A 112530-nucleotide genomic window follows, 5' to 3' on the forward strand; every position below is an offset into this window, starting at 1 on the left:
AATCTGCGGTTGGTGACCAATCCGCGTGCAATTCGGCGCGCGGCACGGCCGCCGCGGAGCCGAGCCGCTGGCGCCGTCACCGGCCCACGATCCGGTCCGACGAGTGATGTTCGAGACAACGGCGCAGCATGCCCGACGCCGATGGGTACATGCTTCAATCCAGACACGACCGTCTCCATCGATCGAAGGGAAGCCCTCGTGGCCAACAAGAGCCCGATCAACAAGCTCCAGGACACCGTCGTCGGCACCGTGAAGGCGGTGATGACCCACCCCGTCGGCACAGCCGGCAAGGCCGTGGGACAGGCGCGAGGGGCGGTACTGCTCGGGCGCACGGTCGCGGAGCAGGTCGGCAAGACCGCAGTCGGCGCGGTCGCGGGCCGTCTCGGCCACGGGGGGACCCAGCAGGACACGCAGCATGCGACCCAGCAGGCTCCGGCACCGGTGCGCTCCGTGACCCCGACGCCGCCGGCGAAGAAGGCTCCCCCGGCGAAGAAGGCCGACCGGACCACCCCGACGCGGCCGCCGGTGACCGATGTCGTCACCGACCTGGTCAAGGAGCAGGCCGCGCACCAGCCGGTGCCGGCGGCCACGGCCGAGCCGGTGACCTCGATCGACGCGACAGCGGACGTGGAGCACGTCGACGCCACCCCGGCGGACGTCGCGAAGAAGGTCGCGAGGAAGGCGCCGGCGACGAGGGCGCCGGCGAAGAAGACCGCTGCGACGAAGACGCCGGGCAGGAAGACGACCCCGAGCGCCAAGCTCCCCACGCGCAAGGCAGCGCCGAAGAGCGCCGCCGAGGTCGTCGAGGACGCCGACCTGCCGAGCCCGATCGAGTCGATCGGCAGCAGCACCGACCCCGGGCAGGGCTGAGACGGCCGAGCGGCTCCCCGACCCGGCGCTCGTCGTCCTGGTCGGTGCCTCGGGCTCGGGCAAGTCGACGTGGGCGCGCGCCCGCTACCGCCGGGAGGAGGTCGTCTCCTCGGACGACCTCCGCGGCGTGGTCGGCAGCGGCGCGCACGACCTGGACGCCTCCGACGACGCCTTCGCACTGCTGGAGCGGATCGTCGACGCCCGCCTCGGCCGCGGGCTCACCACGGTGGTCGACACCCTGGGCCTCGACGACGTACGCCGGAGCCGCTGGCTCGAGGCTGCCCGCGCGGCCGGACTGCCGGCGGTCGCCGTGCTCCTGGACACGCCGGACGACCTGTGCCGGTCCCGCAACCGCGAGCGCGACCGGCCGGTGCCCGCGCCGGCCCTCGCGGCCCAGCTGAGGAAGGTCGCCGCGGTCGACCTCGTCGGCTGGCAGGTGCACCGCGTCCGACCGGGCCGTGTGCCCGAGCGTGACCCGGAGGTAGGTCTCAGGCCCACGACCGGTTCAGCGGGGCGCCGCAACAGCCAGGGGCTGCGGTTCGTGCTGCAGGTGGGCCGGTTCCCGTGGGGCGAGAGCCCGACGCCGTGGCTGACACAGGTCGCCACCGCGGCCGACGAGGCGGGCTTCGCCGGCCTCGCCCTGATGGACCACCTGATCCAGATCCCCCAGGTCGGGCGGGCGTGGGAGCCGATCCCGGAGCCGTGGGTGACGCTCGGCCTGCTCGCCGGGCTCGACACCCGGCTGGACCTCGGCACCCTCGTGACGCCCGTGACGTTCCGGGCACCCGGCATCACCGCCAAGGCCGCGGCCACCCTCGACGCACTCTCCGGCGGGCGCGCGTTCCTCGGGCTGGGGGCGGGCTGGTGGGCGCGGGAGCACGCGGCGTACGGCCTGCCGTTCCCGCCGCCCCGCGAGCGTCTCGACGAGGTCGAGCGCGCCATCGCAACGATGCGGGCACTGTGGGCACCCGGCACCAGGGCGGCGGCCGGGCTCCCCGAGACCACGAGCTACCCGCGGCCGGCGCACGACATCCCGATCATCCTCGGCGGCTCCGGGGACCGGATGCTGAGCATCGCGCGGCAGTACGCGGACGCGGTCAACGTCCGCACCGAGCACGTCGACCGCGCGGTCGACGCGCTCGAGGGATCGGACGTGACGGTCACGGTCCTCGACCTGCCGACCGTCGGACGCGACCGCGAGGACGTGTGGGCCCGGGTGGAGCGGCTGCGCGGGAGCACTCGGGCCGCGGCGTACGCCGAGCGCACGCATGCCGGCACCCCGGCGGTACAGCGCGACCGCTACGGCGCGCTGGCGGCCCGGGGTGTCGACACGGTGTTCCTGGCCCTGGCCGACCTCGACGGTCCCGACGACCTCGAGCGGTTGGCGCCGCTCACCGCCTGACCTACTTGAGCTGGGCGCTGGTCAGCCCGAGCACGCGCCGGGCCACGATCAGCTGCTGGATCTGCTGGGTGCCCTCGAAGATGTCCAGGATCTTGGAGTCACGCGCCCACTTCTCGAGCAGCTCGCCCTCGGCGTACCCGACCGAGCCCGCGAGCTCCACGCACGACAGCGTGATGTCGGAGCCGACCCGGCCCGCCTTCGCCTTGGCCATCGAGGCCTCGAGGGAGTTCGGCCTGCGGTTGTCCGCCATCCACGCCGCCTGCAGCATCAGCAGGTGCGCGGCCTCCCAGTCCGCCTCCATCTGCAGGAACTTCGCGGCCGCCGCGTGCTGCGTGATCGCCGGGCGGTCGTAGTCGACCTCCACCCCGGCCGTCTCGAGCAGCTCGCGCGTGAGGTCCAGCGCCGCCCGCGCACAGCCGACCGCCATCGCGGCGACCAGCGGGCGGGTGTTGTCGAAGGTCGCCATCGCGCCGGCGAACCCCTGCTTGGTGTCGATCTCGGGCGACCCGAGGAGGTTGGCGGCCGGCACCCGGCAGTTCTCGAACCGGATCGTCGCCGTGTCGGACGCCTTGATCCCGAGCTTGTGCTCGAGCCGCTCGACGCTCATGCCGGGCGTGCCCTTCGGGACCACGAACGACTTGATCGCGGCCCGGCCCAGGTCCTTGTCGAGGGTCGCCCACACGACGACGGCGTCGGACCGCTCGCCGGAGGTCACGAAGATCTTCTCGCCGTTGAGGACGTACTCGTCGCCGTCCAGTACGGCGGTGGTGCGGATGTTCGCCGAGTCCGACCCGGTGTCCGGCTCGGTGATCGCCATCGACGCCCACACGCCGTCGAACCGCTCGTGCTGCTCGTTGTCGGCCACCGAGGCGATCGCGGAGTTCCCCAGGCCCTGGCGCGGCATCGAGAGCAGCAGTCCGACGTCGCCCCAGCACATCTCGGCGATCGACATCACCGAGGCCAGGTTGGTGCCGTTCTTCACGGAGCCGTCGTCCCCGTCCTCGCTGCGCTTCACCCCGGCCGCGCCCGCGCCCTCGCTCGCGCCGGACTCCGAGAGCCCGTCGATCATCGCGGCGAGCATGTCGAGCTCCTTGGGGTACGCGTGCTCGGCCTTGTCGTACTTGCGCGAGATCGGCCGCAGCATGTTCATCGCGACCTGATGCGCCTGCCCGACCAGGGGCCGGAACTTCTTCGGGTCGTCCAGATTGATGGGCATTAGATCAGCACCGCACCTTCCATCACGCCGATCGCACGCAGGTCGCGGTACCACCGCTCCACCGGGTGCTCCTTCACGAACCCGTGACCCCCGAGCAGCTGGACGCCGTCGAGGCCGATCTGCATCCCCTTGTCCGCGCACAGCCTCCGGGCCAGCGCGACCTCCCGGGCGAAGTCCTTGCCGGCGGCGGCCCGCGCCGCGGCCTTCCACGTCAGGAGCCGCATCGACTGCAGCTCGATCGCGATGTTCGCGACCATGAACGCCACCGACTGCCGGTGCGCCACCGGCTCGCCGAACGCCTCGCGCTCCTTCACGTACGGCACCACGTAGTCGAGCACGGCCTGGCCGGTGCCGACGGCGAGCGCGCACCAGGCGAGCCGGGCGAGTCGCACGCACTCGACGTACGTCGACCCGTCGGTCTCCCCCAGCACCGCGTCGGTCGGGACGTGCACGTCGGTGAGGTGGATCTTCGTGAGCCCGGCCGCCCGCACGCCCATGGCGGGGTCCGCCTCGACCTCGATCCCGACGGCCGAGGACTCGACGAGGAACAGCACCGGAGCGCCGTCGAGCGCCGCGCCGATGACGAACAGCTCGGCGTCGGCGCCCCGAGGGACGGCTGACTTCACGCCGTTCAGGACGAAGCCGTCGCCGGTCCGGGTCGCCGTCGTGGCCGGCGCCAGGACGTCGAAGAGGACGGTCGGCTCGGTGAGCGCGATCGCGGCCGCCGGGACGGCGCCGTCGGTGAACGCCGGCAGGTAGGTCTGCTGCTGCGCGTCGGTGCCCCACAGCCCGATCGCGGTCGCGACCGACCCGGGTGCGAGGGAGGCGACGGCCAGGCCCAGGTCACCGTGCGCGAGCGCCTCGGCGACCAGCGTGCCGGCCATCGCGGACCGCTCCTCGGAGATGCCGCCGAGGGCCTCGGGCAGGCCGAGGATCGGCAGCCCGACCTCGAGCCCCGCCTTGAGCACCGCCTCCGGCGCCGCGCACGCCTCGTCGGCCTCGGCGGCGACCGGCCGGAGCACCTCCGACGCGAGCTCGCTGACGACGTCGACGAGCATCTGCTCGTCCTCGGTGGGGGTCAGGTCGAACACGCCGCGACCGGCGGTCGCCGCCGGTCGAGTGCCGGCCTTGCCCGCGTTGCCCGCCTTCGCGAACGTGCGGCTGGCGGCCGTGATGGTCTTGAACCCGCTGCGCGTCGTGGTGAACACGGCCTGCTCGGCCTGCTTGCGCAGGCCCACCCGGTCGAGCACGTCGCTGCGGGCGAGCCGGCTGAGTGCGGCGACGGCGTACCCGATCGGGTCGCGGCTCTCCTTGCTGGACAGCCCGTGTTTCCCGCCGGGCCGAAGGCTGTGGATCAGGGACATGCGGTCAATGTAACTCGGAGTTACACTCCCGGCTACAGCGGGCGTCGTGGAGCCGGTCACACGGTCGCTACGCTCCCCGCATGCCTGACCAGCCCTCCGGCCAGCTCCCCGACGGCGGCCACGTCCGCCCGATCACCCGCTGGGGCACTCCGGTCATGCACCGGCCCCAGCAGCGCGTGACGGCGTACGACGACGCGCTCCGTGCCCTGGCCGCCGACATGGTCGCCACCATGTACGCCGCGGACGGCGTGGGCCTGGCGGCCTGCCAGGTCGGCGAGGACGTCGCGATGTTCGTCTTCGACTGTCCCGACGAGTCCGGCGAGCACACCGCCGGCGTGGTCTGCAACCCGGTGCTGACCCTGCCCGAGGGGCGCGACCGGCACCTCGACGACGGCGACGAGGGCTGCCTGTCGTTCCCGGGCGCCTTCGTCGAGTGCGCGCGGCCCGACGTCGCGACCGTCACCGGCACCGGCCTCGACGGCGAGCCGGTCGAGTTCTCCGGCGACGGCCTGCTCGCCCGGTGCCTGCAGCACGAGACCGACCACACCAACGGCATCGTGTTCGGCGACCGACTGCCCAACAAGGCCCGCAAGAAGCTCGAGAAGGCGCACGAGAAGGCGGCCCCCGACTTCCCCGCGGAGTGGCCGGCCGGCTGACCTCGCGCCTATCCTGCTCGGGGGTCGAGCGGGAGGAGGTCCAGCCATGTCCGACCGTTCCTTCAAGCCGATCCGGTCGCTGACCGGGCGGGTGCGCCGGCGTACCCCGGCGGCTCCCGGCGCTCCGCTCGCCGTCGAGCGGACCCAGGACCGGGTCAGCATGGTCGACAGCGCGATCTACGTGGCCGGCGACCGTGTCGACTCACCCGCCACCCTGGCCGACACGTTCCGCTCGCTGAGCGAGCACGACGACGCCGTCGCCTGGATCGGGCTGTACCGGCCGGACCAGCACGAGCTGGGCGAGCTGGCGGAGGAGTTCGACCTGCACGAGCTCGCGGTCGAGGACGCGATCGTCGCGCACCAGCGGCCGAAGCTGGAGCGGTACGACGAGACGCTGTTCGTGGTGCTCCGGGCGGCGCACTACGTCGACTCCCGCGAGGAGGTCGAGTTCGGCGAGGTCCACCTGTTCGTCGGCCCGGACTTCGTGATCACCGTGCGGCACTCCGAGTCGCCGGACCTGTCCGCCGTACGCCGCCGGCTGGAGTCGAACCCCGACCTGCTCGCCCTGGGCCCGGAGGCGATCCTCTACGCGATCCTGGACCGGATCGTCGACGGCTACCTCCCCGTCGTCGCGGGCCTCGAAAACGACATCGACGAGATCGAGACGGAGGTGTTCGGCAGCGACCCGCAGGTGTCGCGGCGCATCTACGAGCTGACCCGCGAGGTGATCGAGTTCCAGCGGGCGACGCGTCCGCTCGCGACGGTGCTGCGCAACCTGTCCGCCGGCTTCGCGAAGTACGGCACCGACGAGGAGCTCCAGCGCTACCTGCGCGACGTCGAGGACCACCTCACCCAGGTCATCGAGCAGGTCGACGGCTTCCGGCAGCTGCTCCGCGACATCCTGACCGTGAACGCGACCCTGGTCGCCCAGCGGCAGAACGAGGAGATGCGCGCGCTGTCGGAGGCGAGCATCGAGCAGAACGACGACGTCAAGCGGATCTCGGCCTGGGCGGCGATCCTGTTCGCCCCCACCCTGGTCGGCACCGTCTACGGCATGAACTTCGACCACATGCCCGAGCTGCACTGGGCCGGCGGCTACCCCTTCGCGCTGGTGCTGATGCTGATGGTCAGCGTCACGCTGTGGGCGGTCTTCAAGTTCCGCCGCTGGATCTGACGCCGAGTCGGCGCAGTCTCAGCTGAGACTGCGCCGACTCGGCTCAGCGGCGCGTGGTGACGTAGCAGGCGACGGCGGTGGCGGCGGCGACGTTGAGCGAGTCGATGCCCTCGGCCATCGGGATGATGGCGCGGCGGTCGGCGGTCTGCTCCCAGCGCTCCGAGAGCCCGTGCCCCTCGGAGCCGAGCACGAGCGCCACGCGGTCCAGGCCGGCCACGGCCTCCTCGATCGGTACGGCGTCCGGGGCGAGCGTCAGCGCGATGGTGGTGAACCCGAGGGCGGTGAGCGCCGGCAGGGCGTCGTACCAGTCCGGCAGGCGGGTCCAGGGCGTGGTGAACACGGCGCCCATGCCGACCTTGATGGAGCGGCGGTAGAGCGGGTCGGCGCACCGGGGCGCCAGCAGCGCGGCGTCGAAGCCGAGGGCGGCGCCGGAGCGGAAGATCGCGCCGACATTGGTGTGGTCGACGATGTCCTCGAGCACCAGGACCGAGCGCGCGCCGGAGAGCACCGACGACACCGACGGCAGGGGCAGCCGCTCCAGCGAAGCGAGCGCGCCGCGGTGGACGTGGAAGCCCGTGACCTCCTCGGCGAGTGCCTCGGTGACGACGTAGCAGGGCGCATCAGAGCGCGCGAGCTCGTCCGAGAGCCCCTCGAGCCAGCGCGGCGCCATCAGGAACGAGCGTGGGGTGAAGCCCGCGGCCACCGCGCGACGGACCACCTTCTCCCCCTCGGCGAGGAACAGCCCGTGGGTCGCCTCGAGGTGCTTGCGGAGCTCGACGTCGCGCAGGTCGCGGTAGTCGGCGAGCCGGGGATCGGCAGGGTCGGTGATCTCGACGAGGGTGGCCATCACGCAAAGTGTGCGGGATGGGCCACGGCGACGACCTCGCCGACCACGATGATCGCCGGCGGGCGCACCGCCTCCTCCGCGAGCCTCGCGGCGAGGGTCCCGAGCGTCGCGAGCACGGTCCGCTCCCCCGGCATCGTGCCCTCGGAGACCACCGCCACCGGCGTGGCCGGCGAGCGGCCGCCGGCGACCAGGGCGGTGGCGATCGCGGGCGCGTTCTCGACCGCCATCATCAGCACGACGGTGCCGGACATCGAGCCGATGGCGGTCCAGTTGACCTGGGACTCGGGGTGTCCCGGCGGCAGGTGACCGGAGACGACCGTGAATTCGTGGGCGACGCCGCGGTGGGTCACCGGGATGCCTGCCACCCCGGGTACGGCGATCGGGCTGGACAGCCCGGGCACCACGGTCACCGGCACCCCGGCCTCGCGGCAGGCGATGACCTCCTCGAAGCCGCGGCCGAAGACGAAGCTGTCGCCGCCCTTGAACCGCACCACCCGCTTGCCCTCGAGCGCCCGCGCGACGATGACGCGGTTGATCTCCTCCTGCTGCGCGGACCGGCCGCGCGGCAGCTTCGCCACGTCGATCAGCTCGACGTCCGCGGGCAGCTCGCCGAGCAGCTCGCGCGGCGCGAGCCGGTCGGCGACCACGACGTCCGCCTCGACGAGCGCCTTGCGACCGGCGACCGTCATCAGCTCGGGGTCTCCGGGCCCGCCGCCGACCAGCACCACGCCCGGCGACCGGTCGCGCTGGTGCCGGGCCACGATCGTGCCCTCGCGCAGGCCCTCGAGGATCTCGTCGCGGACCGCCGCGGAGCGCTGCGGCTCGCGCTGGCCGAGCACCGCGACCGTCACGCCGGCGTGCCGACCGACCGCCGGCGTCCAGGCCGACGCCCGGGTGGCGTCGTCGGAGCGGACGCAGAAGACCCGACGTACCTCCGCCGAGGCGGAGACCTGCTCGTTGACCGTGCGGTCGTCGGTGGCCGCGATGACGTACCACGCCTCGTCGAGGTCGGCGTCCTGGAAGCCGCGCCGGTGCCACGTCACCTCACCGGAGCCGACCATGCCCTCGATCGCCGGTGTCACGTCGGGGCTGACCACGTGCACGTCGGCGCCCACCGCGATCAGCTGCGGCACCCGGCGCTGCGCGACGTGCCCGCCGCCCACGACGACGACGCGCCGTCCGCCCAGCCGCAGGCCGGAGGGGTACGTCGGGAAGTCGTCCATGACGCCATCATCGCGGCCCCGCTGCGGTCGGCCGTGGCGCACGTTCACCCTCCGGACTACGTTGAGGTCCAAGCGTCCGCCGAGATAGGAGTGCCATGAGCCTCGACCGTCCGGTCAGCCCGAACCCGTACGACCTGCTCCCCGCCGTCCCGTCCTTCACCGTCACCAGCTCGGACGTCGCCGAGGGCCAGCAGCTCAAGGACGACCAGGTCGCGGCAGCGGGCAACACCTCGCCGCAGCTCTCCTGGGAAGGGGCGCCCGACGGCACCAGGAGCTACACGGTCACCTGCTTCGACCCGGACGCGCCGACGCCGAGCGGCTTCTGGCACTGGGTCCTCGTCGACCTGCCCGCCGACGTCACGTCGCTGGACACCGGCGCCGGCGCCGAGGGTGCGCAACTGCCGGGCAACGCCTTCATGTGCCGCAACGACGGCGGCTCGAAGGCGTTCATGGGCGCCGCCCCGCCCGCGGGTGACCAGGTGCACCGTTACTACTTCGTCGTGCACGCGGTGAAGGAGGACTCCCTCGGGGTCGACTCCGACGCCTCACCCGCCGTCGTCTCCTTCAACCTGGCGTTCAAGACCGTCGGCCGCGCGATCCTGCACGGCACCTACCAGCACTAGGCGCCCCGGACCGACATGCGCACCGTCGCCGCCCTCGCACTCACCGCGGGCCTGCTGGTCGGGCTCCCGCAGGCCGCGCACGCGCAGCAGAGCTGCAACGGCGACCCCGCGACCGTCGTGGGTACGCCGGGCGGCGTGGTCGTCGGCACCACCGGCCGTGACGTGGTGGTGACGAACGGGGCCGCGTCCGTCGACACGCTCGACGGCGTCGACGTCGTCTGCGTGACCGGCGGCGTGCCCACGACCATGGAGGGCGGCCCCGGGCGGGACCGGGTCGTCGTCGCCGTCCCGGGCGGCTTCGTGCGGATGGACCTCGGTGCCGGCACGCTCTCCTCCGGCCCCGGCGGCGACGGCTCGCTGACCGGCTTCGAGGACGCGACCGTCCTTGCCCACGGCGCGTTGGTGGGCGGGACCAGCGGCCCGAACGACATCCGGTGGAACCTCTGCACCGGCACCATCACCGCCCAGCGCGGGTCGGACAAGGTGACCTGGGCCGGCGGCGAGGACCTCTGCGTGGCCGGCGACCAACGGACGTGGGGCGCCTTCGGCGGTGGCGGCCAGGACCTCTTGATCGGCAGCCCGTGGGCCGACACCCTGGTCGGGGGGCGTGGTCACGACGTCGGCGACGGGCGTGGCGGCTTCGACCGGTGCCGCGTCGAGGTCGCGCGCAACTGCGAGAGCGACCGGTGAGCGAGCCCGTCCTCGTCGGCGGCTCGATCGTCGACATGGGCGGGGTGGCCCGGGCGAAGTACGTGCCGGCCGCCCGCCTGGACGCGTTCCGCGAGATCGGGATGGGTGCGTCGCCGTCGTGGAGCGTCTTCACCGTCGACGGGTCCGTCGCGTTCACCGACGACCTCGGCGTGGTCGGCGACCTCCGGATCCACATCGACCCCGCCGAGCTGCGCGACGTCGCCGACGGCATCGCCTGGGCGCCCGGGGACCTGCACCACCAGAACGGCGAGCCGTCCGCGATGTGTGCCCGCCACGTGCTGCGTCGCGCGGTCGAGGCCGCCTCCGGGGCCGGGCTCACGGCCCGGGTCGGCGCCGAGCTCGAGTGCACGCTGCTCGCCCCGGACGGCTCGCACGCGACGACAGCGGGGTGGGCGCCGTACGGGCTGCGCTCGTCGCTGGAGCAGGCGCCGTTCCTCGTCGACCTGGCCCGGTCGGCCCAGGCCGCCGGGCTCGGCCTCGAGCAGCTGCACATGGAGTACGGCCACGACCAGGTCGAGCTGTCGCTCTCCCCCACCGACCCGCTCGCGGCGGCCGACGACGTCGTCCTGGCCCGCCTGGTGATCGGGCGCACCGCGGAGCGGCACGGCATGCGCGTGTCGTTCTCGCCGTTGCCGTTCGCCGGCGAGGCCGGCAACGGTGCGCACCTGCACCTGTCCCTCGCGAACGCCGACGGGCCGGTGTTCTCGGGTGGGGACGGGCCCCACGGCCTGACCCCCGCCGGCGCGGCCGCGATCGCGGGGGTGCTCGCGACGCTGCCGGAGCTGATCGCGGTGTACGCCGGGTCGGCACTGTCCGAGCGACGGCTGGTGCCCGGCAACTGGGCGGGCGCCGCCCTCTGCTGGGGGCTCGAGAACCGCGAGGCGGCGGTCCGGCTCGTCGAAGCAGGTACGGGCACCGCACACGGCGCCAACATCGAGCTCAAGGTGGTGGACCCGAGCTCGAACCCGTACCTCGCGATCGCCGCATTCCTCGGCAGTGCCCGGCTCGGCGTCGAGCGCGGCCTCACGCCACCCGACGAGGTGTCGGTCGACCCGTCCGGTTCCGGACTCGACCTCGCCCTCCTTCCCCCACACCAGGGGGCGGCCCTGGACGCGCTGGCCGGGTCCGGGGTGGCGCGCGAGCTGCTCGGCGGTCCGGTCGTCGACGGGCTGCTCGCCGTCCGGCGGCACGAGGTCAGGACGTTCTCCGGTCTCACCCTCGCCGAGACCGCCGAAACCCTGCGGATGGCATGGAGCTGCTAGTCGAGCATCTCGGCTCCGTCGGGCTCGTCGACCACCACGTGCACGGCTGGTTCACCGAGCCCGGCGACCGCGCGGCCTTCGAGGAGGCGCTGAACGAGGGCGCGACCGGGCCGGTCTCCTCGGGCTTCGACCTGCCCATCGGGGTGGCGGTACGCCGCTGGTGCGCGCCGCTGCTCGGCCTGCCCGCCCTGACCACCTCGGACGAGTACTGGGAGGCACGCTCCGCCACGCCGTACGACGAGCTCGTGCGCACCTTCCTCACCGCCGCGGGCGTCGACCACTGGGTCGTCGACACCGGGCTCACGCCGGGGCTCGTGACCGATCCCGAGCCGCGGTCCGAGGTGATCCGCCTCGAGCTGCTGATGGAGCAGGTGCTGGGCGAGGACGACGTGGTCGGTGCGTTCCGGGAGCGGCTCGGCCGCGCGGTCGCCTCCGGCACCGTCGGCGCGAAGACGATCGCGGCGTACCGGTGCGGCCTCGAGATCGACTGGTCGCGTCCCGACGACGCCGACGTCGCCGCCCGGGCCCGTACGGCGAGCACTCGGGTGGTCGATCCGGTGCTGGTGGCCTTCGGCGCCCACGAGGCGGCCGCTCTCGGGCTCCCGCTGCAGGTGCACACCGGCTTCGGCGACCGCGACCTCGACCTGTCGGCGGCGAACCCGCTCCACCTGACGCCACTGATCCGTACGGTCAGCAGCCCGGTGCTGCTGCTGCACTGCTACCCGTACCACCGGCAGGCCGGCTACCTGGCCCAGGCCTTCGAGCACGTCTTCTTCGACGTCGGCCTCGCGATCAACCACCTCGGCGCGCGGTCGGTCCAGCTGGTCGCAGAGGCGATGGACCTGGCGCCGTTCGGCAAGCAGCTCTACTCCTCAGACGCCTACGGGCTGCCCGAGCTGCACTTCCTCGGCTCGGTCCTGTGGCGGCGGGCGATGGGTGAGGTGATCGGCGGGTGGGTGCGCCGCGGCGACTGGTCGACCGACGACGCGATCCGGGTGGTCGACCTGATCGGCCGCGACAACGCCGCGCGGGTCTACGACCTGTGAGCCGGTCCTCAGGCCCCGCGGAGCAGGTCCTCGAACGGCGTGGGCTCCGCGAACTCGTCCTCGACGGTGCGGCTGCGCCGGCGCGGCGAGCCGTGCAGCAGCCCGACCAGCTCGCCGGCCGCGCGGTCGATGCGCTCGTCGAGACCGCGGTCGCCGAAGTCCTCGCTCGCGGCGAAGACGCCGGTCGGCACCACGGTCGCCCGCAGGTAGCTGAACAGCGGCCGCAGGGCGTGGTCGAGCACCAGCGAGTGCCGGGCGGTGCCCGCGGTGGCGGCGACCAGGACCGGGGTGCCCTCGAGAGCACTGGGATCCAGCACGTCGAAGAACGACTTGAAGAGCCCGGAATAGCTCGCGGAGAACACCGGCGTGACCACGATGAGCGCGTCCGCCCGGCGTACCGTCTCGAGCGCGTCGGCCAGCTCTCCGGTGGCGAAGCCGGTGAGCAGGTGGTCGGCCAGCGGGTGCGCCAGCGGGCGCAGCTCGATGACGTCGACCTCCACGGGCTCGTGCGCGGCGGCCACCGTTGCGGCCGCCAGCCGGTCGGCGAGCAGCCTGGTCGAGGACGGCACGCTCAGGCCGGCGCTGATCACGGCGATGCGGGTCATACGGATGCTCCTGTCACGTCGTCGACCGCGTGCACGGTCGTGTCGTGCGCACCGCCCGCGGCCTCGACCAGCGAGGCGTGGGTGGGCGCGTCGGGGATGTGGGCGGGACGGCCCTCGGCGAAGCCCTTGCGCATGTCGGGCAGGATCTCGCCGAGCAGGTCCAGCTGCTCCAGCACGGTCTTCAGCGGCAGGCCCGCGTGGTCGACCAGGAACAGCTGACGCTGGTAGTGGCCGGCGTAGTCGCGGAACGACAGCGTGCGCTCCAGCACCTGCTGCGGCGACCCGACCGTCAGCGGGGTCGCCTCGGTGAAGTCCTCGAGCGACGGGCCGTGGCCGTAGACCGGGGCGTTGTCGAAGTACGGCCGGAACTCGTCCACCGCGTCCTGGCTGTTCCTCCGCATGAAGAACTGCCCACCCAGCCCGACGATCGCCGTGTCGGCGGGGCCGTGGCCGTAGTGCTCGAAGCGACGGCGGTACAGCTCCACCATCTGCTCGGTGTGGCTGGCCGGCCAGAAGATGTGGTTGTGGAAGAAGCCGTCGCCGTAGTACGCCGCCTGCTCGGCGATCTCGGGGCTGCGGATCGAGCCGTGCCACACGAACGGGGCGACGCCGTCCAGCGGCCGCGGCGTCGACGTGTAGCCCTGCAGCGGCGTGCGGAACTTGCCCTCCCAGTTGACGACGTCCTCGTCCCAGAGCCGGCGCAGCAGCGCGTAGTTCTCGATCGCGAGGTTGAGCCCCTGGCGGATGTCCTTGCCGAACCACGGGTAGACCGGGCCGGTGTTGCCGCGCCCCATCATCAGGTCGACCCGGCCGTCGGTCAGGTGCTGGAGCTTCGCGTAGTCCTCCGCGATCAGCACCGGGTCCGTGGTCGTGATCAGCGTGGTCGCGGTCGACAGGATGATGTTCTCGGTCTTCGCGCCGACGTAGGCCAGCGTCGCCGTCGGGTTCGAGGCGATGAACGGCGGGTTGTGGTGCTCGCCGGTGGCGAACACGTCGAGCCCGACCTCCTCGGCCTTCTTCGCGATCTCGACGGTCGCCTTGATCCGCTCGTGCTCGGTCGGGGTGCGACCGGTCGTCGGGTCCGGCGTCACGTCACCGACGGTGAAGATGCCGATCTGCATGTCCGCTCACTGTCCTCTGGTGGTAGTTGAATTCCGAAGTATCTACGGAACGACCACGGCCCGCCGGGTATTCCTGCCACCATCCTCGCGTGCGCCGCTGCCCCGCCTGGGTCCCCCTCTTGGTCCTCGCCCTCACGGTGGGCCAACTCGCCGTCGCCGAGTGGTGGCCCGGGATCGAGCGGTTCGCCGACAAGGCGTTCGGCGCCCGGCTGCTCGCCTATCCCCTGCTGATGCTCGTGGCACCTGCCTGCTGGTGGCTCGCCAACCGGCGCCGCGAACCGCGGCCCACCCCGCCGTACGGCGCGTTCACACTCGTGATGCTGCCGTTCCTGGTCGACGTGACCGGCAACAGCCTCGACCTCTACGACGCGGTCGTCTGGTGGGACGACGCCAACCACTTCGCGAACTGGTTCCTGCTGCTGACCGGGCTCGGGCTGCTGGTGTGCGGGGCCGTCCGACCGCGCTGGGCGGTCGTGCTCGTGGTCTGCGGGCTCGGCGCGATCCTGGCGATCGGCTGGGAGGTCGGTGAGTGGTGGACGTTCATCCGGCACGGCACCGAGCTCGACACGGCGTACGAGGACACGCTCGGCGACGAGGTGCTCGGCACGCTGGGCGCGCTGTGTGCCGCCCTGCTGGTGGCGCGGCTCAGCCGCGCGGCGTCGCGGTGACGACGACGTTGCTCAGGTAGGCCTCGCCGTTCCAGTCCTCGCAGGTGAGGACCACCAGGCGCCCGGGCACGGACTGGCTGAAGAGCCGGTGGGCGTCGTCGGCGATCCGCCCCTTGCGGTAGATGTGCACGCTCTGCACGGCGTACCGGAGCGTCCCGTGGTCGGTCCGGACCACGATCGCGTCTCCGCGGCGCAGCTCCTCGAGGTCGTCGAGGGCGCCGCCGCCGGTGTGCACGGTGTGCCCGGCGATCAGCGCACTGCCCCGCCGCGCACCGGGCTCGGCGCCGTCGGCCCACCACCCGAGCGTCGTGGGGTCGCTGGGCGGGATCAACGTGCGGCCGGGGGCGTGCACGGGCAGCACCGGCGCACTCACCTTCAGCGCCGGGATCTTCACCCGGTCGGGCGCGCCGGGCACCCGCTTCGCCACCTCGGGCCTCGCGGTGGTGCCCGTGAGGGGGGCGGACTGCGGATCCGACGCGGGGTCCGCGGAGACGGCGCCGGTGGGCTGCGACCACCACACGAAAGCGCCCGCGGCGGCCAGGACCAGCCCGGCCGCCGCGACGCCTGTGGTTCGAAGGTCAGGCACGGGTCCCGTTGCGGCGCACGAGGCCGGCACCGGCCAGCGTCAACCCGCCGGCGACGGCCACCAGCGGCCACGGAGAACGCGCCCAGTCCGGCAGGACCGAGGAGTCCTGGCCCGCGTCGACCGAGGTCGGGACGGCCGCCGCGTCGGCGGACGTGCCCGGGCTCGTCGCGGTCTCGGTGTCCGGCGCCGTCGCGGTGGCGGCCTCGACACCGCGGTCGCCGTTCGCGTGGTGACGGCCGCCGTTGGCGGCGTGGTGGGCAGAGACACCCTGGCCCGCGGCGGTGTCCGCCTCGCACGGGGCGACCCAGAAGACCTTGGTCTTCGTGTCGTTGCCGAGCGAGTACGGCGTCGCCACGGTGAGCTTCACGTGGTAGCCCTGCTTCGGGTGCGGCTCGCCACCACTGAAGCTCAGCGTGTACTGCTCCCGGCCGTCGAGGTCGGTCCCGCCCCCGGCCGGGTCGCCGCCGACGAAGACCTGGGCCGGAGAGGTGCCGCCGATGGTCACGTCGGAGGTCGGGGCCTGAGCGGCGAAGGTGACCGTCGAGACGACGTCCTGGCCCTCGTCGAAGCCGAACCACTCCACGTAGAACGTGCAACCGGGGTGCGGGTTGTTGCTCGGGTGGCCGACCGCGTCGCCGGGGCCGGCGATCTTCACCGTGCCGTTGTTGCCGGGCGGGTTGTGCCCCTCCTGCTGGCCGATGCCGTTCGATCCCCCGCTGCCGTTCCCGTTCCCACCGCCGCTGCCGTTCCCGTGGCCGTGGTCGGCCTGCTGGCCCGGCGCGTGGGCATGACCGTAGGCGTGACCCTGGTGCTGGTGCTGCGCGTGCTCGTGCTGCGGACCCTTCGGGTGGTCCTTGGTCTGGCCGAGGTGCTTCCCGTGGTCCGTGTGGTCGGACTTCGGGTCAGCGGCCGCGGCGCCGGCGAGCGCACCGCACGACAGCGTCATCAGCGTCGCCGCGGAAGCGAGCGCCATGCCATGGTGTATCCGAGACTTGCTCATCATTGGTAGCTCCCTGGTCAGGGCCGCCCGTGGCAGCCGTGCAGTCCCCCTGCGCCGGGGTTGTTGCCGGACCTGGAGGGTCCTGAACATCGGTCTAGACCAGGGAGGGATCACGCGTAACCTCACGGCGGTTTCGTCGTACGGCGGTGTTGTGTCGGCCGACGGGTGGACCGGGCACCGACGAGCCGCTCGACGTGACCCCGCACTTCCACGGGTACGGAGCGTGCCGCGAGACCAGGACCCGCGCCGGGCCGGCCTGTGACTAGGGTCGACGGCATGCGGCGTGTCCTCCTCGGGGTCCTGCTCCTGCTGCTGGTCGCGCAGCCGGCGTACTCCGCACCGGCCGGCCTCGACCGGCCGGGGCGCAAGGAGATCGCGATGGAGCTGGTGTCCAGCGCGGAGAACTCCACGCTGAGGTGGCGGCGGCAGTACACCTACCTCGAGGACATCGGGGACGGCCGCGGCTACACCGGCGGGATCATCGGGTTCTGCTCGGGCACCGGTGACCTGCTGGTCGTCGTCCGCAGGTACACGAAGGCGCAGCCGGACAACCCGCTCGCGCGCTTCATCCCGGCACTGCGCCGGGTGAACGGGTCGGACTCGCACCGCGGCCTCGGCCAGCCGTTCGTCCGCGCGTGGCACCGCGCCGCGCACGACGCGGCGTTCCGGCGCGCCCAGGACGCCGAGCGTGACCGGGTCTACTTCGACCCGGCCGTGCGCCGGGCCAGGGCCGACGGGCTGCGCACCCTGGGCCAGTTCATCTACTACGACGCGATGGTGATGCACGGTCCGGGCAGCGACGCGTCGAGCTTCGGCGGGATCCGGCGTGCTGTGCTGCGGGTCGCCCGCACCCCTGCCGAGGGCGGCTCGGAAGGCCGGTACCTGAACGCGTTCCTCGACGCCCGCACGCGGGTGATGGAGCAGGAGGAGGCGCACGCGGACACCTCCCGGATCGACACCGAGCAGCGCCGGTTCCTCCGCGAGCGGAACTTCGGGCTGCGACCGCCGCTCACCTGGCACGTGTACGGCGATCGCTACCACATCGGCTGAGGCAACCGCGGTGGAGGCAGCCGTGCTGGCGGCGGGCTAGCGAGGCTGGGGCAGCCCACCGTCGATCAGGCCGTCCCAGGCACGCAGGAAGTCGTCGGTGAGCCGGTCGTTGCCGTCGAGCGCGCACGAGACGACCGCCCCCGTCCGCACCATCATCAGCTGCTCGGCGGCGGACCTCGGGTCGCGGTGGTCCAGGCGCCGCAGGAGCTCCTCGAGCTGCCCGGTGACCCAGCCCCTGATCTCGCGCGCATGCACACGTGAGGTGTGGGAGCCGGTGAACTCGGCCGAGGCGTTGATGAACGGGCAACCGCGCCGTACGGCGCCGAAGTCGTCGCGGGTGAGCACCTCGGCCAGCTCGGTGAGCGCCCCGCGCGGGTCGTCGGCATTTTGCTCGACGACGCTCGCGACCTGCGCGCGATCAGCGGCGGCCCTGCGATCGAGGTACGCCGCGATCAGGTCGTCCTTGGAGGGGAAGTGCCGGTAGAGCGTGACCCGGGTGACCCGGGACTCCGCGACGATCCGCTGGATGCCGACGGCGTGGATGCCCTCGTCGTAGAACAGCCGGTCGGCGGTCTGCAGGATGCGTTCGCGAGCCGGCAGGTCCGAACCCTTCATCGCCCGTCCACTCCTTCGTCTGTCGCCGTCGGCCCCGACGCTCTTGCCACGGCCGGCGGACCGTCCTACGTTAGCCAGCAGGCAGGTAGAACGATCGGTATACACCCTCCATCCTCCCCCGCGACGAAGGATCCGTCATGGCCGCTGACCACCCCGTCCTGTTCATCCACGGTCTCTGGCTGCACGCCCGGTCCTGGGACGACTGGGTCGAGCTCTTCGCGAAGGCGGGGTACGACGCCTCGGCGCCGGGCTGGCCAGGCGACCCGGAGACGGTCGAGGAGGCGCGCTCGCGGCCCGAGGAGATCGCGGACCACGGCATCGACGACGTGGTCGCGCACTACGCCGACATCATCGCCGGGATGCCGGTGAAGCCGATCCTGGTCGGACATTCGTTCGGTGGCATGATCGCGCAGCGGCTCCTGGGCGAGGACCTGGCGGCCGCGGCGATCGCGATCGACGCCGCCCAGATCAAGGGCGTCCTCCCGCTGCCGCTGTCGGCCCTGAAGGCGACACTGCCGGTGTTCAAGAACCCGGCCAACAGGCACCGCGCCGTCTCGCTGACCGCCGAGCAGTTCCGGTTCGCGTTCGGCAACGCGATCCCCGAGGAGGAGTCGGACGCGCTCTTCGAGAGGTGGGCGATCCCGGCACCCGGCAAGCCGCTCTTCGAGGCCGCCGCGGCAAACTTCAACCCGCACTCGCCGGCCAAGGTCAACACCGAGAACTCCGGCCGGGGTCCGCTCCTGCTCGTCATGGGCGGCAAGGACCACACCGTGCCCGAGGCCGTCACCAGGTCCACGCTCAAGCAGTACCGGCACAGCGAGGCGGTCACCGACATCCTCGAGCTCGAGGACCGTGCCCACTCGCTGACCATCGACCACGGCTGGCGCGACGTCGCGGACGCCTGCCTGTCGTGGCTCGGCAAGCAGGGACTCTGACCGATGGATCTCGGGCTGGCCGGCCGGACCGCGGTCGTCACGGGCGCGAGCAAGGGCATCGGCCTGGCGATCACCCGCGCGCTGGCCGCAGAGGGAGTCACGGTCGTCGCAGGAGCGCTGCACGGCAGCGAGGAGCTGAGCGCGGTCGCCGGGGCACGTCCGGTCGCGGTCGACCTCACGACGCCGACCGGCCCGGCCGAGCTGGTCGCGGCCGCGGGCGACGCCGTCGACATCCTCGTCAACAACGTCGGGGCGGTGCGGGCGCGACTCGACGGCTTCGTCGCGCTCTCCGACGAGGAATGGGAGTGGTCGCTGACGATCAACTTCCTCGCCGCCGTCCGCACCATGAGGGCGGCGATCCCGCGGATGACCGGGCGGCCGGGGGCGAACATCGTGACGGTCAGCTCCGTCAACGCGTTCCTTCCCGATCCGGGCGTGCTCGACTACAGCGCGGCCAAGGGCGCGCTCAGCAACGTCTGCAAGTCGCTCTCGAAGGAGCTCGGCCCCGGCATCCGGGTCAACACGGTCAGCCCCGGCCCGGTGCGGACCGACCTGTGGCTGGGCAGCTCGGGCGTCGCCGCGACGGTGGGAGGCGCGAGCGGGAGCGATCCCGCCGACGTCGTACGCCGGCAGGAGGCCGCGGCTCCCTCGGGGCGGTTCACGCGACCCGAGGAGGTCGCCGACCTGGTGGTCTACCTGGCGAGCGACCGCGCCGCGAACATCACCGGCAGCGACGTCACGATCGACGGAGGCCTGATCACGACGCTCTGAGGATCATCCCTGTTCGCGACGCTCGTGCAGGCGCTGCTGGGCGGCCGGCAGGAAGGCCAGGCAGGGCGCCTCGGCGCCCGGGTGCTTCTCGACCAGGTGGAACGTCCACCGGTCCATCGCGGCCAGGTAGCCGTTGTCCGCGCCGGCACGATACGTCGACCAGGGCCGCTTGGTCCTGGTGAGGCACGTCGTGCAGGTGATCTTGTAGACGAACTGCCGGTCGCCGTCCAGGTCGATCCTGACCGTCGCCAGCGGACCGGCCTCCACGGAAGCCTTCCGCTCGCGCGCTGATCGGCTCGCCACCATCTCGTACCCCTGTCGTCCTCGGCAGGCGAGCCTACGCGGTGGGCCCGTCGACCGGTGCCGCCGCTCGCGTGGCGTCGCCACGGCTTCACCATGGGATCCGGTCGGACCTGCACGTCCCACGGCGAGCACACCACGGCACGTGTCGGTTTCCCGGAGACCATGGTGAACCGACAGCAGCGCTGGCGGGACCCCACCCCAACGGCCCCCCAGGGCTGTCATGCCAACGGAGCGCGGAGAGAGCAGCGCACGGGATACCGCTCCCCCGCGACGTCGACCTCGAAACCACCGCCGGCGAGCCAGTCGCCGGTGACCGGACCCTCGTGGCGCAGGTAGGCGAGCCCGACGCTGGAGCCGACGGTCGCGCCCCAGGCTGCGCTGGTGACCTGGCCGGCGGGTACGCCGTCGCGCAGCACCAGCTCACCGCCCCACAGCATCGGCTCGGGTGACCCGACCACGAACGACACCAGCCGGCGGCGCGGGCCGGCCGCGGCCAGCCGATCACGGTGGTCCGACAACGCCGCGCGGCCCAGGAAGTCCTTCGACCCCGACAGCGCGGTCGCGAACACCAGCCCCGCCTCGACCGGCCCGAACTCCGGTGTGAGCTCACGGCCGAAGGCGCGGAAGCCCTTCTCGAGCCGGAGCGACTCGATGGCGTAGTAGCCGGCGTCGGTCGCGTCCAGGGCGTCGTACACGGCGCCGGCGTCACCCACGGGCACCAGGAGCTCCCAGCCCAGCTCGCCGACATACGTCATCCGGGTGGCGCGCAGGTCGACGCCGGCCACCCGGACGAGACGCGACGTGGCGAACGGGAAGCCCTCCTCCGACCAGTCGTCGCCCGACAGCGACGACAGCAGGGCGCGGGACCGTGGGCCCATGACGCCGAGCACGGCGTACCGCTCCGTGACGTCGTCAGCCGGTACGCCGTGCAGCGCGAGCCAGTCGAGGTCTCGGATGGTGGTCGCCGAGCTGGAGACGAGGAGGAAGGACGAGGCGCCGGTCCGGGTGACGGTCAGGTCCGCCTCGTACGTCCCGCGCTCGTTGAGGAACGGTGTGTACACGCACTGCCCCACGGGCACGTCGACGTCGGCCGCGCACACCCACTGCAGCCCCTCGAGCGCGGACGGACCCGAGACGACGTACTTCGAGAAGGAGGTCTGGTCGAAGACCGCGACGTCGGTGCGGCAGGCGACCTGCTCGGCGGCCGACCACGGGAGCCAGGACGGCTTGCCCCACGAGTACTCGAGGACCGGGCCGAAGACGTTGGGGCGCTCCCAGCCCATCCGGGTGCCGAAGAGCGCGCCCGCGCGACCCAGCCGGGAGTGCAGGGGCGAGGTGCGCTGGGGCCGACCGGACTCGAGCTCGCGGTTCGGCCACGGGAGCGCGTAGTGCAGCCCGAGCACCTCCGAGACCCGCGAGCGCAGCCAGCCGTTGTCGCCGTGGAACGGCGCGAACCGGCGTACGTCGACCGCGACCAGGTCGTCCTGTGGCTCCCCGGCCACGATCCACTCGGCCAGTGCGCGCCCGGCGCCGCCGGCGGAGGCGATGCCGACCGAGTTGAAGCCGGCGCCGACGAAGTACCCCCGGAGTGACGGGGCCTCGCCCAGGAGGAACTGGTTGTCCGGGGTGAACGACTCCGGCCCGTTGTAGAACTTCCGGACCCCGGTCTCCTCCAGGGCCGGGACCCGCAGCACGGCCTCGTCCATGAGGACCGAGAAGTGGTCCCAGTCCTCCTCGAGGAGCTGGAACTCGAACGGGTACGGCAGGTCGTCGGGTGACCGCCACGGCTTCGCCTCGGGCTCGAAGCCACCCACCACGAGCCCTCCGGTCTCCTCCTTGAAGTACGTCCAGCCGTCGGGGTCGCGCATGATCGGCAGGTCCGGGTGCACACCTGGCACCGCCTCGGTCACGACGTAGAAGTGCTCGGCCGAGTGCAGAGGCACCGTCACGCCGGCCAGGTCGCCGAGCGCCTTCGCCCACTGGCCGGCGCAGTTCACGACCACCTCGGCCTCGACGTCGCCCGCGTCGGTGCGCACGCCCGTCACGCGGCCGTCGGCGACCGGGAAGCCCATGACGCGCACCCGCTCGACGACCCGTGCACCGCCGCGCCGCGCGCCGCGCGCCAGCGACTGGGTGAGGTCGGCGGGGTTCACCTTCCCGTCCCCGGGCAGCCAGATGGCGCCGAGCAGGTCGTCCACGCGCATCGGTGGCCACAGCTCCTGGGCACGCTCGGGTGAGACGAGCTCGCAGGGCATGTCGTACACGACCGCGTTGGCGGCCGTACGCCGCAGCTGCACCATCCGGTCCTCGGTGCGCGCGACGACGAGCCCGCCGACGTTGCGGTAGCCGGTCGCCAGCCCGGTCTCCGCCTCGAGCGAGGCGTACAGCTCCGCGGAGTACTGCACCAGCCGGGTGCCGCTCTCCGAGGCCCGCAGCGGGCCGACCAGCCCGGCTGCGTGCCAGGTTGTCCCGCACGACAGCGTGCCCTGCTCGAGCAGCAGCACGTCGGTCCAGCCGAGCCTGGTGAGGTGGTAGGCGACCGAGGTGCCGATGACACCGCCACCCACCACCACGACGCGGGCACGCGACGGTAGGTCAACCACGGGCGACATCCTCCAGCAGCCGGGGGAACGCCGGGCCTCGGAACGTCTCGACCGCCTTCTCGTAGCGGTCCGTCCCCCAGCCGCGGAAGTCGTACGCGATCGGGCTCGCGGCGGACTGGATGAATCCCCACAGCGACCAGCCGTACTCGCTGCACAGCATCTGCAGCAGCACCCGCGCGAGGTCGGCGCGCGTCGGCGCTCCGAAGTAGTGCGCGACGTACGCCTCGACCTGCTCGGGCGTGAAGCCGCACTCGGTCGCGGTGTTGCCGAGCTCGAAGCACGGGTCGTTGTTGCCGGAGTACTCGTAGTCGATCAGCCACACCTGCCGGCCGTCGTCGATGAAGTTCGCGGCCAGCAGGTCGTTGTTGCACGGCACCGTCGGCCGCGGGGCGACAGCGAGCGCCCGGCGCACGTCCCCCCACGCGGCCGCGTGGTCGTCGTACCCCTCCGGCAGCCAGTAGCCGTTCTCGCGGACCGTGCGCAGGTACGCCGCCTGCCGGGCGAACATGTCGAAGTCACCGGCGAACCGCGGACCGGCGTGCAGCCGCCGGCACGCGTCCGCCGCGCGCGCGAGGACCGCCGGGTCCGAGAACGACGCGTCGCTGAGTGCGTCGCCCTGCAGGTAGGTGATCACGAGCATGGACAGGTCCGGCCGGTACTCGACCACCTCCGCCCCCACGCCCGCGGCCGCCGCGGCCGCGGTGTTGCCCGCCTCGGCGTCCCGGTCGATGCCGAGGAGCGAGGCGTCGCCCTGCGACCACCGGACGACCAGGTCCAGCTCCCCGTCGTCGGTGGTGACGTGGAGGTTGCGGTTGGTCAGCCCGCCCGGGAGGTCCGAGACCCGCCAGGACCGCCCCGCCAGGCAGGCGAGGCGGTCCAGCGGTGGTACCCCCACGTGGTTGGTCGTCGGTCAGTCGTCGAAGGCGTCGACCACGGCCTGGTCGATCGTCTGGACCGGGCCGGTGAACCAGTTCTTCGCCGACACCGACCACCAGATCGCCAGCAGTAGCAGGACGCCGACGGTCATGATGGGCGCATAGTTGACGCTCGCCCAGTCGAACTCGTCGCGCCACGGCGCGCCGGCTGGGACGGTGGGCAGCATCAGCATGATGCCGACGACCAGGATCTCGACGACCGCCACGGGGTTCATCCACTTGTACTTGCTGCCGTTGTTCCAGCCGCCGACCTGGAACTTGTCGCCGTGGCGCCACCGCAGGAAGATGGGGATCGCGAACGAGAAGTACAGGCCGATGACCGACACCGAGACGACGGCGTAGAACGCGGTCGGGATGCCGTTCACGGACTTCAGCGCCGGCAGCGTGATGATGCCGCCGATCACGGCCGCGCAGACGACAGCGTTGACCGGCGTCCTGCGCGCGTTGACCTTGGACCACAGTCGCGAGCCGGGCACCGCGCGGTCCCGACTGAAGGCGAACATCATCCGCGAGGTCGACGTGAGGCAGGCCGTGGCGCAGAAGAGCTGGGCGGAGGCGGAGATGAACAGCAGCGTCCCGGCCCAGTTGGCCCCCAGGGACGCGTCGAAGACGTAGGCGACCCCACCGGCCGGGATGCTGGCGTAGTCGGGCTTCCCGTCGACCTGCGGGATCGCGAAGGTGACCGCGAGCAACAGCAGGTAGCCGCCGATCGCCGAGTAGAAGATCGACCGCCACAGCCCCTGCGCCGCGGCCTTCGCCGCGCCCTGCGTCTCCTCGGACAGGTGGACCGAGGCATCGAAGCCGGTGATCGTGTACTGCGTCAGGATGAAGCCGAACGGAATGATCACGAAGAAGAAGGCCAGCGAGCCGGTCGACCCGCCGTCCCAGCCCGAGCCGTTGAACTTGTCGGTGAAGACCTGGGACACGCTCAGGTGCTGGTCCGGGACGACCAGCAGGACGCCGATCAGGACCGCCGCGCCGACGACGTGCCACCACACCGAAATGTTGTTGAGCAGCGCGAGCAGGTGGCTGGAGAAGATGTTGATCAGCGTGATGAGGGCCAGGACCACGACGAAGAACACGAAGACCCGGTTCAGGGAGAACGTGTCGTACCAGCCCCACTCGAGGAAGGTCAGCTCGAAGAACGTGGCGCACCCGTAGGCGACCGAGGCGGTGACCGCGACGAGCCCGATGAGGTTCAGCCAGCCGGTGAAGAAGCCCGCTCGCGCCCCACCGAGCTTGGAGGCCCAGTAGTAGATGCCACCCGACGTCGGCATCGAGGACACCAGCTCGGACATGGTGAAGCCGATGATCAGGATGAACATCGAGATGATCGGCCAGGACCAGGAGATGGAGATCGGTCCACCGTTCGCGATGCCCGCGCCGTACGTCGTCAGACAGCCGGCGAGGATCGAGATGATCGAGAACGAGATCGCGAAGTTCGAGAACCCGGACCAGGTCCGGGAGAGCTCCTGCTTGTAGCCGAGCTTGGCGAGGTGCTGCTCATCGGCGTTGAGGTGAGGATGGGGAGCCTCGACGGGCTCGTGCGCTTCGGGCATGCGACACACCTTCCGGGCGATCGTGCGAATGTGAACCGGACGCTAGACCCCGCCCGATTCGGGTGTAAAGACATCCTGGTGAAAATGGTATGAACTCAGACCATTGACACGTGCTCCGCACGATCCCGAGGATGACCCCGTGACCGCTCCCGCCGAGCACCTCCCCGAGGCGGTGCTGCGCCCCGTGCGCGGGCACCACGCCTTCGAGGCGTGCGTGGAGCAGCTCGCCACGGCGATCCGGCTCGGGGTCTACCCGCTTGGCACCGCCCTGCCGCCCGAGCGTGAGCTGGCCGCGATCCTGCAGGTCTCCCGGGCCACGCTGCGCGAGGCGATGGCCGCGCTGCGGGAGGCCGGACTGGTCGAGACCACACGTGGCCGCGGCGGCGGCACCGTCGTCACCCTCAAGCCCCGGACACCGTCTGCGAGAGCCGCGGCGCGGATCTCCCCCGAGCGGCGCCGCGACTGGCTCGACGCCCTCGAGTTCCGCCGCGTGGTCGAGCCCGGAGCGGCGTACCTCGCGGCGCGGATCCAGCCCGCCGGCGTACGCCGCGAGCAGCTGGAGCGAGCGCTCGCGGACGTGGATGCCGCTCGCCGGCCGGCCGCGCACCGGCAGGCCGACTCCCGGTTCCACCTGACCGTCGCCTCGCTCGCGGACTCGCCGCGCACGATCGAGGCGGTGACGTCGGTGCAGGCGACGCTGCACGAGATGCTGCTGGCGATCCCGGTGCTCGGCACCAACATCGCCCACTCGGACCGCCAGCACGCGGCGCTGGTGAAGGCGATCCTGGCCGGCGACGCCGACCGGGCCCGCCGCGTGATGGAAGAACACTGCGACGACACGGCCGCGCTGCTGCGCGGCCTCCTCGGATAGACCCGGACCAGGAGCTGGTGTGACCGAACTCCGCAACAACCGCCACCTGACCATCGAGCAGCTGCTCGACCGGATCGGCACCGGCAGGATCGACACGGTCGTCGTCGCGTTCACCGACATGCAGGGCCGGCTGCAGGGCAAGCGCCTGCACGGCCGGTACTTCGCCGACGTCGTCGTCCCGCACGGGACCGAGGGCTGCAACTACCTCCTCGCGGTCGACGTCGAGATGAACACCGTCGACGGCTACGCCATCTCTTCGTGGGAGAAGGGCTACGGCGACATGGAGTTCGTGCTCGACGAGCGCACGATCCGGGTGCTCACCCACCTGCCGGCGACGGCGATGGTGCAGTGCGACCTGGTGTGGCCGCCCGACGAGTCCGGGCAGCACTCCCCCGTGGTCCAGTCGCCGCGCACGATCCTCCAGCGGCAGCTCGACCGGTGCGCGGAGAACGGCTGGCAGGCGCTCGCGGGGACCGAGCTGGAGTTCATCGCGTTCGACACGTCGTACGAGGAGGCGGGCCTCCGGCACTACCGCGACCTCACCCCGGTCAACCAGTACAACGTGGACTACTCGATCCTCGGCACCTCCCGGGTCGAGCCGCTGCTGCGGGCGATCCGGAACACCATGTACGACGCGGGTCTCGACGTCGAGGGCGCCAAGGGCGAGTGCAACTTCGGCCAGCACGAGATCGGCTTCCTGTACGCCGACGCGCTCACCACCGCCGACAACCACGCGGTCTACAAGACCGTCGCCAAGGAGATCGCCGCCCAGCAGGGCAAGTCGCTCACGTTCATGGCGAAGTACAACCAGCGCGAGGGCAGCTCCTGCCACATCCACCTGTCGCTGCGCGGCGAGGACGGCGACCTGGTGTTCTGGAAGGACGGCGCGCGGACGCCCCTGTACGACCACTTCGTGGCCGGGGTGCTGGCGACCGCGGCCGACTTCACGCTGCTCTACGCGCCGAACATCAACTCCTACAAGCGCTTCGCGGACGGTTCGTTCGCCCCGACCACGATCGCGTGGGGCCTCGACAACCGCACCTGCGCGCTCCGGCTCGTCGGCCACGGCGCCGGCGCCCGGATGGAGAACCGGATCCCCGGCGCCGACGTCAACCCCTACCTCGCGCTCGCCGCGATGCTCGCCGGCGGCCTGCACGGGATCGAGAACGAGCTGCCCCTGGAGCCGGAGCTGGTCGGGAACGCCTATCACTCCGCCAAGCCAAGGGTGCCGCACACGATGGGGGCCGCACGGGAGGCGTTCGTCGCGTCGAAGGCCGCGCGAATGGCCCTGGGCGACGAGGTCGTGGAGCACTACGCGAACATGGCCGCCGTCGAGCTCGCGGCGTACGACGCGGCCGTCACCGACTGGGAGCTGCACCGAGGGTTCGAGAGGCTGTAAGTGACTGCTGAGACCTACACGGTCATCAACCCGGCGACCGCGTCGCCGGTGACCGACGTCCACCTGGCCTCCGTGGCCGAGACGGATGCTGCCATCGAGGCCGCGCACGCGGCGTTCCCCGCCTGGCGGGCGATGCCGCCCGGCGAGCGCGCCACCCTGCTGCGCCGCTTCGCCGCGGTCGTGGACGCGCACGTCGAGGAGCTCGCCGAGCTCGAGGTGCGCAACGCCGGCCACACCTGGGGCAACGCGCGCTGGGAGGCGGGCAACGTCCGCGACTGCCTGAACTACTACTCCGGTGCTCCCGAGCGGCTCTTCGGGCGCCAGATCCCGGTCGCCGGCGGCGTGGACGTGACGTTCCACGAGCCGCTCGGCGTGGTCGGGATCATCGTGCCCTGGAACTTCCCGATGCCGATCGCCGGCTGGGGGTTCGCGCCGGCCCTGGCGGCCGGCAACACCGTCGTCCTCAAGCCGGCCGAGCTGACGCCACTGACGGCGATCCGGCTGGGCGAGCTCGCCCGCGAGGCCGGCCTGCCCGAGCACGTCCTCACCGTGATCCCCGGCAAGGGATCGGTGGTCGGGGAGCGGTTCGTGACGCACGAGCTGGTGCGCAAGGTGTGCTTCACCGGCTCCACGGAGGTGGGCAAGCGGATCATGGCCGGCTGCGCCGAGCAGGTGAAGCGGGTGACGCTCGAGCTCGGCGGGAAGAGCGCGAACATCGTGTTCGCGGACGCCGACATCGCAGCGGCCGCGGCCAGCGCGCCGTACGCCGTCTTCGACAACGCCGGCCAGGACTGCTGCGCCCGCTCGCGCATCCTGGTCGAGCGACCGGCGTACGACGAGTTCATCTCGAAGCTCCAGCCCGCGGTCGCGAGCCTGCGGGTGCTCGACCCGAGCGACGAGTCGTCCGAGATGGGCCCGCTGATCTCGGCACAGCAGAAGGCCACCGTCACCGGCTACCTCGACGGGGCGGAGGTCGCGTTCGCCGGCAGCGTCCCGGGTGGCGACGGCTTCTGGGTGCCGCCCTCGGTCGTGGCCGTGGACGACCCCGCCGCGCGGATCTGGCGTGAGGAGGTGTTCGGCCCGGTGGTGGCGGTGATGCCGTTCGACGACGAGGCCGACGCGGTCGCGAAGGCGAACGACACCGAGTACGGCCTGTCCGGGTCGATCTTCACCAACGACCTCGGCAAGGGTCTCCGGGTCGCCCGCGGCGTCGAGGCCGGCAACCTCAGCGTGAACTCGCACTCGTCGGTCCGCTACTGGACGCCGTTCGGTGGCTACAAGCAGTCCGGTCTCGGCCGGGAGCTCGGTCCGGACGCCCCGATGGCGTTCACCGAGGAGAAGAACGTCTTCATCGCTCACTAGGGGAGTCCGCGGGATCCCCGGTTAACCGGGGATCCCGGCACTTCTCGGGCGTTGCAACACCCCCGAAGTGCCAGAAGAGGCCGGGAAGTACCGAACCAGAGAGGTGCCAACGTGGCAGGGAGAATCCAGGACCGGGTCGCGGTCATCACCGGAGGCTGCTCCGGGATCGGGCTCGCGACGGTCGAGCGGTTCGTGCAGGAGGGCGCGAAGGTCGTCATCGGCGACATCGACGACGAGCGCGGGCACCAGCTCGCCGACCGGCTCGGCGGCGAGACCGTCGCGACGTACGTGCACGTGGACGTGACATCGAAGGAGGAGGTCGACGCCCTCTTCCGGACCGCGAAGGACACCTACGGCTCGGTCGACATCGCGTTCAACAACGCCGGGATCAGCCCGCCCGAGGACGACTCGATCCTGGACACGGACCTGGACGCGTGGCGCAAGGTGCAGGAGGTCAACCTGACGTCTGTGTACCTCTGCTGCAAGTCCGCGCTGCCGTACATGCTCGAGCAGGGCAGGGGCTCGATCATCAACACCGCGTCGTTCGTCGCGGTGATGGGGGCGGCCACCTCGCAGATCTCCTACTCCGCCTCGAAGGGCGGCGTGCTGTCGATGACGCGTGAGCTCGGCGTGCAGTTCGCACGTGAAGGCGTCCGCGTCAACGCGCTGTGCCCGGGGCCGGTCAACACGCCGCTGCTCCAGGACCTCTTCGCCAAGGACGCGGAGCGCGCGGCCCGGCGCCTCGTGCACGTGCCGATGGGTCGCTTCGGCGAGCCCGAGGAGATGGCGGCTGCCGTCCTGTTCCTCGCCTCCGACGACTCCTCGTTCATGACCGCCAACACGTTCCTGGTGGACGGCGGCATCTCCGGGGCCTACGTCACGCCGCTGTGAGCACGCCCCTCATCGGTCTCACGACCTACCGGGAACAGGCGGCCTGGGGCGTCTGGGACCAGCGGGCCGACCTGCTCCCGACGCCGTACGCCGCCGCGGTCGAGGCGACCGGCGGCGTACCGGTCCTGCTTCCTCCCGTGGGCCAGCCCGGCGCAGCGGACGCGGTCGTCGCCCGCCTCGACGGCCTGGTGATCAGCGGGGGTGCCGACGTGGACCCCGGCCGGTACGGCGAGGACGCGCACCCGAGGACGGCGAGCTGGCGCGCCGACCGCGACGCGTGGGAGTCGGCGCTGCTCGACGCCGCCGGCGCCGCGGGGCTGCCGGTCCTCGGCGTCTGCCGCGGCATGCAGGTGATGGCCGTGCACGCGGGCGGCGTGCTGGACCAGCACGTGCCCGACCTCGTCGACCACGAGCAGCACTCCCCCGGCGGCGACGAGTTCGGCGCGATCACCGTGTCGACCGTCGCGGGCACCCGGCTGGCCGGCCTCGTGGGCGAGCGGCTGTCGGTGAACTGCCATCACCACCAGTCGGTGCGGAGCCACCCGGGGTTCGACGCCGTCGCCCACGCCGCGGATGGCACGCTGGAGGCCATGGAGGCACCCGGCCCGCGGTTCTGCGTCGGCGTCCAGTGGCACCCCGAGACCGCCGCGGACGTCGGCCTGCTGGCCGGGCTGGTCCGCGCGGCGGCGGCGTACACGACCGGTCGATGACGCTCGTCAGCGCGCACCGCTGCCTCACGAGCGCGGACATCGAGGCCGCGATCGCCCTGGGCGCGGACTACGTCGAGATCGACGTGCAGCGCACCGCGGACGGAGCGCTCGTGCTCCACCACGACCCGGTCGACGTGGCGCCGCCCGACGTGCTCCGGTACGCCGACGCGCTCGATCTGATCGCCGGCCGCAGCCGGGTGCACCTCGACCTGAAGTTCCGCGGCGACGAGGTCGCGGCCGTGGCGCTGGCCGTGGACCGGCTGGGCACGGACCGGATGCTGGTGACCACCGGCCACGACGACGGGGTGCGCGCCGTCCGCGACTGGTCGGACGCCCACGGGCACCACCTGATGGTGGGCCTGTCGCTGGGTCGCGGCGTGCCGGGGTTCGCGCTCTGGCAGATGGCGAAGGTGCGCGCCTCCGAGCTCTGGCCGGGGGTCCGCTACCGGCACTCGCGGGCGAACATCGTCGTCGCCCACCACTGGCTGGCCCGGCTGCGGGTGCGCCGGTTCGCCCGGCGGCACGGCCTGCCGCTGCTGGTCTGGACGGTCGACACACCGCGCTCCCTGGCGTACTGGATGCGCCCCGGCCGCGCCTGGCTGGTGACGTCCAACGAGCCGGCGGTGGCGCTCCGGCTCCGGGCTGACAGAATTTCGCCATGACCCGTGGAGCGTTCGACGAGCTCGTGCCCGACGTCCTGGGCGAGCCGTACCTGGCCGAGACCATCAGCCTCCCGCCCGACGAGGAGGGACCGGTCGTCGTCACGCTCGTCGTACGCCGGGCGCCGGAGCCCACCGGGCGGGCGGTCCTGCACGTGCACGGGTTCTGCGACTACTTCTTCCAGACCGACTACGCGGAGTGGTGGAACGAGCGCGGCTACGACTTCTACGCGGTCGACCTGCGCAAGTACGGCCGCTCCCTGCGTCCCCACCAGACGCCGAACTTCGTCACCGACCTGCGGCAGCACTTCCCCGACCTGGACGCGGCGTTCCAGCGGGTGGTCGAGCGCGACGGCCACGACCACGTCGTGATCAGCGCGCACTCGACCGGCGGCCTGATCGCCGCGCTGTGGGCCGACGAACGCCGGCCCGCCATCGCCGGCATGGCGCTCAACTCGCCGTGGCTGGACATGCAGGGCGGCGCGATGATCCGCGGGATCGGGACCACCCTGATCAAGCAGGTCGGTGCGCGGCAGCCGAAGCGGGTGATCCCGCGCACGGTCGGCGGTCACTACGGCCGGAGCCTGCACGTCGACCACGACGGCGAGTGGATGTTCAACACCGACTGGAAGCCGCTCGACTCGTTCCCGGTCACGTTCGGCTGGCTGCGGGCGATCCGGCTCGGCCACCACGAGCTGCAGACCGGGCTCGACGTCGGCTGCCCCGTGCTGGTGCTCTCCTCCGCCGGCACCCGCTGGCCCCAGGAGATGGGCGAGGACGCCCACGGCTACGACATCGTGCTCGAGGTCCCGCAGATCCGGCAGTGGGCGACCGCGATCGGCAGCCACGTCACGTACGTCGCCATCGAGGGCGCCCGTCACGACGTGGTGCTGTCGCGGGCCGAGCCGCGCGCCACGGCGTACGCCGAGCTGGGCACCTGGCTGTCGTCGTACGTCGCCGACTGACCGGATCGGCCGGGGCCTGCCTCCCGGCGCCGTCGGCGGCTCGCCCACCGCCCGCGCGGTGACAGGACCCGGGGTCAGAGCGGTGCGCCGTCGAACCGCTCCCGCGTGGCCAGCTCCTCCACGGGGACCCGGCGGAGCTTCGTGAGCTGGCGGACGGGCTTGCCGATCGGCACGACCGCCGCGACGGCGTACTGGTCGGGCAGCCCGAGCAGCTCCTTCACCGCCGGCTCCTGGGCGACCGCCATCGTGGTGATGGTGCCGCCGAATCCCTCGTTGCGCGCCGCGAGCAGGGTGTTCCAGACCAGCGGGTAGACCGAGGCCCCGCTGATCAGGCCGATCCGGTCGAGGTGCTGGTCCAACGCGGCGACGACGCCGAGGTCGACCACGAAGACCAGGACGACGGCCGCAGTCAGCACCGGCTTCGTGAACGACTCCGGCACCTCGGTCGCCTCGATCTCGGCCTCGGAAGCGGCCGGCGCCTCGAGGGGGTTCCACGGGCTCTGGCCCGCCTTGATCTGGGCCACGTAGCGGCGTACGCCGGGCTTGTTCAGCTCGGCCAGCCGCTCGCGGGTGGCGGGGTCGCGGACCACGATCACCCGGGTGCCCTGGCGGTTGCCGCCGCTGGGTGCGAACCGGGCGTTGTCGAGGATCCTGCGCAGCGTCTCGTCCGGCAGCGGGTCCGCCGTGAACTCGCGTACGGCCGGGGTGGTGCGCATGACGTCGTACAGGTCCATGACCCGAGCCTGTCACGAGGCCGCTAGCGTGCACGCCATGAACCCTGTGATCGGACTGTCCCTCGGCCGGATCGCGGTCGGTGCCGTGGCGGTGGCGGACCCGGAGCGTGCCGCCCGCCTCTTCCAGCTCGACCCGGTGTCGAACCCGCAGCTCCCCTACGTCACGCGGCTGTTCGGCGTCCGCGAGGTCGCCCTCGGCCTCGCGACGCTGATGAGCAGCGGCCGGACCCGCAAGGGCATGATCGGCCTCGGCATCGTGGTCGACGCGGCCGACGGGGCGACCGGCTACCTCGCGATGCAGGACGGCACGGTCTCGCGGAAGACCGCGATGACGCTGATGGGTCCCGCGGTCGGTGCCGTGGGCTCGGGTCTCCTCGCGCTCGTCAAGCGCTGATCCACCGGGTCAGGTCAGCAGGAACACCGACAGCGCAACCACGCCGACCACGACGATCACCACGCGCAGCACGGCGCTCGGCAGTCGGCGGCCTACGGTCGCGCCGAGCTGGCCGCCGATCACCGAGCCGATGCCGATGATCAGCACGACCCACCAGTCGACGGGCGCGACGATCGCGAAGATCAGCCCGGCGACGGCGTTCACGAGCGCGGCGAGCACGTTCTTCACGCCGTTGAGGCGCTGGAGCGTCTCGTTGATGCCGATGCCCATCACGGCCATCAGCAGCACGCCCTGGGCAGCGCCGAAGTAGCCGCCGTACACGCCGGTCACGAACACGGCCGGCCACACCCACCACGTGCCGTGGTACGGCAGGCCGCCGATGCCCTCGTGGCGGCGGGCGACCCAGGCGGAGATCCGCGGCTGGAACACCACGAGCACGAGGCCGAGCAGGATCAGCACCGGCACGATCGCCGTGAACGCGCCGTCCGGCAGCACCAGCAGCAGGGCCGCGCCCGCCGTACCGCCGAGCAACGAGGCCCCGCTGAGCCGCAGCACGCGAGGGCGCTGGCCGTCGAGCTCGCGGCGGTAGCCGATCGCGCCCGACACGGATCCGGGCACCAGGCCGATCGTGTTCGAGACGTTGGCAGTGACGGGCGGGACACCGAACGCCAGCAGCGTCGGGAACGTGATCAGCGTTCCCGACCCCACCACGGTGTTGATCGTCCCGGCCGCGACCCCGGCGAGCAGGACCGCGACGACCTCGAACGGCGTCACTGGGCGGGCGGCACCTCACCCGGGTTGACGGCCGGATCGGTCTCGGCCGCCTCCGCGGCCGCGGCGCCCCTGCCCGGGTGGGCGGCACTGGCCGCCTCGGCGATCGCCGCCTCGACCGCCGCGCTGGTCTTGCTGAGCTCCGAGTCGGAGCGGGGCTCCACGGGCTCGCTCGGACCCATGTCGACCCGCTTGAGCGGACCCTCGACCTTCTGCGGGATGCCCTGGAGGTTCGTCATCGTCGACCCGAGTCCCTCGAGCGCCTTGCCGATCTCGCTCGGGACGATCCAGACCTTGTTCGCGTCGCCGTCGGCGATCTTCGGCAACATCTGGAGGTACTGGTAGGCCAGCAGCGACTGGTCCGGCTGCCCGTCGTGGATCGCCTGGAACACCGTCTGGATCGCCTGTCCCTCACCCTGGGCGCGCAGGATCTGCGACTCCCGGTCGGCCTGTGCCCGGAGGATCTGCGACTCGCGGTCACCCTCGGCGTTGAGGATCGCGGCCTGCTTCGAGCCCTCGGCCGTCAGGATCGCGGCCTGCCGCGAGCCCTCGGCGGTCAGGATCACCGCCCGCTTCTCCCGGTCCGCACGCATCTGCTTCTCCATGGAGTCCTTGATCGACGGCGGCGGGTCGATGCCCTTGAGCTCGACCCGGTTGACCCGGATGCCCCACTTGCCGGTCGCCTCGTCGAGCACGCCGCGCAGGCCGGAGTTGATCTGGTCGCGACTGGTCAGCGTCTCCTCGAGGTCCATGCCGCCGACGATGTTGCGCAGCGTGGTCATCGTGAGCTGCTCGATCGCCTGGATGTAGTTGGCGATCTCGTACGTCGCCGCGATCGGGTCGGTGACCTGGAAGTAGATGACGGTGTCGATCGAGACCACGAGGTTGTCCTCGGTGATCACCGGCTGCGGCGGGAAGCTCACCACCTGCTCGCGCAGGTCGATCAGGTAGCGGACCCTGTCGACGAACGGCACCACGATGTTGAGGCCGGCGGGCAGGGTCTTCAGGTACTTGCCGAAGCGCTCGACGACGCCGGCGCGGGCCTGCGGGATGATCCGCACGGTCTTCGCCAGCAGCACCACCACGAACAGCAGCAGCAGTGCGAGCAGGATCAGGATGACGAGCGGCACGGAAATCTCCTATCGGTCGGTCATTCGCCGAGCTCGGCGACCGGGTGTACGTACGCCGTGGCGCCACGGATCTCGAAGACCTCCACGGTCGCGCCCGGTTCGATCGTCAGGTGCTCGTCGTACGGCGCCGCCGACCAGGTCTCGCCGGCCAGCTTGATCTGGCCGATGGCCAGGCCGGTGATGCGCGAGGTCACGACCGCCCGCTGCCCGACCAGCTTGCTGTGGCCGAGCTGGAGGTCCGGCCCCTGGTGCAGCCTGGCGACCAGGTTGGGGCGGACCAGCGCCAGCATCGCGATCGAGGCGAGGCCCGCCACGAGGATCTGGGCGATCACGGCGGCGCCCAGCACCGCCGTCACCGCACCCGCCAGCGCACCCACGGCGAGCATGATCAGCACCAGGTCGAGGCTGACCAGCTCGGCCGCACCGAGGACGGCGGCGACCCCGAGCCAGGCGGCCCAGGCGTTCTCGCTCAGCCAGTCCATGACCCGAGCCTATCTGTGCCGGGTACGACGACGCGCGCTCCAGCGTCCTTCCTCGTGCGACAGCACGAGCGGCATCCCGAAGGTCGTCGCGAGGTTGTGCTCGGTGACGACGTCCGCGATCGGCCCCGCGGCGACCACCCGGCCGCCGCGCAGCAGCAGGGCGTGCGTGAAGCCCGGCGGGATCTCCTCCACGTGGTGCGAGACCAGCACCGTCGCCGGCGACCCCGGGTCCGCGGCCAGGACGGACAGCGTGGAGACCAGATCCTCGCGCCCGCCGAGGTCGAGCCCGGCGGCCGGCTCGTCGAGCAGCAGCAGCTCCGGGTCGGCCATCAGGGCGCGGGCGATCTGCACCCGCTTGCGCTCCCCCTCGCTGAGCGTCCCGAAGGTGCGGTCCACCAGGTGCACCGCGCCCACCTCGGTGAGCAGCTGGCTCGCACGCTCGTGGTCGAGCTCGTCGTACGCCTCCCGCCAGCGACCGACCACGCCGTACGACGCGGACACCACGACGTCGTGGACGCGCTCCGAGCGCGGGATCCGCTCGCCGAGCGCCGCGCTCGTCAGCCCGATCCGCGGCCGCAGCTCGAACACGTCGACGGTCCCGAGCACCTCGTCGAGGATCCCGGCGACCCCCGCGGTCGGGTGGATCTGGGCGGACGCCACCTGGAGGAGCGTCGTCTTGCCGGCGCCGTTCGGCCCGAGGATCACCCACCGGTCCTTCTCCTCGACCCGCCAGGAGACGCCGTCGAGCAGGGTGGCCTGCCCGCGCCGGATGGTCACCTCGGCGAAGTCGAGCACGGCGGTCATGTGGATCACCCTATCGACCGCCGGTACGACGCTCGCGCGTATCCTCGGCGGCCGTGACGACCGTGCTGCCCGCCTCCGCGCGCCTGGCCTGGTGGGGCACGGCCTGGCTGCGCGGGCACGCCGTCCCCGACCTCGTGCTGGACGCCGTCATCGGCGAGGACGCCACCCACGTCGTGGTGGGTCTGCCGGAGACCGACGGCACCGCGACGCTCGTGCAGGGGCTGGCCGCGCTGCGCCGGCGTGGGGCGACGGGCTTCGGGGCGGCGTTCCCGGCCGAGGGCGACCCGGTCGGCCTCGGCGGGCCGGCTGAGTTCAACCGGGACGCGCTCGAGGTGGGTGAGGCGGTCCTCGTCGACGGAACCGGACTCGGGCTGGTCCCGGGTCGCACGGGCGCGGCGGTGGTCTGGACGGTGCAACCGGCCGGGCGCCGCCAGCTGCCGGACGTCGGCGAGGCCGACCGGACCCTGCGCAGCGGCCTGCTGGAGACGGCGCAGGCGCTGGCCGACCTCGACGTCGCACGCTGGCGTCCGGAGGTCGCGGACCGGCTACTGGACCTGCGGCACCGGGAGGCGGTCGACGCGCCGGACGGCGTCCCCACCCGGTGCGTCGAGCTCGCCGCACGGGCACTCCAGGCGACCGCGATCGTCGAGCTCGCGCTCGAGGACGACGGCGGCGCGCTCTCGGCGTACGAGATCCAGCAGCGGCGGGCCGCGCTCGTCCCGCTCGAACGGGCCGGACGGGGGGCACTGACCGCGGCCTGCTCTCCCGAGGCGTGGCCGCCGCACTGAGCGCGGGCCGGCCGGACGATAGCCTCGCGACCGAGATGACTGAAGCGAAGCCGGAGACCCTCCTCATCACGCTCAGCGGCAAGGACCGCCCCGGCGTGACCTCGTCGGTGTTCACCGCGCTGTCAGGTGTCGGGGTCGAGGTGCTCGACATCGAGCAGATCGTGCTGCGTGGCCGGCTGATCCTCGGCGTGCTGGTCACCGCACCCCGCAACGTCCGCCGGGCCACCGACGCGGTGCAGGCGACGGCGCAGCAGCTCGGCATGACCGTCGACGTCGAGAGCGGTGTCGGCGACAACCGGTCGCGCGGGTCCGGACGCTCCCACGTGACCGTGATCGGCGCGCCCCTGCGCGCCTCCGCCATGGCCGCGGTCGCCGGCCGGATCGCCGACTCCGGTGCCAACATCGACCGCATCGAGCGGATGGCGCGCTACCCGGTCACCGCGATCGACCTGCACGTCAGCGGGGCCGACACCGAGGTGCTGCGCTCGGTGCTCGCGGTCGAGGCGGCTCGGCAGTCCATCGACATCGCCGTGCAGCCCGCGACCCTGCTGCGGCGCGGCACCCGGCTGATCGTCATGGACGTCGACTCGACGCTCATCCAGGGCGAGGTGATCGAGATGCTCGCCGCCCACGCGGGGTGCGAGGCCGAGGTCGCGAAGGTCACCGAGGCCGCGATGCGCGGCGAGATCGACTTCGAGGAGTCGCTCCTCGCGCGGGTGGCGCTGCTGGAGGGGGTGCCCGAGATGGCGCTCGACGAGGTGTACGACGCGATCGTGCTCGCCCCGGGTGCACGGACCATGGTGCGGACCCTGCGCCGGCTCGGCTACCGGTTCGCCATCGTCTCGGGCGGGTTCTCCCAGATCGCCGACCGGCTGGCCGCCGACCTGGGCATCCACTTCGCGCGCGCCAACGAGCTGGAGATCGTGGACGGCCGGCTCACCGGCCGGATCGTCGGTCCCGTCGTGGACCGGGCCGGTAAGGCCGCGGCGCTGCGCGAGTTCGCCGCCGAGATCGGCGTGCCCGACGCCGCGGTGATCGCGATCGGCGACGGCGCGAACGACCTCGACATGCTGAACGCGGCCGGCCTCGGCATCGCGTACAACGCCAAGCCCCTGGTCCGCGACGCCGCGGACACCGCGGTGAACGTGCCGTACCTCGACACGATCATGTACCTGCTCGGGATCAGCCGCGAGGAGGTCGAGGCCGCCGACGCGGAGGTGGGCATCGTGACGCCGGCGCCGCCGGTCTAGGCGCCTTCGTCCCGGGTTCACCAGGGGATCCCGTCGAACCGGCACTTCCCACGGCCTGCCCGCCGTGGGAGGTGCGAGCTTCCCCGGAGACCATGGTGAAGCGACAGCCGTCGGTCAGCCGCGAGCCCGCGACTCAGCCGCGACCCACGTGGTAGCCGACCAGCCGGGCGACCCCCTCGGCGAGGTCGGCCCAGGAGCCGTCGTAGGAGAAGACGGCCGTCGCGCTGGTCGGGAAGCCGCTGAGCAGCTCGTTCTCGAGCTCCGGGTCGCCCTCGCCGTCGCCGAGCAGCTGGGCGAGGGAGGCCATCGTCGGGTTGTGGCCGATCACCACGAGCGCCTGCACCGCGTCGTCCACCCGCGTGATCAGGTCGACCACCGTGTCGGGCTCGGCGGCGTACAGGCCGCGGTCGACGTCGGGTGCCAGGTCCCAGCCGCCGCCCTCGGTGAGCGACGCCCACGTCTCCCGGGCGCGGGTCGCGGCCGACACGAGGGCCCGGTCGGGCGTGAATCCCTGCCGTGCGAGCCAGGCGCCCGCGTCCGCGGCATCGGCGCGGCCGCGGGGGGTGAGCGCACGCTCGAAGTCGGTCGGCCCGCCCTGCTCGGCCTTCGCGTGGCGCACCACCACCAGGCGGCGACTCACGCTCACGCCCCCATCGCGTGGAACCCGCCGTCCACGTGGACGATCTCACCGGTGGTGGCCGGGAAGAAGTCCGACAGCAGAGCGCACACGGCCTTCGCGGTGGGTGTCTGGTCGGTGTTGTCCCAGCCGAGGGGCGACCGGTCGCTCCACATCGCCTCGAGGTCCTCGAACCCCGGGATCGCCTTCGCGGCCAGCGTCTTGAGCGGTCCCGCGGACACGAGGTTGACCCTGATCCCCTCGGGTCCCAGGTCACGCGCGAGGTAGCGCGAGCAGGACTCCAGCCCGGCCTTCGCCACGCCCATCCAGTCGTACGCCGGCCAGGCGACGGTCGCGTCGAAGGTCAGCCCGACGACCGAGCCGCCGCCGGGCATCAGCGGCCGACAGGCCTGGGTCAGCGACATCAACGAGTACGCCGAGACCTGGACGGCCTGCGCGACGTCCGGCCACGGACCGGTGAGGAACTTGCCGCCGAGAAGCGTCTCCGGGTTGCCGTAGGCGATCGAGTGCACCACCCCGTCGAGCCCGGCGTCCGGGCCCAAGTGCTCGCGCACCTGGTCGGCGAGGCCGGCGAGATGCTCCTCGTCGGTCACGTCCAGCTCCAGCACCGGCGGCTCGACGGGCAGCCGCCTCGCGATCCGGCGGGTGATGCCGAGCGCGCGACCGAAGTTCGAGATGAGGACGGTCGCGCCCTGCTCCTGCGCGACCTTCGCGGTCGCGAAGCCGATCGAGGAGTCCATCGTCACACCCGCGACGAGGATGCGCTTGCCCTCGAGGATTCCACCCATGTCAGTGCCCCATTCCGAGTCCACCGTCGACCGGGATGACCGCACCGGTGACGTACGCCGCGCCGGGGCCGGTCAGCCACAGCACCGTCTCCGCGATCTCGTCGACCGCGCCGTACCGGCCCAGCGGCACCTGCGCGAGGATCGCGGTCTTCTGCTCGTCGCTGAGCACGCCCGTCATGTCGGTGTCGATGAAGCCCGGCGCGACGACGTTCGCGGTGATCGACCGGGATCCCAGCTCGCGAGCGATCGAGCGGGCCATGCCGACCAGGCCGGCCTTGGAGGCCGCGTAGTTGACCTGCCCCGCCGAGCCGAGCAGTCCGACGACCGAGGAGATGAAGACGATCCGGCCCCGCCGGAGCCGGAGCATCCCCTTGGAGGCGCGCTTGGCGAGCCGGAAGGAGCCCGTCAGGTTGGTGTCGATCACCGTCGACCAGTCCTCGTCGGACATCCGCAGCATCAGGGTGTCGGCGGTGATGCCGGCGTTGGCGACCAGCACCTCCACGGGCCCGTGCGCCTCCTCGATGGTGGCGAACGCCGCCTCCACCTGGGCCGGATCAGTGATGTCGCACCGGACGTCGAGCGCGCCGTCGGGGGCGCCGCCACTGCGTGTGGTGACGGCGACCTGGTCGCCGTTGCGCACGAAGGCCTCCGCGATGGCGCGACCGATGCCGCGGTTGCCGCCGGTCACCAGGACCGACCTGGGCTCCTGGGCCGTGCTGTCTCCTGGGCTCACGTCACGTGACGCTAGCGACTACCGCCGAGTACGGGGAATCAATCATCCTCGAGACGGAAGCCGACCTTCATGCCGACCTGGAAGTGCTCGACGGTCCCGTCCTTCACCTGCCCCCGGACCTGGGTGACCTCGAACCAGTCGAGATGGCGCAACGTGCGGCCGGCCCTCTCGACGCCGTTGCGGATGGCCTCGTCGATGCCGTCGGGCGAGGTGCCGACGATCTCGGTCACTCGGTAGGTGCGATTCGTCATGGTCCGACACTACCGACGTACGATGGATCAATGGCCCGAGACCTTCGTCGGAAGCAGGACGAGGCGGTCCGCATCACGACGGCCCCGTCGAGCCGTGACGCCGACATCGCGGCGCGCCAGCGCCGGTACGTCGTGTCGATGGGCATCCGCACGGTCTGCTTCGTGGCCGCCATCGTCGCGGCGCTCGCCGGCCTCGGCTGGCTGTGGCCGATCTTCATCGCGGGGGCGCTGGTCCTGCCGTACGTCGCGGTGGTGATGGCCAACGCGACCGCATCGAGATCCGACGGGTTCGAGCTCCGGGACGGTCAGTTCGGACGACCCGAGCTGGAATCCGGCGCGGATCCGTCGGAGGAGCGCGACTGACACGCTTGGACTCCGAACCGCCGCGTGACAGAATCTCCCGCGCGAGCCGAGTCTCCCCCGTCTCGGTTCGCAGCGGTGCCGGACGGCTTCCCCCGTGGCTGTCCGGCACCGCTCATTCCCCAGGAAGGTGCACATGAGCGAGCCCGCCATCTGCTCCGCGAAGGGCTGCCAGGAGCCGGCCGTGTGGGAGCTGCTGTGGAACAACCCCAAGCTGCACACGCCGGACCGCCGCAAGACCTGGCTCGCCTGTGACGAGCACCGCCAGTCCCTCTCCGACTTCCTCGCCGCGCGCCAGTTCCTGAAGGACGTCGTCCCGCACTGAGCGTCGGGAAGACCTTCCGGACGGTGTCCTAGCCGCCGATGGCGGACATCGGCCGGTCGGGCTGGAGGAACGTCGGGTCGTCGATCCCGTGCCCGGCGCGCTTGCCGGCCATCGCGACCAGCCAGCGGTCGGCGAGCTCCTCGTCGGTGGCCCCCGACCGCAAAGCCCCGCGGAGATCGGACTCCTCGCGGGCGAACAGGCAGTTGCGGACCTGGCCGTCGGCGGTGAGCCGGACCCGGTCGCAGTCGCCGCAGAACGGCCTCGTGACGCTGGCGATCACGCCGACCGTCGCCGGTCCACCGTCGACGAGGAAGAGCTCGGCGGGCGCGCTCCCCCGCGGCTCGGACGCCGGCGAGAGCGAGAACTCCGCCTCGAGCCGCGCGAAGATCTCGTCCGCGGTGACCATCCCGTCGCGGCTCCAGCCGTGCTGGGCGTCCAGCGGCATCTGCTCGATGAACCGGAGCTGGTAGCCCTCGGCGACCGCCCAGCGCAGCAGCTCCGGCGCCTCGGCGTCGTTCACGCCGCGCAGCAGGACGGCGTTGACCTTGACCGGGCCGAGCCCGGCCTCCCGAGCCGCCGCCAGCCCGGCGAGCACGTCGTGGAGCCGGTCGCGCCGGGTGATCGTGCGGAACGACTCCCGCCGGACGCTGTCCAGGCTGACGTTCACCCGGTCGAGGCCCGCCTCGGCGAGGGCGTGCGCGGTCCTCGCCAGGCCGAGGGCGTTCGTGGTCAGCGACGTCTCCACCCCGAGCGCGCTGGTCCGCCTGACGATGTCGAGGAGGCCGCGGCGTACCAGCGGCTCACCACCGGTGAAGCGGACCTCGCGCACGCCGAGCAGCTCGACGCCGATCCGGACCAGCCGGACGACCTCGTCGTCGGTGAGCACCTCGTCGGTCGGCAGCCAGTCCAGGCCTTCGGCGGGCATGCAGTAGGAGCAGCGCAGGTTGCAGCGGTCGGTCAGCGACACGCGCAGGTCGGTGGCGACCCGGCCGAACCGGTCCTCGAGGCTCCTCGTCTGCACCACCCCTGCAGTCTAGGCGAGCGCTGGGCGCCGGATAGCCTCGACGGGTGCGGTCGTTCCGGTTCCTGCTGAGTCGGCGGTGGCTGCTGTTCGCACTGATCGTGGTCGTGCTGTGCTACGCCACCTGGTGGCTGGGCGAGTGGCAGTTCCACCGCCTCGCGGACCGCAAGGCCAGCAATGCCATCATCCGCGCCAACGAGGACCGCGCCCCCGCTCCCGTCGCCGACGTCCTCGCGCCCGGGGCGGCGGTGCCGGACCGGGACGAGTGGCGGCTGGTGACGGCCACCGGCAGCTACGACACCGACGACACCGTGGTCGTCCGCTACCGCACCCGCGACGGGCAGTCGGGCGTGGACGCCGTGGTCCCCCTGGTCACCGCCGACGGAACCGCGCTGCTGGTGGACCGCGGCTGGATGGCCGCCGACAACCAGGGGACCAGCCCGACCGACCTGCCCGAGCCGCCCGCCGGCGACGTCACGGTCGAGGGTTGGGTGCGCGCGGACGCGAGCGGCGACAGCACCGCCGTCGAGGACCACTCGACGCGGGCCGTCTCCAGCGAGGAGATCGGCCAGGTCATCGACCGCCCGGTGTTCGGGGGGTTCGTCGAGCTGCACTCCGAGGACGGCCACGCCGCCGAGGGGCTGGAGCCCGTGGAGCTGCCGGAGCTGGACAACGGTCCGCACTTCTTCTACGGCCTGCAGTGGTGGTTCTTCGGCCTGCTGGCGATCACCGGATTCCTCTACCTCGCGTGGGACGAGTGGCGCAGCCGCAGCCGCGGCGAGGAGTCGACCCGCGAGAAGGTCACGGACGAGCGCAAGCAGCGGCGCGCGGAGAAGAACGCCAGGAAGCAGGCGGTACGCGCGGCGTACCAGCGCGCCTACGAGCAGGAGCGGCAGGAGCGTCAGAGCGCGCGCAGCATGCCGCCGTCGACCGGCACCATGGCGCCGGAGACGAACGACGCCGCCGGCGAGAGCACGAACGCCGCGACGCGGCCGAACTCCTCCGGCTCGCCGTAGCGGCCGAGCGGGATCGTCCGCACCGCGGCCGCCCGCGCGGCCTCGGGGTCGTCAGCGGCGGCGTCCAGCTCGGCGACCCGCTCGGTGCCGACCCGCCCGGGCAGCAGCCCGTTCACGCGGACGCCTGCCGGGCCGAGCTCGTCAGCGAGCGTCTTCGCCACCATCGCGAGGCCCGGGCGCAGGCCGTTGGAGATCGCCATGTCCGCGAGCGGGGCGCGCACGCTGGAGGAGAGCACGAAGGCGAGCGACCCACCCGACGGGAGTGCCCGGCCGATCTCCCGACCGAGCCGCACGGCACCCAGGAACACCGACGAGAACGCCGTCGTCCACTGTTCGTCGGTGATCGCGGTGACCGGGCCCTTCGGCGGGCCACCGACGCTCACCAGTGCGCCGTCCACGCGACCCCATCGCTCATGGGCGGCGTCGAGGAGCCGCTGCGGGGTGGCCGTGTCGGCGTTGTCGGCGACCACGGTCTCGACGGAGTCGCCGCGGGCGGCGGCCAGCGTCTCCTCGGTCCGGCCCGAGAGCACCACCCGGGCACCCTCGGCGACCAGCACGTCGGCCGTCGCCCGGCCGAGCCCGCGCGCGCCGCCGGTGACCAGGTAGACACGGTCGGTCAGGCCGAGGTCCACACGTCCTCCGACGGGGTCTCCATGAACTGGGTCCGGTAGAGGTCGGCGTACAGCCCGCCCTCCGCGAGCAGCTCCGCGTGGGTGCCGCGCTGCACGACCCGGCCCTCGTCGACGACGAGGATCTGGTCGGCGTTGCGGACCGTCGACAGCCGGTGCGCGATCACCAGCGACGTCCGGCCTTCCAGGGCGGCGTCGAGCGCCCGCTGCACGGCGGCCTCGGACTCGCTGTCCAGGTGTGCCGTGGCCTCGTCGAGCACCACGATCGCCGGCGCCTTGAGCAGCAGCCGGGCGATCGCGAGCCGCTGTCGCTCCCCACCGGACAGCCGGTAGCCGCGGTCGCCGACGACGGTGTCGAGGTCGTCCGGCAGGCTGCGGACGAGTGCGGCGATCTGTCCCGCCTCGAGGGCCGCCCAGATGTCCTCGTCGGTGGCGCCGGGACGGGCGTAGAGCAGGTTCGCGCGGATCGTGTCGTGGAACATGTGGGCGTCCTGGGTGACGTAGCCGACCACGTCCTCCAGCGACTGCAGGGTCACGTCGCGGACATCGTGCCCGCCGACGCGCACGGCTCCTCCCCCGACGTCGTACAGCCGCGCGACCAGGTGCGTGATGGTGGTCTTGCCGGCGCCGGACGGGCCGACGAGGGCCACCATCCGCCCCGGCTCAGCGGTGAAGGTGATGTCGGAGAGCACCGGGCCGCTGTCGCGGGAGTCGGCGCGCGCGATGACCTCGAGGGACGCCAGCGAGATCTCGTCGGCGCGCGGGTAGGAGAACGCGACGTGGTCGAACTCGAGCCGCGAGGCGGTCGGGGCGAGCGCAACCGCGCCGGGCTTCTCCTCGATCAGCGAGGGCAGGTCGAGGACCTCGAAGACCCGCTCGAAGCTGACCAGGGCCGTCATCACGTCGATCCGGACGTTGGACAGCCCCTGGAGCGGGCCGAGGAGCCGGACGAGCAGGGTCGCGAGCGCGAGCAGGGTGCCGACGGTCAGCGACCCGTCGAGGGCGAGGTGGCCGCCCACGCCGTACACGAGCGCGGTCGCCAGCGCCGGCACCGCGAGCATGGCCGCCATGAAGACGCGCTGGACGAGCGCGATCCGAACACCGAGGTCACGGACGACGGATGCCCGGGTCGCGAACGTGCGGTCCTCCTCCTCGCGACGCCCGAAGAGCTTGAGGAGCATCGCGCCCCCGACGTTGAAGCGCTCGGTCATCACGTTGCCCATGTCGGCGTTGCCGTCCATCTGCTGGCGGGTCAGCCCCGCCAGCCGGCTGCCGACCCAGCGCGAGCTGAGGTACAGCACCGGGAACAGCACGAGGCAGAGCAGGGTGATCTGCCAGCTCAGGGCCAGCATCGCGACACCGACGACCGCCACCGAGATCGCGTTGGAGACCGTGCCGGACAGCGTGGAGGTGAAGGCGCGCTGGGCGCCGATCACGTCGTTGTTGAGGCGCGAGACCAGGGCACCGGTCTGCGTCCGGGTGAAGAAGGCCAGCGACTGGCGCTGCACGTGTGCGAAGACCTCGGTTCGCAGGTCGTAGATGAGCCCCTCGCCGATCCGGGAGGAGAGGTAGCCGATGAGCACCGTCAGAACCGCGTCGACGACGGCGACCGCCGCCATAGCGAGCGCGAGCACCGTGACCAGCCCGCCGTCACCGGCCAGGATGCCGTCGTCCACGATCCGCTGCACGAGCAGCGGGGAGACGACCACCAGGCCGGCGTCGATGACGGTCAGCAGCAGGAAGAGGACGATCAGGGGACGGTGCGGGAGGGCGTAGGCGAACACGCGGCGCACGGTGCCGTGCGCCAGACGCTGCTGCGCGGCACTGCGGTCGGCGCGCAGGGACCGGAACGCCGGTCCCATCCCCATCCCTGACACGAGCCCTCCTCCGTCACTGTCCCATCAACGCTGCGAGCTCCCGGAACCGCCGGGTCTGTGCTTCCCGCTCGAGGCGCCGCTGCTCCTCGAGGCTCCGCTCGGAGGCCCCTTGCAGCAGCGCCTTGGTCTCGGTGACCGCGCCGGCCAGCGGTGCGGTCAGGGCGCCGACGAGATCCGCGACGGTCGCGTCCAGCTCCCCGGCAGGTACGGCGGCGAGCGCGAGCCCGATGTCCACGGCCTCGGCTGCGCCGACCATCCGTGCGGTCGCACAGATCTCCAACGCCCTGGCGTATCCAACGCTCTCCACGAGCGGCTTTGTTCCCGTCAGGTCTGGCACCAGCCCGAGCGTTGACTCCTTCATGCAGAGCTGCGCGTCGTCCGCGAGCACGCGGAGGTCGCAGGAGAGGGCCAGCTGGAAGCCGGCGCCGATCGCGTAGCCCTGGACCGCGGCGATCGACACGAACCGCGGGTCGCGCAGGAACGTGAAGCCCTGCTGGTAGGCGTCGATGGTCGCCGACACCTCCTCGTCGGAGAGGCCGAGCAGGTCCGCGACCGACTCCTGGTCACCGGAGCTGGTCGGGTCGAGCATCGCGCGGTCGAGTCCGGCGGAGAACGAGTGGCCCTCGCCCCGCACGACGACCACGCGGACCTCGTCGGGGATCGAGGCGCCCAGCTCGGCGAGCGCGCGCCACATCGTCGGCGTCTGCGCGTTGCGTACGTCGGGGCGGTGCAGCGTGATCGTGGCGACGGGGCCGGTCACGTCGTACCTCAGCCCGGCCTGCTCGAGGGTGGTGTCGTCCATACCCGGAACCCTAGGGTGCGCCCCGTCGCCCTCAGCCGAGGGCCGGTAGTCGCTCCCCGACGGCACCCAGGCCGTCGGGGACCGGGAGCCGTCCGGCACCGATCAGCACCGCCTCCTCGGCGCTCGCTGCCGGCAGCGGGCCGCCGGCGAGCGCCTCGATCGTCGCGCGGGTCAGGGAGAGCGCGCTGTCCGGGACGGGCTCCTCGCTCAGCAGGTCGAGCTGGTGGATCGCGTCCTCGACGGCCCAGATCGTGAGGAAGTCACCAACCGCGAAGACGTGGCCCTGCCAGAGGTAGGAGGCGTCGGCCAGGCCGGCACAGCCGCGCTGGACCGCCGCCGCGACGTCGTTGAGCTCGGCTCGCGCCGAGGCCGGCCGCGCGAAGGCCGCGGTGCGGCGACGTTGCGACATCAGGGGTGCGACGGGGTCGTCCTGGCGGTACTCGGCGGCGAACGCTGGCCAGTACGACGCCGCGTCGACGGTCGGCGCCCGGTCGACGACCGAGACCATGCCGCCGAGCATCTCCTGCCAGCCCGCGATGACGTGCACGACGACGTCCAGCCGGGTCCACCCGTGGCAGCGCGACGCCCCGAGCAGCTCCCACTCGTCGAAGCCGTCGACCGCCCGGACGAACGACGTCACCGACTCGGCGAACGCGCGGCGGCCGGTCTCGGCGTCCACGCTGAGGTCCACGTCGGGGTCCACGTCGGGGTCGACGTCGGGGTCCACGCTCGGGTCCATGGAAGGACCCTAGGACGCGGCGCCGACAACGGCTCAGGCCAGCGATACCAGGTCGGCGTACTCCGCGTTCCAGAGGTCCTCGACGCCGTCGGGCAGGATCAGCACCCGGTCCGGCTCGAGCGCCATGACCGCGCCCTCGTCGTGGGTCACCAGCACGATCGCGCCCTCGTAGCTGCGGATCGCGGCGAGCACCTCCTCGCGCGAGGCGGGGTCGAGGTTGTTCGTGGGCTCATCGAGGAGCAGCACGTTCGCGCTGGAGACGACGAGCGCCGCGAGCGCCAGCCGGGTCTTCTCCCCGCCCGAGAGCACCTTGGCGGGCTTGTGCGCGTCCTCGCCCGAGAAGAGGAACGAGCCGAGCACGGACCTCGCCTCGGTGTCGGTGAGCTGCGGCGCGGAGCTCTGCATGTTCTCCAGCACCGTGCGCTCGACGTCGAGGGTCTCGTGCTCCTGGGCGTAGTAGCCGATCTTGAGCCCGTGCCCGGGCAGCACGGCGCCGGTGTCCGGCTGGTCGACGCCGGCCAGGATGCGCAGCAGCGTGGTCTTGCCGGCGCCGTTCAGGCCCAGGATCACCACGCGGGAGCCCTTGTCGATGGCCAGGTCGACGTCGGTGAAGACCTCGAGCGATCCGTACGATTTCGACAGCTCGGCGGCGGTCAGCGGCGTCTTGCCGCAGGGCGCTGGCGCGGGGAACTTGATCCGGGCGACCTTGTCGGCCTGCCGCTCCCCCTCGACGCCGGCCATCAGCTTCTCGGCCCGCTTCAGCATCGACTGCGCGGCCTGGGCCTTCGTGGCCTTCGCGCGCATCTTGTTCGCCTGGTCGGTGAGCGTCTTCGCCTTGTTCTCGGCGTTCATCCGCTCCCGCTTGCGGCGCTTCTCGTCGGTCTCGCGCTGGGTGAGGTACGCCTTCCAGCCCATGTTGTAGACGTCGATCTCGCCGCGGTTCGCGTCCAGGTGCAGCACCCGGTTGACCGTCGCCTCGAGCAGCGCGTTGTCGTGGCTGATCACGATCAGCCCGCCCTTGTGCGCCCGGAGGAACTCGCGCAGCCAGACGATCGAGTCCGCGTCGAGGTGGTTGGTCGGCTCGTCGAGCAGGAGCGTCTCGGCGCCGGAGAACAGGATCCGGGCGAGCTCGACGCGACGGCGCTGGCCGCCGGACAGCGTCTTCAGCGACTGGGCGAGCAGCCGGTCCTCGATGCCGAGGCTGTGCGCGATCTGCGCCGCCTCCGACTCCGCGGCGTACCCGCCCCCGGCGTGCAGCTCCGCGTCGGCGCGCTCGTAGCGCCGCATCGCCCGCTCCCGGACCTTGACGTCGTCGCTCCCCATCTCGGTCTCGGCCTGACGGAGCCGGCGTACGGCGTCGTCGAGGCCGCGCGCCGACAGGATCCGGTCGCGGGCCAGCACCTCGGGGTTGCCGATCCGCGGGTCCTGCGGGAGGTAGCCGACCTCGCCGGTCGTCTGGACGGTTCCTGAGGCGGGCAGCGCCTCGCCGGCCAGGATCTTCGTGAGCGTGGTCTTGCCGGCACCGTTGCGCCCGACGAGACCCACCTTGTCGCCGGCGGCGACGCGGAAGCTGACGTTCTCCATGAGCAGACGCGCGCCAGCACGGACTTCCAGCTGGTGGGTGGTGATCATGAGGGTCCGAAGTCTAGATGTGGGTACGGTCCTCCCTGACATCGGCGAACATCGGCGGACGGCGCCGGACATCGGCACAGGCGTGGAGGTCGGATGCGGTTCAACCCGAAGGCGCGGCTGAACACGCGGCGGATGGGCGACGCGGGTCGCTCGGGAGCGGCCGGCGGCGGTGGGGGCGGCATGCCGATCCCGGGCGGTCTCGCCGCCGGAGGAGGCGTCACGGGACTGATCATCGTCGTGGCGATCATCGCGATCAGCATGTGGGCCGGCGGGGGCTCCTCCTCGAGCGGGTACGACGACTCGCGGATGTCGGACACCGGCCGGTACGAGCACTGCAAGACGGGCGAGGACGCCAACAACGACGCCGACTGTGCCCGGGTGGCGGTCGAGAACTCGCTCTACGACTACTGGTCGGACACGCTCCCGGCGCAGTCGTCGGCGTCGTTCACCCCGGAGAAGAAGGTGGAGACCTTCAGTGGCGGGATCGGCACCGGGTGCGGGCAGGCCACCTCGGACGTCGGGCCGTTCTACTGCCCGAACGACCAGGTCATCTACCTCGACACGACCTTCTTCGACGACGTGCTTGAGAAGCAGCTGGGCGGGCCGAGCGGCGCGTTCGTGGAGCCGTACGTGATCGCCCACGAGTACGGGCACCACATCCAGAACCTGCTCGGCACCATGGCGAAGGTCAAGACGCAGCAGGGCCCGCACAGCGACAGCGTGAAGCTCGAGCTGCAGGCGGACTGCTACGCCGGCATGTGGGCCCACTCGGCGACCACGACCCAGGACGAGGACGGGAACGTGCTGATCGCGGACCTCACCCAGCAGGACATCCAGGAGGCGATCGACGCGGCCACCGCCGTCGGCGACGACCGGATCCAGCAGCGGTCCGGCGGTGGCGTCGACTCCGACTCGTGGACGCACGGCTCCTCGCAGGAGCGCGTGCAGTGGTTCCGGACCGGCTACGACCAGGGCACGCTCCAGGCGTGTGACACGTTCGCTCCCGGAGCCGTCTAGGAGACGAGCGCCTCGATGTGCTGGAACTGCCGCTGCAGCGCGCGCAGATGCGGGGCCACGGACGGGTGGCGGTACTTCCCCGCGAGCGCGCCCTCGCCTCCGGCGACCCGGGCCAGGGCCCACTCGGCCCGGTTCAGCACCGTGTAGACGGCGGTGATCCGCGCACCGAGCGTCACCTCGTCGCGGGTGGCGAGGCCCTCGGGCATGCCCATCAGGTACGCGTCGAGCAGTGGCTCGAGCTCCTCACGGGCGGCGAGCGCGTAGTAGCCGAGGTCCGAGCCGACCGGGCCGGTGCCGAGCATCGCCCAGTCGATCGCGACCACCTCGTCACCCTCCCGCCCCGGCAGGTTCGCGGGTACGGCGTCGCCGTGGGTCGGGACCTGCACGAGTGCGTCGGCGGCGGCGAGGAGCTCGGCGCGGCGCGACCAGAGGACGTCGGCGACGTCCGCGACCGTCGTCCGTGCGAGGGTCCGCCAGCCGCCGTGCCGCTCGACCCGGGTCATCCGGTCCCGGAGCAGGTTCCTGGCCAGCCACGGCGCCGGCGCGAGGTGCCCGCCGGCGAACCGGCCCAGCGCGTGCGCCACGAACAAGCCGCTGGTGGCGGCGTCCTCGACCCACTCCTGGGTGATCGTAACGCCCTCCGGGTCCTCCTCCACCGCGCCGAGCGCCGGAGCGCGGAGGCCAGGGGTGTCCACCACGAGCCCGGCGGTGATCACGTCGGCGGGACGGCGCCAGTACGCGAAGTGCCGCGGGCTGGAGAGCTCGGGCGGGTCACCCTCGACGGGCGCGGCGATCCGCTTGACGACCACGGCCTGGTCCCCGAGCACCGTGCGCCACACGCCGACCGTCGAGCCACCGGAGCCGCCGGGAATCGCGACCCACCCGGGCTTGGGCTGCCACATGGCTCGCACGTTAGTGCAGGTCACGCCGCCGGAAGGCGTACTGGCCCGCGACACTCAGGAGCGCCGCGACCACGGCCAGGCCCGCCACCGCCGCCCGGTCGACGCTCTGGGCCGGCACCAGGGCGAGGTGCTCGAACGGCGAGAGGTCCTGCACCCACTGCGGGATCGACAGCAGGTCGCCGAAGAGCATCACCACCGCGGCGAGCGCGAGCGGGAGCCACGCGGCCACCATCAGTCGCGGCGCGACGCCGTACAGGAGACGGGCGACGCCGCTGAGGACCAGGACGGCCGGGACGTACTGGAGCTGCGGGGCCGACAGCCGCCAGAGCTCGTGGACGACGACGGCCGGATGACCTCGGCAGAGCTCGTCGAGGCGCTCGCGATCAGCCCCGCAGCGGTCTCGGGCGCCGTGCGGGTGCTGGAGCAGCTGGGCTGGACCCGGCGCGAGCGGGAGCGCGGCACCCGTCGCGACGTCTACGTCGTGGACGACGACGCCTGGCGCAGCGCGCTGCTCCAGGGCGACCGGACCTACGAGGCGATCGAGGTGGCGTTCGCGGCGGCCGCGGCGGTCGCCGCGCCCGAGGCGAAGGACCGCCTGGACCTGTCCCGGGAGTTCCTGGTGTTCGTGCGTGAGGAGCTGGTGGCGATTGCGGCGCGCTGGGACGAGCGGAAGCGCGAGCTCGGCCACTAGGACAGGCGGTGCAGCACGACCTCACCCAGCCGCCCGCCATCGACGGTGGCGGTCATGTAGGTGCAGTACGGCTGGCGGCGCCGGTCCGTCGGCGACCCCGGGTTGAGCAGGCGCAGGCCGGTGGCCGCGGTGGTGTCCCACGGGATGTGGCTGTGGCCGAACACGAGCACGTCGACCTCGCCGTACGCCGACGCGCAGCGACGCTCGCGCCCGTCCCGCCCACCAGTCTCGTGGACGACGGCCAGGCGCAGCCCGTCGATGTCCGCACGTTCGACCTCGCGGAGACGCTCGCGCAGGGCGGGTCCGTCGTTGTTCCCGTAGCAGGCGACCAGCCGGCGCGCCCGCGCCTCGAGGTCGTCGAGCAGGGCCACGTCGACCCAGTCACCGGCGTGGACGACCACGTCCGCCGCGTCGACCACGTGCCACACCTCGACCGGGAGGTCGCGCGCCCGTCGGGGCACGTGCGTGTCGGCGAGCAGCAGCAGGCTCGTCATGCGTTGTGCACCTCCACCTGCGCGGACTGCGCGTCGGCGACGGCCTGCTCCAGGACGCCGCGACGCGGGTCGGGCACGGCGAGCCACGGCTCGACCGGGGTCAGCGCACGCAGCCTCGGATCGGTGAGCACCTCCTCGACCGCCGGCCGGTCGCCACCGGTGACGAGCGGTCCGCGCAGGCCCCCGATGATGCGGGCCGCGTGGTCCGCCGCTGCCTCGTAGGCCTGCCGCGCCTGGTTGTCCCGGCGGCGTGCGAACCGCTGCTGGCTCTGGCCCCCGGCCTTGGTCCGGCCCTGGACGTGTCGCTGCCCGACCTTGCTCTCCGTGATCGCCGCGCCGTGCAGCCGGGCGACCGCGAAACCGCCCTTCCGCACGAGCAGCACCCCCCAGTCCTCGGGCAGGTGCATCTCAGCCCGGAACGCAGCCGGGTCCGGGACCCCGTCGTACCGCCGATCGAACGGCAGCCGCGCCGCGAACGTCGACCCGTCCTCCGCCGCGCCGGTCAGGGCGCCGCCCACCACCCGGAGCCCGGTCTCGCCGTGCCGCCCCCGGAAGTTCACGACCCACCTCTCGAACCGGTCGGCGGGCACGAGCACAGGCATGCCGAGACGCTAGCCGAGCCCCCGGTCGAAACGTCGGGGACTCGACCCTCAGACGTTGAAGCCGAGGGCGCGCAGCTGCTCGCGACCGTCGGGGGTGATCTTGTCGGGGCCCCACGGCGGCATCCAGACCCAGTTGATCGCGACGTCGTTGACCAGGCCCTCGAGGGCGCCGTTGGTCTGGTCCTGGATCACGTCGGTGAGCGGGCACGCCGCGGAGGTGAGCGTCATGTCGATGACGCAGTTGGAGCCCTCGTCGAGGTGCACGCCGTAGACGAGGCCGAGGTCGACCACGTTGATGCCGAGCTCGGGGTCGACGACGTCCTTCATCGCCTCGGTGACGTCGTCCACGGACACCGTGGAGACGCCGCCACCGCCGGACGGGGCGGCCTCGGGGACGTCGGGAAGGTCAGAGTGGTCAGGCATGAGAGGTCTCCTCCAGGGATCGGGCGGTGGCGTCCTTCCAGGCCATCCACGACAGTAGTGCGCACTTCACGCGCGCCGGGAACTTCGCGACCCCGGCGAACGCGATGCCGTCCTCCAGGACGTCCTCGTCCGGCACCACGGTGCCCTTGCCCTGCATCAGGGTCAGGAACTCCTCGTGGATCGACATCGCCTTCTCGACGGGCTTGCCGATGACGAGGTCGGTCAGCACCGAGGCCGACGCCTGTGAGATCGAGCAGCCCACGGCGTCGTACGACACGTCCTCGACCTTGCCGCCGGCGACGTGGACGCGCAGCGTCACCTCGTCACCACAGGTCGGGTTCACGTGGTGCACCTCGGCCTCGAAGGGTTCGCGCAGGCCCTTGTGGTGCGGGTTCTTGTAGTGGTCCAGGATGATCTCCTGGTACAGCGCGTCGAGCTCTTGAGTCATCGATCAGCCCAACCTGAAGTACGAACGGGTGTATTCCAGGCCATCCACCAGCGCGTCGATCTCCGCGGGCGTCGTGTAGAGGTACGACGACATCCGGGTCGAGCTCTGCACCCCGAACCGGGCGTGCGCGGGCTTCGCGCAGTGGTGGCCGGCCCGGACCGCGACGCCGCGCGAGTCCAGCACCTGCGCGACGTCGTGCGGGTGCACGCCGTCGATCTCGAAGGAGATCGCTCCCCCGCGCTCCGCCGCGTCCGGCGGCCCCAGCACGGTCAGCCCGGGCACGGTGGCCAGGCCCTCGAGGGCGTACGCCGTGATGGTCTGCTCGTGCCGGTGGATCGCGTCCATGCCGATGTGCGACAGGTAGTCCACCGCCGCACCGAGGCCGACGGCCTCGACGATCGGCGGCGTCCCGGCCTCGAAGCGGTGGGGCGCCGAGGCGTACGTCGAGCGGGCCATCGTCACCGTCTCGATCATCTCGCCGCCACCGTGGAACGGCGGGAGCTGGTTGAGCAGCTCCTCCCGGCCCCACAGCACGCCGATGCCGGTCGGTCCAACCGTCTTGTGGCCGGTGAAGACCAGGAAGTCGCAGCCGGTCGCGGCCACGTCGACCGGCAGCTGCGGCGCGGCCTGGGAAGCGTCGATGACGGAGTAGGCACCGAACGCCCGGGCGCGCGCCACGAGATCGCTCACCGGGTTGATCGTGCCGAGCATGTTGGAGACCCAGGTGAAGGCCACCACCTTGGTGTGCTCGTCGATGAGGGCGTCGGCGTTCGACAGGTCGAGCCGGCCGTCGTCGGTGAGCCCGAACCAACGCAGCTCGGCGCCCGACCGCTCGCAGGCGAGCTGCCACGACACGATGTTGGAGTGGTGCTCCATCTCGGTGATCACGACGTTGTCGCCGGGGCCGAGCTCGATGGTGCGCGCCAGCAGGTTCAGCGCCTCGGTGGCGTTCTTGGTGAACACCACCTCGTTGCGCGAGCGCGCGTGCAGGAAGGCAGCCACCTTGTCGCGAGCCGCCTCGAACGCCTCGGTCGACTCCGCGCCGAGGGTGTGCATCGCACGGGCGACGTTCGCGTTGTGCCGCTCGAGGTGGTCGACCATCGTGTCGATGACGACCTGCGGCTTCTGCGAGGTGTTGGCGCTGTCGAGGTAGACCAGCGGCAGGCCGCCTGCGAGGGTCCGCTCGAGGATCGGGAAGTCGGCGCGGATCACCTCCAGCTCGGGGAGGAGTCCGGGCAGCTGCGTGGTCGTCATGCTCAGACCGCCGCCGTGAGGTACTTCTCGTAGCCCTTGGCCTCGAGCTCCTCGGCGAGCTCCGCGCCGCCGGACTCGGCGACCTTGCCGTCGACGAACACGTGCACGAAGTCGGGCTCGATGTAGCGCAGGATCCGGGTGTAGTGCGTGATCAGCAGGACGCCCTTGCCCTCTTGGGCACGGAACCGGTTGACCCCCTCGGACACGACCTTCAGCGCATCGATGTCCAGGCCCGAGTCGGTCTCGTCGAGGATCGCGACCTTCGGGTTCAGCAGCTCGAGCTGGGCGATCTCGTGACGCTTCTTCTCGCCACCGGAGAAGCCCTCGTTGACCGAGCGGGTCCCGAACGTCGGGTCGAGGTTGAGCTGCTGGAGCGCGGTGTTGACGTCCTTGACCCAGGTCCGGAGCTTGGGGGCCTCGCCGTCGAGCGCGGTCTTCGCGGTGCGCAGGAAGTTCGACACCGAGACGCCGGGCACCTCGACGGGGTACTGCATGGCCAGGAACAGCCCGGCCCGTGCGCGCTCGTCGACCGACATCGCGAGGACGTCCTCGCCGTCGAGGGTCACGGTGCCGCCGGTCACGGTGTACTTCGGGTGTCCCGCGATGGAGTAGGCCAGGGTCGACTTGCCCGACCCGTTCGGTCCCATGATCGCGTGGGTCTCGCCGTCCTGGATGGTCAGCGTGACGCCCTTGAGGATCTCCTTGGGACCGTCGTCGGTGCTCACCGACACCTGCAGGTCCTTGATCTCCAGCTTGCTCATGAGGGGGTGACTCCGTTCAGGGTGGTGGTGGTGTCGACGTACACGTCCGCACCGCGGATCTCGACGGCGAACGTCGCGACGGGTTCGGTGGCCGGGAGGCCGGTGGGCTTGCCGGTGCGCAGGTCGAAGCGCGAGCCGTGCAGCCAGCACTCGACCGTGCAGTCCTCGACCTCGCCCTCGCTCAGCGCCACGGCGGCGTGGGAGCAGAGGTCCTGGATCGCGAAGACCTCGTCCTCGTGCCGGGCGATGGCCACGTCGTAGCTACCGACCGTGACGCCGAGCGCCTCGTCGGTGGGTACGTCGCCCAGCGCGCATGCCTTCTCGAAGGCCATCAGTCGAAGTCCTTCAGGACGTTCTTCGCCAGCTCCGCCTCGACGGTCTCGAGCAGCTGGTCCTCGATCGAGGGGATGCCGACCCTGCGGATCAGGTCGTTGAAGAAGCCGTGCACCACGAGGCGCCGCGCCTCCTTCTCCGAGACGCCCCGCGAGCGCAGGTAGAACAGCTGCTCGTCGTCGAACCGCGCGGTCGCGGACGCGTGGCCCGCGCCCTCGATCTCGCCGGTCTCGATCTCGAGGTTCGGCACCGAGTCGGCCTGGCAGCCGTCGGACAGCACCAGGTTGCGGTTCTCCTCGTAGGTCTCGATGCCCTCCGCGACCTTGCGGATCAGCACGTTGCCGATCCAGACCGTGTGCGCGCCCTGACCCTGCAGCGCGCCCTTGTAGAGCACGTGGCTCTTCGTCTTGGGTGCGGTGTGGTCGGCGAACAGACGGTGCTCGAGGTGCTGCCCCTGGTCCGCGAAGTACAGGCCGAGCAGCTCGGCGTCGCCGCCCGGGCCGGCGTACTCGACGTTCGCGTGCATGCGTACGACGTCGCCGCCGAACGAGATCGACGTGTGCTTGACGGTGGCGTCGCGGCCGACCCGGATCGCGTCGCGTCCGAGGTGGACCGCGTCGTCATCCCAGTCCTGGAGCGACAGGACGTTCGCGACCGCACCGTCGCCGACCAGCACGCTGGTGAGCGCGGAGTAGCGCGCGGACCCGGTGTGCACGATCGCAACCGTGGCCCGCGCATGCCGACCGACGCGGATCAGCAGCCGGCTCCAGACCAGGTCGTCGACCGACTCGCCGTGCAGGCGCAGCTCGATGGGCTCGCCGATCTCGGCGTCGGCCGGGACGTCGAGCAGCAGTGCCCCACCGGCGTTCGCGGCGGCGAGCGCGGACGGCCGGTCGTTCGGCGCGAGCTCACCGAGCTCCAGCGCCTGCTCGGCGGTGATCTCGGTGAGCGTGACGCCCTCCGGCAGCGTGGTCGTCCAGGTGAGCCCGGCGTCGGACGCCTCGCCGTCGAGGATCCCGCGCAGCCGCTTGAGCGGCGTGAAGCGCCAGATCTCCTCGCGGCCGTTCGGCAGCGGGTGGTCGGCCAGGTCGTAGGACCCGGGCGGGTTGAGGTGGCTCTCGGTCCTGGGCATCTCCAGGCCGGACGCCACGCTCTCGCGCGCCGTGTCAGTCACAGTCATCTAACTAGGTCTACTTTCTTTGCTACGTGCGGAAGGCCGAAGAACGACTCCCCCGCGAACGAGAGACGGGGGCCCGCGTGGCGGAGCGAAGCGACGACACGCGAGTCCGTGTGGGCCGGCGTGGCGGAGCGAAGCGACGACACGTCAGCCCACAGCCCCCTCCATCTGCAGCTCGATCAGTCGGTTGAGCTCGAGGGCGTACTCCATCGGGAGCTCCTTGGCGATCGGCTCGACGAACCCGCGGACGATCATCGCCATCGCCTCGTCCTGCTCCATGCCGCGCGACATGAGGTAGAAGAGCTGGTCGTCGGAGACCTTCGAGACGCTCGCCTCGTGACCCATGGACACGTCGTCCTCGCGGATGTCGACGTACGGGTAGGTGTCGGAGCGGCTGATCTGGTCGACCAGCAGCGCATCGCAGAGCACGTTGGACTTCGAGCCGTGCGCGCCCTCGTTGACCTGGATCAGGCCGCGGTACGACGTGCGCCCACCGCCCCGCGCCACCGACTTCGACAGGATCGAGGACGAGGTGTGCGGCGCCGCGTGCACCATCTTGGCGCCCGCGTCCTGGTGCTGGCCCTCGCCGGCGAACGCGATGGAGAGCGTCTCACCCTTGGCGTGCTCGCCCATCAGGTAGATGGCGGGGTACTTCATCGTCACCTTGGAGCCGATGTTGCCGTCGACCCACTCCATGGTCGCGCCGGCCTCGCAGGTCGCGCGCTTGGTGACGAGGTTGTAGACGTTGTTGGACCAGTTCTGGATGGTCGTGTAGCGGCACCGGCCGCCCTTCTTCACGATGATCTCCACCACCGCGGAGTGCAGCGAGTCGGAGCTGTAGATCGGCGCCGTGCAGCCCTCGACGTAGTGCACGTAGGCGTCCTCGTCGACGATGATCAGGGTGCGCTCGAACTGGCCCATGTTCTCGGTGTTGATCCGGAAGTAGGCCTGGAGCGGGATGTCGACGTGCACGCCCTTCGGCACGTAGATGAACGAGCCACCCGACCACACCGAGGTGTTCAGCGCGGCGAACTTGTTGTCGCCGACCGGGATGACGGTGCCGAAGTACTCCTTGAAGAGCTCCTCGTGCTCCTTCAGCGCCGTGTCGGTGTCGAGGAACAGGACGCCCTTCTCCTCGAGGTCCTCACGGATCGAGTGGTAGACGACCTCCGACTCGTACTGCGCGGCGACGCCCGCGACGAGGCGCTGCTTCTCCGCCTCCGGGATGCCGAGCTTGTCGTAGGTGTTCTTGATGTCCTCGGGGAGCTCCTCCCACGAGGTCGCCTGCTTCTCGCTCGAGCGGACGAAGTACTTGATGTTGTCGAAGTCGATGCCCGAGAGGTCGGAGCCCCAGTTCGGCATCGGCTTGCGGCCGAAGAGCTTCAGGCCCTTCAGGCGCAGGTCGAGCATCCACTGCGGCTCGCTCTTCTTCCCCGAGATGTCGCGTACGACGTCCTCGTTCAGGCCGCGCTTGGCGTCGGCACCCGCCACGTCGGCGTCCGCCCAGCCGAACTCGTAGCGGCCGATGCCCTGGAGCTCCGGGTTGAGTTCTTCGATCGAGGTCATCAGCTGACCCGCTCCTTCTTCTCGGTGGACTTCTCGGTGGGTGTGCTCGGGATGCAGGTGGTGCAGACCCCGTCGCCGTGGGCGATGGTGGCCAGGCGCTGCACGTGCCGGCCGAGGACCTGGCTGATCGCCTCCGTCTCCGCCTCGCACAGCTGCGGGAACTCGTGGGCGACGTGGGAGACCGGGCAGTGCTGCTGGCACAGCTGCTCCCCCACCGGCAGGTCGCGCACCGACGCGGCGTACCCCTCGTCGGTGAAGATCCGGGCCAGCACCTCGGCCGACCCGAGCTCGGGGTGCTCCGCGCGGACGCCTTCGAACCGCTCCCCGATGAACGCCGCCCGGCGGACCGCGAATTCCCGGACCGCCTGGTCGCCACCGGTCTCGGCGAGGAAGCGGAGCGCCTGGACGGCGAGGTCGTCGTACTGCTGGTCGAAGCCGTCGCGGCCCGCCTCGGTCAGCGCGAACAGCTTGGCGGGACGCCCGCGACCGCGGTGGGCCTGGGTGCGCGGCTCGCGCGCCTCGAGGGACCCGTCGTCAAGCAGCTGGTCGAGGTGCCGGCGTACGGCGGCCGGGGTGAGGTCGAGCCGCTCGGCGAGCGCCGCGGCGGTCGAGGGGCCGTTGACGAGGATCGACCGGACGACGCGCTCACGCGTCGGCTGGTCGTGCCCGGCTCCGCCGCGGGCGGGGACCTCGTCGAATTCCACAACACCAGTGTGCCGTTAATGCGCGAGCCCCTTCAAGGAAGGTCACCCTTACCTCCCGCGGGGTCACTGTCGGGGCGTGACCCGGGCCACAGCGGGCCGCTCCCTACACTGGCGGGCGTGCCCGACGCCTCCCCTGCCGACGCGGCCGTCGCGGTCGACGGCCTGGTCATGCGGTACGGCGACAAGGTGGCCGTCGACGGGCTGTCGCTCACGGTCGGGCGCGGGACGATCACGGCGGTCCTCGGGCCGAACGGTGCCGGCAAGACCACGACGCTCGAGACCTGCGAGGGCTACCGGCGGCCGCAGGGCGGCTCGGTCCGGGTGCTCGGGCTCGACCCCGTGCGCGACCGGCGCGCGCTGCTGCCCCGCATCGGCGTGATGCTCCAGGGCGGTGGCGCGTGGAGCGGCGTGCGGGCGATGGAGATGCTCGACCACGTCGCGCGGCTGCACGCGCACCCGCTCGACACCGCGATGCTGGCCGAGCGGCTCGGGCTCGGCGACTGCGGCCGGACGCCGTACCGCCGGCTCAGCGGCGGCCAGCAGCAGCGGCTCGGGCTCGCGCTGGCGCTCGTGGGCCGCCCCGAGATCGTGTTCGTGGACGAGCCGACGGCCGGGATGGACCCACAGGCCCGGCGGACGACCTGGGAGCTGCTCGAGGAGCTCCGCGCGGACGGTGTCACCGCCGTGCTGACCACGCACTACATGGACGAGGCCGAGCGGCTCGCCGACCACATCCACATCATCGACCGCGGCCGCCTGATCGCGTCGGGGACGCCGCTGGAGCTCACCCGTGGCGGCACGCACGCGACGATCCGGCTCGTGGTGACCCGGCCGTTCCCGCCCGGCTCGCCCGAGTCCCTCCGGGTGGCCCTCGGCGCGGGCACCGAGGTCACCCAGCTCGACGAGCTGAGCCTGCTCGTGACCGGTCCGGCGGACGCCTCGACGCTGGCGAAGGTCTCGCGGTGGTGCGAGGAGAACGACGTGCTGCCCGAAGGGCTCACCCTGGGCCAGCGCAACCTCGAGGACGTGTTCCTCCAGCTGACCGGACGGGAGCTCGCCCCGTGAGCGGCACGTTCACCGCGATGCCCGGCGCCGCGCCGCTGCACCGGCAGGTGCTCGCCCAGGCCCGGATGGAGGCGCGGCTGATGATCCGCAACGGGGAGCAGCTGCTGCTCGCCGTGGTGATCCCGGTGATCGTGCTGATCGGGGGCGTCACCGGGTCCGAGCACCTCGGCATCTCGCTCGAGCACGACCCGATCGACGTGTTCGCCCCCGGCGTGCTCGCGCTGGCGATCATGTCGACGGCGTTCACCTCGCTGGCGATCGCGACCGGCTTCGAGCGGCGGTACGGCGTGATCAAGCGCCTCGGCGCCTCGCCGCTCCCCCGCTCCGGGCTGCTGATGGGCAAGGTCGGCGCGCTCCTGCTGGTCGAGGCCATGCAGGTGGCCGTGATCGCCGCCGTGGCGTTCGCGCTCGGCTGGGACCCCTCGACCGACGTCGTCGGGTTCCTGCTCGCGGTGGTGACCGGGACGGCCGCGTTCGCGTCGCTCGGCCTCTTCCTCTCGGGAGTGCTGCGGGCCGAGGCCACCCTCGCCGCCGCCAACCTCGTCTACCTGCTGCTGCTCGCCGGCGGCGCCGTCGTGCTGCCGATCTCGGCGTACGGCGCGTTCGGCGACGTGGTGCGGTGGCTGCCGTCCGGGGCCCTCGGCAGCGCGATGCGTGCGGCCCTGATCGACGGTGCCACGTCGTGGCGCGACCTCGGGGTGCTCGTGCTCTGGGCCGGCGTCGGAACGACCCTGACGGCGAGGACCTTCAAGTGGGAGTGACGTCCCGGCTCCGACGTCTCGACGAGTGGCTGACCGGGTGGGCCTGGGCGTCCATCGTCGCCAACGCCGTGCTCGTCGTGACCGGTGGCGTGGTCCGCCTCACCGGCTCCGGCCTCGGCTGCCCGACCTGGCCGCGCTGCACCGACGAGTCGTTCACGCCGCACGGCGCGTACAACGTCCACTCCGCGATCGAGTTCGGCAACCGGATGCTGACCTACGTGCTGGTGGCGGTCGCGGTCGGCACGTTCCTCGCCGCGTGGCAGTCCGGCCGCCCGGACCTCCGCAGGCTCGCCCTCGTCATGGCACTGGGCATCCCCGCGCAGGCGGTGATCGGCGGCATCACGGTCCTGACCGACCTCAACCCCTGGGTCGTCTCGCTGCACCTGCTGTGCTCGCTGGCGATCATCGGCGTGGCGATGCTGTTCCTGCACCGCATCACGCGTCCGGCCCCGGCCCAGCGGCCCCGGGGCGCCGTGGTCGGGCTGGCCTGGGCGACGTTCGTCTCCGCCTGGGCGGTCCTGTACGTCGGCACGGTGGTCACCGGCTCCGGGCCGCACGCGGGCGACGCGCACTCGGCGCGCAACGGTCTCTCGCCGCTGCAGATGAGCCAGCTGCACGCAGACCTGGTGTTCCTCTTCGTCGGGCTCACCCTCGGCCTGCTCTTCGCCGTGCTCGCGGGCGGCTACCCGCGCGCCACGCGCAACGCCGTGGTGCTGCTGCTGGTCGTCGAGGTCGCCCAGGGTGCGGTCGGCTTCGTGCAGTACTTCACCGACCTGCCGGTCGTGCTCGTCGGCTTCCACATGCTCGGCGCGGCCCTGGTCTCCGCGACGGTGACGTGGGCGCTGATCCAGGTGCGCGAGCCGCAGGCTGCCCGACAGCCGGCCCGGCAGCCGGCGTAGCGCGGCCGGGACATGGCGACAGCGGCCGCCCGTACCCCCGTGGACGGGACGACCGCCGTCAACACCTCTGACGCAGTGGGACGCGGATCGGTTGCGTCGGGAGCCGAGAAATCTTCAGCGGCTGATGAGCGGGTCGAGCGCGACCGCCACGAAGAGCAGCGAGAGATAGAGGTTCGAGGAGTGGAACAGCCGCATCGGCTGGATCACCGAGAGGTCCTCGGTGCCACGCGCGCGGCCCCACATCCGGTGCGCCTCGAGCAGGAACACCGCGCCCAGCACCGCGGCGGCGACGGGGTAGAACAGCCCGGTGTCGGCGACCGGCCACAGCAGCAGCGAGGTGGCGACCATCAGCCAGCTGTAGACGACGATCTGCCGGCCCACCACGGCGGCAGGCCTGACGACCGGCAGCATCGGCACGTCGACGTTCGCGTAGTCCTCGCGGTAGCGCAACGCCAGCGCCCAGGTGTGCGGCGGCGTCCAGAGGAAGACCACCAGGAACAGCACGACCGGCGTCCACGAGAGCGAGCCGGTGACCGCGGTCCAGCCGATCAGGGTCGGGAAGCAGCCGGCGATGCCGCCCCACACGATGTTCTGCGTCGTCCGCCGCTTCAGCAGCATCGTGTAGCCGAACACGTAGAAGGCGTTGGCGAGCACCGACAGCAGCGCGGACAGCGGGTTGACCCAGACGTAGAGGATCACCGTCGAGGCGATCCCGAGTGCGAAGCCGAACAGGAGCGCGGCCCGCGGGGAGACGATGTGGCGCGGCAGCGCCCGGCGCCGCGTCCTGCGCATCTGCTCGTCGATGTCGCGGTCGTAGACGCAGTTGAACACCGACGCCGAGCCGGCGGAGAACGTGCCGCCGATGACGGTCGCCACGACGAGGCCGAGGTCCGGGACACCGCGAGCGGCGTAGAACATCACCGGGACGGTGGTGAGCAGCAGCAGCTCGATGACCCGAGGCTTCGTCAGCCCGACGTACGCCGCGACCACGTCCTTGAGGCTCGCCCGCTCGTCCGCTGGCTGCCTCGCGGCAGAGGCGGACTGACCGACGTACGTCACGGGGTTCCTCGGAGGGGAATGTGGGCACCGGAATGGTGCTGGGACCGATGGGAGTCTATCGCCCGACGTGAGTAGGCTCGGCATTGGCCGAACCCCCCGAAAGGAACCCTGTGAGCAACACCTCTGCACTCGACTGGACCGACCTCGACGACAAGGCGGTGGACACGGTCCGGGCCCTGTCCATGGACGCGGTGCAGAAGGTCGGCAACGGGCACCCCGGCACCGCGATGAGCCTCGCTCCGGCCGCGTACCTGCTCTTCCAGAAGGTGATGCGGCACAACCCCGCCGACCCGAGCTGGCCCGGCCGCGACCGCTTCGTGCTGTCCGCCGGCCACTCCTCGATCACGCTGTACAACCAGCTGTTCCTCGGCGGCTGGGGCCTCGAGCTCGACGACCTCAAGTCCCTGCGGACCTGGGGCTCGAAGACGCCCGGGCACCCCGAGCACGGCCACACGGCCGGCGTCGAGACGACCACCGGGCCGTTGGGCCAGGGCGTCGGCAACGCGGTCGGCATGGCGATGGCGGCCCGCCGCGAGCGCGGCCTGCTGGACCCTGGGAGCGCCGACGCCGGCTCGGTGTTCGACCACCACATCTACTGCATCTGCTCCGACGGCGACCTCGAGGAGGGCGTGAGCGCCGAGGCCTCGTCGATCGCGGGCGTGCAGCAGCTCGGCAACCTCACCGTCGTCTACGACGCCAACCGGATCTCGATCGAGGGCGACACCAACGTGGCCTTCACCGAGGACGTCGGCAAGCGCTTCGAGGCCTACGGGTGGCACGTCCAGACCGTCGACTGGACCAACGACGGCACCGAGTACGTCGAGGACGTGCCGGCGCTGTACGCCGCGATCCGTGCGGCCGAGGAGGTCACCGACCAGCCCAGCATGATCGTGCTGCGCACGGTGATCGCCTGGCCGGCACCCGACGCCCAGGGCACCGGCAAGTCCCACGGCTCCGCGCTCGGCGAGGACGAGGTGCGGGCCACCAAGGAGATCATGGGCCTGGACCCGGACCAGCACTTCGCGGTGCCGGACGACGTCCTCGCGCACACCCGGTCGCTGATCGAGCGCGGCAAGCAGTGGCAGGCGGAGTGGGAGGTGCAGTTCGAGGGGTGGAAGGCCGCCGCGGACGACGCGACCCTCGCCACCTGGGAGCGCATGCAGACCCGCGCCCTGCCCCCGGAGCTCGACGAGGTGCTGCCCACGTTCGACGCGGACCCGAAGGGCATGGCCACCCGGAAGGCGTCCGGCGCGGTCATCAACGCGGTCGCCGGCGTGATGCCCGAGCTGTGGGGCGGCTCCGCCGACCTGGCCGAGTCGAACAACACCACGATCGAGGACGCTGCGTCGTTCGTCCCGAAGGACCGCTCCACCGACCAGTGGTCCGGCGACCCGTACGCCGGCCGGGTGCTCCACTTCGGCATCCGCGAGCACGGCATGGGCTCGATCCTGAGCGGCATCACGCTGCACGGCGGCACCCGCGTCTTCGGTGGCACGTTCCTGACGTTCTCCGACTACATGCGCGGCTCCGTGCGGCTCGCCGCGCTGATGGGCCTGCCGGTCACCTACGTCTGGACCCACGACTCGATCGGCCTCGGCGAGGACGGCCCGACCCACCAGCCGATCGAGCACCTGGCCGCGCTGCGCGCGATCCCCGGCCTCGACGTGGTCCGGCCTGCCGACGCCAACGAGACGGCCGCCGCGTGGAAGGCCGTCCTCCAGAACACCGACCGTCCCGCCGGCATCGCGCTGACCCGGCAGAACGTCCCGGTCTTCCCGCGCGGCGAGGAGGGGTTCAGCGACACCAGCAACGTGCACCGCGGCGGCTACGTCCTGATCGACGCCGAGGGCGGGGCCCCCGACGTCGTCCTCGTCGGCACCGGGTCCGAGGTCCAGATCGCCGTGGCCGCGCGGGAGCTCCTCGCGGCCGACGGCATCCGGGCCCGCGTGGTCTCGATGCCGTGCCGCGAGTGGTTCGACCGGCAGGACGAGGCGTACCGCGCGACCGTTCTCCCGCCCACCGTCAAGGCGCGCGTCTCGGTCGAGGCCGGGGTCGCGCAGGGCTGGCGGGAGGTCGTGGGCGACCACGGCCGGATCGTGTCCATCGACACCTACGGCGCGTCGGCCGACTTCAAGCGGATCTACGAGGAGTACGGCATGACCGGCGAGGCGGTCGCCAACGCGGCGCGGGACAGCCTGCGCTCGCTGAGCGACTGACCGCCCCCACAGCACCCACACCCGACCTGGGAGGAACCCATGAGCGATCGACTGAAGCAGCTGTCCGAGGCGGGGGTGTCGATCTGGCTCGACGACCTCTCGCGCGAGCGGATCGAGACCGGCAACCTCGCCGAGCTCGTCCAGGAGAAGCAGGTCGTCGGCGTGACGACCAACCCGACGATCTTCGCCGGCGCCATCGCCAACGGTGAGCGCTACGACGAGCAGGTCGCGCAGCTCGTCGACAAGGGCGAGGGCGTCGACCGGGTCGTCTTCGAGCTCACCACCGAGGACGTCCGCAACGCGTGCGACATCATGCGCCCCGTGTACGACGCGGCGCCGTACGACGGGCGCGTGTCGATCGAGGTGGAGCCCCTGCTCGCCAACGACACCGAGGGCACGATCGAGTCCGCGCGGGCGCTGTGGGCCGCGGTCGACCGGCCGAACGCGCTGGTCAAGATCCCCGCGACGCAGGAGGGACTGCCCGCGATCACGGCCGCGACCGCCGAGGGCATCAGCGTCAACATCACCCTGATCTTCGGCGAGCAGCGGTACCGCGAGGTCATGGACGCCTACCTCACGGGCCTCGAGCAGGCCCGCGAGGCCGGGATCGACCTGTCCGGGATCCAGTCCGTCGCGTCGTTCTTCGTGTCCCGCGTGGACACCGAGGTCGACCGGCGGCTGGAGGAGATCGGCTCCGACATCGCTCTGGCCCTGCGGGGCAAGGCCGCCGTCGCCAATGCGCTGGTCGCCTACGGCGCCTTCGAGGAGATCTTCGGCTCGGACCGCTGGCGTGAGCTCGAGGCGGCCGGAGCCAACCGCCAGCGACCCCTCTGGGCGTCGACCGGCGTGAAGAACCCGGACTACGACGACACGATGTACGTCCGCGACCTCGTGGTCGCCGAGACGGTCAACACGATGCCGGAGAAGACCCTCGACGCGTTCGCCGACCACGGGGAGGTCCTCGGTGACCTCGTCACCGGGAAGGCCGGCGAGGGCCGCGCCGTCCTGGACCGGCTCGTCGAGGTCGGCATCGACTGGGAGGACGTCCTCGTGGTCCTCGAGACCGAGGGCGTGGACAAGTTCAAGAAGTCCTGGGACGACCTGCTCGAGACCGTGTCCGGCCAGATGGAGAAGGCCAAGGCGTGACGGGGCCCGTCGACCCGTCGTCGACGGGGGCGTGGGCGCGGCTCGGCGCGCTCGCGGCCGAGTTCGAGCCCGACCTGCGGGGCTGGTTCGAGGCCGACCCCGGGCGGGTCGAGCGGCTGACGTTCACGGCGGCCGACCTGTACGTCGACCTGTCCAAGTCCCTGGTCGACGACCGGGTGCTGGGCGCCCTGCTCGAGCTCGCCGACGAGGTCGGGCTGGCGGACCGCCGCGACGCGATGTTCCGTGGCGACCGGATCAACGTCACCGAGGACCGTGCCGTGCTGCACACCGCTCTGCGGCTCCCCGCCGACGCCGGGCCCGACGAACGACCGAGCGTCGACGGCGAGGACGTGGTCGCCGAGGTCCACGAGGTGCTGGACCGCGTCTACGACTTCGCGGACCGGGTCCGCAGCGGCGCCTGGACGGGCGTCACGGGCGAGCGGATCCGGACCGTCGTCAACATCGGGATCGGTGGCTCCGACCTGGGTCCGGTGATGGCGTACGAGGCGCTGGCGCCGTACCGCCAGGACGGCCTCGAGTGCAGGTTCATCAGCAACATCGACCCGACCGACGCGGCGACGACGCTGGCCGGGCTGGACCCGGCGAGCACGCTGTTCATCGTGTCGAGCAAGACGTTCGGGACGCTCGAGACGCTCACCAATGCGCGCCTGTGCAGGGCCTGGCTGCTCGACGGGCTGTCGGACCAGGACAAGACCGAGGCCGTCGCGCGGCACTTCGTCGCGGTGTCGACCGCGCTGGACAAGGTCGCGGAGTTCGGCATCGACACCGACAACGCGTTCGGCTTCTGGGACTGGGTCGGGGGCCGCTACTCGATGGACTCCGCGATCGGGTTGTCGCTGGTCGTCGCGATCGGGCCGGAGCGGTTCGCGGAGATGTTGGGCGGGTTCCACGCGATGGACGAGCACTTCCGCCGTACCGACCTCGCGCACAACGTGCCGGCGCTGATGGGCCTGCTGAACGTCTGGTACACCAACTTCCTGGGCGCCGGGACGCACGCGGTGCTCCCCTACGCCCAGCTGCTGCACCGCTTCCCGGCGTACCTCCAGCAGCTCACGATGGAGTCCAACGGCAAGGGCGTGCGCTGGGACGGCTCGCCGGTGTCCACCGACACCGGCGAGGTGTTCTGGGGCGAGCCCGGCACCAACGGTCAGCACGCGTTCTACCAGCTCATCCACCAGGGCACCCGGCTGGTCCCGGCCGACTTCATCGCTTTCGTGAACCCGGCCTACCCGCTCCAGGACACCGTCGACGGGCACAGCACCGACGTGCACCAGCTGTTCCTGGCGAACTTCCTGGCGCAGACCCGCGCGCTGGCGTTCGGGAAGACCGCGGAGGAGGTGCGCGCGGAGGGGACGGCCGAGGCCGTCGTACCGGCGCGGGTGTTCCCGGGCAACCGGCCGACCGCCTCGATCATGGCGCCGGCACTGACGCCGTCGGTGCTGGGCCAGCTGGTGGCGCTGTACGAGCACATCACGTTCACCCAGGGCGCGGTGTGGGGCATCGACTCCTTCGACCAGTGGGGCGTCGAGCTCGGGAAGCAGCTCGCCCAGCAGGTCGCCGCCGCGGTCGCCGGCGACACCGCCGCCGCCGGCGAACAGGACGCGTCCACGCAGCAGTTGCTCGGCTACTACTGGAGGCACCGGCAGTGACCCACACGAACCCGCTCCGCGATCCGCGCGACCGACGCCTCCCCCGCATCGCGGGACCGTGCGGCATGGTCCTGTTCGGGGTCACGGGCGACCTGTCCCGCAAGAAGATCATGCCCGCGATCTACGACCTGGCGAACCGTGGCCTGCTGCCGCCGGGCTTCAGCCTGGTCGGGTTCGCACGGCGCGACTGGGCCGATCAGGACTTCGCCCAGATCGTCCACGACTCGGTGAAGGCGCACGCGCGCACCGAGTTCCGCGAGGAGGTCTGGAAGCAGCTCGCGGAGGGCTTCCGCTTCGTGTCGGGCGACTTCGACGACGATCACGCCTTCGAGCACCTGCGCCGCACCATCGACGAGCTCGACGAGCTGCGAGGCACCCGCGGCAACCACGCGTTCTACCTCGCCATCCCGCCCGGGTTCTTCGGCAACGTGGTCGGCCAGCTCAAGGAGCACGACCTGGCCGTGGGACGCGGCGACTCCTGGCGCCGGGTGGTGATCGAGAAGCCGTTCGGCCACGACCTCCGGTCCGCCCGCGAGCTCCAGGCGGTGCTGGGCGACGTCTTCCCGTCCGGCTCGATCTTCCGGATCGACCACTACCTCGGGAAGGAGACGGTGCAGAACATCCTCGCGATGCGCTTCGCGAACGAGATGTTCGAGCCGATCTGGAACGCGAACTACGTCGACCACGTGCAGATCACCATGGCCGAGGACATCGGCATCGGCGGCCGCGCCGGCTACTACGACGGCATCGGCGCCGCCCGGGACGTGATCCAGAACCATCTCCTGCAGCTGCTCTCGCTGGTCGCGATGGAGGAGCCGACGTCGTTCGACGCCGACAGCCTGCGGATCGAGAAGCAGAAGGTGCTCTCCAGCATCACCCTCCCCCGCCGGCTCGACCTGACCACGGCGCGGGGGCAGTACGCCGATGGCTGGGCCGGCGGCGAGAAGGTGATCGGGTTCCTGGAGGAGGAGGGCATCAAGCGCACCTCCACGACCGAGACGTTCGCGGCCGTGAAGCTCAACGTGGAGACCCGTCGCTGGGGCGGCGTCCCGTTCTACCTCCGGACCGGGAAGCGGCTCGGCCGTCGGGTCACCGAGGTGGCGGTCGTGTTCAAGCGGGCGCCGCACCTGCCGTTCGCCGACGCCGCCATCGAGGAGCTCGGCCAGAACGCCCTGGTGATCCGCATCCAGCCCGACGAGGGCGTCACCCTCCGGTTCGGCTCGAAGGTGCCGGGCACCGCGATGGAGATCCGCGACGTCAACATGGACTTCGTGTACGGCGGCGCGTTCACCGAGTCCTCCCCGGAGGCGTACGAGCGACTGATCCTCGACGTCCTCCTCGGCGACCCGCCGCTGTTCCCCCGGCACGAGGAGGTCGAGCTGTCCTGGAAGATCCTGGACCCGATCCTCGAGCACTGGGCGAAGCAGGACGAGAGCGGCAAGGGCAAGCCCGAGCCGTACGAGTCGGGCACCTGGGGCCCGGCGTCGGCGGAGACGATGCTCGCCCGCGACGGACGGACCTGGAGGCGACCCTGATGAGTTCACGCCACATCTCCGAGGGGACCCCGACATGATCGAGCTGATCAACACGAACTCGTCCCAGATCGCGGCGGAGCTGCAGCGCGCGCGGGTGCGCGCCGGCAGCCCGGCGATGGGGATGGTGATGACGCTGGTGATCGTCGTCGACGAGGACGACGCCGAGGGAGCGATGCTGGCGGCGCGGGCCGCGTCGCACGAGCACCCGGCGCGCGTCCTGGGGGTGATCCTCGGCGATGCCCGGGGCGCCTCCGAGATCATCGCGCAGGTCGGGACCGGCTCCGGGTGGACCGGCGAGACGGCCCTGATCCGGCTCAAGGGCGAGGTCGTGAAGCACTCGGAGTCCGTGGTGCTCCCGCTGCTGCTTCCCGACTCGCCGGTCGCGGTCTGGTGGCCCAACCACCCGCCGGACGACCCGGCGAACGACGCCCTGGGCAGGCTCGCGCAGCGGCGGATCACCGACGCGGCGGCCGCCTCCCGCGGCAAGACCAGGGCGATGCTGCAGCAGTGCTCGGCGTACACCGTGGGCAACACCGACCTCGCGTGGACGCGGATCACCTCCTGGCGCGCGCTGCTGGCGGCGGCGCTGGACCAGCAGCCGCTCAAGGTCACGCACGGGTCGGTCACCGCGGAGCGGATCAGCCCCAGCGCCGACCTGCTGACCGCGTGGCTCGCCGACCGGCTGAAGATCACCGTCGACCGCAAGAACTCCGCCGGCCCCGGGATCACCGAGGTGGTGCTCGAGACCAACGAGGGCCCGATCCGGATCAGCCGGACAGACGGCAAGCTGGCGACGTTCTCCTCCCCGGACCGCCCCGACCGACCGGTCGCCCTGAAGCGCCGTGACCTGCCCGAGCTGCTCGCCGAGGAGCTCCGCCGGCTCGACGAGGACGACGTGTACGCCGAGACCGCCCGCGCCCTGCTGAAGCTGGAGGCGAAGAAGTGACGGCGACCCCCCGGATCGAGGTCCACCCCGACGCGACCACGCTCGCGACCGCCGTCGCCGGCGAGCTGCTGAGCCGGGTCGGCGACGCCCAGGCCGCGGGCGGCGTGCCGCAGATCGCGCTGACCGGTGGCACCATCGCCGAGGAGATCCACCGCGAGATCGCCCGGCTGTCGCCGGCGTCCGAGGTGGACTGGTCGCAGGTCGTGGTCTGGTGGGGCGACGAGCGCTTCGTGGCCCCCGACTCCCCCGACCGCAACGCGCGCCAGGCCCGCGAGGCGTTCCTCGACGCGGTCGGGGCCGACCCGGCGAAGGTGCACGAGATGCCGTCGACGGCCGATGCCGCCGACGTCGACGCCGGCGCCGCGTCGTACGCCGCGGAGCTCCGGGAGCACGGCTCCGGTGCCTTCGAGGTCGTCATGCTCGGGATCGGTCCGGACGGCCACGTCGCGTCGTTGTTCCCCGGCTTCCCGCAGCTCGACTCGACCGACATCGCGGTCGGCGTGACCGGCTCCCCGAAGCCGCCCCCGGAGCGGATCAGCCTCACCTTCGCGCCGCTGAACCGGGCGCGGTCGGCGTGGTTCCTGGTCAGCGGCGAGGGCAAGGCCGCCGCCGTGGCCGCCGCCCTCGGCGGCGCCGACCCCCACGACACGCCCGCCGCCGGCGTCACCGGCCTCGAGGAGACGATCTGGTTCCTCGACCGGGCCGCCGCGTCCCAGCTCTGACGTCGGGCTAGAAGATGATGTCGCCGGACTTGCGGCGGGAGCGCAGGAGCGCGAGCGCCTCGTCGAGGATGTCGGCCGCCTCCTTGTCGGAGCGCCGCTCCTTCACGTAGGCGAGGTGCGTCTTGTAGGGCTCGATCTTCGGCGCGGGAGGCGGGTTCTCGGAGTCGAGGCTCGCCGGCAGGCCGCACTTGGGGCAGTCCCACGTGTCCGGCACCTGGGCCTCGATCGAGAACGTCACCACCGAGCGGTGCTCGTTCGCACAGAAGTACGTCACGGGCTGCCGCGGGGCGGCCTCGCCGCGCTCTGCCTCGCCCATCGGGCCGGCCCCCACCCGGCTCCCGCGAATAGCGTTTCCTCCACCAGCCACGGAACGGTTCCCTTCTCAGAAAAAGTCAGTACGCCAGCAGGAGCCCGAGGGCGATGACGCAGGCAAACCAGATGACGCCGACCCCGACGGTGAGGCGGTCGAGGTTGCGCTCCGCGACGGAAGATCCGCCGAGTGAGCTCGAGACGCCACCGCCGAACATGTCCGAGAGGCCGCCCCCACGACCCTTGTGCAGGAGCACGAGCAGGATCATGACGGCGCTGGCGATCATCAGCACGATGGTGAAGAGCAGTTGCACAGTCGAGAATCCTACGTCAGAGGGTCGGCGATCAGATGATCGGCATGTCGTAGAAGCGGCAGATCGCCCCGAACTCGTCCGCCTGGAGGCTCGATCCGCCCACCAGACAGCCGTCCACGTCGGCCTGCGCCATGATGCCGCCGACGTTGTTCGCCTTGACCGAGCCGCCGTACAGGATGCGTACGCCGTCCGCGGCGGCGTCGCCGTGCGCCTCGCGGATCCGGTCCCGGAGCGCCGCGCAGACCTCCTGCGCGTCCTCCGGGGTCGCCACCTCGCCGGTGCCGATCGCCCAGACCGGCTCGTACGCGACGACCAGCCCCGCGATCTGCTCGGCCGTGAAGGCCGCCAGCGACCCGTCGACCTGGTTGAGGCAGTGCCCGACGTGCTCACCCGCCTGCCGGATCTGCAGCCCCTCGCCTACGCACACGATCGGCGTCATGCCCGCGGCGAGCGCCCGCTGCGCCTTGGCACTGACCAGCTGGTCGGACTCGCCGTGGTACTCGCGGCGCTCGCTGTGCCCCACCACGACGTACGAGCAGCCGAGCTTGGCCAGCATGCCGGCGGAGATCTCCCCGGTGTACGCCCCGCCCTCGTGCTGCGAGACGTCCTGGGCGGCGTACCGCACCAGCAGCCGGTCGCCGTCGACCAGCGTCTGCACGGACCGCAGGTCGGTGTAGGGCGGCACCACGACGACCTCGCACCGCGCGTAGTCGTGCTTCTTGTCCGCGAGTGTCCAGGCGAGCTTCTGGACGAGGACCACGGCTTCCTGGTGGTTCAGGTTCATCTTCCAGTTCCCCGCCATCAGCGGGGTGCGGGATGCAGACGCCATCAGTCCTCCAAGACCTTGATGCCGGGCAGCTCCTTGCCCTCGAGGTACTCCAGGCTCGCACCGCCACCGGTCGAGATGTGGCCGAAGGCCGCCTCATCGAAGCCGAGGGTGCGTACGGCGGCCGCGGAGTCGCCGCCGCCGACCACGGAGAGGCCGTCTGTCTTCGTGAGCGCCTGGGCGACCGCTCGGGTCCCCTCGGCGAACACACCCACCTCGAAGACGCCCATGGGGCCGTTCCAGAACACGGTGCGGGCGTCTGCGAGCGCGGCGGCGAACGCCGCTCCGGACGCGGGTCCGATGTCGAGGCCGAGCGCGTCCGGCGGGATGGCGTCCGCGGCGACGACGCGCGGATGCGGCTCCCGGTCACCGGACGGGAACTCGGTGTCCACGACGATGTCGGTCGGCAGCAGGATCTCCACGCCGCACTCGGCCGCCCGCTCCAGGTAGGACCGGCAGGTGTCGAGCTGGTCCTCCTCGAGGAGGCTCTTGCCGACCTCGTGGCCCTGGGCCTTGAGGAACGTGAAGACCATGCCGCCCCCGATCAGCAGCCGGTCGGCCTTGCCGAGCAGGTTGTCGATCACCCCGAGCTTGTCGGAGACCTTCGAGCCGCCGAGCACGACGACGTACGGACGCTCCGGCTCCTCGGTGAGCCGGCGCAGGACGCCGATCTCGGTGGCGACCAGCTGTCCCATCGCGTGCGGCAGCCGCTGCGCGACGTCGTACACGGAGGCCTGCTTGCGGTGCACGACGCCGAAGCCGTCGGACACGAACGCGTCGGCGAGCTCCGCGAGCTGGTCGGCGAAGGCGCCGCGCTCCCGCTCGTCCTTGCTCGTCTCCCCGGCGTTGAACCGCACGTTCTCGAGCACCGCGACCTGGCCGTCGGACAGGCCGGCGACGGTCTCGCGGGCGCTGTCGCCCACGGTGTCGGTCGCGAACGCGACCTCGGACCCGAGCAGCTCTCCCAGACGCTCGGCGACCGGGCGCAGCGAGTAGCGCTCGTCCGGCGCACCCTTCGGGCGGCCGAGGTGGGCGACGACCACGACCCGGGCACCCGCGTCCGCGAGCTCCCGGATGGTCGGGACGCTCGCGCGCACCCGACCGTCGTCGGTGATGCGGGTGCCGTCGAGCGGCACGTTCAGGTCCGAGCGGACGAGGACGCGCTTGCCCGCCACGTCCCCCAGGGAGGAGTACCGACCCACGGTCAGAGGGTCTCGCCGACGTACGCGATCAGGTCCGCGAGCCGGTTGGAGTAGCCCCACTCGTTGTCGTACCAGCCGAGCACCTTGACCTGGTTGCCGATCACCTTGGTCAGCGGCGCGTCGAAGATGCAGGACGCCGGGTCGGTCACGATGTCGGTCGAGACCAGCGGGTCGGTGGAGTACCGGAGGTACTTGCCGTCGGCCGCGGCCCTGACGATCTCGTTGATCTCCTCGACGGAGGTCTCGCGAGCGGCCTCGAACGACAGGTCGGTCGCCGAGCCGGTCGGGACCGGGACGCGCATGGCGTAGCCGTCGAGCTTGCCCTTGAGCTCGGGGATCACCAGGCCGATCGCCTTCGCGGCGCCGGTCGAGGTCGGGACCAGGTTGAGCGCGGCGGCGCGGGCGCGGCGCGGGTCCTTGTGGATGTTGTCCTGGAGGTTCTGGTCCGCGGTGTAGGCGTGGATCGTCGTCATCAGGCCCTTGTTGATGCCGATGCCGTCGTGCAGCGCCTTGGCCATCGGGGCCAGGCAGTTGGTGGTGCAGGAGGCGTTGGAGATGACGGTGTGCGCGGCCGGGTCGTACGTCGCGTGGTTGACGCCCATGACCACCGTGACGTCGTCGTTGGACGCCGGCGCGGAGATGATGACCTTCTTCGCCCCGCCGTTGTCGACGTGGGCGCGCGCCTTGGTCGCGTCGGTGAAGAAGCCGGTCGACTCCACGACGACGTCGACGCCGACGTCGGCCCACTTCAGATTGGCCGGGTCGCGCTCGGCGAACGTCTTCACGACCTGGTCGCCGACCCGGATCTCGTCCTCGGTGGCGGTCACGTCGGCGTCCAGGCGGCCGAGGATCGAGTCGAACTTCAGCAGCGGGGCCAGGGCCGTGTTGGACGTCAGGTCGTTGACGGCCACGATCTCGATGTCCAGGCCGGAGGCCCGGACGGCACGGAAGAAGTTGCGGCCGATCCGGCCGAACCCGTTGATACCTACACGAACAGTCACTGGTTGCTCCTGCTTGTCGTTCAGGGCGTGCAAGGGGACGTCACGACCCTATCGCTTGGGGGGATGCGCCCAGACTGCCGTCCCGGCGTACGTGCCGGTAACGAGCGGAGGTCCCGGACCGAGGGGACCTCAGGCCTCGTCCGCGAGCATGTCCGGGGTCAGCGACGCCTCGGTGTCGGGGATGCCGAGATCTTCGGCGCGCTTGTCCGCCATCGCCAGCAGCCGGCGGATCCGGCCCGCGATCGCGTCCTTGGTCAGCACCGGGTCGTGCAGCTGGCCGAGCTCCTCCAGCGAGGCCTGCTTGTGCTCGAGGCGCAGCTCGCCGGCCATCTTCAGGTGGTCCGGGACCTCGTCGCCGAGGATCTCCATGGCGCGGCCGACCCGCGCGCCGGCGGCCACCGCGGCCCGCGCAGATCGGCGCAGGTTGGCGTCGTCGAAGTTCGCGAGCCGGTTGGCCGTGGCCCGCACCTCGCGGCGCATCCGGCGCTCCTCCCAGGCCATCAGCGACTCGTGGGCGCCGAGCCGGGTGAGCAGCTGCCCGATCGCGTCGCCGTCGCGGATGACGACCCGGTCGACGCCACGGACCTCGCGGGCCTTCGCGTGGATGCCGAGCCGCCGGGCGACTCCGACCAGGGCCAGCGCGGCCTCCGGACCCGGGCAGGTCACCTCCAGCGCCGACGAGCGGCCCGGCTCGGTGAGCGAGCCGTGCGCCAGGAACGCGCCGCGCCAGGCGGCGACGGCGTCACAGCCACCCCCGGAGACGACCGCGGGCGGCAGGCCGCGCACGGGCCGACCGCGCTGATCGAGCAGCCCGGTCTGCCGGGCGAGCGCCTCGCCGTCCTTGACCACGCGGACGATGTAGCGGCTGCCCTTGCGGATCCCGTTGCCCTGCACCATGACCACGTCCGACTGGTGGCCGTAGACCTCGGCGATGTTGGTGCGCAGCCGTCGTGCCGACGCGCCGGTGTCGAACTCCGCCTCCACCACGATCTTGCCGCTCACGATGTGCAGGCCCCCGGCGAAGCGCAGCATCGAGGCCACCTCGGCCTTGCGGCAGCACGTCTTGGTGATCTGGGTGTTGGCCAGCTCCGCCTTCACCTGTGCCGTCATCGCCATGAGTGCGATCCTTTCACGCCCGTCAACGACCCTCCGCCCGTGGATCAGGGGTCAGCGACCGCCCATGATGGAGGAGTACGCCGCGGCCAGCTTCGCGGGGTCGTGCCGGGCAGTCCCGTCGTCGCGCGCGAGGTCGGCGACGACGAGCTGGGCGCCGGTCGCGCGCACCACGTGCTCGAGCTCGGCCAACCCGTCGCCGGCGTGCCGGGCATCGGCCAGCACGGTGTGGACGGCCAGCTCGGGTGCGTGCTCGGCGAGGACGGCGAGGTGGTCCGCGGCGTCGAAGCCCGGCGTCTCGCCCGCCTGCTCGTCGAGGTTCAGCGTGAGGACCACCCGCGCGTCGCTGCCGACGATCGCCTCGCACAGCGCCGGCACCATCAGGTGCGGGATCACCGACGTGAACCAGGAGCCCGGGCCCAGGACCACCCAGTCCGCGGCGTCCACGGCGGCGATCGCCTCCGGGCACGGTGTCGGGTCGGGCGGATCCAGGGCGATCGACGCGATCACGCCGTCCGTGGTGGCCACCTGGACCTGTCCCCGCACGACGGTCAGCCGGTCCGGCTCCGTCGCGTCGAGCCCCCGCACCTCGGCGGTGATGTCGAGCGGGGTGAGTGCCATCGGCAGCACCCGCCCGGAGGTACCGAGCAGCTTGCCCACCCAGTCCAGGGCGGCGACCGGGTCGCCCAGCTGCTCCCAGAGGCCCACGATCAGCAGGTTGCCGATCACGTGACCGCGCATCTCCCCCTGGCCCGCGAACCGGTGCTGCAGGACCCGGGCCCAGGTGTCGCCCCACTGGTGGTCGCCGCACAGCGCGGCCAACGCCATCCGCAGATCGCCCGGCGGCAGCACCCCGAACTCCGCGCGCAGCCGGCCCGACGAGCCGCCGTTGTCGGCGACGGTCACGACCGCAGTGAGGTCGTCGACCACCAGGTCGTCGACGAGCATCCGGAGCGCGTGCAGGGTCGCGGACAGGCCGTGGCCGCCTCCGAACGCGACGACCGCCTGCGCACGGTCGTGGGCCATCACTCGCGCCCGAGATCGCGGTGGCTGGCCCGCGTCTCGTAGCCCGAGGCGTTCAGGCGGCGGGTGATCTCCTCGGTCATCGCGACGCTGCGGTGCTTGCCGCCGGTGCACCCGATGGCGACGGTCATGAACCGCTTGCCCTCGCGGAGGTAGCCCCCGGCGACGCCCTCGAGGACGGGGACGTAGGCGTCGAGGAACTCCGCGGCACCCGGTTGGGTCAGCACGTAGTCGGAGACCGCCTTGTCCTTGCCGGTGCCGGCCCGGAGCTCGGGGAGCCAATGCGGGTTGGGCAGGAACCGCATGTCGGCCACGAAGTCCGAGTCGACGGGGATGCCGTACTTGAAGCCGAAGCTGATCACCGTGACCTTGAGCCGCGTCGCGTCCGGGCTGCCGAACGCCTCCGCGATCCGCTCGGTGAGCTGGTGGACGTTGAGGCTGGTGGTGTCGATGACGAGGTCCGCGTCGCTGCGCAGGTCGGCGAGCACGTTGCGCTCGCGCTGCAGGCCGTCGAGCAGCCGGCCCGCGCCCTGGAGGGGGTGTGGGCGGCGCGCGGCCTCCTGCCGGCGCACCAGCACGTCGTCACCGGCCTCGAGGAAGACCAGGGTGGCGTGCCGGCCGGTGGCGCCCTGCGCGAGGTTCGCCTGCAGGGACTGGAAGAACGAGCCCGACCGCACGTCGACCACGACCGCGATCGGCTGCTCGGTGCCACGACTCTCGTCGACGAGCCGGACCACCTCGCGGAGCAGGCTCGGCGGCATGTTGTCGACGACGTAGTAGCCCAGGTCCTCGAGCTCCTTCGCGGCCGTGCTGCGACCGGCGCCGGTCATGCCGGTGACGACGACCAGCTCGCCGTGGCGGGGCTGGGGGTGGTCCGCTTCCGACATCAGGACTCCTCGATCTCGCCGGTGGCCGTGTTCACGCTGACGCCAGTCTTGCCGCTGGCGTGGGCGACCGCATCCTTGATCGCACCGGCGGTGCGGGGACCGATCCCCGGGACCACGGCGATGTCGTCGGCCGAGGCCTCGCGCAGCTTCTTCAGCGAGCCGAAGTGCTTGAGCAGCGTCTTGCGGCGTACCTCGCCCAGGCCGGGTACGTCGTCGAGGACGCTCTCGACCATCGACTTCGACCGCCGGGACCGGTGGTGGGTGATCGCGAACCGGTGCGCCTCGTCACGCACCCGCTGGAGCAGGTAGAGCCCCTCGCTGGATCGCGGCAGGATCACCGGGTCCTCCTGGCCCGGGAGCCAGACCTCCTCGAGACGCTTGGCCAGGCCGCAGACCGGGATGTCGACGACGCCGAGCTCCTCCAGCGCACGCTGCGCGGCCGCCACCTGCGGCGGGCCGCCGTCGACGACCACCAGGCCCGGCGCGTAGGCGAACTTCCGCGGACGGCCGGTCTCGGGATCGACCAGCATCGGGCCGTTCTCGGTGATCTTCTCCGTCGAGGTCGCCTGCTCGTCCAGGAGCCGCCTGAACCGGCGGGTGATCACCTCGTCCATCGAGGCGACGTCGTTCTGCCCGTCGACGCCGCGGATCACGAACCGGCGGTACTCCCCCTTGCGCGGCAGACCGTCCTCGAAGACCACCATCGACGCGACGACCTCGGTGCCCTGGAGGTTCGAGACGTCGTAGCACTCGATCCGCAGCGGGACCTCGTCCAGGCCGAGTGCCTCCTGGATCTCCTCGAGCGCGCGGTTGCGGGTGGTCAGGTCGCTGGCTCGCCGGGTCTTGTGCAGGGCGAGCGCCTGTCCGGCGTTCTGCGCCACCGTCTCCTGGAGCGCCTTCTTGTCGCCGCGCTGCGGGATCCGGATCGCGACCTTCGACCCGCGCAGGTCGCTGAGCAGCTGTTCGTACGTCGCGTGGTCGGGCGGGAGCGCCGGCACCAGGATCTCGCGCGGGATCTCGTCGGGGCCGGCGCCGGCGTACAGCTGGAGCAGGAAGTCGTCGACCAGCTTCGCGGTGTCGCCCTCGTCGACGCGGTCGGCGACCCAGCCGCGCTGGCCGCGGATCCGGCCGCCGCGCACGTAGAAGATCTGCACCGCGACCTCGAGCGGGTCCTCGGCGAGCGCGATGACGTCGGCGTCGGTGCCGTCGCCCAGCACGACGGCCTGCTTCTCCAGCGCCTTGTGGAGCGCGCCCAGGTCGTCACGCAGCCGTGCGGCCTTCTCGAAGTCGAGGGCGTCGCTCGCGGCGTACATCTCCTTCTCGATGCGGCGCACGAACGCCGTGGTCTGACCCGCCATGAAGTCACAGAAGTCGTCGACGATCGCCCGGTGCTCCTCGGCGGTCACGTTGCCGACACAGGGCGCCGAGCACTTGTCGATGTAGCCCAGCAGGCAGGGCCGGCCGATCTGGGAGGACCGCTTGAACACCCCGTTGCTGCACGAGCGCATCGGGAACACCCGCAGCAGCAGGTCGACGGTCTCGCGGATCGCCCAGGCGTGGCTGTACGGGCCGAAGTAGCGGGTGCCCTTCCGCTTCGCGCCGCGGCCCACCATCACCCGCGGGAACTCCTCGCCCACGGTGACCGCCAGCCACGGGTAGGACTTGTCGTCGCGGTACTTGACGTTGAAACGGGGGTCGAACTCCTTGATCCAGGAGTACTCCAGCTGAAGCGCCTCGACCTCGGTCTTGACGACCGTCCACTCCACGCTCGCTGCCGTGGTGACCATCGTCGCGGTGCGGGCGTGCAGGTTGCCGATGTCCTGGAAGTACGACGACAGCCGGGCGCGCAGGTTCTTCGCCTTGCCGACGTAGATCACGCGGCCCTTGGGGTCCCGGAACCGGTAGACCCCCGGCTGGGTCGGGATCGACCCGGGCTCGGGCCGGTAGGACTGCGGGCCTCGAGTGGGGCGAGACGGTGGAACGGGAGGCACCCCCCAACCCTACGGGCGGGCACCGACGGCGCCCCTCAGGCCGTGGTGATCTGGCCGCCGTCGTCCTTGACCTCGACCCGCGACAGCGGTGAGGTCGCCGGACCGTGCTCGACCGAACCGTCCTGGATCGAGAACTTGCTGCCGTGACAGGTGCAGTTGATCGTGCCGTCCGAGACGGTCGACACCAGGCAGCCCTGGTGGGTGCAGACGGCCGAGAAGCCCTCGAAGGTCCCCTGGCTCGGCTGGGTCACCACGATCCGCTGGTCGGCGTAGATGGTGCCGCCGCCGACCGGGACGTCGGACGCCGGCCCGAGCTTCTCACCGGCCGCCGCGGTCGGCCCGGCCGAGGCGTTCGAGCCGCCCTTTCCGCATGCGGCCAGCAACGGGACCCCGACCCCGGTGGCGGCCGCTCCGGCCAGTGTGGTGCGGCGGGTGATCCCCACAGTGTCGGTCCCCTCAGGATGGCGGTCGTTGAATCTTCACCGTACCCAGCGGGTCCTGGGAACCACCGGTGCGGGTCGTGAGAGTCTGCTGAGAGTCAGCTGGCCCTCGTCCTGGCCGCCACCTTCTTCGCCGCCACCTTCTTCGCCACTGCCTTCTTCGTCGCTGCCTTCTTCGCCGGCGTCTTCCTGGCTGCCGCCTTCTTCACCGGCGCCGGTGCCGCGCTCGGGGAGCGCCGTCCCTTCGGCTGCGCCGCGGCCCGGCCCTCGAGCAGCGGCGCCAGGAACTGGCCCGTGTAGCTGTCGGCGTTGGCCGCGACCGCCTCGGGCGTGCCCTCGGCGACGACCATGCCGCCGCGCGAACCGCCCTCCGGACCCATGTCGACCAGCCAGTCGGCCGTCTTGATGACGTCGAGGTTGTGCTCGATGACGAGGACCGTGTTGCCCTGGTCGACCAGCCGGCCGAGCACCAGCAACAGCTTGCGGATGTCCTCGAAGTGCAGGCCCGTGGTCGGCTCGTCGAGCACGTAGACGGTGCGCCCGGTCGAGCGCTTCTGCAGCTCCGAGGAGAGCTTCACCCGCTGTGCCTCGCCTCCGGAGAGGGTGGTCGCGGGCTGCCCGAGCCGGACGTAGCCGAGGCCGACCTCGACGAGGGTCTTCATGTGCCGCGCGATCGCGGGCACCGCGGCGAAGAACTCCGCGGCCTCCTCGATCGGCATGTCGAGGACCTCGGCGATGGTCTTGCCCTTGTAGTGGACCTCGAGCGTCTCGCGGTTGTAGCGCGCACCGTGGCAGACCTCGCAGGGGACGTAGACGTCCGGGAGGAAGTTCATCTCGATCTTGATCGTGCCGTCGCCGGCGCACGCCTCGCAGCGGCCGCCCTTGACGTTGAACGAGAACCGACCCTGCAGGTAGCCGCGCATCTTCGCCTCGGGCGTCGACGCGAACAGCTTGCGGATGTGGTCGAACACGCCGGTGTACGTCGCCGGGTTGGACCGCGGGGTGCGGCCGATGGGCGACTGGTCGACATGGATCACCTTGTCGACGTGCTCGAGACCGGTGATCTTCTGGTGCCGGCCGGGCACCGCGCGGGCGTTGTAGATCTGCTTGGCCAGCGACGTGTACAGGATGTCGTTGACCAGCGTGGACTTGCCCGACCCCGAGACGCCGGTGACCGCGACGAAGAGCCCGAGCGGGAAGCTCACGTCGACGTCGCGGAGGTTGTGCTCGCGGGCGCCGTGCACGGTGAGCTCGCGGCCCTTGGTGCGGGGACGGCGTACCTCCGGCACCGGGATCTCCCGGCGTCCGGAGAGGTACTGCCCGGTCATCGAGTCGGGGTGCGTCAGGAGGTCGGCGACGTTGCCGCTGTGCACGACCTGGCCGCCGTGCTCGCCGGCGCCGGGACCGATGTCGACGACCCAGTCGGCCACCCGGATGGTGTCCTCGTCGTGCTCGACGACGATCAGCGTGTTGCCGAGCTCCTTGAGCCGGACCAGGGTCTCGATCAGCCGATGGTTGTCGCGCTGGTGGAGACCGATGGACGGCTCGTCGAGCACGTAGAGGACGCCGACCAGTCCGGCTCCGATCTGGGTGGCCAGCCGGATCCGCTGGGCCTCACCACCGGAGAGCGAGCCCGACGGCCGGTCCAGGGAGAGGTAGTCGAGGCCGACGTCGAGGAGGAAGTTCAGCCGTTCCTGGATCTCCTTGAGCACCCGCTCGCCGATCTGCCGCTCGCGGGCCGACAGGTCGAGGTTGCGGAGATAGTCCGCGGTCTCGTTGATCGGCATCGCGCAGACCTCGGCGATGTTCTTGCCGCCGTCCTGGAGGGAGGCGCCGAGCGTCACCGACATGGAGACCGGCTTGAGGCGGCTGCCGCCGCAGACCGGGCACGGCACCTCGCGCATGAAGCCCTCGAACCGCTCCCGGCTCACGTCGGACTCGGCCTCGTGGTGGCGCCGCTCGATGTAGGAGCCGACGCCCTCGAACTCGGCGTAGTAGGCGCGCTGGCGGCCGTACCGGTTGCGCGTGACGACGTGCACCTTCGTCGGGTGACCGTTCAGGATCGCCTGCCGGCCCTTCGCCGGCAGGTCCTCCCACGGGGTGTTCAGGTCGAAGCCGAGCTCGTCGCCGAGCGCGCCCATCAGCCGCAGGAAGTAGTCGGCGACGTGCGCCTGGCTCCACGGCTGGATGGCACCCTCGCCGAGCGTCGCCTGCGGGTTCGGGACGACCAGCTCGGGGTCGACCTCGAGGCGGGTGCCGAGTCCGTGGCACGTGGGGCAGGCGCCGAAGGGCGAGTTGAACGAGAACGACCGCGGCTCGAGCTCGTCGGTGTCGATCGGGTGGTCGTTCGGACACGCCATCTTCTCGCTGAACTTCACCTCACGGCCCGGGTCCTTGGGGTCGAGGTCGACGAAGTCGAAGAGCACGAGGCCGCCCGCGAGCTGGAGCGCGGTCTCGACCGAGTCGGTCAGCCGGCGCTTCGAGGACTCCTTGACCGCGAGCCGATCGACGACCACCTCGATGGTGTGCTTCTTCTGCTTGTCCAGCTTCGGCGGCTCGTCGAGGGAGTACGTCTCGCCGTTCACCCGGGCGCGCGAGAAGCCCTGCGTCTGGAGCTGCTTGAAGAGTTCGACGTACTCGCCCTTCCGGCCCCGGATCACCGGCGCGAGCACCTGGAACCGCAGCCCCTCCTCCATCGCGAGGACCCGGTCGACGATCTGCTGCGGGGTCTGCCGCTCGATCGGCGCGCCGCAGGTCGGGCAGTGGGCGCGACCGGCCCGCGCGTACAGCAGACGCAGGTAGTCATAGACCTCGGTGATGGTGCCGACCGTCGAGCGCGGGTTCTTCGACGTCGACTTCTGGTCGATCGACACCGCCGGTGACAGACCCTCGATGAAGTCGACGTCGGGCTTGTCCATCTGGCCGAGGAACTGCCGGGCGTAGGCCGAGAGCGACTCGACGTACCGCCGCTGGCCCTCGGCGAAGATCGTGTCGAACGCCAGCGAGGACTTGCCCGAGCCGGACAGACCGGTGAAGACGATGAGCGAGTCGCGTGGCAGGTCGAGCGAGACGTCCTTCAGGTTGTGCTCCCGGGCTCCCCGGATGATGAGCTGGTCCGCCACTGACTGATTCCCCTCGCTTCGAACAGGTGTTCGCCATCCTAACGGGCGCGAACAATGCACAACACATCCGCACGGGCCCGTGTTCCCCACCCTAGGGCGGGGCACCGACATCCGGTTCCCGCCCCGCTTTCCGGCAGGATGGGGCCATGGCCGACCCCCTGGATCTGTCCGAAGCCACCCGGCGACTGATCCGCTCGGCGGACGCGCTGACCGAGGACCAGTTCGCCGAGCCGAGCGGGCTGCCCGGCTGGACCCGCGCGCACGTGCTCGCCCACCTGGCGCTGAACGCCGAGGGCCTGGCCGGCGCGCTCACAGGCGTCGTCGAGGGCCGCCGCGTGCCGATGTACGCCTCGCAGGAGGCGCGCGACGGCGACATCGAGGACCTGGCCGGCCACGAGCCGTCCGTGGTCCGCACCCGCCTGCTCGCCGCGTGCACCGACCTGGCCGACGCGATCGCCGCCGTACCGGAGGACCAGGCGGACGCCGTCATCGACCGGGTGCCGGGCGGCCGGACCTTCACGGTGGGCGACGTCGCGTGGATGCGGCTGCGCGAAGTCGAGATCCACCACGCCGACCTCGCCGCCGGCTACGACCGCTCCTCCTGGTCGCCGGCCTTCGCGGTGCACGTGCTCGACGGGATGCTCGCGAGGGACGCCGCGGCCCAGCCGTTCACGGCCCGGGCCACGGACCTGGACCGCGAGTGGGCGCACGGCAACGGCGGACCGGTCGTGTCCGGCCGGGCCGTCGACCTCGCCTGGTGGCTGACCGGGCGCGGGTCCGGTGACGGTGTGACGAGCGAAGGCGGCACCTTGCCGCAGATCGGAGCGTGGTGATCATGGGTTCCTACACCGGCGACGTCTCGGTCGGGGGCGCTCCCGACGTCCGGGAGCTCGAGCACCTGAGGATCACCAAGGTCGCGGTCGACGAGAAGATGTCGAACAACTGCTACCTGCTGACCTGTCGTGACACCGGTGACCAGGTCCTGATCGACGCCGCCGACGCCGCGTCCGTCCTGCTGCCGCTGATCGGCGACGCGGGCCTGACCACCGTGATCACGACGCACCAGCACTGGGACCACCACCGGGCGCTGGCCGAGGTGGTCGCCGCGACCGGTGCGACGGTCGTCGCCGGCGCGCCCGACGCACCGGCGATCACCGAGCAGACCGGCGTACCCGTCGACCGGGCGGTCGCCCAGGGCGACACCGTCGCCGTCGGATCGTGCACGCTCTCCGTGATCGCCATCGCCGGCCACACCCCCGGCTCGATCGCGCTGCTGTACGACGACCCGGCCGGTCACCCGCACCTGTTCACCGGCGACTCGCTGTTCCCCGGCGGCGTCGGCAACACCTTCGGCGACGAGGCGGCGTTCGTGCAGCTCATCGACGAGGTCGAGACCAAGGTCTTCCAGCGGCTCCCCGACGACACCTGGTTCTACCCCGGCCACGGCGGCGACTCGACGCTCGGCGCCGAGCGGCCGGCGCTCCCCGACTGGCGGGCGCGGGGCTGGTAGGCACGCGGATTGGTCACCAACCGCAGAAATGGAGCGCTCCCACCTGCGGTTCGTGACCAATCGACGAGGTCAGCGGCCGACGGGTGAGTGCGCCACCGCACCGCCCGCTGACGGGGTCGCCGGCCGCACCCGCCGGTCGCGTCGGACGTGCGGATTGGTCACCAACCGCAGAGATGGAGCGCTCCCACCTGCGGTTCGTGACCAATCGACGAGGACACGAGCCCCGTCAGGCCGAGGTCAGACCGACCCCGGGTAGAGGTCAGGCGACCGCCGGCCAGTCCGGACCGGCGGGGGCTGGGCCTGGGCCGCTGGGGCCACCGGGGCTGCCGAGGTCGCCGTGGTCGTCGTCCCAGGCGGCGATCGGACGGAACGGCGCGAGGCCGGGGCCGGCGATCGGGGGCAGGTTGTCGAACTGGCGCAGCTCCAGCGGGTCGGCCGTGACCGTCGACCAGTCGGCCAGGTCCTCGAGGAAGGTCAGGTCGCCGTGGTCGGGCACGACGTCGAGATCGATGAGCTCCTCGACCGGGATCCCGTTCGGCAGGCGGTCGTTGGCGAGCGTGGCGAAGACCGTGAGCGCCGCCCAGTCGGGCGCGGTGCCGGCGTCGAGGTGGTCCAGCAGGGAGTCCTCCGCGACACCCGCGTCGATGACCATCACCAGCCGTGAGGTGCCGTGGACGTCGGCCCAGCGCCACATGGTCCGGGCACCGATCCGGTGGGCCGTGGCCCGGTCCAGGACCCGGATGACGGTCGTCTCCGGGAGGGACTCCGAGAGCATCAGGTTCTCCACGTCGAGGAAGGTGACGCGCTCGGGGTCACGGGAGACCTGGCGCAACCGGCGGTCGGGGTCACGCTGCCGGGCAGCCTGGCTCGCAGGCTTCGTCATGGTCGCGGCGATGCTCCACCCCACCAGGGCCACGATGATCAAGCACATTCCGAGAAACATGGCTCATCCCTCATCCCTCATCCGGACCCCGGCGCCCGGTCCGGCGATCAGGAAGGAACGGCGATCACGGCCGCTGGTCGGGGCTGTCTCGGTGCATGGTTGAGCATCAAACTTCCCTCGGGTCCTCACCGTTACGCGCGTGAGCACGATCACGTCCGCTGGTCTGGACCTCGCGTTTGGAACGCGCTCTCAGTGATAGGTCACCTTGACGGTGTCGGTCACCGGGACGGACTGGCACCCGAGGCGGATGCCCTCGGCGAGGTCGTCGTCGTCCAGCACGTCGTTGTGCAGCATCTTGACCTCACCCTCGAGGAGCCGGATGGCGCACGCCGAGCACTCCCCCTCACGGCAGGAGTACGGCGCCTTGACGCCCTTCGACTCGAGGTGGTCGAGCAGCTTCGTGCCGGGCGCCCAGTCGTCGAAGACGTAGTCCTGGCCGTCGAGCTCCACCTCGAGGCGCACCGGCCCCTGCGGCCGGCCCTCGTTCGCGGCGGCGTCCAGGGCGGCATCGTCCTCGTCGCGCTCGGCGTCCTCGATCTCGTGCTCGGCGACCTCCTGGTCGTGCAGGTCGCCGAACGGGTTCCCGCCGAGGGACACGAACTTCTCCTGGTGCCGCCGCTCGCGCGGGAACTCCAGCTCCTTGAGCGCGGCGATCGTCATCTTCATGAACGGCGCCGGGCCGCAGACGAAGGCGTCGTACGACGTGAAGCTGCTCGCGAAGGCCTTCAGCTGCTCCTGGCTGGGCAGTCCCTGCACCGACTCGAGCCAGTGCACGACCACCAGCCGGTCCGGGTTCTCGGCCGCGAGGCGGGTCAGCTCCTCGGCGAAGATCACCGACCTCTCGTCGCGGTTGGCGTAGAAGAGCACGATCCTCCCGGTGCCCTGCTGGAGCGCCGTGCGGGTGATCGAGATGACGGGGGTGATGCCGCTGCCGCCGGCGAACAGCAGCAGGTCGGCCGACAGCGAGGCCGGCGTGAAGATGCCGCTGGGCGGCAGCACCCGCACCGAGTCGCCGTCGCGGACGTGGTCGCAGATCCAGTTCGACGCGTAGCCGTCCGCGGTCCGCTTGACGGTGATCGTCAGCGGGCCGCCGCCGACGGGGCTGCTGGAGAGTGAGTAGCAGCGGGCTGCCACGCCCGTCCGGTCGCTCGGCACGGCCAGGGTCAGGAACTGCCCCGGCCTGTAGGCGAACTGCTCCTCGGCGCCGGCGGGGACCTCGAAGGAGATGGAGTGCGCGTCCGCGGTCTCCTCGACCACGTCCACGACCTTCAGCTCGAAGGACTCGTCGGACATGTGACTAGTAACCGTCCTCGGCTCCGATGGGGACCTGCCCCTCGCGTACGGCGGCCTCGATGCTGGCGGCCAGGCGCGGGCAGCCGGGGTGGGCGTCGCGTCCGCCCCTGCGGCGCGCGAGCTCCGGGCACTGCCTGCGGGACTCCGTCGTCCACTGGATCGAGGTGTGGTGGTCGCTGTTCTTCTTCACGCCCACCCGAGCCAGGCAGTCGAGGCAGGCGACCTCGACCAGCCGGGCGGACGTGTAGAGACGCTGGTCCTCGAGCGTGTCGGCGCTCGTCGGGACGAAGGAGGCCATCAGGTCCCCGACATCATCTGGGGAGTCTCCGTCGAGTCGCCGGACGAGTGCGACTCGCCGTCCTCGTCGGCCTTCCTGCGGAGGTTCTCGGCGACCTCCTCCTGCCAGAACTCGTTGGCCCTCGTGGTGTCCACCTCGAACTCGAACCGGTCCACCATCTCCGGGACGACGTCGGCCTTGTCCACGTAGAACTGCTCGTACCAGCGGCGCAGCTGGTAGACGGGGCCGTCCTCCTCGCAGAGCAGCGGGTTCTGGACGGGCACCTTGTTCTTCCAGATGTGCACGTCCTGGAGGAAGCCCTCGCCGAACATCTGCGCGTACTTCTTCGCGATGTACTGCGCGGTGTCGTCGTCGATGCCCTCCGGCTTCTTCACGGTGATGCCGTACTGCAGCGTGAAGGAGTCGGGCCCGGTCGGGATGTGGCAGTTGATGAGGATGACCTCGGTCTCGAAGCCCTTGTAGTCGACGTCGAGCCAGTTGATCATGTACGCCGGTCCGTAGTACGTCGCCTCGGACTTGAGGAACAGCTCGGCGCTGCCGTACCCGCCGGACTTGTCCGGGCGCCCCTTCGACTCCATGTACTGGGTCGCCTCGGTGCCCTCGAAGACGTTGCGGAAGCTGGTCGGGAACGAGAAGTGCACGTAGTAGAAGTGCGCCATGTCCACGACGTTGTCGATCAGCTCGCGGCAGTGCGAGTCGGTGATCGGCACGACCTCCCACGACCAGTCGGTGTACTCGCCCTCCGCCACCCCGGGCAGCACCGGCGGCAGGATGTCCAGGTCCGGCTCGGAGCCCTCGACGTCGTGCCAGATCAGCACCTGGCCGTTGCGGATCTGCACCGGGTACCGCTGGGTCCGGGCGCGCAGCGGGACGCGGCGGGCGTAGGGGATCTGCTTGCACTTGCCGTCCCCGCCCCAGCGCCAGTCGTGGAACGGGCAGGCGATCTCGTCGCCCTTCACCTCGCCCTGGGTGAGGTCGCCGCCCATGTGCCGGCAGTAGCCGTCCAGGACGTTGATCTCGCCCTTCGAGTCCTCCCAGACCACGACCTTGCCGCCGAACGCCTCGATGCCGTGCGGCTTGCCGTCCCGGAAGGAGTCGGCGAGGCCGAGACAGTGCCAGCCGCGCGCGAACCGCTCCGGCGGAGTGCCCTGGTCGAGGCTCCGCGCCTTCGCGTGGGTGGTCTCACTCATGCCGTGCCTCCAGACCTGTGGACCAAAACGAGAACAGGTTATAGTTTTCCAGCGGCGGATACCAGCGCCACCCCTCACCTTCCCACCGGGAGTCCCCGATGCACATCGCCCTCACGCCCGAGCAGGAGAGGCTCCGCGAGGAGCTGCGCGAGTACTTCGCCACGCTCGTCACGCCCGAGGTGAAGGCCGGCCTCGCCTCGGCGACCGGCGAGTTCGGCGAGGCCGGCGTCTACAAGGACGTGATCCGCCGGCTCGGCGCGGACGGCTGGCTCGGCATCGGGTGGCCGAAGGAGTACGGCGGGCAGGCGCGGTCGATGACCGACCAGCTGATCTTCACCGACGCGGCGGCGGTCGCCGGCGTACCGATCCCGTACCTGACGCTCAACACCGTCGGGCCGACGATCATGCGCTACGGCACCGACGAGCAGAAGGAGTACTTCCTCCCGCGGATCCTCCAGGGCGAGCTGCACTTCTCGATCGGCTACTCCGAGCCGGGCTCCGGCACCGACCTCGCCTCCCTGAGGACCCGCGCGGTGCGCGAGGGCGACGAGTGGGTGATCAACGGCCAGAAGATGTGGACGTCCCTCATCCAGTACGCCGACTGGCTCTGGCTCGCCTGCCGCACCGATCCCGACCTGCCGCGCCACAAGGGCCTCTCGATGATCCTGGTGCCGGCCGACTCCCCCGGGTTCTCCTACACGCCGGTGCACACCGTGGCCGGCGTGAGCACCAGCGCGACGTACTACGAGGACGTCCGGGTGCCGGCGTCGAACCTGGTGGGCGAGCTGAACGGCGGCTGGTCGCTGATGACCAACCAGCTCAACCACGAGCGGGTCGCGCTCACCTCCGCCGCCCCGCTGACCTACTCCATCGAGATGGTCCGGCGCTGGGCGCAGGAGACGAAGAACCCCGACGGGCAGCGCGTCATCGACACCGAGTGGGTGCAGATCGCGCTCGGCCGTGCCCATGCGCGCGCCGAGGCGCTCCGCCTGATCAACTGGAAGCTCGCGGCCGACGCCGACGCCGGTGTGGACCTCTCACCCGCCGAGGCGTCCGCGACCAAGATCTACGGCTCCGAGCTGGCGACCGAGGTCTACCGCACGCTGATGGAGGTGGTCGGCCCGAACGCCGGCGTCACCGGCGACTCCGAGGGGGCGGTGCTGCAGGGCCGGCTGGAGCGCTTCTACCGCTCCGCGCTGGTGATGACCTTCGGCGGCGGCACCAACGAGATCCAGCGCGACATCATCGGGTACGTCGGCCTCGGCCTCCCCGCTGCACGGCGTTGAATTCAAAGACAGGGAGCTGAACGACATGGACTTCCGGTTCACCCAGGAGCAGGACGAGGCCGCGGAGCTCGCGGCCGGGATCCTCGAGGACCGCGCCACCAACGAGCGACTGAAGGAGGTCGAGGCGGCCGGCGACCGGTTCGACCGCGACCTGTGGGCCTCGCTCGGTGGGGCGGGCCTGCTCGGCCTCGCGCTGCCGGAGGAGCACGACGGGGCGGGGCTCGGCATCGTCGAGCTGTGCCGCGTGCTCGTCGAGGTCGGCCGCACGGTCGCCCCGGTGCCGCTGGCCGCGCACGGTGCCGCCTCCCGGCTGCTCGCGGAGCTCGGCTCGGACGAGCAGAAGGCCGCGTGGCTACCCCGCGCCGCGTCGGGTGCCGCCGTGCTGACGGCCGCCATCGCCGAGGAGCGCGCCTGGGCGCCGAGCCGGCCCACCACCGTGGCGACGCCCGACGGCGAGGGCCACCGGCTCACCGGGAGCAAGGCCGTCGTACCCGCCGGGCCGTACGCCGACCTGTTCCTGGTCCCCGCCGAGACACCGTCCGGCGTCGGTGTGTTCCTCGTCGAGCCCGGCGACCCCGGCGTGACCGTGGTCGCCCAGACGTTCTCCGACCGCGACGCGGTCGCCCGCCTCGACCTGGACGGGGCCGTGCTCGGCGCCGACCGCCTCGTGGGCGACGCGGACGGCGTCGCCGACCACCGCCTGCGCCAGCTCGTGGTGCTGACCGGCGCGGCCGAGCAGCTCGGCATCACCGAGGGTGCGCTGCGGCTGACCTCGACGTACGCGAAGACGCGCGAGCAGTTCGGCCGGCCGATCGGCACTTTCCAGGCCGTCTCGCAACGGCTCGCGGACGGCTACATCGACGTGCTCGGCCAACGGCTCACGCTCTGGCAGGCGGCCTGGCGGATGCAGGAGGGCCTGCCCGCCGACACCGAGGTCGCGATCGCCAAGCTGTGGGCGGCGGACGCCGGCCACCGGCTCGCGCACACGACCGTGCACGTGCACGGTGGCGTCGGCATCGACCTGGACGGCGAGGCACACCGGTACTTCACCAGCGCCAAGCGGTTCGAGTTCCAGGGCGGCGGCGCCACCGAGCAGGCGCTGACGATAGGACGGGCGCTGGCGGCCGAGCCGGCATGACCATGCCGACCGTCCGCGAGCAGCTGCTCGCGAGGTCGGGTGACGACTCCCCCGGGCTGCTGTTCGAGGACGAGTCGTGGACGTGGGACGAGGTCGTGCGCGAGTCGTGCGTGCGGTCGGCCGTGCTCGCGACGATGCTGCCGGACGGCGAGCCGCCCCACGTCGGCGTGCTGCTGGAGAACGTCCCCGAGTTCGCGTTCCTCCTCGGCGGCGCGGCGCTGGGTGGCCAGGTGGTCGTCGGGCTGAACCCGACCCGTCGTGGCACGGCGCTCGCTGCGGACGTCGCGCGGGCGGACGTGCAGGTCGTCGTCACCGACGCGACGTACGCCGACCTGCTGTCGGAGGTGGACGTCCCGGTGCTGCCGGTGGAGTGCCCGGACTGGGCGGCGCTGCTGGAGGAGCACGCAGGCGCACCGGTGCCGGCGGTCGAGGTCGGGCCCGACGACCTGACGATGCTGATCTTCACCTCGGGCACGTCCGGCGACCCCAAGGCCGTCAACGTCACGCAGGCGAAGGTCGCCTACCCGGGCCAGTTCCTCGCCGAGCGGTTCGGGCTGTCCCCCGCGGACACGGCGTACCTGTCGATGCCGATGTTCCACTCGAACGCGATCATGGCCGGCTGGGGTCCCGCCCTGGCAGCAGGCGCGACGGTGGCGCTGGCGCGGCGGTTCTCGGCGTCGGGCTTCCTCCCCGACGTGCGGCGGTACGGCGCGACCTACGCGAACTACGTCGGCAAGCCGCTCACCTACGTGATGGCCACGCCCGAGCGGGCCGACGACGCCGACAACCCGCTGCGGCTGGTCTTCGGCAACGAGGCGAACGACCGCGACATCTCGGGCTTCGCGCGCCGGTTCGGCTGCGTCGTCGTCGACTCCTACTCCTCCACCGAGAACGCCGTCATCGTGCAGCGGGTCCCGGAGATGCCGCCCGGATCGCTCGGGCGCCCGATCGAGGGCGTCAAGGTGCTGGACCCGGAGACGATGGCGGAGACGGCGGACGCGGCCTTCGGGCCGAACGGTGAGCTGCTCAATGCGGACGAGGCGACGGGTGAGCTCGTGAACACGCTCGGGCCCGGGGCGTTCGCGGGCTACTACCAGGACCCGGACGCCGAGGCCGAGCGGATGCGCGGCGGCATGTACTGGTCGGGAGACCTGGCGTACCGGGACGCCGACGGCTTCGTCTACTTCGCCGGTCGCACCGCCGACTGGCTGCGCGTCGACGGCGAGAACCTCGCCGCCGCTCCGATCGAGCGCATCCTGCTGCGCCACCCCGCCGTCTCCGAGGCGGCGGTGTACGCCGTCCCGGACGAGTCGGTCGGCGACCAGGTGATGGCCGCCGTGGTGGTCACCGCGCCTCTCGAGCCGGCCGGCTTCGAGGCCTTCCTCGCCGCCCAGCCTGACCTGTCCGAGAAGGCCTGGCCGAGATACGTCCGCGTGGTCGACACGCTCCCCCGCACGGCCACGAACAAGGTGCTCAAGCGGACCCTCGCCGCCGAAGGACCGGTCGCCGGCGACGGGGTGCTCTGGATGCGCGAACCGCGCGCCACGACGTACTCCGAGTGAGTCGCGAAGACCTGTCCCTACGGCCGCTCTACCTCGGCGAACACCGGCCGGCCCACCTCGGGGTCGTCGAACAGCCGCTGCGGGTCGGTGGTGTTCCGCGAGATCGAGACGAGGAGCTTCCCGTCCGCGAGCGGCACCTCAGGGTGCGCGAGGGGTGCGTACGTGAGGTGTCCGGTGTCGAAGCCGGCCGGTGCGGCCACCCCCTTGCGCGGCGTCCAGGGTCCGTACGGCGTCGGCGCCGTCCAGACGTACACGAAGTCACCCAGGTCGCCGTCCCGCTTGGAGACCGCGACCCACTGTCCGTCGATCCGGTCCACGGACAGCGTCTGCGACACCCCGCCCGGGGCGGGGAGCACGGCGGCCGCCCGGCTCATGTCGGAGCCCCACCGGCCGCCGTCCCAGAACTCCCACCGGCTGCGGTCGGTCGGGTCGGAGATCGGAGCGCGCCCGACGTACAGCTCACGCCCGAAGTCGTGACCGGTCCGGCGGGTGCCGAACATGTAGAACCACCGGCGGTGGACCGGGCCGCCGCGCCCCAGTTGACCTGGTCGAGCGAGTCGTCGTCCGGTGAGATCCGCATGATCTCCGACAGCTGCGGGGTGCCGTCGGTCGCCACGGTGAAGACGGCGGCGTCGGTCCCGAGGAACGTGTAGTCCAGGCCCTCGCCCGTCCCCCGGCGGGTGCGCGCGCAGAACACCACCAGGACCTCGTCGACGCCCGGCTCCGCCCGGCTCTCGATGGGTCGCATGGCGACGATCGACATCGGCCAGCGGACCACGCCCGGAGCGGCGTCCGGCACCACCGGGCCGTCGGCGGGCGCCCGGACCTGCGCGATACAGGTGCCCGACGAGACCAGCATCGAGTTCGCGACCAGGCGCGGGGAGATGGAGGCCGAGCGGACCGTGTCGCCGAACACCCACACCACCCGCTGGTCGCGAAGCTGCGCGCTCGCGCCGATGTCGGCCGCCTGCCATGCGGGCAGGTCCGCCGAGGCGACCACGCGGTTCAGGCCGTCGACGGTCAGGCCGGGGATCCGCCGGGGGCCGTCGGGGCAGGCCGGTGCGGTGCGGTACGCCGTGTCCGCCTCCGGCCGCGGCCCAGCGGACGCGCTGCAGGCGGTCGCGAGCACGCCCACCAGCAGCAGGCCCACGATCCGGCGCACGCGACCAGCGTGTCACCGATCGGCGGGCGGCGGGGACGGTTCGGTGTCGCCGGTCGTGAACGGCGTGCCACCTCCGAACCCGTCCCGGACCTGGGCGGCATCGAGGACGCGGTACGGCGCGGCAGCGGTGGCCGACCGCCGCCGCAGCTCGGCGACCGGCACGGGCCCGCGCGAGGCGACCACGACCAGGTTGCCCAGCCGGCGGGCCCGCATCGTCGCAGGCTCGGCGGTCAGCATCAGCTCGGGGAATACGGTGCGCAGCCCGGCGAGCACCCGCCTGGCCCAGCCGAACGGCGCCCGGTCGGTCAGGTTCAGCGCGAACAGGCCGGTCGGCTCGAGGACCCGGCTGACGTCACGGAAGAACTCGGCCGTGACCAGGTCGCCGGGCACCCGGGCATCCGCGAACGCGTCGAGGACGACCAGCTCGGCGTGCCCGTCCCGCAGCTCGGCGACGCCGCGCCTGCCGTCGAGCGGACGCACCTTGATGCCGCTGCGCGGCGGCAGCGGCAGCTGGGCCCGGACCATCTCGGTGACGTCGGCGGCCGGCTCCAGGACGACCTGGGCGGAGCGTGGCCGGGCGGCCGCGACGTACCGCGGCAGCGTCAGCGCGGCGCCGCCGACGTGCAGGACCCGGAGCGGCGCGCCGGGGGGCGCGGCCGCGTCGATCACGTCCGCGATCCGGCGCACGTACTCGAACTCGAGCCGCAGCGGGTGGCGGAGGTCGACGTGCGACTGGTTCATCCCGGCCATCCGCAGCACGAACGTGCCCGGCCGGTCACCCGGCACGATCTCGGACGGCTCCACGGCTGCACCGTACGATGCCGCGGTGCTCAGCGCGTCCGACCCGCTCCCCTCCCGACCCGAGCGGGTTGCCGTCGCCGGCGTGAGCGGCTCGGGCAAGAGCACGCTCGCGCGGCGCGTCGCTGAGGTCCTGGGCCTGCCGTACGTCGAGCTGGACTCGCTGTTCCACGGACCGGGATGGGTCCCCCGGCCGACGTTCGAGGCCGACGTCGAGGCGTTCCTGGCTGCCGGCCGCTGGGTGACGGAGTGGCAGTACGACCGTGCTCGTCCCCTGCTCACCGCCGGCGCCGACCTCCTGGTCTGGCTGGACCTACCGTTCCCGCTGACGCTGAGCCGGCTGGTCCGCCGTACCGTCGGCCGACGGCTGCGCCTGGAGGAGCTCTGGAACGGCAACCGGGAGGGCCCGCTGCACACCTTCTTCACCGACCGCGAGCACGTCGTGCGGTGGGCGGTCCGCAGCCGGAACGCGTACGACACCCGGGTGCCGGCTGTGGCGGCGCAGCGACCCGAGCTGCCGATCGTGCGCCTGGGCAGCCGGCGCGACGTGGACCGCTGGGTCGAGGAGGTGCTCGCCTCGTTAGCCTGACGGCCATGCGTCCCCCGTCTGCCGAGGTCGCGGCCCTGGCCGCAGCGCGCCTGTCGGCCCTCGCGACGCCGCCGGGTGCACTCGGCAGGCTCGGTGACCTCGCCGTCTGGCTGGCCGCGGCGCAGGGAGAGGTCCCGCCGCGCGAGCTGACGAACGTCCGCCTGGTGATCTTCGCGGGCGACCACGGCGTGGCGCGACACGGTGTCTCGGCGTACCCGCCCGCGATCACGGCCGCCATGGTCCGCTCGTTCGTGGCCGGCCGGGCCGCGGTGAACGCGCTGGCCCGGGCGCACGACGTGCACGTCCGGGTCCTCGACCTCGGCGTCGACGACGAGCTCGCCGGCGTGCCCGACGACGTCCGCCTCCACAAGGTGCGGCGCTCCTCGGGCGCGATCCACCTCGAGGACGCCCTCACGGCAGCGGAGACCCGGACGTCGCTGGCCGCCGGCGCGACGGTCGCCCGTGAGGAGGTCCACGCCGGCGCCCAACTGCTGCTGAGCGGCGACATGGGCATCGGCAACACCACGCCCGCGGCGGCCCTGGTCGCGGCCGGGCTGGGACTGCCGGCCGTCGAGGTCACCGGCCGCGGCACCGGCGTGGACGACCCGACCCTGGCGCACAAGCAGGCGGTGGTGCAGCAGGCCCTCGACCGGGCGGGCGGGCGCGCCGAGGATCCCGTCGCGGCGCTCGCGGCGTTGGGCAGCGCGGACCTCGCGGCCAGCACCGGGTTCCTGCTGGAGGCCGCGCGCCTCGGCGTGCCCGTGCTGCTCGACGGGCTGATGGCCGTCGCGTGCGCGCTGACCGCCGACCGGATCGAGCCCGGCGCCGCCGCGTGGTTCGCCGCAGGGCACCGCTCCACGGAGCCCGCGCAGTCGCTCGCACTCGGCAAGCTCGGCCTCGAGCCCGTCCTGGACCTGGGCATGCGGCTCGGCGAGGGCAGCGGCGCGGTCGCCGCAGTGCCGGTGCTGCGGAGCGCCGTCGCCCTGCTGCGCGACGTCGCGCTGCTCGAGGAGCTCGGTGGCTGACGCCTGGCGGCTGGCGGTCGGCACGCTCACGGCGCTGCCGGTGAAGCCACCGCGGCACGTCGACGCACGCACGTCGCAGCGCGCGATGCTGCTCGCGCCGCTGGCGGTGGTCCCGCTCGGACTCCTCGTCGTGGCCGTCCTGGCCGCCGGTCAGGCGCTCGAGCTGCCGCGCCTCGCGACCGGCTTCCTCGCCGTCGGCGCGCTGGCCGCTGGCACCCGTGCGCTGCACTGGGACGGCCTCTCCGACACCGTGGACGGCCTGTCCGCGTCGTACGACCCGGACCGGTCGCTCGCCGTCATGCGGACCGGCACCAGCGGGCCGTCCGGCGTGCTCGCGACGATCGTGGCCGCCGGCGTGCAGGCGACCGCCCTCGGGGCGCTCGCCGACGACCTGCTCGTGGCGGGCGCGCTGGTCTGCCTGTCCCGGTGCGCGCTGTGGATCGTGTGCTGCACGCGGGTGCCGGCCGCGCGTCCGGACGGCCTCGGCGCCGGCTTCGCGGGCACCGTGCCGGTCCCCGTGGCAGCAGTGGGCGGACTCCTGCTGTCGGTCACCGGCGGACTCGCCGTCCTCGTGCTGGTGCGGCAGGCAGTGCGGCGCCTCGGTGGAATCACCGGAGACGTGATGGGCGCGGCGGTCGAGATCTCGCTCGCGACGACGCTGCTGACCTGGGCGGCGTTCCGGGGGGCGTAGCCCGAGGCGCCGTCGCGCGACGGCGGCGCGGGGCTAGAGCCGGAGCACCCGCCCGGCCACCACGAGGTGGACCTCGTCGGACGCGGCACCGAACTGCTGGTTGATGGTGCCGAGCAGGTCGCGGAACACCCGCCCCGAGCGGTGCTCGGGCACGACGCCCCAGCCGACCTCGTTGGTCACCAGGACGACGTCGTCGCCCAGCGAGGCCACCGCGGCGGCCACCTCCTCCTCCACGTACGCCGAGATGTCCTCGGTCCGGCCGTCCCACATCCCCGCGTCGTCGATCAGGCGCACCAGCCAGGTGCCGAGGCAGTCGACGAGCACCGGTCCGGGCGTGCGCAGCGCCGCGACCAGGTCGCCGCTCTCGAGAGTGGTCCAGGACCGTGGCCGGCGGGCGCGGTGCGCGTCGATCCGGGCCTGCCAGTCGGCGTCGTCGTGCACCGGTCCCGGCGCCACGTAGGTGACCGCCGGCCGGTCGGCGAGCAGCCGCTCGGCATGGCTGGACTTCCCGGAGCGCACTCCCCCGGTCACCAGGATCCTCATCGCGGCGCTCCGGGCGGCAGCACGGGCACGTCCGGCGGCCCGGAGAGGGCCAGCGCGTGCAGGGCGTCCAGGTCGAGGTGGTGCTCGACCAGGTCGGCCAGCAGCTCGAGCCGACGCTCCCGGGCGCCCGCGAAGCTGACACCGGACGGTGCCCACGCCTGCCCCGTCGCGCAGGCGACCTCGGTGAGGAACGCCGTCCGGAACGCGTCGGTCTCGAGGCTGCCGTGCCACATCGTCCCGAACACGTGACCGTCCCGCGCCCCGTCCAGGAACGGCTCGGCGCCGGGACCCCGCGTCACCCGGCCGTGGTGGATCTCGTAGCCCGTCGTGGCCGCGCCCCACGCCGTACCGGCCGAGAGCCGGAGCACCTTCTCCGGGGCGAACTCCGTGCGGACGTCGAGGAGCCCGAGCCCGGCGACCTCGCCGGGCTCACCCTCGACCCCGTGCGGGTCGGCGACGGAGCGGCCCAGCAGCTGGAAGCCGCCGCAGACGCCGAGCACCGGCCGGCCCGCTGCCGCGTGGGCCACCACCGCGCGGTCGAGGCCGCGCTGCCGCAGCCACGCCAGGTCGGCGACGGTCGCGCGGGTCCCGGGCAGCACCACGAGGTCGGCGCCGGCCAGCGCCCGGGGGTCGCTGGCGAAGACAACGTCCAGGCCGGGCTCCAGCCCGAGCGCGTCGACGTCGGTGAAGTTGCTGATCCGCGGCAGCCGGACCACCGCGACCCTCAGCGCCGGACCGCCGTCCCGGACCCGGCGGGCGTCGAGCTCGAGCGCGTCCTCGGAGTCGAGCCACACGTCCGGGTGCCACGGCAGCACGCCGTACACGCGGCGGCCGGTCAGCGCCGAGATCTGGTCGAGCCCCGGCTGCAGCAGCCCGCGGTCGCCTCGGAACTTGTTCACCACGAAGCCGGCCACCAGCCGCTGGTCCTCCGCCGAGAGCAGCGCGACCGTGCCGTACATCGCCGCGAACAGGCCGCCCCGGTCGATGTCCCCGACCACGACGGTCGAAAGGTCGGCGTGCCGGGCCAGCCCCATGTTCACGTAGTCGCTGCCGCGCAGGTTGATCTCGGTGGGGCTGCCGGCGCCCTCGGCCACCACGACGTCGTACCGCGAGGAGAGGTCGTCCCAGGCGTCGTACGCCGCCCGCGCGAGGTGGGCGCGGCCCTCGGTGAAGTCACCGGCGCCGAGCTCGCCGGCCGGCTGGCCCATGACGACCACGTGGCTGCGGTGGTCGCTGCCCGGCTTGAGCAGGACCGGGTTCATCGCGGCCTCGGGTTCGGCGTTGGCGGCGACCGCCTGGATCCACTGGGCCCGCCCGATGTCGGCCGTGCCGTGGACCGTGTCGGCGCAGACCATCGAGTTGTTGGACATGTTCTGCGCCTTGAACGGCGCGACCTTCACCCCGGCGCGTGCGAGCGCCCGGCAGATGCCGGTGGTCACGACGCTCTTGCCGGCGTCGGACGTGGTGCCGGCGACCAGCAGTCCGCTCACGGGAGCCTCCTCGGAGAGGCTCCGCAGCCTAGCGACGCACGCAGCGGCCCGGACCTCGGGCCCGGTTTTCTGGTAAGGCTACCCTTACCTCATGGTTCACCACGGCACGGTCGACACGGTCGAGTGGCTCACCCCCACCCTGGTGCGGATCGTGCTCATCGGACCCGGGCTGAGCGGCCTTCGGGCACCGGAGCACACCGACGCCTACGTGAACGTGGCGATCCCGCCCGCGGGGGCGCCGTACGCCGGGGTGTTCGTGCCCGCCGAGGTGCGCGAACGGCACGACGAGCGGCACTGGCCGGCCCGCCGGCGCTACTCGGTCCGCGACTGGGACGGCACCCGGCTCACGCTCGACGTCGTGGTGCACGGTGACGCGGGCGTGGGCGGCCCCTGGGCCGCCAGCGCCGCCCGCGGCGACGTCCTGGTCCTCGAGGGCCCTGGCGGCGGCTACCGCCCGGACCCGGCGGCCGACTGGCACCTGCTCGTCGGCGACGAGTCCGCCCTGCCCGCGATCGCGGCGTCCCTGGAGGCGGTGCCGGCGGACAGCCGCGCCGTCGTCCGACTGGTCTGCGACGGCCCGGACCACGAGGTCGCGCTGACCTGTCCGGGCGAGCTGGACCTGACCTGGCTGCACCGCGGTGGCACGCCGGAGGACGTCGAGCTGCTCCCGCACGCCGTCGAGGCGCTCGTGTTCCCCGAGGGCCGGGTCCAGGCGTTCGTCCACGGCGAGGCCGACGAGATCCGCGCGATCCGGCGTCACCTGCTGACCGAGCGCGGCCTGGCCCGCTCCGACATGTCCTGCTCGCCGTACTGGCGGCGCACAATGACCGACGAGGCCTGGCGTCGGGTCAAGCGCGACTTCGTCGCCCGGATGGACGCGGACGTGGAGTCCGGCGCCGCCTGAAAGTCACCCGCAACGGGCCAACTGGCCGGGTCGCGCGGCCACTAGCGTCGCCGCCATGCGGTGGCGTCTGCGCCGGGGTGACCTCGGGCGAGCCCTCCTGGGCCTGGTCGGGGCGACCCTCGGCCTGGTCATCGCGTCCTGGGTGCTCCCGGGCTTCGACGTGCAGGGCTGGGCCGAGGCCTTCGTCGTGGCGATCCTGGTGGCGATCATCGGCGCCGTCCTGCGCGTGCTGCTCATCGAGGGCGCGATCCGGCTGGGCTGGGTCGGCTCGGTGCTGCTCGGGCTGCTGGGCCAGGCGCTCGCGGTCTGGCTGGTCGTCTACGCACCCCGCGGGCTGGACGCCGCCGACCTCGGCTGGGCCCTGCTCGCCTCCTGGATCGTGGCCATGGTGTCCACCCTCTTCGTCTGGGTGGCCACGGCCGGCACCGACGACGCCGTCACCGCGACCCTCCTCCGCAAGGCGCGGCGCGCGCGGCCGGTCGCCGACCCGCAGCTCGAGGGCGTGGTGTTCGTGCAGGCCGACGGCGTCCCGTACCCGGTGCTCGACTGGTGCGTCCGCGCCGGCACCCTGCCGACGCTCTCCCGCTGGATCCGCAGCGGTTCGCACCGCGCGGTGGAGTGGCGGCCGAAGCTGCCCGCGACCACGCCCGCCAGCCAGATGGGCATCCTGCACGGCACCATCGAGGGCATCCCCGCCTTCCGCTGGGTCGACCGCGCGACGGGCAAGGTCTTCGTCGCGAACCGGCCTGCCGACGCGGCCCTCATCGAGGCGAGCCACTCCGACGGCCGCGGCCTGCTCGCCGACGACGGGGTCTCGGTGAGCAACCTGTTCACCGGCGACGCGACCACGGCGTACGCCACGATGAGCGCGATCGGCCGCGGCCACGAGACGCGCGAGTCGCGGCGCACGATCTCGGAGTTCCTCAGCCGGCCGGCCGGCTTCGCGCGCAGCGTCACCAGGGCGCTCAGCGAGATCGCGCGCGAGCGCTTCCAGGCCTCCCGCGCCCGGCGACGGGACGTGCGGCCGCGGGTGCACCGCGGGTGGGCGTTCGCGCTCGAGCGGGCCGCGCTGAACGGCGTGGTCCGCGACCTCAACACGACCCTGGTCTGCGACGCGATGCTCAAGGGCAAGCGCGCGATCTACGTCGACTACGTGGACTACGACGCGGTCGCCCACCACGCCGGGATCCTGCAGCCCGAGTCCCTGGACGCGCTCGCCGGGATCGATGCCGTGCTCGCCCAGATCGAGGCCGTGGCCGCAGTGGCGCCGCGGCCGTACCGGATCGTCGTGCTCTCGGACCACGGCCAGTCCCAGGGCGAGATCTTCGCGGACCGGTACGGCGAGGACCTCGCCGCGCTCGTGTCGCGGCTCGCCGACGCGGCCGCGATCGCGGCGGTCGAGAACGCCGAGGGCAACGGGTCGCTCAACTCCATGGTCGCCGGCAACGCCGACCGGGAGACCGTGATGGGCCGGGCGCTGGACCGGGCGTCGACGCGGCTCGCCGCGGACGGCTTCGAGAAGGAGGGAGAGGGCGGCGCGGAGTTCCTCGTCTTCGGATCCGGCAACCTCGGCCTCGTCTACGTCGCCGGTGAGGACCACCGCTGGACGCTCGACGAGCTCGCCGACCGGTTCCCGGCCCTGGTGCCGGGGCTGGTCGCGCACGAGGGCGTGGGCTTCGTGGTCGTCGAGACGGCCGAGCACGGGCCGGTCGCGCTGGGCCGCGAGGGTGAGCACCACGTGCGGGACGGCGTGGTGATCGGCACCGACCCGCTGGCGCCGTTCGGGCCGATGGCCGCGGAGTTCGTGCTACGCGCGGCGTCCATGCCCGAGGCCCCGGACATCTACGTCAACAGCCTGCTCGACGACCTCGACGAGGTGGCGGCGTTCGAGGGCCTGGTCGCCTGCCACGGCGGCCTCGGCGGCTGGCAGGACCGTGGCATGGTGGTGCACCCGGTCGACTTCGAGATGCCCGGCGACCTGGTCGTCGGCGCAGACGCGCTGCACCGGGTGCTCGTCGGGTGGCTGGAGCAGCTCGGCCACCGCACCGAGCTCGCGCGGGAGGCCGTCCGTGACTGATCCCTCACCACGCTCGCGCCGGTTCTTCGTCAGCGACACCGGCTCCTCGCGCCGTCCGATCGACCTGACCATCGCGGCCGCCGGCGTCGTGCTGGTGCTGCTGAGCGGGCTGGCGGTCTCCGACGGGGGCGGCCCGCTCGACTCGGCCGTGCAGCGCGTGGCGGGCGACCTGCCCGACTGGGTGACGAGCCTGTTCGACGCGGCGTACGCCCTCGGTGCGGCGTACGCCGCGGTCGCCGTCCTGCTCGCCCTCGCGACCGCCCCGAGACGGCGCCGGCTGTTCCTCACCCTGCTGGTCGCGGCCGGCATCGCGGTCGGCGCGGTGCTGCTGACCTCGTTCCTCGTCGGCGCGGGCTGGCCGGACCTGGCGCCCGGGCCGGTGCGGTCCTCGACGCCCGACACGTTCCCGACGGTGCGGGTGGCCGCCATGACCGCGGTGCTGCTCGCGATGCGGCCCTGGCTGGTGCTGGCCTACCGCAGGCTGAGCATGTTCATCGTCGCGGTCCAGTGCCTGGCGGCCTGGATCATCGGCACCGGCGGTCCCACGGACGTCATCGGCGCGCTGGGTGTCGGGATGGTGGCGGCCGGTGCCGCGCTCGTGCTGCTCGGCTCCCCTGCCGGGCACCCCGACCTCGCGCAGGTACGCCGGAGCCTGGCCGAGCTGGACGTCGAGGCCCACGACCTGCGGTTCGCCGAGCGCCAGCCGTGGGGGGTGCGGGTCGTCGAGGCGGTCGACCCGGCCGGCACCGCGCTGACGGTCAAGGTGTACGGCCGCGACGCCACTGACGCCCACCGCGCCGCCCGCTGGTGGCGCACGCTGGTGTACCGCGACCAGGCGGCACCGGACGCCAGCCGGCTCCAGCTCGTCGAGCACGAGGCCCTGGTGACCGTCCTGGCCAGCCGGGCAGGCGTCGTCGTGCCCGACGTCGTCGCGGCCGCGGCCACCGAGGGCGACGCGGTGCTCGTGCTGACGGCCCCGCCGGCCCGTCCCACCGAGCTCGACGACGCGACGCTCCGGGCGCTGTGGGACGCCGTCGGGCGCCTGCACCGGGCCGGCATCGTGCACACGCGCCTGACGCTCGAGCGGATCGGCGTGGCCACGGACGGGACCGTCACCCTCGCGGACTTCGCCGACGGCCGGATCGCGGCCACCGAGCCTGACCGGAACCGGGAGGTCGCCACGCTGCTCACGGCCCAGGCCGTGCAGGTCGGGGCCGGCCGCGCGGTGGACGCGGCGCTCGACCGGCTCGGCCCGGACGCCGTGTCCGGGGTGCTCCCCTACCTCCAGCGGGCCGCGCTGCCCCGCACCCTGCGCGCCGAGCCGGGCGTGAAGGCCGCGCTCGCGGACCTCGGCGCGACGATCGTCGAGCGCACCGGCGTCCCGGCCCCCGCGCCTGCACCGATCGTCCGGCTCAAGTGGCAGGACCTGCTCCAGACGGGCCTCATCCTGGTGGCGGCGTACGCCCTCCTCACCACCCTGATCGGCCTCGACTGGCCAACGGTGCTGGAGACCTGGCAGCACGCCACCTGGACGTGGGTCGCGATCGGTCTGGTGATCGCGCAGGCGACGGCGCCCGTCGATGCCGTGTCCACGATGTCCGCGGTGCCGAGCCGGCTGCCGCTGTGGCCGCTGACCCAGCTCCAGTACGCCATCAAGACCGTCGGTCTCGCGATCTCGGCCACCGCGGGCCGGATCGCGCTGACGACGTCCTTCGTGCGCAGGTTCGGCGAGGGTCCCGCGGTTGCCGTGACGGCCAGCGCACTCGACTCCTTCGCGGCGTCCGTGTGCAACGTGCTGGTCGTGCTGATCGGGGTGCTGCTCGCCCAGAACCTGCCCTCGCTCGACATCGGCGGCCCGGACGACCTCAGCCAGATCATCGAGCTGCTGGTGGGTGCCGTGGTGCTCAGCGTGCTGGTCGTCGTGCTGGTGCCGCCCGTGCGGCGCAAGGTGGCCCAGGCGGCCCGCAGCTCCTGGGAGTCGCTGAAGGTGGTGACCGCCAGTCCGGCGCGGGCGCTGCTGATGTTCGGGACCAACCTGGCGTCGCTGCTGATCACGGCGGTCGCGCTGTCGTGCATGGTCGCCGGCCTGCAGCCCGGCCCCGGGTACGCCGCGTGCGTCTTCGTCGTCGGCGGTGCGGCGCTCTTCTCCGCGCTGATCCCGGTGCCGGGCAACGTCGGCGTGGGCGAGGCCGCGCTCGCGGCCGGGCTGGTCGCGGTCGGCGTACCGAGCGGCGCGGCGTTCGCGATCGCGGTCACCCAGCGGATCGCCACGTCGTACCTGCCGCCCGTCTACGGGGCGTGGGCACTTCGCTGGCTCCGCACGGAGGACTACGTGAGCTGACGGGGTACGGGCGGACCATGAAGAGGAAGCTCGCCGCCGTACCAGCCGCCGCGGTCGCCGCGGTCGCCGCCCACGACCTGCTGCAGAAGCGGCACTCGCTGCTGCGCAACTTCCCGGTCGTCGGTCACGCCCGGTACTGGCTGGAGCGGGTCGGCCCCGAGCTGCGGCAGTACGCCGTGGCGGGCAACGACGAGGAGCGTCCCTTCAGCCGCGACCAGCGCCGGTGGGTCTACGCGTCGGCGAAGCTCGAGAACAACTACTTCGGCTTCGGCACCGACAACGACCTCGAGCACACCTCCGGCAACGTGATCGTGCACCACCGGACCTTCGGTCGGGCCCATCCCACGCACGGGTCGGTCGGCCAGGAGGCGCGACTGCCGTCGGCGAAGGTGCTCGGCGGCCCGAGGGGGCGCCGGCACGCGTTCCGGCCGGAGTCGGTGGTGAACGTCTCCGGGATGAGCTTCGGCTCCCTGTCCGGCAACGCGATCGAGGCCATCAACCGGGGCGCCGCTGCCGCCGGCTGCCTGCACAACACCGGCGAGGGCGCGGTGTCGCCGTACCACCGCAACGGCGCCGACCTGGTGTTCCAGATCGGCACCGCCTACTTCGGCTGCCGGGACGACGACGGCCGCTTCAGCCTCGACCGGCTCAAGGAGCTCGTCGAGAGCGCGCCGGTCCGGGCGCTGGAGATCAAGCTCAGCCAGGGTGCCAAGCCGGGCCTCGGCGGTGTGCTCCCGGGGCCCAAGGTCTCCCGGGAGATCGCCCGCACGCGCGGCGTCCCCGAGGGGGTGGACTGCCTGAGCCCGTCGCGGCACTCGGAGTTCGACGACGTCGACTCGATGCTCGACTTCGTCGAGCTGCTGGCTGCGGAGACCGGCCTGCCGGTCGGGATCAAGTCCGCGGTCGGCGACCTGGGGTTCTGGGAGGAGCTGACGGCTGCGATGGCCCCGGGCGACCGGGGCGTCGACTTCGTGACCGTCGACGGCGGCGAGGGCGGCACCGGCGCCTCACCCCTGATCTTCACCGACGCGGTGTCGCTGCCCTTCCGGCTCGGCTTCGCACGGGTGTACGCCGAGTTCGCCCGCCGCGGCCTGCACGAGCAGGTGACCTTCATCGGCTCCGGGAAGCTCGGGCTGCCCGACAACGCCGTGGTGGCCTTCGCCCTGGGCGCGGACCTGGTCAACGTCGCCCGGGAGGCGATGCTCGCCGTGGGTTGCATCCAGGCCCAGAAGTGCCACACCGGCGAGTGCCCGACCGGCGTCGCGACCCAGAACCCGTGGCTCGCGCACGGCCTGGACGCGGACCTGAAGTCCCAGCGGGTCGCGAACTACGTCAAGACCCTGCGTCGTGACCTGCTCAAGGTCGCCGAGGCCTGCGGGGTCGAGCACCCCGGAATGATCGGTCCGGACAGCGTCGAGGTCCTCGACAACCTGGCCGACGGACGGCTGCTGGACGCGGTGTACGGCTACCAGCCGGGCTGGGGCTTCCCGTCTGCGCGCGACCGGGAGCAGATCGCCGCGATCATGGCCGCCACCGACGAGCCGGAGGCGCCGACCGAGGGACCGCCGGAGACGGCCGAGCCGGGCGACGAGGACGCAGACGCGTCCGGTCAGTCGTAGACGATGACGCCGCGGATGTTCTTGCCGTCGCGCATGTCCTGGTAGCCCTGGTTGATCTCGTCGAGCGTGTAGGTCGTCGTGACCATCTCGTCGAGCTTGAGCCGGCCGTCCATGTAGAGGTCGAGCAGCCGCGGGATGTCGTAGCGCGGATTGGCGTTGCCGAAGATGCAGCCCACCAGCTCCTTGCGCATCATCGACATCTCGAAGAGGTTCAGCTTCACGTCGTCGGCCATCATGTTGGCCACCGAGGTCACGACGCCGCGGCCGGCCTTCTTCACCAGGCTCATCATCGGCGCGATCAGGTCACCGGTGGCCAGGCCGACCGCGAGGATCGCCTTGTCCGCCATCGCGCCCTGGGTGATCTCGCTGATCAAGGGCTGCGCGTCCATCATCGACGCCGCGGTGTGCGTCGCCCCGAGGGTGAGCGCCTTCTCGCGCTTCCACTCGACCGGGTCGATCGCGATCACGTGCCGGGCACCGGCCATCGCCGCGCCCTGGACGGCGCTCATCCCGATGCCGCCGAGGCCGACCACGGCCACCGACTCGCCGGACTGCACGTCGGCGGCGTACGTCGCGGAGCCCCAGCCGGTCGTCACCCCGCAGCCGACGAGCGCGGCCCGCTCCAGGGGGACGTCCTGGCGGATCTTCACCGCGGAGTCGACGTTGACGACCGTGTATGGCGAGAACGTGCCGAGACCGACCATGATGCCGAGGTCGCGGCCGTCCTTGGCGTGGTGCCGGTACGAGAAGTCGCTGAGCTGCATCCCGCTGAGCAGGAACGCGCCGAGGTCGCACAGGTGCTGGTGACCCGTGGAGCAGGACGGGCACTTGCCGCAGGACGGGATGAAGCTGAAGACCACGTGGTCGCCGACCTCGAAGCCGACGGTGTCGGGTCCGACCTCCTGCACGACGCCTGCACCCTCGTGGCCGCCGATGACCGGGAACTGCTTGAGGCCGAACGCCTCCGCGAGCTCGGGGTCCAGGACCATGTCGCCGGTGACCATGTGCTCGTCGGAGTGGCACAGGCCGGAGGCCGCCAGCTTGACCAGCAGCTCACCCTTCTTCGGCGGGTCGAGCTCGATGTCCTCCACACTCCAGTCGGTGTGCGGCTCCCACAAGATGGCGGCGCGAGTCTTCATGCTGTGCTCCCGGTGAACTAGAACGTGTTCTCGGAGCAACGTAACCCTCCGGCCCCGTCCCTGTCAGCGCTCTGCGTGAAAGTCGTCACAGCAGATTGAGGCCGCCGTCGAGGACGACGACCTCGCCGGTGAGGTAGTCGCTCGCGACCAGGTCGGCCACCAGGCCCGCCACGTCCGCCGGCGTCGCGGCCCGGCGCATCGGGGACCGTTCGCGCCACAGCTCCTGGGCCTCGGTCCAGCCCGCGGTCAGCGGCGTGTCCACGAGGCCGGGAGCCACCGCGTTGACGCGGACCTCGGGCCCGAGCGCGGCCGCCAGGAGCCTCGTCACGTGGTTGAGGGCGGCCTTGCTGGCGGCGTACGGGATGGAGGAGCCCTTGGGTCGCACGCCGGCATGGCTGGTCACGTTGACCACGCAGCCGCGGCTCTCCCGGAGGTACGGCGCTGCCGCGGTCGTCAGCGCGAACGGGCTGACCAGGTTGACCTCGAGCACGTCACGCCACTTCTGCGGGGTCGCGGCCGCGAGGTCCGCGTGCGGGATCGGCCGGCTCACGCCGGCGTTGTTGACCAGCACGTCGAGCCGCCCGAGGTCCGCCAGCGCGCCCGACACGGTGGCCAGCGCCGCGTCGGCGTCGGACAGGTCCGCCTGGAGGTAGTAGCCGTCGAGCTCCTCGGCGAGCCGCTCCCCGTCCGCGACGCTGCTGCCGGAGTGGACGACCACGCGGTACCCGTCGGCCGCGAAGCGCCGGGCGATCGCCTCGCCGATCCCGGACGTGCTGCCGGTGACGAGGGCGATGCGCTGCGCCGTCGGCTCGGTCATGCGCCGGATCCTCGCAGATGGGCCACGAAGCCGGGGTTCGTGAGCGCCCACGGCCCCCGGGCGGCGCGGATCAGCCGCAGCGCCTCCTCCGGGTCGTGGCCGAGGTGCGTGAGCGCGGCCGCGACGACCAGACCGGAGCGGTTGAGGCCGCCCGAGCAGCGCACGAGCACCCGGCGGCCGTCGCGGACGGCGCCCGCCACCGCCGTCGCGAGCTCGTCGATCCGGCGCGCGAGGTCCGGGCCGACCCCGGCGTCCGCCATCCGCAGCACGAGGTGCTCGACACCCTCCGCCGGTCCGTAGCCCTCGCGGCTGGCCAGGCTCACCACCAGGTCGAACTCGTCGCCGACCACGCACGCGGCCCGGTCCTGCGAGCGCACATCGTGGCCGCCCTGCCAGAGCCCCGGGATCACCTCGTTCCACGGGTCGTCGCACAGCGGCATCCGGGTCCCCCGGCCGGTCCCGTGGCACGCGGCGCAGTCGGCGACAGCCTCCGGCTCGGCGTAGCAGGCGTGGCACAGCACGACGGTGATCCTGTCACCGCGCGGACCCCGGTCCCCCGACCCGGGCCCGCGCCGTGCCGCCTAGAACGGCAGCTCGTTGCTGCGCCGCGGGTACCGGTTCCGCTCGGCCACGGTCCCGTCCTCGCGACGGATCACGTGGACCACCCCGCGGATCCGCGCCTCGCTGCGGCCGACCTCGACCGCCGCCTCGCAGCACCCGTACTCCCCCGGCAGGGGCTGGCTGCTGCCCACCCGGTTCCGCCACACGCCGTCGCGGCAGTACGTCTCGACTCCCTCTCCCATGCTCCCTCTCTCCCGTGACCGGCGCTGTACCCGATCAGTGAGATGTCCGAACCGTCCCTCCGGTGCCGGCCGTCCGAGGCCGGATCAGACCGCGGTACCCAGAGCTGGGTATGCCGACGGCGACGGAGTGTGAACCCGGCGGTGCCCGCGCACGATGCGGGCATGCTGGTGGGACTGTGCGAGGCGCTGTCGGTCGCCGTCGCGCGCTTCCCGTCGCGGTGGGGCTGACGGCAGGGGGCTGGGCCATCGGGCTCGTCACGACCGCGGTGGTGGCGTCGTCCACCTTCCTGACGTTCGGGATCCACAGCCGGAGTGCGCACCTGATGCTCGACACCGCCGACACGTGCGTGGCGTTGCTGCTGACCTACCTGCTGTGGGGACGCTTCCGGCGGACGCGTTGACTTCAGGACCTGCTGCTGGCGCAGGGATTCCTCCTGCTGGCCGCGTCGGGCGGGGTGCTGCTGCTCGTTCACCTGGCGGCGGGTGTCGAGCGACCCGGCCGATGGGACGTCTGGTCGGCCGTCGCCGTCCGCGTGGCCGCAGCCGGCCTGGTCCTCGCGGCCGCCGCCGTCGGACGCGACCGGCTGGTGGCCTCCGGCGTCCGGCTCGTCGTCGCTGGGCCGTTCGTCGTCCTGGGACCGGTGCTCGCCGGACTGGTGGTGCTGCGCGAGCACCTGCCGGGGGCGTTGCCAATCGCCTCTCCGGCCGGCGCCACTCACCCGACATCACCGGGCCGACCGCCCTCCTCGTGGCCCAGGCCGCCGGGGCGGTCGCGTTCGGCGTGAGCTCGATCCTCTTCGCCCGCCAGGCCGCGCGGCGGCACGATGCCCTGGTCCTGTGGCTCGGTCCCGCCTGTGCCCTGGGCGCCTTCGCCCGGGTGAACTACGTCCTCTTCCCGTCGCTGTTCACGGACTGGCTCTACCCCGGCGACGTGCTCCGCACCGCCTCGTACGCCGTCTGCTCGTCGCCGCGCTGCGCGAGATCGGCGAGCACTGGGCCGGCTGGGCGTCGGCGGTGGTCCTCGAGGACCGGCGCCGCCTCGCACGCGAGCTGCACGACGGGGTGGTGCAGGAGCTCGGGTTGATCCGCAGCACGACACTCGGCGACGTACCCGCCGGCGCCGTCCGCGAGGAGCTTTTGGCCGCCTGCGACCGTGCCATCGACGAGGCACGCGCGGCGGTCGACGCCCTCGGCCGCAGTCCCGTTGAACCGTTGGGGTACGTGTTGCACCGCCGGTGTCCCCGCGCATGGTCATGCGGATCATGGACGAGTTCCGGGCCGCACCCAAGCGGCGCTTCGGGCGCAGCTCGCCGGCTGCCGACCGGCTCAGCCCGCGCGAGTGGGAGATCATGAACCTCCTCGCGGCCGGCCGGACGACCGAGGAGACCGCGGCCGAGCTGTTCCTGTCCCCCACCACGGTGCGAGTGCACGTTTCGACGGTGCTGAAGAAGCTACGCGTCAAGGACCGGGAGAGCGCCCTGCGGGTCCTGCGCGGCGAATGACCGCTGGCCCTGGTCGACGAGCTGGGTGACGGCGGCCAGCAGCGACTCCGCCTCGTGGAGGGTGAACTCGTCGTCGCCGACCAGGACGAACGGACCGTCCTCGGTGCCGGTGACGGCGTCGATGGTGGCGCACAACCGCAGCACGGTCCGCCGCACCATCAGTGCACCGCCGATGTGCACGACGCCGGCATCGCCGGTGCCGTCCGGGGCGTGCCGCACGACGCACCATGAGGGGCATCCGTCGGTCACCGTCGCCTCCCTTCCGCGGACAGGAGCGGGGTTCCGCGTCGTCGACGCGGGACCCCGATCCCCCTTGTCCCCCCGAACGGCCCCGGTCAGCGCAGGCCGATGTTGACGAAGTAGGTCTGCCCGTCGTCGAGCTTGACCCCGATCCGCCAGTAGTTACCGCCCGTCCCCGTCTTCCAGTTGTAGATGTACTGGTTCGCCGAGGCGTCGTACCGGTACGTCGAGCCGCTGTCGGCGGACGCGGTGTACACGGTCTCGTCGACCGGCGCCGTGGTCGCCCCGCCCTTGACCGGCGTGAGCCAGGTCGGGGCGGCCACGGGCTGGACCGGTGTCCCGTCGACACGGAGCAGCTGGAACTTCACCGGCACGGTGCTGCCGGCCTTGAAGGTGCTGGTGCTGCCCTGGTCGTGGGCGGTGTCGTTGATCGGCTGCAGGAAGCCGCCGAACCTGTAGACGACCTGGTAGGACCCGGTCACCGTGCTGGAGTTGCCGGCCTTGTCCGTCGCGGTCGCGGTGTAGGCGAACGTGCCGGTCCCGTTGGTGTTGCCGCCGGAGACCTTGACCGTGCAGGACGCCAGCCCGGAGACGGTGTCCTTCGCAGTGCAGGTCGCCGCTGGGACGCCACCCAAGGTGTACGTCGCGCCCTGGACGTTCACGTCCGCGGTGGTCAGCGTCGGGGCGTCCGTGTCGACCTTCAGGCCGGTGATCGAGGCGGTCGCGGTGTTGCCGGCGCGGTCGGCGACGGTCCCACTCGCTCCTCCTGTGGTGCCGTTGGCCGTTACCGTGACCGGGCTCGGGCAGGCCGTCGCGGCGATGCCGGACAGCGTGTCGGAGCAGGTGAACGTCACGGTCGGCGCGGTCCGGTACCAACCCTCGCTGCCGAGCGTGCCACCGGCGACGGCGCCGGAGATGGTCGGCCTGGTCTTGTCCAGCTTGACCGTCACCTTGTCGGTGCCGACGTTGCCTGCGGTGTCCTTCGCGGTACCCACCACTTCCTGGCCGGCCGTCTCCGTCGAGACCGTGACGGGCTGGGTGACGCCCGCAATCCCGGAACCCTTGTCGTCGTCGGTCGCGGCGAAGGTGACCGTGACGTTGCTGTTGTTCCAGTCGTCGGCGTTCGGGACCGGGGACAGACTGTGGCTCACCGTCGGAGCGATGTTGTCCCACTTGAGCGCGACCGTGTTCACCGGCTCGACGTTCCCGGCATTGTCGACCGCGTGGTACTTCACGCTGCCGGCACCGGTCCCGGTCAGCGGGACGCTGACCGTCGTCGAGCTGCCTGGCACGGTCTGCTCGGCACCGCCGTCGACGCTGTACCGGAGCTCCCTGACCCCGGAGAGCCCGGCCTGGTCGGTCGCGGAGATCACCACGTCGGCGGTGTCGCCCGTGCACCACTCGTTGACGGCAGTGCAGGTGTTGTCGGCCGTGCTGGTCGGCGCGCTCCCGTCGACGTTGATGCCATCGACCGTCCGGGCCGCACCGATGTTCCCCGCCACGTCCCGAGGTCGGTCGCTGGTCACCGACTGGCCGGCACCGTCGCCTCTCACGGTCTTGCTGGTCGGGCAGGACGCGACACCGGACAGGTTGTCCGTGCAGGTGAAGTCGACGACGACCTGGTCGCGGTACCAGCCCGCGGGGTTCGGCTGCATCGTCGGCCCGCCGGTGACCACCGGCGCCGTGCGGTCGATGTTGATGCCACCGACCGCCACAGGAACGCTTACGTTGCCGGCCTTGTCCGCGATCGTGACCGGGTCGGTGGACAGCCCCGTGCCCTCGCCCG

General features: G+C 72.0%; 119 protein-coding genes (1 of these 119 only partly in view). 51 read left to right on the forward strand and 68 right to left on the reverse strand.

Going from position 1 to position 112530, the window contains the following annotated elements; all coding sequences use genetic code 11:
- Positions 1-198 precede the first annotated feature (198 nt).
- Both N538_RS0117235 and N538_RS0117240 read left to right on the forward strand, forming a co-directional pair.
- Positions 199-870, forward strand: a complete 672-nt coding sequence (locus tag N538_RS0117235) for a hypothetical protein (protein ID WP_028638323.1) — start codon at positions 199-201, stop codon at positions 868-870.
- Between the two features lie 37 nt (positions 871-907).
- Complete coding sequence (locus N538_RS0117240) at positions 908-2272, forward strand: LLM class flavin-dependent oxidoreductase (protein WP_028638324.1); 1365 nt, start codon at positions 908-910, stop codon at positions 2270-2272.
- A gap of 1 nt (position 2273) precedes the next feature.
- Here N538_RS0117240 and N538_RS0117245 read toward each other — a convergent pair whose 3' ends face one another.
- Together N538_RS0117245 and N538_RS0117250 are read right to left on the reverse strand one after the other, a co-directional pair.
- The gene (locus N538_RS0117245) at positions 2274-3488 is read right to left on the reverse strand and encodes an acyl-CoA dehydrogenase family protein (protein WP_028638325.1); all 1215 of its coding nucleotides are present in this window, start codon (positions 3486-3488) and stop codon (positions 2274-2276) included.
- The gene (locus N538_RS0117250; RefSeq protein ID WP_081790536.1) at positions 3488-4852 is read right to left on the reverse strand and encodes an acyl-CoA dehydrogenase family protein; all 1365 of its coding nucleotides are present in this window, start codon (positions 4850-4852) and stop codon (positions 3488-3490) included. The genes N538_RS0117245 and N538_RS0117250 overlap by 1 nt, the downstream gene beginning before the upstream one ends.
- An 80-nt stretch (positions 4853-4932) precedes the next feature.
- Between N538_RS0117250 and def the strand changes: the two genes are divergently transcribed.
- Both def and N538_RS0117260 read left to right on the forward strand, forming a co-directional pair.
- Complete coding sequence (gene def, locus N538_RS0117255; protein WP_028638327.1) at positions 4933-5508, forward strand: peptide deformylase; 576 nt, start codon at positions 4933-4935, stop codon at positions 5506-5508.
- Between the two features lie 46 nt (positions 5509-5554).
- On the forward strand, positions 5555-6682 hold the full coding sequence (locus N538_RS0117260) for a magnesium and cobalt transport protein CorA (protein WP_028638328.1): 1128 nt from the start codon (positions 5555-5557) through the stop codon (positions 6680-6682).
- Positions 6683-6725: 43 nt separating this feature from the next.
- On the opposite strand, the gene N538_RS0117265 is transcribed toward N538_RS0117260, so the two are convergent.
- Both N538_RS0117265 and cobA read right to left on the reverse strand, forming a co-directional pair.
- The gene (locus N538_RS0117265) at positions 6726-7529 is read right to left on the reverse strand and encodes a TrmH family RNA methyltransferase (protein ID WP_028638329.1); all 804 of its coding nucleotides are present in this window, start codon (positions 7527-7529) and stop codon (positions 6726-6728) included.
- On the reverse strand, positions 7529-8752 hold the full coding sequence (cobA, locus tag N538_RS0117270; protein WP_028638330.1) for a uroporphyrinogen-III C-methyltransferase: 1224 nt from the start codon (positions 8750-8752) through the stop codon (positions 7529-7531). Before cobA ends, N538_RS0117265 begins: the two co-directional genes overlap by 1 nt.
- Positions 8753-8847: 95 nt before the next feature.
- Here cobA and N538_RS0117275 point away from each other — a divergent pair, with 95 nt between their 5' ends.
- The 4 genes from N538_RS0117275 to N538_RS0117290 are packed head-to-tail and all read left to right on the forward strand — an operon-like array spanning position 8848 to position 12394.
- Positions 8848-9375 (forward strand): YbhB/YbcL family Raf kinase inhibitor-like protein, encoded by a 528-nt coding sequence (locus N538_RS0117275; RefSeq protein ID WP_028638331.1) that lies wholly within the window; start codon positions 8848-8850, stop codon positions 9373-9375.
- A gap of 15 nt (positions 9376-9390) precedes the next feature.
- Positions 9391-10065, forward strand: a complete 675-nt coding sequence (locus N538_RS0117280; RefSeq protein WP_028638332.1) for a hypothetical protein — start codon at positions 9391-9393, stop codon at positions 10063-10065.
- A complete protein-coding gene (locus N538_RS0117285) occupies positions 10062-11348 on the forward strand; it encodes a glutamine synthetase family protein (protein WP_197025368.1) in 1287 nt (428 codons plus the stop codon). Before N538_RS0117280 ends, N538_RS0117285 begins: the two co-directional genes overlap by 4 nt.
- Positions 11336-12394 carry an amidohydrolase family protein gene (locus tag N538_RS0117290; protein WP_028638334.1) on the forward strand — a complete coding sequence of 353 codons (1059 nt, stop codon included), beginning with the start codon at positions 11336-11338 and terminating at the stop codon, positions 12392-12394. The genes N538_RS0117285 and N538_RS0117290 overlap by 13 nt, the downstream gene beginning before the upstream one ends.
- 8 nt (positions 12395-12402) lie before the next feature.
- Here N538_RS0117290 and N538_RS0117295 read toward each other — a convergent pair whose 3' ends face one another.
- Together N538_RS0117295 and N538_RS0117300 are read right to left on the reverse strand one after the other, a co-directional pair.
- Positions 12403-12999 (reverse strand): FMN reductase, encoded by a 597-nt coding sequence (locus N538_RS0117295; RefSeq protein WP_028638335.1) that lies wholly within the window; start codon positions 12997-12999, stop codon positions 12403-12405.
- Positions 12996-14120, reverse strand: coding sequence for an LLM class flavin-dependent oxidoreductase (locus N538_RS0117300; protein WP_028638336.1), 1125 nt, complete (start codon positions 14118-14120; stop codon positions 12996-12998). Before N538_RS0117300 ends, N538_RS0117295 begins: the two co-directional genes overlap by 4 nt.
- An 89-nt stretch (positions 14121-14209) precedes the next feature.
- Here N538_RS0117300 and N538_RS0117305 point away from each other — a divergent pair, with 89 nt between their 5' ends.
- Complete coding sequence (locus N538_RS0117305; RefSeq protein ID WP_028638337.1) at positions 14210-14788, forward strand: hypothetical protein; 579 nt, start codon at positions 14210-14212, stop codon at positions 14786-14788.
- On the opposite strand, the gene N538_RS0117310 is transcribed toward N538_RS0117305, so the two are convergent.
- Both N538_RS0117310 and N538_RS0117315 read right to left on the reverse strand, forming a co-directional pair.
- Positions 14766-15374 (reverse strand): class F sortase, encoded by a 609-nt coding sequence (locus tag N538_RS0117310; protein WP_028638338.1) that lies wholly within the window; start codon positions 15372-15374, stop codon positions 14766-14768. The genes N538_RS0117305 and N538_RS0117310 overlap by 23 nt on opposite strands.
- Positions 15367-16347, reverse strand: coding sequence for a hypothetical protein (locus N538_RS0117315; RefSeq protein ID WP_028638339.1), 981 nt, complete (start codon positions 16345-16347; stop codon positions 15367-15369). Before N538_RS0117315 ends, N538_RS0117310 begins: the two co-directional genes overlap by 8 nt.
- Before the next feature lie 303 nt (positions 16348-16650).
- Here N538_RS0117315 and N538_RS0117320 point away from each other — a divergent pair, with 303 nt between their 5' ends.
- Positions 16651-17424 (forward strand): chitosanase, encoded by a 774-nt coding sequence (locus N538_RS0117320; RefSeq protein ID WP_036570842.1) that lies wholly within the window; start codon positions 16651-16653, stop codon positions 17422-17424.
- Positions 17425-17460: 36 nt separating this feature from the next.
- Here N538_RS0117320 and N538_RS0117325 read toward each other — a convergent pair whose 3' ends face one another.
- Positions 17461-18039: a TetR/AcrR family transcriptional regulator gene (locus tag N538_RS0117325; RefSeq protein WP_028638341.1), complete on the reverse strand. Its 579-nt coding sequence runs from the start codon at positions 18037-18039 to the stop codon at positions 17461-17463.
- A 137-nt stretch (positions 18040-18176) separates the two neighbouring features.
- Here N538_RS0117325 and N538_RS0117330 point away from each other — a divergent pair, with 137 nt between their 5' ends.
- Both N538_RS0117330 and N538_RS0117335 read left to right on the forward strand, forming a co-directional pair.
- Positions 18177-18974, forward strand: coding sequence for an alpha/beta hydrolase (locus tag N538_RS0117330; RefSeq protein ID WP_028638342.1), 798 nt, complete (start codon positions 18177-18179; stop codon positions 18972-18974).
- A gap of 3 nt (positions 18975-18977) precedes the next feature.
- Complete coding sequence (locus N538_RS0117335) at positions 18978-19745, forward strand: SDR family NAD(P)-dependent oxidoreductase (protein WP_028638343.1); 768 nt, start codon at positions 18978-18980, stop codon at positions 19743-19745.
- Positions 19746-19748: 3 nt separating this feature from the next.
- Here the strand turns inward: N538_RS0117335 and N538_RS0117340 are convergent, their stop codons facing one another.
- From N538_RS0117340 to N538_RS0117355, 4 genes are all read right to left on the reverse strand, one after another.
- Positions 19749-20012 carry a hypothetical protein gene (locus N538_RS0117340; protein WP_028638344.1) on the reverse strand — a complete coding sequence of 88 codons (264 nt, stop codon included), beginning with the start codon at positions 20010-20012 and terminating at the stop codon, positions 19749-19751.
- Between the two features lie 254 nt (positions 20013-20266).
- Entirely contained in the window at positions 20267-22651 is a 2385-nt protein-coding gene (locus tag N538_RS0117345; protein ID WP_231496254.1) for a GcvT family protein, read from the reverse strand.
- Positions 22644-23546 carry a phosphotransferase gene (locus N538_RS0117350; RefSeq protein WP_028638346.1) on the reverse strand — a complete coding sequence of 301 codons (903 nt, stop codon included), beginning with the start codon at positions 23544-23546 and terminating at the stop codon, positions 22644-22646. The genes N538_RS0117345 and N538_RS0117350 overlap by 8 nt, the downstream gene beginning before the upstream one ends.
- A 15-nt stretch (positions 23547-23561) precedes the next feature.
- Positions 23562-25145: an amino acid permease gene (locus N538_RS0117355; protein ID WP_028638347.1), complete on the reverse strand. Its 1584-nt coding sequence runs from the start codon at positions 25143-25145 to the stop codon at positions 23562-23564.
- A 139-nt stretch (positions 25146-25284) separates the two neighbouring features.
- On the opposite strand from N538_RS0117355, the gene N538_RS0117360 reads away from it, so the two are divergent.
- The 7 genes from N538_RS0117360 (at position 25285) to N538_RS0117390 (ending at position 32002) form a co-directional block, all read left to right on the forward strand.
- Positions 25285-26016, forward strand: a complete 732-nt coding sequence (locus tag N538_RS0117360) for a FadR/GntR family transcriptional regulator (protein WP_028638348.1) — start codon at positions 25285-25287, stop codon at positions 26014-26016.
- A 19-nt stretch (positions 26017-26035) separates the two neighbouring features.
- Positions 26036-27415 (forward strand): glutamine synthetase family protein, encoded by a 1380-nt coding sequence (locus N538_RS0117365; RefSeq protein ID WP_028638349.1) that lies wholly within the window; start codon positions 26036-26038, stop codon positions 27413-27415.
- A complete protein-coding gene (locus N538_RS0117370; RefSeq protein ID WP_028638350.1) occupies positions 27416-28777 on the forward strand; it encodes an aldehyde dehydrogenase family protein in 1362 nt (453 codons plus the stop codon).
- A 111-nt stretch (positions 28778-28888) separates the two neighbouring features.
- Complete coding sequence (locus N538_RS0117375; RefSeq protein ID WP_028638351.1) at positions 28889-29668, forward strand: 3-oxoacyl-ACP reductase; 780 nt, start codon at positions 28889-28891, stop codon at positions 29666-29668.
- Entirely contained in the window at positions 29665-30378 is a 714-nt protein-coding gene (locus N538_RS0117380; protein ID WP_028638352.1) for a gamma-glutamyl-gamma-aminobutyrate hydrolase family protein, read from the forward strand. The genes N538_RS0117375 and N538_RS0117380 overlap by 4 nt, the downstream gene beginning before the upstream one ends.
- On the forward strand, positions 30375-31040 hold the full coding sequence (locus N538_RS26010) for a glycerophosphodiester phosphodiesterase (protein WP_051549378.1): 666 nt from the start codon (positions 30375-30377) through the stop codon (positions 31038-31040). The genes N538_RS0117380 and N538_RS26010 overlap by 4 nt, the downstream gene beginning before the upstream one ends.
- Positions 31037-32002, forward strand: coding sequence for an alpha/beta hydrolase (locus tag N538_RS0117390; protein ID WP_028638353.1), 966 nt, complete (start codon positions 31037-31039; stop codon positions 32000-32002). The genes N538_RS26010 and N538_RS0117390 overlap by 4 nt, the downstream gene beginning before the upstream one ends.
- Before the next feature lie 74 nt (positions 32003-32076).
- Here the strand turns inward: N538_RS0117390 and N538_RS0117395 are convergent, their stop codons facing one another.
- A complete protein-coding gene (locus N538_RS0117395) occupies positions 32077-32736 on the reverse strand; it encodes a nitroreductase family protein (RefSeq protein WP_028638354.1) in 660 nt (219 codons plus the stop codon).
- 37 nt (positions 32737-32773) lie between these two features.
- Here N538_RS0117395 and N538_RS26015 point away from each other — a divergent pair, with 37 nt between their 5' ends.
- Complete coding sequence (locus N538_RS26015; RefSeq protein ID WP_197025370.1) at positions 32774-33130, forward strand: DUF4267 domain-containing protein; 357 nt, start codon at positions 32774-32776, stop codon at positions 33128-33130.
- Positions 33131-33139: 9 nt separating this feature from the next.
- Here N538_RS26015 and N538_RS0117405 read toward each other — a convergent pair whose 3' ends face one another.
- The 4 genes from N538_RS0117405 to N538_RS0117420 are packed head-to-tail and all read right to left on the reverse strand — an operon-like array spanning position 33140 to position 36317.
- Positions 33140-33904, reverse strand: coding sequence for a sulfite exporter TauE/SafE family protein (locus N538_RS0117405; protein WP_028638355.1), 765 nt, complete (start codon positions 33902-33904; stop codon positions 33140-33142).
- Positions 33901-35031 (reverse strand): SPFH domain-containing protein, encoded by a 1131-nt coding sequence (locus N538_RS0117410; protein ID WP_028638356.1) that lies wholly within the window; start codon positions 35029-35031, stop codon positions 33901-33903. The genes N538_RS0117405 and N538_RS0117410 overlap by 4 nt, the downstream gene beginning before the upstream one ends.
- A gap of 20 nt (positions 35032-35051) precedes the next feature.
- On the reverse strand, positions 35052-35513 hold the full coding sequence (locus N538_RS0117415; protein WP_028638357.1) for an NfeD family protein: 462 nt from the start codon (positions 35511-35513) through the stop codon (positions 35052-35054).
- A 9-nt stretch (positions 35514-35522) separates the two neighbouring features.
- Entirely contained in the window at positions 35523-36317 is a 795-nt protein-coding gene (locus N538_RS0117420; protein ID WP_028638358.1) for an ABC transporter ATP-binding protein, read from the reverse strand.
- A 53-nt stretch (positions 36318-36370) separates the two neighbouring features.
- On the opposite strand from N538_RS0117420, the gene N538_RS0117425 reads away from it, so the two are divergent.
- On the forward strand, positions 36371-37105 hold the full coding sequence (locus N538_RS0117425; RefSeq protein ID WP_028638359.1) for a hypothetical protein: 735 nt from the start codon (positions 36371-36373) through the stop codon (positions 37103-37105).
- Between the two features lie 35 nt (positions 37106-37140).
- Positions 37141-38355: a phosphoserine phosphatase SerB gene (gene serB, locus N538_RS0117430; protein WP_036571183.1), complete on the forward strand. Its 1215-nt coding sequence runs from the start codon at positions 37141-37143 to the stop codon at positions 38353-38355.
- A gap of 133 nt (positions 38356-38488) precedes the next feature.
- Here serB and N538_RS0117435 read toward each other — a convergent pair whose 3' ends face one another.
- The 4 genes from N538_RS0117435 to N538_RS0117450 are packed head-to-tail and all read right to left on the reverse strand — an operon-like array spanning position 38489 to position 40764.
- Positions 38489-38995 carry a SixA phosphatase family protein gene (locus tag N538_RS0117435; protein ID WP_028638361.1) on the reverse strand — a complete coding sequence of 169 codons (507 nt, stop codon included), beginning with the start codon at positions 38993-38995 and terminating at the stop codon, positions 38489-38491.
- A 2-nt stretch (positions 38996-38997) separates the two neighbouring features.
- Positions 38998-39780, reverse strand: a complete 783-nt coding sequence (gene fabI, locus N538_RS0117440; protein WP_028638362.1) for an enoyl-ACP reductase FabI — start codon at positions 39778-39780, stop codon at positions 38998-39000.
- A 1-nt stretch (position 39781) separates the two neighbouring features.
- Positions 39782-40513 (reverse strand): 3-oxoacyl-ACP reductase FabG, encoded by a 732-nt coding sequence (gene fabG / locus N538_RS0117445; protein WP_197025371.1) that lies wholly within the window; start codon positions 40511-40513, stop codon positions 39782-39784.
- A 38-nt stretch (positions 40514-40551) separates the two neighbouring features.
- Positions 40552-40764, reverse strand: coding sequence for a dodecin (locus N538_RS0117450; protein ID WP_028638364.1), 213 nt, complete (start codon positions 40762-40764; stop codon positions 40552-40554).
- Positions 40765-40794: 30 nt separating this feature from the next.
- On the opposite strand from N538_RS0117450, the gene N538_RS26020 reads away from it, so the two are divergent.
- Positions 40795-41127, forward strand: coding sequence for a DUF3099 domain-containing protein (locus N538_RS26020; protein WP_036570849.1), 333 nt, complete (start codon positions 40795-40797; stop codon positions 41125-41127).
- A gap of 133 nt (positions 41128-41260) precedes the next feature.
- Complete coding sequence (locus N538_RS0117460; RefSeq protein WP_028638365.1) at positions 41261-41449, forward strand: hypothetical protein; 189 nt, start codon at positions 41261-41263, stop codon at positions 41447-41449.
- 28 nt (positions 41450-41477) lie between these two features.
- Here the strand turns inward: N538_RS0117460 and moaA are convergent, their stop codons facing one another.
- Positions 41478-42473 carry a GTP 3',8-cyclase MoaA gene (gene moaA / locus N538_RS0117465; RefSeq protein ID WP_028638366.1) on the reverse strand — a complete coding sequence of 332 codons (996 nt, stop codon included), beginning with the start codon at positions 42471-42473 and terminating at the stop codon, positions 41478-41480.
- Between the two features lie 44 nt (positions 42474-42517).
- On the opposite strand from moaA, the gene N538_RS26025 reads away from it, so the two are divergent.
- On the forward strand, positions 42518-43486 hold the full coding sequence (locus N538_RS26025; RefSeq protein ID WP_081790538.1) for an SURF1 family cytochrome oxidase biogenesis protein: 969 nt from the start codon (positions 42518-42520) through the stop codon (positions 43484-43486).
- Here N538_RS26025 and N538_RS0117475 read toward each other — a convergent pair.
- Genes N538_RS0117475 through N538_RS0117495 form a run of 5 tightly spaced genes read right to left on the reverse strand, consistent with a single transcriptional unit; the run spans position 43372 to position 49165 of the window.
- Complete coding sequence (locus tag N538_RS0117475) at positions 43372-44118, reverse strand: SDR family oxidoreductase (RefSeq protein ID WP_028638367.1); 747 nt, start codon at positions 44116-44118, stop codon at positions 43372-43374. The two genes, N538_RS26025 and N538_RS0117475, sit on opposite strands and share 115 nt — an antisense overlap.
- Positions 44103-45983 (reverse strand): ABC transporter ATP-binding protein, encoded by a 1881-nt coding sequence (locus N538_RS0117480; protein ID WP_036570853.1) that lies wholly within the window; start codon positions 45981-45983, stop codon positions 44103-44105. Before N538_RS0117480 ends, N538_RS0117475 begins: the two co-directional genes overlap by 16 nt.
- A 22-nt stretch (positions 45984-46005) precedes the next feature.
- On the reverse strand, positions 46006-46794 hold the full coding sequence (locus tag N538_RS0117485; protein WP_028638369.1) for an enoyl-CoA hydratase/isomerase family protein: 789 nt from the start codon (positions 46792-46794) through the stop codon (positions 46006-46008).
- Between the two features lie 31 nt (positions 46795-46825).
- Positions 46826-47533 carry a maleylpyruvate isomerase N-terminal domain-containing protein gene (locus N538_RS0117490; RefSeq protein ID WP_028638370.1) on the reverse strand — a complete coding sequence of 236 codons (708 nt, stop codon included), beginning with the start codon at positions 47531-47533 and terminating at the stop codon, positions 46826-46828.
- A gap of 33 nt (positions 47534-47566) precedes the next feature.
- Positions 47567-49165, reverse strand: coding sequence for an ABC-F family ATP-binding cassette domain-containing protein (locus N538_RS0117495; protein WP_028638371.1), 1599 nt, complete (start codon positions 49163-49165; stop codon positions 47567-47569).
- A 93-nt stretch (positions 49166-49258) separates the two neighbouring features.
- On the opposite strand from N538_RS0117495, the gene ypfJ reads away from it, so the two are divergent.
- Positions 49259-50182, forward strand: coding sequence for a KPN_02809 family neutral zinc metallopeptidase (gene ypfJ, locus N538_RS0117500; protein ID WP_028638372.1), 924 nt, complete (start codon positions 49259-49261; stop codon positions 50180-50182).
- Here the strand turns inward: ypfJ and N538_RS0117505 are convergent.
- Both N538_RS0117505 and N538_RS29110 read right to left on the reverse strand, forming a co-directional pair.
- Positions 50179-51084, reverse strand: a complete 906-nt coding sequence (locus tag N538_RS0117505) for a phosphotransferase (protein ID WP_028638373.1) — start codon at positions 51082-51084, stop codon at positions 50179-50181. The two genes, ypfJ and N538_RS0117505, sit on opposite strands and share 4 nt — an antisense overlap.
- A gap of 10 nt (positions 51085-51094) precedes the next feature.
- Positions 51095-51316 carry a hypothetical protein gene (locus tag N538_RS29110; protein ID WP_051549380.1) on the reverse strand — a complete coding sequence of 74 codons (222 nt, stop codon included), beginning with the start codon at positions 51314-51316 and terminating at the stop codon, positions 51095-51097.
- 117 nt (positions 51317-51433) lie between these two features.
- Between N538_RS29110 and N538_RS29115 the strand changes: the two genes are divergently transcribed.
- Complete coding sequence (locus tag N538_RS29115; protein WP_197025372.1) at positions 51434-51775, forward strand: MarR family transcriptional regulator; 342 nt, start codon at positions 51434-51436, stop codon at positions 51773-51775.
- Here N538_RS29115 and N538_RS0117520 read toward each other — a convergent pair.
- The 10 genes from N538_RS0117520 to N538_RS0117565 all read right to left on the reverse strand — a co-directional run bounded on the left by N538_RS0117520 (position 51772) and on the right by N538_RS0117565 (position 59537).
- Positions 51772-52269: a metallophosphoesterase family protein gene (locus N538_RS0117520; RefSeq protein WP_028638374.1), complete on the reverse strand. Its 498-nt coding sequence runs from the start codon at positions 52267-52269 to the stop codon at positions 51772-51774. The genes N538_RS29115 and N538_RS0117520 overlap by 4 nt on opposite strands.
- On the reverse strand, positions 52266-52871 hold the full coding sequence (locus N538_RS0117525; protein ID WP_028638375.1) for an acVLRF1 family peptidyl-tRNA hydrolase: 606 nt from the start codon (positions 52869-52871) through the stop codon (positions 52266-52268). The genes N538_RS0117520 and N538_RS0117525 overlap by 4 nt, the downstream gene beginning before the upstream one ends.
- A 48-nt stretch (positions 52872-52919) precedes the next feature.
- Positions 52920-53294 carry a metal-sulfur cluster assembly factor gene (locus tag N538_RS0117530; protein ID WP_028638376.1) on the reverse strand — a complete coding sequence of 125 codons (375 nt, stop codon included), beginning with the start codon at positions 53292-53294 and terminating at the stop codon, positions 52920-52922.
- Entirely contained in the window at positions 53287-53742 is a 456-nt protein-coding gene (gene sufU / locus N538_RS0117535) for a Fe-S cluster assembly sulfur transfer protein SufU (RefSeq protein ID WP_028638377.1), read from the reverse strand. The genes N538_RS0117530 and sufU overlap by 8 nt, the downstream gene beginning before the upstream one ends.
- A gap of 3 nt (positions 53743-53745) precedes the next feature.
- A complete protein-coding gene (locus tag N538_RS0117540) occupies positions 53746-54996 on the reverse strand; it encodes an aminotransferase class V-fold PLP-dependent enzyme (protein ID WP_028638378.1) in 1251 nt (416 codons plus the stop codon).
- 2 nt (positions 54997-54998) lie between these two features.
- The gene (gene sufC / locus N538_RS0117545; protein WP_028638379.1) at positions 54999-55757 is read right to left on the reverse strand and encodes a Fe-S cluster assembly ATPase SufC; all 759 of its coding nucleotides are present in this window, start codon (positions 55755-55757) and stop codon (positions 54999-55001) included.
- A complete protein-coding gene (locus N538_RS0117550; RefSeq protein ID WP_028638380.1) occupies positions 55754-56089 on the reverse strand; it encodes a non-heme iron oxygenase ferredoxin subunit in 336 nt (111 codons plus the stop codon). The genes sufC and N538_RS0117550 overlap by 4 nt, the downstream gene beginning before the upstream one ends.
- Positions 56089-57270, reverse strand: a complete 1182-nt coding sequence (gene sufD / locus N538_RS0117555; protein ID WP_036570855.1) for a Fe-S cluster assembly protein SufD — start codon at positions 57268-57270, stop codon at positions 56089-56091. The genes N538_RS0117550 and sufD overlap by 1 nt, the downstream gene beginning before the upstream one ends.
- 144 nt (positions 57271-57414) lie before the next feature.
- Entirely contained in the window at positions 57415-58833 is a 1419-nt protein-coding gene (gene sufB / locus N538_RS0117560; RefSeq protein WP_028638382.1) for a Fe-S cluster assembly protein SufB, read from the reverse strand.
- Entirely contained in the window at positions 58833-59537 is a 705-nt protein-coding gene (locus N538_RS0117565; protein ID WP_028638383.1) for a helix-turn-helix transcriptional regulator, read from the reverse strand. The genes sufB and N538_RS0117565 overlap by 1 nt, the downstream gene beginning before the upstream one ends.
- 117 nt (positions 59538-59654) lie before the next feature.
- Between N538_RS0117565 and N538_RS0117570 the strand changes: the two genes are divergently transcribed.
- Genes N538_RS0117570 through N538_RS26035 form a run of 3 tightly spaced genes read left to right on the forward strand, consistent with a single transcriptional unit; the run spans position 59655 to position 62262 of the window.
- Entirely contained in the window at positions 59655-60602 is a 948-nt protein-coding gene (locus N538_RS0117570; RefSeq protein ID WP_028638384.1) for an ABC transporter ATP-binding protein, read from the forward strand.
- Positions 60599-61363, forward strand: a complete 765-nt coding sequence (locus tag N538_RS0117575; protein WP_028638385.1) for an ABC transporter permease — start codon at positions 60599-60601, stop codon at positions 61361-61363. Before N538_RS0117570 ends, N538_RS0117575 begins: the two co-directional genes overlap by 4 nt.
- On the forward strand, positions 61354-62262 hold the full coding sequence (locus tag N538_RS26035; protein WP_051549382.1) for a COX15/CtaA family protein: 909 nt from the start codon (positions 61354-61356) through the stop codon (positions 62260-62262). The genes N538_RS0117575 and N538_RS26035 overlap by 10 nt, the downstream gene beginning before the upstream one ends.
- Before the next feature lie 114 nt (positions 62263-62376).
- Here the strand turns inward: N538_RS26035 and N538_RS0117585 are convergent, their stop codons facing one another.
- Complete coding sequence (locus N538_RS0117585; protein ID WP_081790540.1) at positions 62377-63405, reverse strand: heme o synthase; 1029 nt, start codon at positions 63403-63405, stop codon at positions 62377-62379.
- 98 nt (positions 63406-63503) lie between these two features.
- On the opposite strand from N538_RS0117585, the gene tkt reads away from it, so the two are divergent.
- From tkt to pgl, 6 genes are read left to right on the forward strand one after another with little or no spacing between them, the layout of a single operon-like run.
- Complete coding sequence (gene tkt / locus N538_RS0117590; RefSeq protein WP_231496266.1) at positions 63504-65537, forward strand: transketolase; 2034 nt, start codon at positions 63504-63506, stop codon at positions 65535-65537.
- A 39-nt stretch (positions 65538-65576) separates the two neighbouring features.
- Entirely contained in the window at positions 65577-66683 is a 1107-nt protein-coding gene (gene tal, locus N538_RS0117595) for a transaldolase (RefSeq protein ID WP_028638388.1), read from the forward strand.
- Positions 66680-68353, forward strand: a complete 1674-nt coding sequence (gene pgi / locus N538_RS0117600; RefSeq protein WP_028638389.1) for a glucose-6-phosphate isomerase — start codon at positions 66680-66682, stop codon at positions 68351-68353. The genes tal and pgi overlap by 4 nt, the downstream gene beginning before the upstream one ends.
- Complete coding sequence (gene zwf / locus N538_RS0117605; protein WP_197025373.1) at positions 68350-69888, forward strand: glucose-6-phosphate dehydrogenase; 1539 nt, start codon at positions 68350-68352, stop codon at positions 69886-69888. The genes pgi and zwf overlap by 4 nt, the downstream gene beginning before the upstream one ends.
- A 34-nt stretch (positions 69889-69922) precedes the next feature.
- Positions 69923-70834, forward strand: coding sequence for a glucose-6-phosphate dehydrogenase assembly protein OpcA (locus tag N538_RS26040; RefSeq protein WP_036570860.1), 912 nt, complete (start codon positions 69923-69925; stop codon positions 70832-70834).
- Positions 70831-71556, forward strand: a complete 726-nt coding sequence (pgl, locus tag N538_RS0117615) for a 6-phosphogluconolactonase (RefSeq protein WP_028638391.1) — start codon at positions 70831-70833, stop codon at positions 71554-71556. Before N538_RS26040 ends, pgl begins: the two co-directional genes overlap by 4 nt.
- A gap of 7 nt (positions 71557-71563) precedes the next feature.
- On the opposite strand, the gene N538_RS0117620 is transcribed toward pgl, so the two are convergent.
- The 11 genes from N538_RS0117620 to uvrA all read right to left on the reverse strand — a co-directional run bounded on the left by N538_RS0117620 (position 71564) and on the right by uvrA (position 83784).
- Positions 71564-71923 carry an RNA polymerase-binding protein RbpA gene (locus N538_RS0117620; protein ID WP_028638392.1) on the reverse strand — a complete coding sequence of 120 codons (360 nt, stop codon included), beginning with the start codon at positions 71921-71923 and terminating at the stop codon, positions 71564-71566.
- Positions 71924-71948: 25 nt separating this feature from the next.
- Positions 71949-72179, reverse strand: a complete 231-nt coding sequence (gene secG / locus N538_RS0117625; RefSeq protein WP_028638393.1) for a preprotein translocase subunit SecG — start codon at positions 72177-72179, stop codon at positions 71949-71951.
- Positions 72180-72210: 31 nt separating this feature from the next.
- Positions 72211-73008 (reverse strand): triose-phosphate isomerase, encoded by a 798-nt coding sequence (gene tpiA, locus N538_RS0117630; RefSeq protein WP_036570862.1) that lies wholly within the window; start codon positions 73006-73008, stop codon positions 72211-72213.
- Entirely contained in the window at positions 73008-74207 is a 1200-nt protein-coding gene (locus tag N538_RS0117635; RefSeq protein WP_028638395.1) for a phosphoglycerate kinase, read from the reverse strand. The genes tpiA and N538_RS0117635 overlap by 1 nt, the downstream gene beginning before the upstream one ends.
- Before the next feature lie 2 nt (positions 74208-74209).
- Positions 74210-75208, reverse strand: a complete 999-nt coding sequence (gene gap, locus N538_RS0117640) for a type I glyceraldehyde-3-phosphate dehydrogenase (protein ID WP_028638396.1) — start codon at positions 75206-75208, stop codon at positions 74210-74212.
- 129 nt (positions 75209-75337) lie between these two features.
- Positions 75338-76324, reverse strand: coding sequence for a DNA-binding protein WhiA (gene whiA, locus N538_RS0117645; RefSeq protein WP_028638397.1), 987 nt, complete (start codon positions 76322-76324; stop codon positions 75338-75340).
- A 51-nt stretch (positions 76325-76375) separates the two neighbouring features.
- Positions 76376-77347 carry a gluconeogenesis factor YvcK family protein gene (locus N538_RS0117650; RefSeq protein ID WP_028638398.1) on the reverse strand — a complete coding sequence of 324 codons (972 nt, stop codon included), beginning with the start codon at positions 77345-77347 and terminating at the stop codon, positions 76376-76378.
- Complete coding sequence (rapZ, locus tag N538_RS0117655) at positions 77347-78231, reverse strand: RNase adapter RapZ (RefSeq protein ID WP_028638399.1); 885 nt, start codon at positions 78229-78231, stop codon at positions 77347-77349. The genes N538_RS0117650 and rapZ overlap by 1 nt, the downstream gene beginning before the upstream one ends.
- Positions 78231-80222: an excinuclease ABC subunit UvrC gene (gene uvrC, locus N538_RS0117660; protein ID WP_028638400.1), complete on the reverse strand. Its 1992-nt coding sequence runs from the start codon at positions 80220-80222 to the stop codon at positions 78231-78233. Before uvrC ends, rapZ begins: the two co-directional genes overlap by 1 nt.
- A gap of 35 nt (positions 80223-80257) precedes the next feature.
- Positions 80258-80665: a Rieske (2Fe-2S) protein gene (locus N538_RS0117665; RefSeq protein WP_028638401.1), complete on the reverse strand. Its 408-nt coding sequence runs from the start codon at positions 80663-80665 to the stop codon at positions 80258-80260.
- A gap of 95 nt (positions 80666-80760) precedes the next feature.
- On the reverse strand, positions 80761-83784 hold the full coding sequence (uvrA, locus tag N538_RS0117670; protein ID WP_028638402.1) for an excinuclease ABC subunit UvrA: 3024 nt from the start codon (positions 83782-83784) through the stop codon (positions 80761-80763).
- A gap of 146 nt (positions 83785-83930) precedes the next feature.
- Here uvrA and N538_RS0117675 point away from each other — a divergent pair, with 146 nt between their 5' ends.
- Positions 83931-84617, forward strand: coding sequence for a maleylpyruvate isomerase family mycothiol-dependent enzyme (locus N538_RS0117675; RefSeq protein ID WP_028638403.1), 687 nt, complete (start codon positions 83931-83933; stop codon positions 84615-84617).
- 2 nt (positions 84618-84619) lie between these two features.
- The gene (locus N538_RS0117680) at positions 84620-85294 is read left to right on the forward strand and encodes an MBL fold metallo-hydrolase (protein ID WP_028638404.1); all 675 of its coding nucleotides are present in this window, start codon (positions 84620-84622) and stop codon (positions 85292-85294) included.
- 259 nt (positions 85295-85553) lie between these two features.
- Here the strand turns inward: N538_RS0117680 and N538_RS0117685 are convergent, their stop codons facing one another.
- The 4 genes from N538_RS0117685 to N538_RS0117700 all read right to left on the reverse strand — a co-directional run bounded on the left by N538_RS0117685 (position 85554) and on the right by N538_RS0117700 (position 89018).
- Positions 85554-86237, reverse strand: a complete 684-nt coding sequence (locus N538_RS0117685) for a hypothetical protein (RefSeq protein ID WP_155992182.1) — start codon at positions 86235-86237, stop codon at positions 85554-85556.
- A gap of 189 nt (positions 86238-86426) precedes the next feature.
- The gene (locus N538_RS0117690; RefSeq protein WP_028638406.1) at positions 86427-87530 is read right to left on the reverse strand and encodes a ferredoxin--NADP reductase; all 1104 of its coding nucleotides are present in this window, start codon (positions 87528-87530) and stop codon (positions 86427-86429) included.
- Positions 87531-87534: 4 nt separating this feature from the next.
- Positions 87535-87828, reverse strand: coding sequence for a hypothetical protein (locus N538_RS0117695; protein WP_028638407.1), 294 nt, complete (start codon positions 87826-87828; stop codon positions 87535-87537).
- The gene (locus N538_RS0117700; RefSeq protein WP_028638408.1) at positions 87828-89018 is read right to left on the reverse strand and encodes a Rieske 2Fe-2S domain-containing protein; all 1191 of its coding nucleotides are present in this window, start codon (positions 89016-89018) and stop codon (positions 87828-87830) included. The genes N538_RS0117695 and N538_RS0117700 overlap by 1 nt, the downstream gene beginning before the upstream one ends.
- 98 nt (positions 89019-89116) lie before the next feature.
- Between N538_RS0117700 and N538_RS0117705 the strand changes: the two genes are divergently transcribed.
- From N538_RS0117705 to N538_RS0117715, 3 genes are read left to right on the forward strand one after another with little or no spacing between them, the layout of a single operon-like run.
- Positions 89117-90304: an acyl-CoA dehydrogenase family protein gene (locus N538_RS0117705; RefSeq protein ID WP_028638409.1), complete on the forward strand. Its 1188-nt coding sequence runs from the start codon at positions 89117-89119 to the stop codon at positions 90302-90304.
- A gap of 25 nt (positions 90305-90329) precedes the next feature.
- Positions 90330-91442 (forward strand): acyl-CoA dehydrogenase family protein, encoded by a 1113-nt coding sequence (locus N538_RS0117710; RefSeq protein WP_028638410.1) that lies wholly within the window; start codon positions 90330-90332, stop codon positions 91440-91442.
- Positions 91439-93004 carry a long-chain-fatty-acid--CoA ligase gene (locus tag N538_RS0117715; RefSeq protein WP_028638411.1) on the forward strand — a complete coding sequence of 522 codons (1566 nt, stop codon included), beginning with the start codon at positions 91439-91441 and terminating at the stop codon, positions 93002-93004. The genes N538_RS0117710 and N538_RS0117715 overlap by 4 nt, the downstream gene beginning before the upstream one ends.
- 17 nt (positions 93005-93021) lie before the next feature.
- Here the strand turns inward: N538_RS0117715 and N538_RS28615 are convergent, their stop codons facing one another.
- Genes N538_RS28615 through N538_RS0117730 form a run of 3 tightly spaced genes read right to left on the reverse strand, consistent with a single transcriptional unit; the run spans position 93022 to position 94970 of the window.
- Positions 93022-93462 (reverse strand): DUF4185 domain-containing protein, encoded by a 441-nt coding sequence (locus tag N538_RS28615; RefSeq protein WP_231496267.1) that lies wholly within the window; start codon positions 93460-93462, stop codon positions 93022-93024.
- Positions 93375-94166 carry a hypothetical protein gene (locus N538_RS29380; RefSeq protein WP_028638413.1) on the reverse strand — a complete coding sequence of 264 codons (792 nt, stop codon included), beginning with the start codon at positions 94164-94166 and terminating at the stop codon, positions 93375-93377. The genes N538_RS28615 and N538_RS29380 overlap by 88 nt, the downstream gene beginning before the upstream one ends.
- A 12-nt stretch (positions 94167-94178) precedes the next feature.
- Positions 94179-94970 carry a spermidine synthase gene (locus N538_RS0117730; RefSeq protein ID WP_028638414.1) on the reverse strand — a complete coding sequence of 264 codons (792 nt, stop codon included), beginning with the start codon at positions 94968-94970 and terminating at the stop codon, positions 94179-94181.
- A 22-nt stretch (positions 94971-94992) separates the two neighbouring features.
- Here N538_RS0117730 and N538_RS0117735 point away from each other — a divergent pair, with 22 nt between their 5' ends.
- From N538_RS0117735 to N538_RS0117745, 3 genes are read left to right on the forward strand one after another with little or no spacing between them, the layout of a single operon-like run.
- The gene (locus N538_RS0117735) at positions 94993-95553 is read left to right on the forward strand and encodes an ATPase AAA (protein WP_028638415.1); all 561 of its coding nucleotides are present in this window, start codon (positions 94993-94995) and stop codon (positions 95551-95553) included.
- A 5-nt stretch (positions 95554-95558) separates the two neighbouring features.
- Positions 95559-96578 (forward strand): nicotinate-nucleotide--dimethylbenzimidazole phosphoribosyltransferase, encoded by a 1020-nt coding sequence (gene cobT, locus N538_RS0117740; protein WP_036570867.1) that lies wholly within the window; start codon positions 95559-95561, stop codon positions 96576-96578.
- A complete protein-coding gene (locus N538_RS0117745) occupies positions 96571-97269 on the forward strand; it encodes an adenosylcobinamide-GDP ribazoletransferase (protein WP_028638417.1) in 699 nt (232 codons plus the stop codon). Before cobT ends, N538_RS0117745 begins: the two co-directional genes overlap by 8 nt.
- 33 nt (positions 97270-97302) lie before the next feature.
- On the opposite strand, the gene N538_RS0117750 is transcribed toward N538_RS0117745, so the two are convergent.
- Both N538_RS0117750 and N538_RS0117755 read right to left on the reverse strand, forming a co-directional pair.
- On the reverse strand, positions 97303-97812 hold the full coding sequence (locus N538_RS0117750) for a bifunctional adenosylcobinamide kinase/adenosylcobinamide-phosphate guanylyltransferase (RefSeq protein ID WP_028638418.1): 510 nt from the start codon (positions 97810-97812) through the stop codon (positions 97303-97305).
- Complete coding sequence (locus tag N538_RS0117755; protein ID WP_028638419.1) at positions 97809-99302, reverse strand: cobyric acid synthase; 1494 nt, start codon at positions 99300-99302, stop codon at positions 97809-97811. The genes N538_RS0117750 and N538_RS0117755 overlap by 4 nt, the downstream gene beginning before the upstream one ends.
- A 91-nt stretch (positions 99303-99393) precedes the next feature.
- Between N538_RS0117755 and N538_RS0117760 the strand changes: the two genes are divergently transcribed.
- From N538_RS0117760 to N538_RS26055, 4 genes are read left to right on the forward strand one after another with little or no spacing between them, the layout of a single operon-like run.
- Entirely contained in the window at positions 99394-100206 is an 813-nt protein-coding gene (locus tag N538_RS0117760) for a siderophore-interacting protein (protein WP_028638420.1), read from the forward strand.
- 55 nt (positions 100207-100261) lie between these two features.
- Entirely contained in the window at positions 100262-102283 is a 2022-nt protein-coding gene (locus tag N538_RS26045) for a phage holin family protein (RefSeq protein ID WP_051549384.1), read from the forward strand.
- Positions 102276-104624 carry a lysylphosphatidylglycerol synthase domain-containing protein gene (locus N538_RS26050; protein WP_036570869.1) on the forward strand — a complete coding sequence of 783 codons (2349 nt, stop codon included), beginning with the start codon at positions 102276-102278 and terminating at the stop codon, positions 104622-104624. Before N538_RS26045 ends, N538_RS26050 begins: the two co-directional genes overlap by 8 nt.
- A gap of 17 nt (positions 104625-104641) precedes the next feature.
- Positions 104642-106243, forward strand: coding sequence for an FMN-binding glutamate synthase family protein (locus tag N538_RS26055; RefSeq protein WP_036570872.1), 1602 nt, complete (start codon positions 104642-104644; stop codon positions 106241-106243).
- Here the strand turns inward: N538_RS26055 and N538_RS0117780 are convergent.
- The 4 genes from N538_RS0117780 to N538_RS0117795 all read right to left on the reverse strand — a co-directional run bounded on the left by N538_RS0117780 (position 106234) and on the right by N538_RS0117795 (position 109002).
- The gene (locus N538_RS0117780; RefSeq protein WP_028638421.1) at positions 106234-107382 is read right to left on the reverse strand and encodes an NDMA-dependent alcohol dehydrogenase; all 1149 of its coding nucleotides are present in this window, start codon (positions 107380-107382) and stop codon (positions 106234-106236) included. The genes N538_RS26055 and N538_RS0117780 overlap by 10 nt on opposite strands.
- Positions 107383-107467: 85 nt before the next feature.
- A complete protein-coding gene (locus tag N538_RS0117785) occupies positions 107468-108199 on the reverse strand; it encodes an SDR family NAD(P)-dependent oxidoreductase (RefSeq protein WP_028638422.1) in 732 nt (243 codons plus the stop codon).
- Positions 108196-108720, reverse strand: a complete 525-nt coding sequence (locus tag N538_RS0117790; RefSeq protein WP_197025374.1) for a protein-tyrosine phosphatase family protein — start codon at positions 108718-108720, stop codon at positions 108196-108198. The genes N538_RS0117785 and N538_RS0117790 overlap by 4 nt, the downstream gene beginning before the upstream one ends.
- Positions 108721-108780: 60 nt before the next feature.
- The gene (locus N538_RS0117795; protein ID WP_028638424.1) at positions 108781-109002 is read right to left on the reverse strand and encodes a DUF2188 domain-containing protein; all 222 of its coding nucleotides are present in this window, start codon (positions 109000-109002) and stop codon (positions 108781-108783) included.
- Between the two features lie 176 nt (positions 109003-109178).
- Between N538_RS0117795 and N538_RS0117805 the strand changes: the two genes are divergently transcribed.
- A complete protein-coding gene (locus N538_RS0117805) occupies positions 109179-109403 on the forward strand; it encodes a hypothetical protein (protein ID WP_155992186.1) in 225 nt (74 codons plus the stop codon).
- Positions 109404-109457: 54 nt separating this feature from the next.
- Positions 109458-109787, forward strand: coding sequence for a hypothetical protein (locus N538_RS0117810; RefSeq protein ID WP_028638426.1), 330 nt, complete (start codon positions 109458-109460; stop codon positions 109785-109787).
- 133 nt (positions 109788-109920) lie between these two features.
- Here N538_RS0117810 and N538_RS29385 read toward each other — a convergent pair whose 3' ends face one another.
- Positions 109921-110232: a hypothetical protein gene (locus N538_RS29385; protein WP_028638427.1), complete on the reverse strand. Its 312-nt coding sequence runs from the start codon at positions 110230-110232 to the stop codon at positions 109921-109923.
- Positions 110233-110237: 5 nt separating this feature from the next.
- Between N538_RS29385 and N538_RS29390 the strand changes: the two genes are divergently transcribed.
- Positions 110238-110504, forward strand: coding sequence for a response regulator transcription factor (locus tag N538_RS29390; protein ID WP_231496255.1), 267 nt, complete (start codon positions 110238-110240; stop codon positions 110502-110504).
- Here N538_RS29390 and N538_RS0117825 read toward each other — a convergent pair.
- Both N538_RS0117825 and N538_RS0117830 read right to left on the reverse strand, forming a co-directional pair.
- Complete coding sequence (locus N538_RS0117825) at positions 110454-110723, reverse strand: hypothetical protein (protein WP_028638428.1); 270 nt, start codon at positions 110721-110723, stop codon at positions 110454-110456. The genes N538_RS29390 and N538_RS0117825 overlap by 51 nt on opposite strands.
- Before the next feature lie 116 nt (positions 110724-110839).
- Positions 110840-112530, reverse strand: the final stretch of a protein-coding gene (locus N538_RS0117830; protein WP_231496256.1) for an OmpL47-type beta-barrel domain-containing protein. The gene runs 2350 nt beyond the window's last position; the window shows 1691 of its 4041 coding nt (coding positions 2351-4041); its start codon lies off the right edge, out of view; the stop codon is at positions 110840-110842.

It is taken from the genome of Nocardioides sp. URHA0032, assembly GCF_000620645.1.
GTDB lineage: Bacteria > Actinomycetota > Actinomycetes > Propionibacteriales > Nocardioidaceae > Nocardioides.

Coding starts and splice junctions, on each gene's coding strand:
- def (WP_028638327.1), top strand. CDS start 4,933: ATGCCTGACCAGCCCTCCGGCCAGCTCCCCGACGGCGGCCACGTCCGC.
- tpiA (WP_036570862.1), bottom strand. CDS start 73,008: ATGGCGTCTGCATCCCGCACCCCGCTGATGGCGGGGAACTGGAAGATG.
- N538_RS0117695 (WP_028638407.1), bottom strand. CDS start 87,828: ATGGCCTCCTTCGTCCCGACGAGCGCCGACACGCTCGAGGACCAGCGT.
- N538_RS0117355 (WP_028638347.1), bottom strand. CDS start 25,145: ATGCCCGAAGCGCACGAGCCCGTCGAGGCTCCCCATCCTCACCTCAAC.
- N538_RS0117480 (WP_036570853.1), bottom strand. CDS start 45,983: ATGGGGATGGGACCGGCGTTCCGGTCCCTGCGCGCCGACCGCAGTGCC.
- N538_RS0117495 (WP_028638371.1), bottom strand. CDS start 49,165: ATGATCACCACCCACCAGCTGGAAGTCCGTGCTGGCGCGCGTCTGCTC.
- N538_RS26010 (WP_051549378.1), top strand. CDS start 30,375: ATGACGCTCGTCAGCGCGCACCGCTGCCTCACGAGCGCGGACATCGAG.
- rapZ (WP_028638399.1), bottom strand. CDS start 78,231: ATGTCGGAAGCGGACCACCCCCAGCCCCGCCACGGCGAGCTGGTCGTC.
- whiA (WP_028638397.1), bottom strand. CDS start 76,324: ATGGCGATGACGGCACAGGTGAAGGCGGAGCTGGCCAACACCCAGATC.
- tal (WP_028638388.1), top strand. CDS start 65,577: ATGAGCGATCGACTGAAGCAGCTGTCCGAGGCGGGGGTGTCGATCTGG.
- N538_RS0117525 (WP_028638375.1), bottom strand. CDS start 52,871: ATGCCTGTGCTCGTGCCCGCCGACCGGTTCGAGAGGTGGGTCGTGAAC.
- N538_RS0117700 (WP_028638408.1), bottom strand. CDS start 89,018: ATGAGTGAGACCACCCACGCGAAGGCGCGGAGCCTCGACCAGGGCACT.
- N538_RS0117315 (WP_028638339.1), bottom strand. CDS start 16,347: ATGGCGCTCGCTTCCGCGGCGACGCTGATGACGCTGTCGTGCGGTGCG.
- N538_RS26020 (WP_036570849.1), top strand. CDS start 40,795: ATGGCCCGAGACCTTCGTCGGAAGCAGGACGAGGCGGTCCGCATCACG.
- serB (WP_036571183.1), top strand. CDS start 37,141: ATGACTGAAGCGAAGCCGGAGACCCTCCTCATCACGCTCAGCGGCAAG.
- N538_RS29110 (WP_051549380.1), bottom strand. CDS start 51,316: ATGGTGGCCGCGTGGCTCCCGCTCGCGCTCGCCGCGGTGGTGATGCTC.
- N538_RS0117685 (WP_155992182.1), bottom strand. CDS start 86,237: ATGTTTCTCGGAATGTGCTTGATCATCGTGGCCCTGGTGGGGTGGAGC.
- N538_RS0117585 (WP_081790540.1), bottom strand. CDS start 63,405: ATGCCGAGCCTACTCACGTCGGGCGATAGACTCCCATCGGTCCCAGCA.
- N538_RS26040 (WP_036570860.1), top strand. CDS start 69,923: ATGATCGAGCTGATCAACACGAACTCGTCCCAGATCGCGGCGGAGCTG.
- N538_RS0117520 (WP_028638374.1), bottom strand. CDS start 52,269: ATGACGAGCCTGCTGCTGCTCGCCGACACGCACGTGCCCCGACGGGCG.
- N538_RS26015 (WP_197025370.1), top strand. CDS start 32,774: ATGAACCCTGTGATCGGACTGTCCCTCGGCCGGATCGCGGTCGGTGCC.
- N538_RS0117320 (WP_036570842.1), top strand. CDS start 16,651: ATGCGGCGTGTCCTCCTCGGGGTCCTGCTCCTGCTGCTGGTCGCGCAG.
- N538_RS0117490 (WP_028638370.1), bottom strand. CDS start 47,533: ATGGACCCGAGCGTGGACCCCGACGTCGACCCCGACGTGGACCCCGAC.
- N538_RS0117290 (WP_028638334.1), top strand. CDS start 11,336: ATGGAGCTGCTAGTCGAGCATCTCGGCTCCGTCGGGCTCGTCGACCAC.
- N538_RS0117680 (WP_028638404.1), top strand. CDS start 84,620: ATGGGTTCCTACACCGGCGACGTCTCGGTCGGGGGCGCTCCCGACGTC.
- N538_RS0117415 (WP_028638357.1), bottom strand. CDS start 35,513: ATGGACTGGCTGAGCGAGAACGCCTGGGCCGCCTGGCTCGGGGTCGCC.
- N538_RS0117275 (WP_028638331.1), top strand. CDS start 8,848: ATGAGCCTCGACCGTCCGGTCAGCCCGAACCCGTACGACCTGCTCCCC.
- N538_RS0117715 (WP_028638411.1), top strand. CDS start 91,439: ATGACCATGCCGACCGTCCGCGAGCAGCTGCTCGCGAGGTCGGGTGAC.
- ypfJ (WP_028638372.1), top strand. CDS start 49,259: ATGCGGTTCAACCCGAAGGCGCGGCTGAACACGCGGCGGATGGGCGAC.
- N538_RS29115 (WP_197025372.1), top strand. CDS start 51,434: ATGACCTCGGCAGAGCTCGTCGAGGCGCTCGCGATCAGCCCCGCAGCG.
- sufC (WP_028638379.1), bottom strand. CDS start 55,757: ATGAGCAAGCTGGAGATCAAGGACCTGCAGGTGTCGGTGAGCACCGAC.
- cobA (WP_028638330.1), bottom strand. CDS start 8,752: ATGGACGACTTCCCGACGTACCCCTCCGGCCTGCGGCTGGGCGGACGG.
- sufD (WP_036570855.1), bottom strand. CDS start 57,270: ATGACTGTGACTGACACGGCGCGCGAGAGCGTGGCGTCCGGCCTGGAG.
- N538_RS0117280 (WP_028638332.1), top strand. CDS start 9,391: ATGCGCACCGTCGCCGCCCTCGCACTCACCGCGGGCCTGCTGGTCGGG.
- N538_RS0117780 (WP_028638421.1), bottom strand. CDS start 107,382: ATGAAGACTCGCGCCGCCATCTTGTGGGAGCCGCACACCGACTGGAGT.
- N538_RS0117485 (WP_028638369.1), bottom strand. CDS start 46,794: ATGGACGACACCACCCTCGAGCAGGCCGGGCTGAGGTACGACGTGACC.
- N538_RS0117420 (WP_028638358.1), bottom strand. CDS start 36,317: ATGACCGCCGTGCTCGACTTCGCCGAGGTGACCATCCGGCGCGGGCAG.
- N538_RS0117650 (WP_028638398.1), bottom strand. CDS start 77,347: ATGGCCCACGACCGTGCGCAGGCGGTCGTCGCGTTCGGAGGCGGCCAC.
- N538_RS0117250 (WP_081790536.1), bottom strand. CDS start 4,852: ATGTCCCTGATCCACAGCCTTCGGCCCGGCGGGAAACACGGGCTGTCC.
- N538_RS0117505 (WP_028638373.1), bottom strand. CDS start 51,084: ATGTGGCAGCCCAAGCCCGGGTGGGTCGCGATTCCCGGCGGCTCCGGT.
- N538_RS0117260 (WP_028638328.1), top strand. CDS start 5,555: ATGTCCGACCGTTCCTTCAAGCCGATCCGGTCGCTGACCGGGCGGGTG.
- N538_RS0117330 (WP_028638342.1), top strand. CDS start 18,177: ATGGCCGCTGACCACCCCGTCCTGTTCATCCACGGTCTCTGGCTGCAC.
- fabI (WP_028638362.1), bottom strand. CDS start 39,780: ATGGGTGGAATCCTCGAGGGCAAGCGCATCCTCGTCGCGGGTGTGACG.
- cobT (WP_036570867.1), top strand. CDS start 95,559: ATGCGTCCCCCGTCTGCCGAGGTCGCGGCCCTGGCCGCAGCGCGCCTG.
- N538_RS0117335 (WP_028638343.1), top strand. CDS start 18,978: ATGGATCTCGGGCTGGCCGGCCGGACCGCGGTCGTCACGGGCGCGAGC.
- N538_RS0117265 (WP_028638329.1), bottom strand. CDS start 7,529: ATGGCCACCCTCGTCGAGATCACCGACCCTGCCGATCCCCGGCTCGCC.
- N538_RS0117785 (WP_028638422.1), bottom strand. CDS start 108,199: ATGACCGAGCCGACGGCGCAGCGCATCGCCCTCGTCACCGGCAGCACG.
- N538_RS0117295 (WP_028638335.1), bottom strand. CDS start 12,999: ATGACCCGCATCGCCGTGATCAGCGCCGGCCTGAGCGTGCCGTCCTCG.
- N538_RS0117395 (WP_028638354.1), bottom strand. CDS start 32,736: ATGGACCTGTACGACGTCATGCGCACCACCCCGGCCGTACGCGAGTTC.
- sufU (WP_028638377.1), bottom strand. CDS start 53,742: ATGACTCAAGAGCTCGACGCGCTGTACCAGGAGATCATCCTGGACCAC.
- N538_RS0117710 (WP_028638410.1), top strand. CDS start 90,330: ATGGACTTCCGGTTCACCCAGGAGCAGGACGAGGCCGCGGAGCTCGCG.
- N538_RS0117460 (WP_028638365.1), top strand. CDS start 41,261: ATGAGCGAGCCCGCCATCTGCTCCGCGAAGGGCTGCCAGGAGCCGGCC.
- N538_RS0117245 (WP_028638325.1), bottom strand. CDS start 3,488: ATGCCCATCAATCTGGACGACCCGAAGAAGTTCCGGCCCCTGGTCGGG.
- N538_RS26045 (WP_051549384.1), top strand. CDS start 100,262: ATGCGGTGGCGTCTGCGCCGGGGTGACCTCGGGCGAGCCCTCCTGGGC.
- N538_RS0117390 (WP_028638353.1), top strand. CDS start 31,037: ATGACCCGTGGAGCGTTCGACGAGCTCGTGCCCGACGTCCTGGGCGAG.
- tkt (WP_231496266.1), top strand. CDS start 63,504: ATGGACGCGGTGCAGAAGGTCGGCAACGGGCACCCCGGCACCGCGATG.
- N538_RS0117675 (WP_028638403.1), top strand. CDS start 83,931: ATGGCCGACCCCCTGGATCTGTCCGAAGCCACCCGGCGACTGATCCGC.
- N538_RS0117550 (WP_028638380.1), bottom strand. CDS start 56,089: ATGGCCTTCGAGAAGGCATGCGCGCTGGGCGACGTACCCACCGACGAG.
- N538_RS0117705 (WP_028638409.1), top strand. CDS start 89,117: ATGCACATCGCCCTCACGCCCGAGCAGGAGAGGCTCCGCGAGGAGCTG.
- N538_RS26055 (WP_036570872.1), top strand. CDS start 104,642: ATGAAGAGGAAGCTCGCCGCCGTACCAGCCGCCGCGGTCGCCGCGGTC.
- N538_RS0117530 (WP_028638376.1), bottom strand. CDS start 53,294: ATGCCTGACCACTCTGACCTTCCCGACGTCCCCGAGGCCGCCCCGTCC.
- N538_RS0117750 (WP_028638418.1), bottom strand. CDS start 97,812: ATGAGGATCCTGGTGACCGGGGGAGTGCGCTCCGGGAAGTCCAGCCAT.
- N538_RS0117540 (WP_028638378.1), bottom strand. CDS start 54,996: ATGACGACCACGCAGCTGCCCGGACTCCTCCCCGAGCTGGAGGTGATC.
- N538_RS0117300 (WP_028638336.1), bottom strand. CDS start 14,120: ATGCAGATCGGCATCTTCACCGTCGGTGACGTGACGCCGGACCCGACG.
- N538_RS0117690 (WP_028638406.1), bottom strand. CDS start 87,530: ATGTCCGACGAGTCCTTCGAGCTGAAGGTCGTGGACGTGGTCGAGGAG.
- sufB (WP_028638382.1), bottom strand. CDS start 58,833: ATGACCTCGATCGAAGAACTCAACCCGGAGCTCCAGGGCATCGGCCGC.
- N538_RS0117760 (WP_028638420.1), top strand. CDS start 99,394: ATGGTTCACCACGGCACGGTCGACACGGTCGAGTGGCTCACCCCCACC.
- N538_RS0117450 (WP_028638364.1), bottom strand. CDS start 40,764: ATGACGAATCGCACCTACCGAGTGACCGAGATCGTCGGCACCTCGCCC.
- N538_RS0117325 (WP_028638341.1), bottom strand. CDS start 18,039: ATGAAGGGTTCGGACCTGCCGGCTCGCGAACGCATCCTGCAGACCGCC.
- N538_RS0117795 (WP_028638424.1), bottom strand. CDS start 109,002: ATGGGAGAGGGAGTCGAGACGTACTGCCGCGACGGCGTGTGGCGGAAC.